This is a genomic window from Pseudomonas nabeulensis (assembly GCF_004682045.1).
GTDB lineage: Bacteria > Pseudomonadota > Gammaproteobacteria > Pseudomonadales > Pseudomonadaceae > Aquipseudomonas > Aquipseudomonas nabeulensis.
The window spans coordinates 1-84,935 of the sequence record NZ_QUZT01000023.1; the positions used below are offsets into that span (position 1 = coordinate 1).

General features: G+C 61.2%; 83 protein-coding genes. 41 read left to right on the forward strand and 42 right to left on the reverse strand.

Features of this window, described 5'->3' with window-relative positions:
• Nucleotides 1-95: 95 nt before the first annotated feature.
• Complete coding sequence (locus DYL61_RS13905; RefSeq protein ID WP_135308789.1) at nt 96-737, reverse strand: HD domain-containing protein; 642 nt, start codon at nt 735-737, stop codon at nt 96-98.
• Between the two features lie 151 nt (nt 738-888).
• Between DYL61_RS13905 and DYL61_RS13910 the strand changes: the two genes are divergently transcribed.
• Nucleotides 889-1,854: a GlxA family transcriptional regulator gene (locus DYL61_RS13910; RefSeq protein ID WP_135308790.1), complete on the forward strand. Its 966-nt coding sequence runs from the start codon at nt 889-891 to the stop codon at nt 1,852-1,854.
• A 130-nt stretch (nt 1,855-1,984) separates the two neighbouring features.
• Here DYL61_RS13910 and DYL61_RS13915 read toward each other — a convergent pair whose 3' ends face one another.
• Both DYL61_RS13915 and DYL61_RS13920 read right to left on the reverse strand, forming a co-directional pair.
• Entirely contained in the window at nt 1,985-4,339 is a 2,355-nt protein-coding gene (locus DYL61_RS13915; RefSeq protein ID WP_135308791.1) for a penicillin acylase family protein, read from the reverse strand.
• A gap of 30 nt (nt 4,340-4,369) precedes the next feature.
• Entirely contained in the window at nt 4,370-4,945 is a 576-nt protein-coding gene (locus tag DYL61_RS13920) for a DUF6436 domain-containing protein (protein ID WP_105697202.1), read from the reverse strand.
• A 98-nt stretch (nt 4,946-5,043) separates the two neighbouring features.
• Between DYL61_RS13920 and bipL the strand changes: the two genes are divergently transcribed.
• The gene (gene bipL, locus DYL61_RS13925; RefSeq protein WP_135308792.1) at nt 5,044-5,967 is read left to right on the forward strand and encodes a phospholipase BipL; all 924 of its coding nucleotides are present in this window, start codon (nt 5,044-5,046) and stop codon (nt 5,965-5,967) included.
• A gap of 119 nt (nt 5,968-6,086) precedes the next feature.
• On the opposite strand, the gene DYL61_RS13930 is transcribed toward bipL, so the two are convergent.
• Nucleotides 6,087-6,839, reverse strand: coding sequence for a DUF2059 domain-containing protein (locus DYL61_RS13930; protein ID WP_135308793.1), 753 nt, complete (start codon nt 6,837-6,839; stop codon nt 6,087-6,089).
• Nucleotides 6,840-6,971: 132 nt separating this feature from the next.
• On the opposite strand from DYL61_RS13930, the gene DYL61_RS13935 reads away from it, so the two are divergent.
• Nucleotides 6,972-7,604, forward strand: a complete 633-nt coding sequence (locus DYL61_RS13935; RefSeq protein ID WP_135308852.1) for a 2OG-Fe(II) oxygenase — start codon at nt 6,972-6,974, stop codon at nt 7,602-7,604.
• 2 nt (nt 7,605-7,606) lie between these two features.
• Nucleotides 7,607-8,101: a 2-thiouracil desulfurase family protein gene (locus tag DYL61_RS13940; RefSeq protein WP_135308794.1), complete on the forward strand. Its 495-nt coding sequence runs from the start codon at nt 7,607-7,609 to the stop codon at nt 8,099-8,101.
• A gap of 42 nt (nt 8,102-8,143) precedes the next feature.
• On the opposite strand, the gene DYL61_RS13945 is transcribed toward DYL61_RS13940, so the two are convergent.
• Entirely contained in the window at nt 8,144-8,638 is a 495-nt protein-coding gene (locus DYL61_RS13945; RefSeq protein WP_135308795.1) for a transporter substrate-binding domain-containing protein, read from the reverse strand.
• 134 nt (nt 8,639-8,772) lie between these two features.
• Here DYL61_RS13945 and DYL61_RS13950 point away from each other — a divergent pair, with 134 nt between their 5' ends.
• Nucleotides 8,773-9,213 carry a DUF4399 domain-containing protein gene (locus tag DYL61_RS13950; protein ID WP_135308796.1) on the forward strand — a complete coding sequence of 147 codons (441 nt, stop codon included), beginning with the start codon at nt 8,773-8,775 and terminating at the stop codon, nt 9,211-9,213.
• A 64-nt stretch (nt 9,214-9,277) separates the two neighbouring features.
• Here the strand turns inward: DYL61_RS13950 and serA are convergent, their stop codons facing one another.
• Complete coding sequence (gene serA, locus DYL61_RS13955; protein WP_003195214.1) at nt 9,278-10,507, reverse strand: phosphoglycerate dehydrogenase; 1,230 nt, start codon at nt 10,505-10,507, stop codon at nt 9,278-9,280.
• A gap of 205 nt (nt 10,508-10,712) precedes the next feature.
• On the opposite strand from serA, the gene DYL61_RS13965 reads away from it, so the two are divergent.
• The 4 genes from DYL61_RS13965 (at nt 10,713) to DYL61_RS13980 (ending at nt 15,005) form a co-directional block, all read left to right on the forward strand.
• Nucleotides 10,713-12,107: an FAD-binding oxidoreductase gene (locus DYL61_RS13965; RefSeq protein ID WP_135308797.1), complete on the forward strand. Its 1,395-nt coding sequence runs from the start codon at nt 10,713-10,715 to the stop codon at nt 12,105-12,107.
• A gap of 21 nt (nt 12,108-12,128) precedes the next feature.
• Entirely contained in the window at nt 12,129-12,794 is a 666-nt protein-coding gene (locus DYL61_RS13970; protein WP_135308798.1) for a fumarylacetoacetate hydrolase family protein, read from the forward strand.
• A gap of 249 nt (nt 12,795-13,043) precedes the next feature.
• Nucleotides 13,044-13,970 (forward strand): SdiA-regulated domain-containing protein, encoded by a 927-nt coding sequence (locus DYL61_RS13975; RefSeq protein WP_135308799.1) that lies wholly within the window; start codon nt 13,044-13,046, stop codon nt 13,968-13,970.
• A gap of 120 nt (nt 13,971-14,090) precedes the next feature.
• Nucleotides 14,091-15,005 (forward strand): SdiA-regulated domain-containing protein, encoded by a 915-nt coding sequence (locus tag DYL61_RS13980; protein WP_135308800.1) that lies wholly within the window; start codon nt 14,091-14,093, stop codon nt 15,003-15,005.
• A 134-nt stretch (nt 15,006-15,139) separates the two neighbouring features.
• On the opposite strand, the gene rpiA is transcribed toward DYL61_RS13980, so the two are convergent.
• On the reverse strand, nt 15,140-15,811 hold the full coding sequence (gene rpiA, locus DYL61_RS13985) for a ribose-5-phosphate isomerase RpiA (protein WP_065902245.1): 672 nt from the start codon (nt 15,809-15,811) through the stop codon (nt 15,140-15,142).
• Nucleotides 15,812-15,919: 108 nt separating this feature from the next.
• On the opposite strand from rpiA, the gene ilvA reads away from it, so the two are divergent.
• The gene (gene ilvA / locus DYL61_RS13990; protein WP_274594948.1) at nt 15,920-17,464 is read left to right on the forward strand and encodes a threonine ammonia-lyase, biosynthetic; all 1,545 of its coding nucleotides are present in this window, start codon (nt 15,920-15,922) and stop codon (nt 17,462-17,464) included.
• Between the two features lie 40 nt (nt 17,465-17,504).
• Nucleotides 17,505-17,918, forward strand: a complete 414-nt coding sequence (locus DYL61_RS13995; RefSeq protein ID WP_135308802.1) for a DUF2269 family protein — start codon at nt 17,505-17,507, stop codon at nt 17,916-17,918.
• Nucleotides 17,919-18,020: 102 nt separating this feature from the next.
• On the opposite strand, the gene DYL61_RS14000 is transcribed toward DYL61_RS13995, so the two are convergent.
• Nucleotides 18,021-18,677: a histidinol-phosphatase gene (locus tag DYL61_RS14000; RefSeq protein WP_135308803.1), complete on the reverse strand. Its 657-nt coding sequence runs from the start codon at nt 18,675-18,677 to the stop codon at nt 18,021-18,023.
• Between the two features lie 143 nt (nt 18,678-18,820).
• On the opposite strand from DYL61_RS14000, the gene DYL61_RS14005 reads away from it, so the two are divergent.
• Both DYL61_RS14005 and ptsP read left to right on the forward strand, forming a co-directional pair.
• Complete coding sequence (locus tag DYL61_RS14005; RefSeq protein ID WP_003176750.1) at nt 18,821-19,300, forward strand: RNA pyrophosphohydrolase; 480 nt, start codon at nt 18,821-18,823, stop codon at nt 19,298-19,300.
• A 22-nt stretch (nt 19,301-19,322) separates the two neighbouring features.
• A complete protein-coding gene (gene ptsP / locus DYL61_RS14010) occupies nt 19,323-21,602 on the forward strand; it encodes a phosphoenolpyruvate--protein phosphotransferase (protein ID WP_135308804.1) in 2,280 nt (759 codons plus the stop codon).
• 124 nt (nt 21,603-21,726) lie between these two features.
• Here ptsP and DYL61_RS14015 read toward each other — a convergent pair whose 3' ends face one another.
• On the reverse strand, nt 21,727-22,473 hold the full coding sequence (locus DYL61_RS14015; protein ID WP_135308805.1) for an NRDE family protein: 747 nt from the start codon (nt 22,471-22,473) through the stop codon (nt 21,727-21,729).
• Between the two features lie 229 nt (nt 22,474-22,702).
• Here DYL61_RS14015 and lgt point away from each other — a divergent pair, with 229 nt between their 5' ends.
• Nucleotides 22,703-23,515 (forward strand): prolipoprotein diacylglyceryl transferase, encoded by an 813-nt coding sequence (gene lgt / locus DYL61_RS14020; protein WP_135308806.1) that lies wholly within the window; start codon nt 22,703-22,705, stop codon nt 23,513-23,515.
• Nucleotides 23,516-23,566: 51 nt separating this feature from the next.
• Entirely contained in the window at nt 23,567-24,400 is an 834-nt protein-coding gene (locus tag DYL61_RS14025) for a thymidylate synthase (protein WP_135308807.1), read from the forward strand.
• 128 nt (nt 24,401-24,528) lie between these two features.
• On the opposite strand, the gene cadR is transcribed toward DYL61_RS14025, so the two are convergent.
• Nucleotides 24,529-24,969 carry a Cd(II)/Pb(II)-responsive transcriptional regulator gene (gene cadR / locus DYL61_RS14030; protein ID WP_135308808.1) on the reverse strand — a complete coding sequence of 147 codons (441 nt, stop codon included), beginning with the start codon at nt 24,967-24,969 and terminating at the stop codon, nt 24,529-24,531.
• An 84-nt stretch (nt 24,970-25,053) separates the two neighbouring features.
• Between cadR and DYL61_RS14035 the strand changes: the two genes are divergently transcribed.
• The 7 genes from DYL61_RS14035 (at nt 25,054) to DYL61_RS14065 (ending at nt 34,021) form a co-directional block, all read left to right on the forward strand.
• The gene (locus tag DYL61_RS14035; RefSeq protein ID WP_135308809.1) at nt 25,054-27,264 is read left to right on the forward strand and encodes a heavy metal translocating P-type ATPase; all 2,211 of its coding nucleotides are present in this window, start codon (nt 25,054-25,056) and stop codon (nt 27,262-27,264) included.
• 16 nt (nt 27,265-27,280) lie between these two features.
• Nucleotides 27,281-28,144, forward strand: a complete 864-nt coding sequence (locus DYL61_RS14040) for a LysR family transcriptional regulator (RefSeq protein ID WP_135308810.1) — start codon at nt 27,281-27,283, stop codon at nt 28,142-28,144.
• A gap of 221 nt (nt 28,145-28,365) precedes the next feature.
• Nucleotides 28,366-29,430 (forward strand): putative 2-aminoethylphosphonate ABC transporter ATP-binding protein, encoded by a 1,065-nt coding sequence (locus DYL61_RS14045; RefSeq protein ID WP_135308811.1) that lies wholly within the window; start codon nt 28,366-28,368, stop codon nt 29,428-29,430.
• 1 nt (nt 29,431) lies between these two features.
• Nucleotides 29,432-31,144, forward strand: a complete 1,713-nt coding sequence (locus tag DYL61_RS14050; RefSeq protein ID WP_135308812.1) for a putative 2-aminoethylphosphonate ABC transporter permease subunit — start codon at nt 29,432-29,434, stop codon at nt 31,142-31,144.
• A 24-nt stretch (nt 31,145-31,168) separates the two neighbouring features.
• Entirely contained in the window at nt 31,169-32,191 is a 1,023-nt protein-coding gene (locus DYL61_RS14055) for a putative 2-aminoethylphosphonate ABC transporter substrate-binding protein (protein WP_135308813.1), read from the forward strand.
• A 142-nt stretch (nt 32,192-32,333) separates the two neighbouring features.
• On the forward strand, nt 32,334-33,467 hold the full coding sequence (locus DYL61_RS14060; RefSeq protein ID WP_135308814.1) for a TIGR03364 family FAD-dependent oxidoreductase: 1,134 nt from the start codon (nt 32,334-32,336) through the stop codon (nt 33,465-33,467).
• Nucleotides 33,467-34,021 (forward strand): phosphonate degradation HD-domain oxygenase, encoded by a 555-nt coding sequence (locus tag DYL61_RS14065; RefSeq protein ID WP_135308815.1) that lies wholly within the window; start codon nt 33,467-33,469, stop codon nt 34,019-34,021. Before DYL61_RS14060 ends, DYL61_RS14065 begins: the two co-directional genes overlap by 1 nt.
• Here the strand turns inward: DYL61_RS14065 and DYL61_RS14070 are convergent.
• Together DYL61_RS14070 and DYL61_RS14075 are read right to left on the reverse strand one after the other, a co-directional pair.
• Nucleotides 34,018-35,385, reverse strand: a complete 1,368-nt coding sequence (locus tag DYL61_RS14070; RefSeq protein ID WP_135308816.1) for a DUF3482 domain-containing protein — start codon at nt 35,383-35,385, stop codon at nt 34,018-34,020. The genes DYL61_RS14065 and DYL61_RS14070 overlap by 4 nt on opposite strands.
• On the reverse strand, nt 35,378-36,748 hold the full coding sequence (locus DYL61_RS14075; RefSeq protein WP_135308817.1) for a DUF2868 domain-containing protein: 1,371 nt from the start codon (nt 36,746-36,748) through the stop codon (nt 35,378-35,380). The genes DYL61_RS14070 and DYL61_RS14075 overlap by 8 nt, the downstream gene beginning before the upstream one ends.
• Nucleotides 36,749-36,817: 69 nt before the next feature.
• Here DYL61_RS14075 and DYL61_RS14080 point away from each other — a divergent pair, with 69 nt between their 5' ends.
• On the forward strand, nt 36,818-37,330 hold the full coding sequence (locus DYL61_RS14080; RefSeq protein WP_135308818.1) for a dihydrofolate reductase: 513 nt from the start codon (nt 36,818-36,820) through the stop codon (nt 37,328-37,330).
• A gap of 117 nt (nt 37,331-37,447) precedes the next feature.
• On the opposite strand, the gene DYL61_RS14085 is transcribed toward DYL61_RS14080, so the two are convergent.
• Complete coding sequence (locus DYL61_RS14085; protein ID WP_135308819.1) at nt 37,448-38,839, reverse strand: L-cystine transporter; 1,392 nt, start codon at nt 38,837-38,839, stop codon at nt 37,448-37,450.
• Between the two features lie 196 nt (nt 38,840-39,035).
• Here DYL61_RS14085 and DYL61_RS14090 point away from each other — a divergent pair, with 196 nt between their 5' ends.
• The 4 genes from DYL61_RS14090 (at nt 39,036) to DYL61_RS14105 (ending at nt 44,350) form a co-directional block, all read left to right on the forward strand.
• On the forward strand, nt 39,036-40,094 hold the full coding sequence (locus DYL61_RS14090; RefSeq protein ID WP_135308820.1) for a haloacid dehalogenase-like hydrolase: 1,059 nt from the start codon (nt 39,036-39,038) through the stop codon (nt 40,092-40,094).
• Nucleotides 40,095-40,299: 205 nt separating this feature from the next.
• Complete coding sequence (locus DYL61_RS14095; RefSeq protein WP_135308821.1) at nt 40,300-40,833, forward strand: RNA polymerase sigma factor; 534 nt, start codon at nt 40,300-40,302, stop codon at nt 40,831-40,833.
• Nucleotides 40,830-41,777 carry a FecR family protein gene (locus tag DYL61_RS14100; RefSeq protein ID WP_135308822.1) on the forward strand — a complete coding sequence of 316 codons (948 nt, stop codon included), beginning with the start codon at nt 40,830-40,832 and terminating at the stop codon, nt 41,775-41,777. Before DYL61_RS14095 ends, DYL61_RS14100 begins: the two co-directional genes overlap by 4 nt.
• A 131-nt stretch (nt 41,778-41,908) precedes the next feature.
• Nucleotides 41,909-44,350 carry a TonB-dependent siderophore receptor gene (locus DYL61_RS14105; protein ID WP_135308823.1) on the forward strand — a complete coding sequence of 814 codons (2,442 nt, stop codon included), beginning with the start codon at nt 41,909-41,911 and terminating at the stop codon, nt 44,348-44,350.
• A gap of 311 nt (nt 44,351-44,661) precedes the next feature.
• Here the strand turns inward: DYL61_RS14105 and ilvD are convergent, their stop codons facing one another.
• From ilvD to DYL61_RS14125, 4 genes are all read right to left on the reverse strand, one after another.
• The gene (ilvD, locus tag DYL61_RS14110) at nt 44,662-46,503 is read right to left on the reverse strand and encodes a dihydroxy-acid dehydratase (protein WP_135308824.1); all 1,842 of its coding nucleotides are present in this window, start codon (nt 46,501-46,503) and stop codon (nt 44,662-44,664) included.
• Between the two features lie 242 nt (nt 46,504-46,745).
• Complete coding sequence (locus DYL61_RS14115; RefSeq protein WP_135308825.1) at nt 46,746-47,966, reverse strand: MFS transporter; 1,221 nt, start codon at nt 47,964-47,966, stop codon at nt 46,746-46,748.
• 122 nt (nt 47,967-48,088) lie between these two features.
• Nucleotides 48,089-49,171, reverse strand: coding sequence for a SagB/ThcOx family dehydrogenase (locus tag DYL61_RS14120; RefSeq protein ID WP_135308826.1), 1,083 nt, complete (start codon nt 49,169-49,171; stop codon nt 48,089-48,091).
• Between the two features lie 382 nt (nt 49,172-49,553).
• Nucleotides 49,554-50,750 carry a class I SAM-dependent rRNA methyltransferase gene (locus DYL61_RS14125; RefSeq protein ID WP_135308827.1) on the reverse strand — a complete coding sequence of 399 codons (1,197 nt, stop codon included), beginning with the start codon at nt 50,748-50,750 and terminating at the stop codon, nt 49,554-49,556.
• A gap of 262 nt (nt 50,751-51,012) precedes the next feature.
• Between DYL61_RS14125 and DYL61_RS14130 the strand changes: the two genes are divergently transcribed.
• Together DYL61_RS14130 and mutM are read left to right on the forward strand one after the other, a co-directional pair.
• Nucleotides 51,013-51,879: an HDOD domain-containing protein gene (locus DYL61_RS14130; RefSeq protein ID WP_135308828.1), complete on the forward strand. Its 867-nt coding sequence runs from the start codon at nt 51,013-51,015 to the stop codon at nt 51,877-51,879.
• Between the two features lie 21 nt (nt 51,880-51,900).
• Nucleotides 51,901-52,713, forward strand: coding sequence for a bifunctional DNA-formamidopyrimidine glycosylase/DNA-(apurinic or apyrimidinic site) lyase (gene mutM, locus DYL61_RS14135; protein ID WP_105697164.1), 813 nt, complete (start codon nt 51,901-51,903; stop codon nt 52,711-52,713).
• Between the two features lie 51 nt (nt 52,714-52,764).
• Here mutM and DYL61_RS14140 read toward each other — a convergent pair whose 3' ends face one another.
• From DYL61_RS14140 to DYL61_RS14165, 5 genes are all read right to left on the reverse strand, one after another.
• A complete protein-coding gene (locus DYL61_RS14140) occupies nt 52,765-53,016 on the reverse strand; it encodes a YfhL family 4Fe-4S dicluster ferredoxin (RefSeq protein WP_017734768.1) in 252 nt (83 codons plus the stop codon).
• A 215-nt stretch (nt 53,017-53,231) separates the two neighbouring features.
• On the reverse strand, nt 53,232-53,711 hold the full coding sequence (gene coaD / locus DYL61_RS14150; protein ID WP_003176711.1) for a pantetheine-phosphate adenylyltransferase: 480 nt from the start codon (nt 53,709-53,711) through the stop codon (nt 53,232-53,234).
• A gap of 113 nt (nt 53,712-53,824) precedes the next feature.
• Nucleotides 53,825-55,420 (reverse strand): GMC family oxidoreductase, encoded by a 1,596-nt coding sequence (locus DYL61_RS14155; RefSeq protein WP_135308830.1) that lies wholly within the window; start codon nt 55,418-55,420, stop codon nt 53,825-53,827.
• Between the two features lie 76 nt (nt 55,421-55,496).
• The gene (locus DYL61_RS14160) at nt 55,497-56,042 is read right to left on the reverse strand and encodes a twin-arginine translocation pathway signal protein (protein WP_135308831.1); all 546 of its coding nucleotides are present in this window, start codon (nt 56,040-56,042) and stop codon (nt 55,497-55,499) included.
• A 28-nt stretch (nt 56,043-56,070) separates the two neighbouring features.
• Complete coding sequence (locus DYL61_RS14165; protein WP_135308832.1) at nt 56,071-57,498, reverse strand: coniferyl aldehyde dehydrogenase; 1,428 nt, start codon at nt 57,496-57,498, stop codon at nt 56,071-56,073.
• Between the two features lie 147 nt (nt 57,499-57,645).
• Here DYL61_RS14165 and DYL61_RS14170 point away from each other — a divergent pair, with 147 nt between their 5' ends.
• Together DYL61_RS14170 and DYL61_RS14175 are read left to right on the forward strand one after the other, a co-directional pair.
• A complete protein-coding gene (locus tag DYL61_RS14170; protein ID WP_135308833.1) occupies nt 57,646-58,317 on the forward strand; it encodes a TetR/AcrR family transcriptional regulator in 672 nt (223 codons plus the stop codon).
• 33 nt (nt 58,318-58,350) lie between these two features.
• Complete coding sequence (locus DYL61_RS14175) at nt 58,351-59,205, forward strand: sulfurtransferase (protein WP_135308834.1); 855 nt, start codon at nt 58,351-58,353, stop codon at nt 59,203-59,205.
• Between the two features lie 118 nt (nt 59,206-59,323).
• On the opposite strand, the gene DYL61_RS14180 is transcribed toward DYL61_RS14175, so the two are convergent.
• From DYL61_RS14180 to DYL61_RS14195, 4 genes are all read right to left on the reverse strand, one after another.
• Entirely contained in the window at nt 59,324-60,319 is a 996-nt protein-coding gene (locus DYL61_RS14180) for a hydrolase (protein WP_135308835.1), read from the reverse strand.
• Nucleotides 60,320-60,481: 162 nt separating this feature from the next.
• On the reverse strand, nt 60,482-61,099 hold the full coding sequence (gene rsmD, locus DYL61_RS14185; RefSeq protein ID WP_135308836.1) for a 16S rRNA (guanine(966)-N(2))-methyltransferase RsmD: 618 nt from the start codon (nt 61,097-61,099) through the stop codon (nt 60,482-60,484).
• A complete protein-coding gene (locus DYL61_RS14190) occupies nt 61,099-62,589 on the reverse strand; it encodes a M16 family metallopeptidase (RefSeq protein ID WP_135308837.1) in 1,491 nt (496 codons plus the stop codon). Before DYL61_RS14190 ends, rsmD begins: the two co-directional genes overlap by 1 nt.
• Entirely contained in the window at nt 62,582-63,937 is a 1,356-nt protein-coding gene (locus DYL61_RS14195; RefSeq protein WP_135308838.1) for a M16 family metallopeptidase, read from the reverse strand. Before DYL61_RS14195 ends, DYL61_RS14190 begins: the two co-directional genes overlap by 8 nt.
• Before the next feature lie 232 nt (nt 63,938-64,169).
• Between DYL61_RS14195 and ftsY the strand changes: the two genes are divergently transcribed.
• The 4 genes from ftsY (at nt 64,170) to rpoH (ending at nt 68,188) form a co-directional block, all read left to right on the forward strand.
• The gene (ftsY, locus tag DYL61_RS14200; protein WP_135308839.1) at nt 64,170-65,516 is read left to right on the forward strand and encodes a signal recognition particle-docking protein FtsY; all 1,347 of its coding nucleotides are present in this window, start codon (nt 64,170-64,172) and stop codon (nt 65,514-65,516) included.
• Nucleotides 65,513-66,184, forward strand: a complete 672-nt coding sequence (gene ftsE / locus DYL61_RS14205) for a cell division ATP-binding protein FtsE (RefSeq protein WP_003234627.1) — start codon at nt 65,513-65,515, stop codon at nt 66,182-66,184. The genes ftsY and ftsE overlap by 4 nt, the downstream gene beginning before the upstream one ends.
• Complete coding sequence (gene ftsX / locus DYL61_RS14210; RefSeq protein WP_135308840.1) at nt 66,181-67,206, forward strand: permease-like cell division protein FtsX; 1,026 nt, start codon at nt 66,181-66,183, stop codon at nt 67,204-67,206. Before ftsE ends, ftsX begins: the two co-directional genes overlap by 4 nt.
• Before the next feature lie 127 nt (nt 67,207-67,333).
• Complete coding sequence (rpoH, locus tag DYL61_RS14215) at nt 67,334-68,188, forward strand: RNA polymerase sigma factor RpoH (RefSeq protein WP_016972967.1); 855 nt, start codon at nt 67,334-67,336, stop codon at nt 68,186-68,188.
• A 136-nt stretch (nt 68,189-68,324) separates the two neighbouring features.
• Here the strand turns inward: rpoH and mtgA are convergent, their stop codons facing one another.
• Complete coding sequence (gene mtgA, locus DYL61_RS14220; protein ID WP_135308841.1) at nt 68,325-69,047, reverse strand: monofunctional biosynthetic peptidoglycan transglycosylase; 723 nt, start codon at nt 69,045-69,047, stop codon at nt 68,325-68,327.
• A gap of 74 nt (nt 69,048-69,121) precedes the next feature.
• On the opposite strand from mtgA, the gene DYL61_RS14225 reads away from it, so the two are divergent.
• The 4 genes from DYL61_RS14225 (at nt 69,122) to trmB (ending at nt 71,359) form a co-directional block, all read left to right on the forward strand.
• Nucleotides 69,122-69,499 (forward strand): DUF423 domain-containing protein, encoded by a 378-nt coding sequence (locus DYL61_RS14225; protein ID WP_105697151.1) that lies wholly within the window; start codon nt 69,122-69,124, stop codon nt 69,497-69,499.
• Nucleotides 69,500-69,570: 71 nt separating this feature from the next.
• Nucleotides 69,571-69,771, forward strand: a complete 201-nt coding sequence (gene thiS / locus DYL61_RS14230; protein ID WP_167497962.1) for a sulfur carrier protein ThiS — start codon at nt 69,571-69,573, stop codon at nt 69,769-69,771.
• Between the two features lie 58 nt (nt 69,772-69,829).
• Complete coding sequence (locus DYL61_RS14235; RefSeq protein WP_135308842.1) at nt 69,830-70,624, forward strand: thiazole synthase; 795 nt, start codon at nt 69,830-69,832, stop codon at nt 70,622-70,624.
• A 9-nt stretch (nt 70,625-70,633) separates the two neighbouring features.
• Nucleotides 70,634-71,359, forward strand: a complete 726-nt coding sequence (gene trmB, locus DYL61_RS14240; protein WP_095013881.1) for a tRNA (guanosine(46)-N7)-methyltransferase TrmB — start codon at nt 70,634-70,636, stop codon at nt 71,357-71,359.
• A 140-nt stretch (nt 71,360-71,499) separates the two neighbouring features.
• On the opposite strand, the gene DYL61_RS14245 is transcribed toward trmB, so the two are convergent.
• The 9 genes from DYL61_RS14245 to DYL61_RS14285 form a co-directional block, all read right to left on the reverse strand.
• Nucleotides 71,500-71,823 carry a DUF3392 domain-containing protein gene (locus DYL61_RS14245; RefSeq protein WP_016972961.1) on the reverse strand — a complete coding sequence of 108 codons (324 nt, stop codon included), beginning with the start codon at nt 71,821-71,823 and terminating at the stop codon, nt 71,500-71,502.
• An 18-nt stretch (nt 71,824-71,841) separates the two neighbouring features.
• Nucleotides 71,842-73,044: a radical SAM family heme chaperone HemW gene (gene hemW, locus DYL61_RS14250; RefSeq protein ID WP_135308843.1), complete on the reverse strand. Its 1,203-nt coding sequence runs from the start codon at nt 73,042-73,044 to the stop codon at nt 71,842-71,844.
• Entirely contained in the window at nt 73,041-73,637 is a 597-nt protein-coding gene (rdgB, locus tag DYL61_RS14255; protein ID WP_105697147.1) for an RdgB/HAM1 family non-canonical purine NTP pyrophosphatase, read from the reverse strand. Before rdgB ends, hemW begins: the two co-directional genes overlap by 4 nt.
• On the reverse strand, nt 73,634-74,068 hold the full coding sequence (locus DYL61_RS14260; protein WP_071485016.1) for a DUF4426 domain-containing protein: 435 nt from the start codon (nt 74,066-74,068) through the stop codon (nt 73,634-73,636). Before DYL61_RS14260 ends, rdgB begins: the two co-directional genes overlap by 4 nt.
• Nucleotides 74,069-74,089: 21 nt before the next feature.
• Nucleotides 74,090-74,710 (reverse strand): methionine biosynthesis protein MetW, encoded by a 621-nt coding sequence (metW, locus tag DYL61_RS14265; protein WP_105697146.1) that lies wholly within the window; start codon nt 74,708-74,710, stop codon nt 74,090-74,092.
• Between the two features lie 7 nt (nt 74,711-74,717).
• The gene (metX, locus tag DYL61_RS14270; protein ID WP_135308844.1) at nt 74,718-75,857 is read right to left on the reverse strand and encodes a homoserine O-succinyltransferase MetX; all 1,140 of its coding nucleotides are present in this window, start codon (nt 75,855-75,857) and stop codon (nt 74,718-74,720) included.
• A 202-nt stretch (nt 75,858-76,059) separates the two neighbouring features.
• Nucleotides 76,060-76,647 carry a YggT family protein gene (locus DYL61_RS14275; protein WP_135290282.1) on the reverse strand — a complete coding sequence of 196 codons (588 nt, stop codon included), beginning with the start codon at nt 76,645-76,647 and terminating at the stop codon, nt 76,060-76,062.
• A 24-nt stretch (nt 76,648-76,671) separates the two neighbouring features.
• Complete coding sequence (gene proC, locus DYL61_RS14280) at nt 76,672-77,490, reverse strand: pyrroline-5-carboxylate reductase (protein WP_135308845.1); 819 nt, start codon at nt 77,488-77,490, stop codon at nt 76,672-76,674.
• 33 nt (nt 77,491-77,523) lie between these two features.
• Entirely contained in the window at nt 77,524-78,210 is a 687-nt protein-coding gene (locus DYL61_RS14285; RefSeq protein WP_135308846.1) for a YggS family pyridoxal phosphate-dependent enzyme, read from the reverse strand.
• A 57-nt stretch (nt 78,211-78,267) separates the two neighbouring features.
• Here DYL61_RS14285 and DYL61_RS14290 point away from each other — a divergent pair, with 57 nt between their 5' ends.
• On the forward strand, nt 78,268-79,302 hold the full coding sequence (locus DYL61_RS14290; RefSeq protein ID WP_135308847.1) for a type IV pilus twitching motility protein PilT: 1,035 nt from the start codon (nt 78,268-78,270) through the stop codon (nt 79,300-79,302).
• A 137-nt stretch (nt 79,303-79,439) separates the two neighbouring features.
• On the opposite strand, the gene DYL61_RS14295 is transcribed toward DYL61_RS14290, so the two are convergent.
• Nucleotides 79,440-80,066, reverse strand: a complete 627-nt coding sequence (locus DYL61_RS14295) for a C40 family peptidase (protein WP_105699589.1) — start codon at nt 80,064-80,066, stop codon at nt 79,440-79,442.
• Between the two features lie 250 nt (nt 80,067-80,316).
• On the opposite strand from DYL61_RS14295, the gene DYL61_RS14300 reads away from it, so the two are divergent.
• Complete coding sequence (locus DYL61_RS14300) at nt 80,317-80,745, forward strand: NINE protein (RefSeq protein WP_135308848.1); 429 nt, start codon at nt 80,317-80,319, stop codon at nt 80,743-80,745.
• A 147-nt stretch (nt 80,746-80,892) separates the two neighbouring features.
• Here the strand turns inward: DYL61_RS14300 and DYL61_RS14305 are convergent, their stop codons facing one another.
• From DYL61_RS14305 to DYL61_RS14325, 5 genes are read right to left on the reverse strand one after another with little or no spacing between them, the layout of a single operon-like run.
• A complete protein-coding gene (locus DYL61_RS14305; protein ID WP_135308849.1) occupies nt 80,893-82,164 on the reverse strand; it encodes a dihydroorotase in 1,272 nt (423 codons plus the stop codon).
• Nucleotides 82,161-83,165, reverse strand: a complete 1,005-nt coding sequence (locus DYL61_RS14310) for an aspartate carbamoyltransferase catalytic subunit (protein WP_135308850.1) — start codon at nt 83,163-83,165, stop codon at nt 82,161-82,163. Before DYL61_RS14310 ends, DYL61_RS14305 begins: the two co-directional genes overlap by 4 nt.
• A 24-nt stretch (nt 83,166-83,189) precedes the next feature.
• Entirely contained in the window at nt 83,190-83,696 is a 507-nt protein-coding gene (gene pyrR, locus DYL61_RS14315; protein WP_135308851.1) for a bifunctional pyr operon transcriptional regulator/uracil phosphoribosyltransferase PyrR, read from the reverse strand.
• Between the two features lie 60 nt (nt 83,697-83,756).
• The gene (gene ruvX / locus DYL61_RS14320) at nt 83,757-84,194 is read right to left on the reverse strand and encodes a Holliday junction resolvase RuvX (RefSeq protein WP_003195067.1); all 438 of its coding nucleotides are present in this window, start codon (nt 84,192-84,194) and stop codon (nt 83,757-83,759) included.
• Nucleotides 84,194-84,763, reverse strand: a complete 570-nt coding sequence (locus tag DYL61_RS14325; RefSeq protein ID WP_105699600.1) for a YqgE/AlgH family protein — start codon at nt 84,761-84,763, stop codon at nt 84,194-84,196. Before DYL61_RS14325 ends, ruvX begins: the two co-directional genes overlap by 1 nt.
• Nucleotides 84,764-84,935 lie beyond the last annotated feature (172 nt).

An 84,935-nucleotide genomic window follows, 5' to 3' on the forward strand; every position in this document is an offset into this window, starting at 1 on the left:
CCCGATAGCGGTGTGTCAGTCAGCACATCTGACACTGATACACCGCTATCGGGGGCAAGCCCCCTCCCACATTTGATTGTATTTCAAGCCAGGGGTTATGCAGTCCAGGGTGATGTGCGAATCACCTCGACAAAATTCATCGGCCTGAACCCCGGCTCCTGATCCACCAGCACATCGGTCTTCACGTTGCCAAACGTGGTCTGCGGACGATGGCGCAAGCCGTCGGCAAACGCGCAGATGATGCACTCCTTGAACCCTTCACCCCGTGGATGCGCATGCACCACCGCTTCACGCTGCGCAGTCGGAAACGCCGCGTAGTCCATGCCCAGCACGTCCATCTCCACGCCCGCCGTCACCAACGCAACGGTGGGGCGCAAATGCTGCGGCACCCCCGGCGTGGTGTGCAGGGCGATGGACAGCCACACTTGTTCGATATCGTCATCACTCAGCCCATAAGGCTTGAGAAAGGCTGCCGCGGCATTGGCGCCGTCCACTTCGAAACGTTCGTTGTCACTGCGATGGCCTGCGACCAGGCCCAGGTCATGGAACATCGCGCCGACGTAGAGCAACTCCGGGTTGTAGGCGAGTTGCTTGCGTTCACCGCTCAAGGCGCCGAACAGGAACACCCGGCGCGAGTGGTGGTACAGCAAGTCGGACTCGACGTCGCGGATGTATTCGGTGGTGGCCTTGGCCAAGGCGCTGTCAGGGATCTGGATACCGGCGATGGTGGTGGTCATGGTGGCTCTCCTGTGGAAGGATTCCAGTCTGCTCGCGCGCCCATGACGGGGCCATCGCGGCGAGGGAGCGATTGCGGCCAATGTGCCGTCACTTCGTGCCAGCCGGAAATGTGGGGTTGGTGTTCATTCAGTTCATTCAGGCTAACCATCTATGGGCAAAACCGTCGCCATCCTGATCTTCCCCGGTGTCCAGTCGCTGGATGTCACCGGTCCCATGGATGTGTTCTGCGAGGCCAACCGGTTTCTGGCGCCGCAGGACCATTACCAGTTGGAAGTCATCGGCCTTGCTCACGGCAACATGGCCGCCTCCAACGGCCTGTCATTGCAAGCCCATCGGCATTACAGCGAGGCCGTGCAAGCCTACGATCTTCTACTGGTCGCCGGTGGCCCGCAGTTGCCCTTCGAAGACTTCGGCACGCCTTTCGATGACTGGCTGCGCGGCGCCACCCAACGCGCACAACGCTTCGGCTCGATCTGCAACGGTGCCTTCATGCTGGCCCGCGCTGGGCTGCTGGACGGCAAGACCGTCACCACCCATTGGAACGATGCCGCCGACCTGGCGCGTTTGTGCCCCACGGCCCAGGTCGAGGCGGACCGCCTCTATGTGCAGGACGGCAACCTCTACACCTCGGCCGGGGTGACGGCGGGTATCGACCTGTCGCTGTATTTGCTGGCCCAGGATCACGGCCCGGAAGTCGCGCTGAGCGTGGCCAAGCGCCTGGTGGTGTTCACCCAGCGTTCGGGCGGGCAGTCGCAGTTCAGTCCGTTCCTGACGCCCCACGCCGAAACCACCTCGGCGGTGGCGCTGGTGCAGGTGTACGTGCTGGCGAACCTGACCGGGGATTTGAGCATCGCTGACCTGGCCAAGGCAGCGAATATGAGTGCGCGCAACTTCTCGCGGGTGTTTGCCCGAGAGGCGCGGATCACCCCGGCGGAGTTTGTCGAGCGGGCGCGGGTGGACGCGGCGCGGGTGATGCTCGAAAGCAGCCCGGCGCCGCTCAAGACCGTGGCCTATCAATGCGGCTTTCGTGATGCTCAGCATATGCGCACTGTGTTCAATCGACGGCTGGGGGTAACGCCGCAGCAGTTTCGTTTGAACTTCGCTGCCCCGATCTAAGGTAGGGATGAGGTCAAATGTGGGAGGGGGCTTGCCCCCGATAGCAGTGTGTCAGCCAACACATCTGACACTGATACACCGCCATCGGGGGCAAGCCCCCTCCCACATTTTTTGACTGCATTCCAAGCAGTTATCGGGCTGGCAACAACTTCAGCGTACCGCGCGTATTCGCCGTCACTTCCTCATCGGTGAAATGCGCCTGCTCATACCCACCTTCGATATACGTCTGCGCCTGATCGCCATAGTGCCGATCAAACGGCACTCCGCTTTGCCCCACCGGGTTGATGGTCAGCGCATGTGCCACATCGGCGAAGTCGATCAAGCGCCGCGTCGATGGGCCATAAGTCACCGGCCATGGCGCCGGGCCGATCATCGCCGATTGGTTGTTCGGCACTTCATGGGTGCCCGGCGCCGGGAACGGGCCGACGTTGAATACTTTGTCCAAGGGCTTTTGCATGCCGAGGGGATGGCCGTGGGTCAGGGTGTGCGCCTTGCCCCATTGCCACTGGCTCGGGTCATCGCCAAAGGTGGCCTTGAGGTGCGCCAGGCTGTTGTCCCAGGCGAGCTTGACGGTCTCGGCGCGCTTGCCGTCCCACCAGGGCGAGTCGGGTGAGGCCGCCAGGCGGGGCAGGGCGGCGTCGATCACGCGGGTGGTGAGCAGGGTCTTGAACATGCCGTCGCCGAGTTTGGCGTGGAAGGCGGCGTCGGTGAGGTTGAACAGGAACTGGTTGAACAGCGTGGCGTTGGTGGACTCCAGCGGGTAGTCGCCTTTCCAGGTCGCCAGTTGCTCCACCAGCGTCAATTGCGCCGGGTCTTTCACTACGTCACGCAGTACCGGCAACAACGGGGCCAGCAGACGCGGGCCGTAGGCAGTGGTCGTGGCGAGCTGCAAGGCCTGGCTGTTGTTCACGTCCCACTTCACGCTCTTGTCGCTCAACTGCATATTCAGCTGTTGGCCACGGTCGGCCAGGTTGTAATAACCGGGTATCTCCATGCCGGTGGGCGACACGGGCTGGGCGTTGGCCGACACCACATAACCCCGTGTCGGGTTCTCTTCCTGCGGGTTGGCGCTGAAGGGGTAGAAACCCAATTTGTCGGCCTGGGCGGTGCTGCCATCGAGGATAAACCCGGCGTTGACCCCGGCCGGGCGAATCGGCAACTGCGCCGCCGCCCACCAGCCGATATCGCCCTTGGCATTGGCCCACACGATATTCAGCCCCGGCGCCGACACTTTGGCCGCCGCTGCACGGGCCTTGGCCAGGGTGTCGGCGCGGTTGAGCTGGTAGAAACCTTCAAGGATCGGGTTCGGGGTGTCGAGGAATGCCCACCACATGGCGATGGGCGTCTTGCCAGCATTCTCGCCGAGCACGTCATTGATGATCGGGCCGTGGGGCGATTGGCGCAGGACAAGGGTGACCGGTGCCTGGCCCTTGATCTTGATCTGTTGCTCGGTACTGGTCATCTCGACCCATTCGCCGTGGTACCAGACCTGATTGGCGTTATCCGGGTTGACCTTCTCGGCGATCAGGTCGAGGTCATCGTTCTGGAACATGGTCAGGCTCCAGCCGAAATCCAGGTTGTGCCCCAGGAACGCCACCGGCACCAGTGCATTGTGGTAGCCGTACAGCTCAAAGCCCGGCGCGGAAAGCTGCGCCTCGTACCACACCGACGGCACCGAGAAACGGATATGCGGGTCGCCCGCCAGCAACGGCTTGCCACTTTTGGTGCGACTGCCGCTGATGGCCCAGGCGTTGCTGCCTTCGAACTGTGGCAGGCCGTTTTCGGCCAGGGCCTGCTCGCTCAGGGAGGCGAGGGCGCCGAGGGTTTGCCAGTCGCTGGCGGCCAGGTTGAGCGCGCCTTGGGGCTGCCAATCGAGGTCGAAGACGTTGAGATAGTCACTGCCCAACTGGTCGCGTACGTAAGTCAGCAACGGCTCGGTACGAAACGCAGCAGCGAAGCTGTAGGCCATGTACCCGGCGACGCTGATGGTGTCCTCGGCGGTAAACGGTCGCTTGGCGATGCCCAGTACGTCGAACTCCATGGGGTTGGCGTGGCTGTCCTGATACTGGTTGATGCCGTCCAGGTAGGCTTGCAGGGCCTTCCAATGCGCCGACTCGTGGTCCAGTTGCTCGACATAGGTGGCCGCGCGATCGCGAATGCGCAGGCTGCGGAACAGTTTGTCGGTCTCCAGCAGCTTGGGTCCCAGCACCTCGGCCAGCTCGCCACGGGCCAGGCGCCGCATGATCTCCATCTGGAACAGCCGGTCCTGGGCATGCACGTAGCCCAGGGCGCGATACAGGTCGGTCTCGTTTTCGGCGCGGATATGCGGCACGCCACGGTCGTCATAACGCACCGTGACCGAGCCTTGCAGGTTGGCCAGCGTGACCGTGCCCTGGCGGGTTGGCTGCTTGCTGTAGACGTAGACGCCCGCGCCGAGGGCGACCAATACCACCAGAACCGCGAGTACCTGCAAGACGCGCTTCATGAACCTTCCTTAGCAAAAGTGGGTAACGGACTACAGATCTTTAGGCCACGAACAATAGCAGCCCACCGCCAGAGTGTGGGTGGCATTCACGTCGCGCCCGTCTTCCAGCGCTTTGAGGATCGGCTCGATAAAGCTGTTGCTGGAATTGCACGTCAGCCCTTCGCTGTAGGGCCCGAAATACGCGAGCTTACCGCTGCGGTCCCAGATGCCCACGGCAGGGCTGGCGGGCACCTGATCGGCGCCGGGCAGGGCGGTGAGGGTTTTCATGTTGTGCAGGTTGCTGGGCAGTTGCCCGTGGCTGCCGGGCTTTTGCAGGGCGTAGAACTCCACCCCGAGGGGCGCGTAGTGTTCGATCAACTCGCCCAAGTGTTGCTGGTTGCCGACGTTGCACGGGCACGCCGGATCCCAGAAGTGCACCAGGCGGATCGGCCCGGGGCCCGCCAGCTCAGCGGGCAGTTTTAACGGATCGCCGGAAAACACCGCCGTGTGTTCGCTGAACGCCCGCAGGTAGCGGCCCTGAAACCAGTCATACGCCGTCCACAGCACACTGGCGCAGATGGCCAGGATCAGGCTGGCGAACAGGGCGGTACGGTAGGGCGGTCGCATTCAGATCAATCCTCGAAGGTCGCGTAGCTTGCCATGCTTGTCCTGACAGATGAATATCGCAGCTCGATATTCATCTTCACCGTAGTCTGGAAGCCTTTATGCCCGTCACCTTTGACCCCGATCATCTGCGCGAAAGCTTGCGGCCTTTGGTGGATGCGCAGCCGCTTAGCGCCGAGGCGCGGGTCTACCAGCGTTTCTACGGGCTGGACCAAGCCGTCAGCCGTCTGGGACGTTTCGAGGTGGGTGGTTTTGACGTGGTGGCGCAGGTGTGGTGGCCGACTGCGCCGGTGGCGACGATGTTTATGTTCCATGGCTTCTACGACCACATGGGGTTGTACCGCCATGTGGTGAAGTGGGCCTTGGACCAAGGCTTTGTGGTGATCGCCTGCGATTTGCCGGGGCATGGATTATCCAGCGGCGCACGCGCCAGCATTGATGACTTCGGGGTGTACCAACAGGTGGTGCAGGCGCTGTTCGCCCAGGCGCAATCGCTGCAACTGCCCCAACCCTGGCATCTGTTCGGGCAGAGTACCGGTGGCGCGGTGGTGGTGGACCACTTGCTCAACCATGGCGCGCTAAGCCCGGCGCAAGGCAAAACGTTCCTGCTTTCTCCGTTGGTACGGCCGCGCTCATGGGGCTGGTCGCAAGTCAGCTATTACTTGCTGCGCCCGTTCGTCAAAGGCATTGCGCGGCGGTTCAGCGAGAACACCAACGATCCGGCGTTCAAACCGTTCCTCGAAGCCGACCCGCTGCAACCACGCCAACTGCCCACCGCCTGGGTAGGCGCACTGGCGCGCTGGATCAAGCGCATCGAAGCCGCACCGCGCAGCCCGAGGCGGCCGGTGATTGTGCAGGGTGAGGAAGATATGACGGTGGACTGGCAGCACAACTTGCAGGTGCTGCGGGGGAAGTTCGATCAGCCCGAGGTGTTGATGTTGGCGCGGGGCAGGCATCACTTGGCCAATGAGATTCCGGAGATTCGCGAGCAGTACTTCAGCTTTCTCAAGGATCATCTGAAGTAACCCAATCCGAATGTGGGAGGGGGCTTGCCCCCGATAGCAGAGTGTCAGCCACTGAAAAGTCGACTGATCCACCGCAATCGGGGGCAAGTCGAATCGTCGCACCGCCCCTCCCACATTTTTTATTGCGCCAGGCTTGAGGTGCTTTGGCCGACCGCGAGGCCTGCGCGAATAGCAGCAAGCGCCGCCTGGTAGTACGCCTTGCCCTCGGCGGATTCGGCAAATGTCGCGAACTCCTCCAATTCCGGATCCGACAAATCTCGATAGACATACAACAACGTGTTGTTCAGATCCTTATCAATCTGCTGCATCAACCGTTCGCGCTGCCCATTCAACATGCCCTGCGCTTGACCACCGCCCAGCAAGCCGGGAATCATCTGGCTCAGGCTATCCGCGGCCACGCCGGCAATCGCCAGGCTCACTTCCGCCCCGGCTTCGCGCGCCGGCAGCGCTTGTGCCAGGTGGCCGATGATCAGGCTGCGGGTGGCGTCGGCTTCAATCTTCGGCAGGCCTTGGGCGTTCTTCGCCAGCTGATCGCGGCGCGTGGCGAGCAATTCGGCGGCGACGATCTTGCGGCCCAACGGCGATTGGAAAAACGCCAGCGCCGGTTTCGGGTCGGCCAGGTTTTTGCGCAACTGCGCTTCGGCACGTTGGTCCACAGCCTGGGCGGCGAAGCGTTTATTGCTGTTGTCCACCAGCGCCTGGTACACCGCCGGCGGCAGGCTATTGCGGTAGCGTTGCTGGGCGGCACTGAGGGCGTCATTGAAATGCGCACGTTGTTCGGCCCAACCGGCGACCTTGTACAACTGGTCATGGCTGTCTGCCCAGGCGGGCAACACGCAGAACATCAGCAAGGAAAAAAACAAACGACGCATTAGGGACTCCTGTCAGTCGGCCACTATTGTCCGTGTCGGGCGTAGGATTTGTCGAGAAGTCCTATCAGTCACCTGACTAAAGTGTGTTCAGACGCTCGACGGCGCTGTCGGATTCGCAGGCGTATGGATACTATGCGCGGCATGCAAATACCCTTCGATCACCTGCTGTTGCAACGTATTGTCGACGACCTGGCCGAAAAAGGCTGGTCCCGGCAGGACGGCTTCCTGCCCCAGGCTCTGACCCTGGAACTGGCCGCTGAGTGCCGTAGACGTGAAGCCGAAGGTGAGCTGGCCCCGGCAGCGGTGGGGCGTGGCCCGGCCCAGGAGATCCGCGAGGGCATTCGCGGCGACCATATCCAGTGGCTGGAAGAGGGTGATGCGCCCGTCTGCGGCACCTACATGGCGGTGATGGACACCTTGCGCCTAGCGATGAACCGCGACCTGTTCCTTGGCCTGGAAGACTTCGAAAGCCATTTCGCGATGTATCCGCCGGGAGCGTTCTACCTCAAGCATCTGGACCGTTTTCGCGACGACGACCGGCGCACCGTCTCGGCGGTGATCTACTTGAACGACGCCTGGCTGCCCGAGCATGGCGGCCAGTTGCGCATGTACCTCAAGAACGGCGTCGAATACGATGTGCTGCCCACCGGTGGTTGCCTGGTGGTGTTCCTGTCCGGGGAAGTCCCCCACGAAGTCCTGCCCGCCACCCGTGAACGCCTGTCCCTCACCGGCTGGTTCCGCCGGCGGGGCAACGAGCCGTTTTAACCATGGAAAAGATTTTGATCAGCCGCTGTCTGCTGGGGCACAAGGTGCGCTATGACGGTGGCGCCAGTGGGCCGTTTGACCAACTGGCCGTGTGGCAAGCCGAAGGGCGTGTGGTTGCGATCTGTCCGGAGGTCTCCGGCGGTTTGCCAACGCCGCGTCCGCCTGCGGAGATTCCCGGCGGGCAGGGCGTGGATGTGTGGGAGGGGCGAGCCCGGGTGTTGACGGCCGAGGGGGAGGACTTCAGCGAGGCCTTCCTGGACGGTGCGCGGCAGGCGTTGGCGTTGGCGCAGCGCCACAACATTCGAATTGCCGTGCTCAAGGCCAATAGCCCGTCGTGTGGGAATTTGCTGACCTATGACGGGACGTTCTCTGGCGTGAAAGTGCGCGGCGAAGGGGTGACGGCGGCGTTGCTCAGGCGCCATGGGGTGCAGGTGTTCAGTGAGCTGGAGTTGCCCGAGGCGGCAGTGGCTTTGGCCCAGCTTTCAAACCTGACCTAGATCCAAATGTGGGAGGGGGCAAGCCCCCTCCCACATTTGGATTTACTGTGCCTTGGCGACCGGTGTTTCACCCTCAAACCACTTCTGCGCCAACGCCTTCAATCGCCCATCGGCCTTCACCCGCTGCAACGCCTTGTCCAGACTTGCCTTGAACGCCGGGTTGCCCTTCTGGAACGGAATCACTAACTCCGGCTTCTCGTTATACGTCTCACTGAAATCGAACCGATCCTTGAGCTGCGCAGTCATAGCGATATGGTTGATGGCCACATCGTACTTGCCGGTTTCCACTCCCGGCAGCAGGTCGGCGTCATCGGTGGTGATGAACGAGGGGCGCACGTCCATTTCCTTGGCCAGTTGCTCACCGAGTTCGACTTCAAAGCCGGTGAGTTTGTCGCCTTCCTTGAAGTTGAACGGCGGGGTATTGGCCTCAAGGGCGATGCGCAGTTCGCCACGGTCAAACACATCATCGACCAGTTCGGCATGAGCCAAGGGGCTCATAAGGGGAAACAGCAGTAACAGGCCAGGCGAAAAGCGCATGGTCACTCCTAGAGAATTTTTATGTGCGAGGCGCCGTTCAGCATCGCTTTGCTATGGTGTTGAGTGCCTTGGACAGCAATTTGTCGCGAAGTTGTCATAACCCTACAGATTTCACCGAAAAACTGGAGAAGCGAATGAAAGCCCTTTTGTCCCGTGCAACGATTGCCAGCTTGCTGCTGGGTGCCTCGATGTTGGCGAATGCCGCCGACCTGCCGCGTACCCCTGCGCCTCAAGGCGCCGAAGTGTTTATCGTCTCGCCCAAAGACGGCGCAACCGTCGATAAAACCTTCACCGTCAAATTCGGCGTCAAGGGCCTGGACCTTGAGCCCATCGACAAGCAAGTGCCGAACGCCGGCCACCATCACCTGCTGGTAGACCGCGATGTGCAGTCGCTCAAGGCCGATGAACCGATCCCGGCCGATGCCACGTCGATCCACTTCGGCAAGGCGCAAACCGAAACCGAGCTGACCCTGACCCCAGGCAAGCACACCCTGCAACTGGTGGCGGGTGACAACGTTCACCGTCAATTCGAACCGACTGTAGCTTCGAAAGTGATCACGGTTAACGTTAAGTAAGATTTGTTCAGATGCAAAAAAGGGAGCCCCGAGGGGCTCCCTTTTTCGTGGTGCGCTTGAAACCTTAGAACAACACGCGGCTACGAATCGTGCCGTTGATGTGCTGCAGCTTCTCTTGCGCCAGGTCCGAGTACTCGGCGTCGACGTCGATCACCACGTAGCCGACCTTCTCGTTGGTCTGCAGGAACTGACCGGAGATGTTGATGCCGTTTTCTGCGAAGACCTTGTTGATCTCCATCATCACGCCAGGGATGTTCTGGTGGATGTGCAGCAGACGGTGCTTGCCAGGGTGAGCCGGCAGGGCCACTTCCGGGAAGTTCACCGACGATACGGAAGTACCGTTGTCGCTGTACTTGACCAGCTTTTCCGACACTTCCAGGCCGATGTTGGCTTGGGCTTCAGCGGTGGAGCCGCCGATGTGCGGGGTCAGGATCACGTTGTCCAGGCCACGCAGCGGGCTTTCGAAGATGTCGTCGTTGGAGCGAGGCTCCACCGGGAACACGTCGATTGCGGCGCCGATCAGGTGCTTGTCCTTGATCGCGTCAGCCAGGGCGTCCAGCTCGACCACGGTGCCACGGGCTGCGTTGATCAGGATGCCGCCTTTCTTGATGGCGCGGATTTCCTTCTCGCCGATCATCCACTGGGTCTCAGCGGTTTCCGGAACGTGCAGGGTCACGATGTCGGACATGCCCAACAGCTCGGTCAGGCTGGCCACTTGCGTGGCGTTGCCCAATGGCAGCTTGGTCAGGGTGTCGTAGAAGAACACCTGCATGCCCAGGCCTTCAGCCAGTACCGACAGTTGAGTACCGATCGAGCCATAACCGACGATACCCAGCTTCTTGCCGCGGATTTCGAAGGAGTTGGCTGCGCTCTTGATCCAGCCGCCACGGTGGCAGGAAGCGTTCTTCTCAGGAATGCCGCGCAACAGCAGGATCGCCTCGGCCAGTACCAGCTCCGCAACGGAACGGGTGTTGGAGTACGGCGCGTTGAACACCGCGATGCCGCGCTCGCGCGCTGCGTTGAGGTCGACCTGGTTGGTGCCGATGCAGAAACAGCCGACAGCCACGAGTTTCTTGGCGTGGTCGAAGATCTCTTCGGTCAGCTGAGTGCGGGAGCGAATGCCGATAAAGTGCGCGTCGGCGATCTTTTCCTTGAGTTGGGCTTCCGGCAGAGAACTGGTGATGTACTCAATGCTGGTGTACCCGGCGGCTTTCAGAACGTCGACAGCCGATGGGTGGACGCCTTCCAGAAGAAGGAACTTGATCTTGCTCTTATCGAGAGAAGTCTTGCTCATCTGCGTAAACCTGTATCCCGGAGAAAAATGGCAGGGAATCGGATCGCTTAAGCTGACCCGGACGGCAGGAAAGCCGTCACCGCAGAAACGCCCTTGGGCTCTGTCCTGCGGGGGCGGTATGCTAGCATACGCGCCCCGCTAAACACTCATTCCTGCGACGTGAAGCGTTCTCAGGATGACCATGAATTGTTCGAGAGTTCTGTCGATGACCCATCCTGCCCTGATTGATGAGCTAAAGACCCTGGTTGAGCCCGGCAAAGTGCTGACCGATGCAGACTCCCTGGAGGCTTACGGCAAGGATTGGACCAAGCACTTCGCACCGGCGCCGACCGCCATCGTCTTCCCCAAGACCATTGAGCAGGTCCAGGCCATTGTGCGCTGGGCCAATGCACACAAGGTGGCGCTGGTGCCATCGGGCGGGCGTACCGGCCTGTCGGCGGCTGCCGTGGCGGCCAATGGCGAAGTGGTTGTGTCGTTCGACTATATGAACCAGATCCTCGACGTGAACCTCACCGACCGCACCGCCGTGTGCCAGCCGGGCGTGGTCACCAAGCAATTGCAGAACGTCGCCGAAGAAAAAGGCCTGTACTACCCGGTGGACTTCGCCTCGTCCGGTTCCAGCCAGATTGGCGGCAATATCGGCACCAATGCCGGCGGGATCAAGGTGATTCGCTACGGTATGACCCGCAACTGGGTGGCCGGCATGAAAGTCGTCACCGGCAAGGGTGACGTACTGGAGCTGAACCGCGATCTGATCAAGAACGCCACCGGCTATGACATGCGCCAGCTGTTTATTGGCGCTGAAGGCACCCTGGGCTTTGTGGTCGAAGCCACCATGCGTCTGGACCGTGCGCCGAAAAACCTCACCGCCATGGTACTCGGCACCACCGATTTCGACTCGATCATGCCGGTATTGCACGCGTTCCAGAGCAAACTGGACCTGACTGCCTTCGAATTCTTCTCCGACAAGGCCCTGGCCAAAGTCCTCGGCCGTGGCGATGTGCCGGCGCCGTTCGAAACCGACTGCCCGTTCTATGCGCTGCTGGAATTCGAAGCCACCACCGAAGAAGTCGCCAACCACGCGCTGGAAACCTTCGAACACTGCGTGGAACAGGGCTGGGTGCTGGATGGCGTGATGAGCCAGAGCGAAACCCAGCTGCATAACCTGTGGAAACTGCGCGAGTACATCTCCGAGACCATTTCCCACTGGACGCCGTACAAGAACGATATCTCGGTCACCGTCTCCAAAGTGCCGGCATTCCTCAAGGAAATTGACGCGATCGTCGGCGAACACTACCCAGACTTCGAAATCGTCTGGTTCGGCCATATCGGCGACGGCAACCTGCATTTGAACATCCTCAAGCCGGAAAACCTTAGCAAGGATGAGTTCTTCGCCAAGTGCGCCACCGTGAACAAGTGGGTGTTTGAAACCGTCGAGAAGTACAACGGTTCGATCTCCGCCGAACACGGCGTGGGCATGACCAAGCGCGACTACCTGACCTACAGCCGCTCGCCCGCTGAAATCGAATACATGAAGGCCGTCAAAGCGGTGTTCGACCCGAACGGGATCATGAACCCTGGCAAGATCTTCGCTGTTTAATCGCCCCTGAGGAGTCGTTCCATGAGCTACCAGCACAAGTATGTCGACGGCACCAACATCCACTTTCCTGTGGGAAAAGTGGTGTGTATTGGGCGTAACTACGCCGAACACGCCAAGGAACTGGACAATCCGGTGCCGACCGAGCCGTTGTTGTTCATCAAGCCGGGCAGCTGCGTGGTGCCGTTGGAAGGTGGGTTTGCCATCCCGACCGAGCGCGGCTCGGTGCACTACGAGGCGGAGATCGCGGTATTGATCGGCAAGCCCCTGTCGACCAAACCCAGCCGTGAAGAAGTACTGGACGCCATCTCCGGCTTCGCCCCGGCCCTGGACCTGACCTTGCGCGACAAGCAAGCCGAGCTGAAAGCCAAGGGCCTGCCGTGGGAAATCGCCAAGTGCTTCGACGGCGCGGCGGTAATCGCCCCATTCGTGGTGGGCAGCACCTTCCCGGACCTGACCGACATCGGCATCCGCCTGACCATCAATGGTGAAGTGCGTCAGGACGGCAACAGCTCGCAGATGCTCAACCCGATCATCCCGATGATCCAGCACATGGCGGGCTGCTTCTCGCTGCAGGCCGGTGATGTGATCCTCACCGGCACCCCGGCTGGCGTGGGCCCGCTGAATGTGGGGGATGAGTTGGTGTTGGAGTTGACGGGCGTTAACCGCTTCGAAAGCCAGGTTCGCTGACTTTCTGACCCATGAGGTCAAAAATGTGGGAGGGGGCTTGCCCCCGATGGCGGTGCATCAGTACCAGATGGGTTGGCTGACACACTGTAATCGGGGGCAAGCCCCCTCCCACATTGGTTTGTGTTGACTCATAAGATGCTGCTCTTTGCATTTTTTTCACACCCCATCCGGATAATCCTCTCCCTCCTGCGCGCAGCCCTTTGGATCCTGTGCTATCACCTAACGCTGACTTTCCGGAAAAAGCGCCCCATGGCCGTGACCCTGCCGAGCAGTACCCCCAAGCCGCGTTCCCGTTTTGCCTTGCGCTGGTATTCCTGGCTGTTGCTGGCTGGAGTCATTTCCTATGGCCTCGCCTGGGCCATGCACTGGGATGATCGTGGCATCTTGTGGGTGTTGGAGCGCTTCGAAACGCCGGCCGAGCGTCAGCAGAGCGTGTGGCTGCCGGACTACCATGCAGTCATCGACGCCAAGCTGTTGCCGGGCATGGAGAAGGACGAAGCCTCCGACGTTTCCTATAACCCACAGACCAAAACCCTGTTTTCGGTGATGGGCAAGAACCCGTTCCTCGTCGAGTTGAGCCTGCAAGGCGATGTGCTGCGCAAAATGCCGCTGAACGGCTGGAGCAACCCAGAAGGCGTGACCGTGCTGGAAAACGGTCTGTTGGCCGTAGTCGATGAGCGCGAACACATCCTGACCATCGTCAAGGTCGACGCCACCACCACTCAACTGAACAAAGCCGATTTCCCCAGCTATGACCTGGGACCGTCGAAGAACCAGAACAAAGCCTTTGAGGGCGTCACCTGGGACAAGCGCAACCAGCAGATCATTCTCGGCGAAGAACGCCCGCCAGCCTTGTTCACCTGGAAAAGCGACGGCAGCCAGACCCTCGTAGGCGACAAGCAGAAGCTGGCCAGCACCGAACTGGACATGCGCAACCTCTCGGCCCTGGCGGTTGACCCGCGCACCGGTCACCTGTTGGTGCTGTCTGCCGACTCCCACCTGCTGCTGGAACTGGACGAAAAGGGCGAGCAAGTCAGCTTCATGACCCTGCTCGGTGGCTTCAATGGGCTCAAGGACACCATTCCCCGCGCCGAAGGCGTGACCATGGACGAGAACGGCACCCTGTACATCGTCAGCGAGCCGAATCTGTTCTATCGTTTTGAGAAGCAGAAATAGCACACCGGTTACGTCGGATAGTTCTCTAAGAGCGGCATTCGCCACACATCAAGGTGCGTTTAAGTTTAAATTCAGACGGGCGTGATATTCCTTCGCCACTTTTTCCTTTGAGCCCGTCTGATGCGTCGATTTGCCCGCCCCAAACCCGTTCTATTCACACTTGCATTGATCGCCCTGATCAGTGCCGGGGCCGTTGCGCAGCATTTTCGGCTATTCGAACGCGCCTGGTTCAATTTCCAGGCGTGGCGCCAGCCGACGGATGAGCGCTCCATTGGCCTGGGCGATTACCGAGTGACCCTTGAGGCCAAGGTTATTGAGGGGCTGAACGATGATGTCTCGGCCCTCACCTACGACCCGGTGCGCAAAAGCCTGTTTACCGTCACCAATAAAAACCCCGAATTGATCGAATTGTCCCTTGAGGGCGATATCCTGCGGCGTATTCCCCTGGTGGGGTTTGGCGATGCCGAAGCCGTCGAATTCATCAGCGACAACATCTATGTGATCAGTGACGAGCGCCAGCAGCGGCTGATCAAGGTGCATGTCGACGACAACACCCAATTCCTTGATGCCGCTGATGCGGAGCAGATGACCCTGGGCCTGCATGTCGGTGGCAATAAAGGCTTTGAAGGCCTGGCCTATGACTCGGCGGGCAAGCGCCTCTTCGTTGCCAAGGAGCGCGACCCGATGCTGATCTATGAGGTCCATGGGTTTCCCCATTTCAAACCGGAAAAAACCTACTCGGTGCACGTGATCAACAACCCCAGGCGCGATGCCGGATTGTTTGTGCGGGACCTGTCGAGCCTGCAATACGACGAGCGTAGCGGCCACTTGCTGGCGCTGTCGGATGAGTCGTTTCTGGTGTTGGAGCTGGATATCGATGGTCGGCCGTTGAGCAGTTTGTCATTGCTCAAAGGGCGTCATGGCCTGAAGAAGCGAGTGCCGCAGGCGGAGGGGATTGCGATGGATGACGATGGCACCCTGTACCTGACCAGTGAGCCGAACCTGTTTTATGTCTTCAAGAAGCCCAATCTTTGAAAACACTGTAGTACCCATGTGGGAGGGGGCTTGCCCCCGATAGCGGTGTGCCAGTCACTCATAAGTTAACTGACACTCCCTCATCGGGGGCAAGCCCCCTCCCACACAAGTCTGCTGCAACTTGGGAATTTGCGTCAGGCTTTGAGGGTTTTCACGCCTTCCGGGGTGCCCAGCAGCAACACATCCGCCGGACGCGCCGCGAACAGACCATTGGTCACCACACCCACGATGGCATTGATCTGAGTCTCAAGCTCCACCGGGTTGGTGATCTGCATATTGAACACATCCAGAATGATGTTGCCGTTATCGGTCAACACACCTTCACGGTAAACCGGGTCGCCGCCCAGTTTTACCAGCTCGCGGGCCACGTGGCTGCGGGCCATCGGGATTACTTCCACCGGCAGCGGGAAGGCGCCGAGTACCGGCACCAGCTTGCTGGCGTCGGCGATGCAGATGAAGGTCTTGGCCACGGCCGCGACGATCTTCTCGCGGGTCAGGGCCGCGCCGCCGCCTTTGATCAGGTTCAGGTGCGCGTCGCTTTCATCGGCGCCGTCGACATAGAACTCCAGGTCGCTCACGGTATTGAGCTCGTACACCGGAATGCCATGGCCTTTCAGGCGTGCGGCGGTGGCTTCGGAGCTGGCCACGGCGCCGTCGAACGCGCCTTTGTGTTGAGCCAGCGCATCGATAAAACAGTTGGCAGTGGAGCCGGTGCCGACACCGACGATGCTCTTGTCGTCGAGTTTGGGAAGGATTAAATCGACGGCGGCCTGGGCCACTGCCTGTTTGAGTTGATCCTGGGTCATGCGGGCTCCGGAACGGGCGGGGAGTTGGGAAGGGGCGCGAGTATAACCCAACAAAACCTCTGGATTCGTGTGGTCGCCCGGCCAAAAGCCGGGTTAGACTCCTTGGCCCTGCCAAACCGTGAAAGTAGAAGCCCGCCGATGCTTGAACAGTACGTCAAAAAGATCCTCACCTCGCGCGTCTACGACGTTGCCGTAGAAACCCCGCTGCAGACCGCCCGCCAGCTCTCCGAGCGGCTGGGCAACACCGTCTGGCTCAAGCGTGAAGACTTGCAGCCGGTGTTCTCGTTCAAGATTCGTGGTGCCTACAACAAGCTGACCCAGCTGACCGCCGAAGAACGCGCACGCGGCGTGGTCACCGCCTCGGCGGGCAACCACGCCCAGGGCCTGGCCCTGGCGGCCAAGGTGCTGGGGGTAAAAGCCACCATCGTAATGCCCAAGACCACCCCTGAGATCAAGGTTGAAGGCGTGCGCTCCCGTGGCGGTAAAGTGGTGCTGCATGGCGATTCCTTCCCGGAAGCCCTGGCCTACTCGCTCAAACTGGTCGACGAAAAAGGCTACGTCTACATCCACCCCTACGATGATCCGCACACCATTGCCGGGCAGGGCACCGTGGCCATGGAGATTCTGCGCCAGCACCCGGGGCCTTTGGATGCGATTTTCGTCCCGGTGGGCGGCGGCGGGCTGATCGCCGGTATCGCGGCGTATGTGAAATACCTGCGTCCGGAGATCAAGATCATCGGCGTCGAGCCGGACGACTCCAACTGCCTGCAAGTCGCGTTGGCGGCGGGCGAGCGCGTGGTATTGCCGACCGTGGGCCTCTTCGCCGATGGCGTGGCGGTGGCGCAGATCGGCCAGCACACCTTCGATATCTGCAAAGACTATGTCGATGAAGTGATCACCGTGAGCACCGATGAAATCTGTGCGGCGATCAAGGACATCTACGACGACACCCGCTCCATCACCGAGCCGGCGGGCGCGTTGGGTGTGGCGGGCATCAAGAAGTACGTGGAGACCCGTGGTATCAGCGGGCAAACCCTGGTGGCCATCGACTCCGGTGCCAACGTCAACTTCGACCGCCTGCGCCATGTGGCCGAGCGTGCCGAACTGGGTGAGGGCCGTGAAGCCATCATCGCCGTGACCATCCCCGAGAAACCGGGCAGCTTCAAGGCGTTCTGCGAGGCCGTGGGCAAGCGCCAGATCACCGAATTCAACTACCGTTTCCACTCCGGCAGCGAGGCGCACATCTTTGTCGGCGTGCAGACTCACCCGGAAAACGACCCGCGCAGTGCGCTGATCGCCAGCCTGACCGAGCAGGGTTTCCCGGTGTTGGACCTGACCGAGAATGAACTGGCCAAGTTGCACATCCGCCATATGGTCGGCGGGCATGCGGCCCATGTCAGCAACGAAGTGGTGTTCCGCTTCGAATTCCCGGAGCGTCCGGGTGCCTTGTTCAACTTCCTGCACAAGCTGGGCGGGCGTTGGAATATTTCGATGTTCCACTACCGCAACCATGGCGCGGCGGATGGCCGTGTGGTGGCAGGCCTGCAAGTGCCGGCGAACGAGCGCCATCTGGTGCCGGCCGCGTTGGAAGCCATCGGTTACCCGTACTGGGATGAAAGCGATAACCCGGCCTACAAGCTGTTCCTCGGTTGAGCGACTACGCTGAGAGGGCGGCCTTAAAGGAAGACGACACATGGAAACCCTGACCACCCTGAAAGTCATTCACATCGCGGCCACGGTGTTGTTGCTGCTCAGTGGCTTGAGCCTGGCCGTGCTGGCCTGGCGCAAGCGCAGTGCCGGCCCGGCGGTGACCGTGCAGCGTCCGTGGGCGTTTGTGTGGTTGCTGATGGGCGTGTGCGTGGTGAGCATGCCGTTTACCGGCTGGTGGCTGGTGCACCTGATTGGCTGGCCGCTGGGGCAGACCTGGATTTTGGGTTCCAGCATCTTGTACACCGTGGCGGCGCTGGCGTGGTTCTGGCTGGTGGCGCGGCTCAATCGGTTGCGTAAGGGCGAGGGCGGTAGCTTGAACTTTACCTTGGTGCTGGCGGTGGTCAGTTTGGTGGGGTTTGTGGCGATTGCGGGGCTCATGGGTGCCAAGCCGGTTTAGGGCTTTGGACCGCGCTGCCTTCATCGGGGGCAAGCCCCCTCCCACATTTTGACCGTGTGAACCCGTTCAAGTGTGGGAGGGGGCTTGCCCCCGATAGGGCCATCAGCTGCGCAGCGTAATCACCGGCCACCCACGCTTCTCAGCCTCAGCCCGCAAATTCGGATCCGGATCCACCGCCACCGGGTGCGTCACCTGCTCCAGCAACGGCAAATCATTCATCGAGTCGCTATAGAAGTAGCTGTCTTCCAGGCTATGCCCTGTTTCTTCCAACCACCGGTTCAAGCGCGTCACCTTGCCTTCACGGAAGCACGGTACATCGGTGCTGCGCCCGGTGTAGCGGCCGTTTTCCATCTCGCATTCAGTGGCGATCAGGGTGTCCACGCCCAGCAGTGTGGCAATCGGCCCGGTGACGAAACGGTTGGTGGCGGTGATGATCACCAGTTTGTCGCCGGCGGCGCGGTGCTTGGCCAGCAGTTCGGTGGCCAGGGGCAGCATCAGCGGGTCGATGCAGTCGCGCATAAAGTCGCGGTGCCATTCGTCCAGTTGGGCCATTTCGGTGCGGCCGAGAATCTCCAGGCAGAAGTTCAGGTAGGCGGCGTTGTCCAGCTTGCCCGCCAGGTAATCCTGGTAGAACTCGTCGTTGCGAGCCTTGTAGGCGATGGGGTCGAGAATCCCGCGTTCACACAGGTAATCGCCCCAGGCGTGATCGCTGTCACCGCCGAGGAGGGTATTGTCCAAGTCGAATAAAGCCAGGCGCATTGCAGTTACTCGCTGAAAAGTCTGTAAAAAGGCGTCCAGAATACGGTCTTTTCACAAGAGTGCACATAAGGTAAGCAGCCTCGTTGCCGCTTCATCCAGCTTTGTGGAACAATGCGGCGACATGCGTTTGCGAGGTTGTTGCCGTGATCGACCCCGATGGTTTCCGTCCTAATGTCGGGATTATTCTTACGAATGATGCCGGACAGGTGCTATGGGCTCGCCGAATCAACCAAGATGCCTGGCAGTTTCCTCAAGGCGGGATCAACCCCGACGAAACCCCTGAAGACGCCTTGTACCGTGAGTTGAACGAAGAAGTCGGCCTTGAGCGCGAAGATGTGCAAATTCTGGCCTGTACCCGTGGCTGGTTGCGCTATCGTTTGCCGCAACGCCTGGTGCGTACCCACAGCCAACCGCTGTGCATCGGCCAGAAGCAGAAATGGTTTCTCCTGCGCCTGATCTCCAACGAGCAGCGGGTGCGGATGGATTTGACCGGTAAACCGGAGTTCGATGGCTGGCGCTGGGTCAGCTATTGGTACCCGTTGGGCCAGGTGGTGACATTCAAGCGCGAGGTTTACCGTCGCGCGCTCAAAGAGCTTGCCCCGCGCCTTTTAGCGCGCGACTGACGACGGAGTTCGACCCCGAGCCATGCTCAATACGCTGCGCAAGATCGTCCAGGAAGTTAACTCCGCCAAGGATCTCAAGGCGGCGTTGGGGATTATTGTGTTGCGCGTCAAGGAAGCCATGGGCAGCCAGGTCTGCTCGGTTTACCTGCTCGACCCCGAGACCAACCGTTTTGTGCTGATGGCCACCGAGGGCTTGAACAAGCGCTCCATCGGCAAGGTCAGCATGGCGCCCAATGAAGGTCTGGTGGGCCTGGTGGGGACGCGTGAAGAACCCCTGAACCTTGAACATGCGGCGGATCACCCGCGTTATCGCTACTTTGCCGAAACCGGCGAAGAGCGTTACGCCTCGTTCCTCGGTGCGCCGATCATTCACCACCGCCGCGTTGTCGGCGTGTTGGTCATCCAGCAGAAAGAACGCCGCCAGTTCGACGAAGGTGAAGAAGCCTTCCTCGTGACCATGAGCGCGCAGCTTGCCGGCGTTATCGCCCATGCCGAGGCCACCGGCTCGATTCGCGGCCTGAACCGCCAGGGCAAGGGCATCCAGGAAGCCAAGTTCGTCGGCGTGCCGGGTTCGCCGGGTGCGGCGGTCGGTACGGCGGTGGTCATGCTGCCACCGGCCGACCTCGATGTGGTGCCGGACAAGACCGTCGATGACATCGACGCTGAAATCAAACTGTTCAAGACCGCCCTGGAAGGCGTGCGCGCCGACATGCGCAACCTGTCGAACAAGCTGGCCACCCAGCTGCGTCCCGAAGAGCGCGCGCTGTTCGACGTGTATCAGATGATGCTCGACGACGCGTCCCTGGGCAGCGAAGTCAAAAACGTGATCAAGACCGGCCAGTGGGCCCAGGGCGCGTTGCGCCAGGTGGTCACCGATCACGTCAACCGTTTCGAAATGATGGACGACGACTACCTGCGCGAGCGGGCCTCGGATGTGCGCGACTTGGGTCGCCGTCTGCTGGCCTACCTGCAGGAGGACCGCTCCACCAACATGGTTTTCCCCGACAACACTATCCTGGTCAGTGAAGAACTGACCGCCACCCAGCTCGGCGAAGTGCCGGAAGGCAAGCTGGTGGGCCTGGTGTCGGTACTCGGTTCGGGTAACTCCCACGTCGCGATCCTGGCGCGGGCCATGGGCATTCCAACGGTGATGGGTCTGGTGGACCTGCCGTATGCCAAGGTCGATGGCATTGAAATGATCGTCGATGGCCATCGCGGCGAAGTGTTTACCAACCCCAGCGAAGTACTGCGCAAGCAATACGCCGAGGTGGTTGAAGAAGAGAAACAACTGGCACTGGGCCTGGACTCATTGCGCGAACTGCCGTGCGTGACCACCGATGGCCACCGCGTGCCGCTGCTGGTCAACACCGGCCTGCTGGCCGACGTGGCCCGTGCGCAACAGCGTGGCGCCGAGGGCGTGGGGCTGTACCGCACCGAAGTGCCGTTCATGATCAACCAGCGCTTCCCGAGCGAGAAGGAGCAACTGGCGATTTATCGCGAGCAACTGCAAGCCTTCCACCCGTTGCCGGTGACCATGCGCAGCCTGGACATCGGTGGCGACAAGTCGTTGTCGTACTTTCCGATCAAGGAAGACAACCCGTTCCTCGGCTGGCGTGGCATTCGCGTGACCCTCGACCATCCGGAAATCTTCCTGGTGCAGACCCGCGCCATGCTCAAGGCCAGCGAAGGCCTGAACAACCTGCGCATCCTGCTGCCGATGATCTCCGGCACCCATGAGCTGGAAGAGGCGCTGCACCTTATCCACCGCGCCTGGGGCGAAGTGCGCGACGAGGGCGCCGACGTACCGATGCCGCCGATTGGCGTGATGATCGAAATCCCGGCGGCGGTGTACCAGGCCAAAGAGCTGGCAAGGCAGGTGGACTTCCTGTCGGTGGGCTCCAACGACCTGACCCAATACCTGCTGGCCGTGGACCGCAACAACCCACGGGTGGCCGACCTCTACGACTACCTGCACCCGGCGGTGCTGCAAGCCCTGCAACACGTGGTGCGCGACGCCCATGCCGAAGGCAAGCCGGTGAGTATCTGCGGTGAAATGGCCGGTGACCCGGCGGCGGCGGTGTTGTTGATGGCGATGGGCTTTGACAGCCTGTCGATGAACGCCACCAACTTGCCGAAGGTGAAGTGGCTGCTGCGTCAGGTGAACCTGGGCATGGCCAAGGATCTGCTGGCGCAGTTGATGACCATCGACAACCCGCAAGTTATCCACAGCTCGTTGCAGTTGGCGCTGAAGAATCTGGGGCTTACGCGGATGATCAACCCGGCGTCTGCCAAAACTCTCTAAAACCTATCGGTGATTAAAATGTGGGAGGGGGCTTGCCCCCGATGAGGGAGTGTCAGCCAGCAAATGTGTAGCTGACACACCGCTATCGGGGGCAAGCCCCCTCCCACATTGGTTTGTGGTGTGGCTAGATATTGAGTTCTACCTCACCCAAGCGCCCACCATGGGGCCCAAAACTACGCTCCACCATCCGCCGCGTCCCATCCGCATTCACGATCAACGCCGTACTCGCCCTGGTCCCATAACTGGGGCTGGCAATAAACACGCTGGATAAAAGGCTCTCGGTCGCCAACCCCACCCCGGTATCCGGCAGCTCGGCAAACGGCGCTGTCTGCGGATCACTCAAAATTCCCAACAAGGCCTCCGGCTGCGGATCATCCAACAGCGCACTCAACGCCGCCTTGGCCTTGAGCAACTTGGGCCACGGCGTGTCCAGCCCCGCGTTCGACAGCCCATACACCCCGGCCTTCAAGCGTGTCGGCTCCGTGTGGTTGGCGTTGTAGTGCCACAACTCGTCCCGCGTCCCCACGAGCAGGTTAAACCCGGCATATTCAATCGAACGGCCGTTAACGTCGGCTAAATAGTCGTCAATCGGCATTGACCCATTAAGAAACCGCGCCACCAGTTCCCCGCGGGACTTGCGTGCCGGGGGCTGGTGCGGGTCGCGGATATTGGTGAGGGCCGCAAAACGCCCATCGGCATTCACCCCCAGCCAGGTGCCGCCGGCTTCCTGGTCGCGGCCGGCGTAGACCTCGGGGGCGTCCAGCCATTGGGCCAATGGCAGGCTGGGGCGGGCGTAGAACTCATCACGGTTGGCCGCGACGATCAGCGGTTGGGCATGGCCCGGCCGCCAGGCGAAAACAATCAGGCACATCAGGCGATCCCTTTTGTGTTTCTGCCCACTCTACGCATTCAGGCAAGGGCGTTCCATCGTATCCAGTTGGGTCGCGCACCTTCCATCCGTTAACATGCCGGACTTGGTTGGGGGGCACCCATGGAATTTCTGCTGTTCTGTGTCGGCATAAACTTTTTGTTGTAATGCAGGCTTAATCGCGGCGCGGCATGGTCCGGCGCCATAACGAATGATTTAACGAGGAGTCGCAATGCTGCCTTACCCGCAGATCGACCCGGTGGCCCTGGCCATCGGTCCGCTGAAAATCCACTGGTACGGGTTGATGTACCTGATCGGCATCGGCGGCGCCTGGCTGCTGGCCTCCCGGCGCCTGAACAGCTTCGACCCGACCTGGACCAAGGAGAAGCTCTCCGACATGGTGTTCTGGATGTCGATGGGGGTGATCGTCGGCGGGCGACTCGGTTATGTGTTGTTCTACGATCTCTCGGCGTACATCGCCAACCCGACGCTGATCTTCGAAGTCTGGAAGGGCGGCATGGCGTTCCACGGCGGGTTTATCGGCGTGATGATCGCCGCCTGGTGGTTTGGCCGTCGCAACGGCAAGTCGTTCTTCCAGTTGATGGACTTCGTCGCCCCCTTCGTGCCGATTGGCCTGGGTGCCGGGCGCATCGGAAACTTTATCAACGCCGAACTCTGGGGCAAACCGACCGACGTGCCGTGGGCCATGGTGTTCCCGCCGTTCAGCGACCCGGCGCAACTGCCGCGCCATCCGTCGCAGCTGTACCAGTTCGCATTGGAAGGCGTGGCACTGTTCCTTATCCTCTACATCTTCTCGCGCAAGCCACGCCCCACCATGGCGGTGTCGGGCATGTTCGCGCTGTTCTACGGGATCTTCCGTTTTATCGTCGAGTTCGTGCGTGTGCCGGATGCACAGCTGGGCTACCTGGCGTTCGGTTGGTTGACCATGGGTCAGATCCTCAGCCTGCCGATGATCCTCGGCGGCCTGGGCCTGTTGTGGTGGGCGTACAATCGCCCGCAACCTTTGAAGAACACCGCGCTTTAAATTCGAATGCCGAGGCCCTCAAGCCTCGGCTTCAACGATACGGGTAAACCAATGAAGCAATATCTCGAACTACTGAACGACGTCGTGACCAATGGATTGACCAAGGGCGATCGCACCGGCACCGGCACCAAGGCCGTGTTTGCCCGTCAGTATCGGCATAACTTGGCCGACGGCTTCCCGCTGCTGACCACCAAGAAGCTTCACTTCAAAAGCATCGCCAATGAACTGATCTGGATGTTGAGCGGCAACACCAACATCAAGTGGCTGAATGAAAACGGCGTGCGCATCTGGGACGAATGGGCCACCGAAGACGGCGACCTGGGCCCGGTGTACGGCGAGCAGTGGACCGCCTGGCCAACCAAGGATGGCGGCACGATCAACCAGATCGACTACATGGTGCACACGCTCAAGACCAACCCCAACAGCCGCCGCATCCTGTTCCACGGCTGGAACGTCGAGTACCTGCCCGACGAAACCAAGAGCCCCCAGGAAAACGCGCGCAACGGCAAACAAGCCCTGCCGCCGTGCCACCTGCTGTACCAGGCGTTCGTGCATGACGGCCACCTGTCGATGCAGTTGTACATCCGTAGCTCCGACGTATTCCTCGGCCTGCCGTACAACACCGCCGCCCTGGCGTTGCTCACCCATATGCTGGCGCAGCAGTGCGACCTGATCCCCCACGAGATTATCGTCACCACCGGCGACACCCATGCGTACAGCAACCATATGGAACAAATCCAGACCCAGCTGGCGCGCACGCCGAAGAAGCTGCCGGAGCTGGTGATCAAGCGTAAGCCTGCGTCGATCTATGACTACACGTTCGAAGACTTTGAAATTGTGGGCTACGACGCCGACCCGAGTATCAAGGCCGAAGTCGCGATCTAAAATGGGTCGCGGTCAAAATGTGGGAGGGGGCTTGCCCCCGATAGCGGTGGGTCAGCTAAATAGTTAGTGGCTGGCACACTGCAATCGGGGGCAAGCCCCCTCCCACATTTGTCCTGTGTTCACTTGGTTCAGTGTCCATGGCTCCTGCCCACATGCGAAGGCTCTGCCTCGCTGGCCTGCACACTCCCACTCACTTCCAACCGCTGCAAAATCCCGCACTCCGGCCCGCCGCCACACCGCTGGCGCAAGTCCAGTAACTGTTCCTGCAACACCAGCAAGCCGTCGATCCGCGCTTTGACATGCTGGATATGCTCGTCGATCAACGCATTCACGCTCTCGCACTGGTCCTGGGGACTGTCCCGTAACCCCAGCAGGCTGCGGATTTCCTCCAGCGTCATGTCCAGGCTGCGGCAGTTACGGATAAAGACCAGCCGCTCGGTGTGCGCCTGGGTGTACACGCGGTAGTTGGCGTCCGTGCGCGCCGGGGGCGGCAGCAGGCCTTCCTTCTCGTAATAGCGGATGGTCTCTACCGGACAGTCAGTCAATTTCGACAGTTCGCCGATCTTCATCGCAGCAGTCTCCAAATGGGTGCTTGACCCTATAGTGGCTACAGGGTCTTTACTTGGCAACAGGCACCTTACGGACGCGACCTGATGAGCGATTCTCCGCAAAAACTGACCCCTGTACATCACCATGGCCACGGCGGCGCGTGCTGTTCCGGTACGCCCGCCCCGGCGCTGGTGCAACTGAACGACGCCCCCACTGCGGGCTCACGCCTGAGCACTTTCCGCATCGAAGCCATGGACTGCCCCACCGAGCAGACGCTGATCCAGAACAAACTGGGCAAGCTCGCCGGTGTGCAGCAGCTGGAATTCAACCTGATCAACCGCATCCTCGGCGTCACCCACGACCTGCCGAGCACCGCGCCGATCATCGACGCGATCAAATCCATCGGCATGCAGGCCGACCCCATTGAAGAGGGTGCCCCTGCCGCCGCGCCACCGGCGAAGAAACACTGGTGGCCGCTGGCGTTGTCCGGTGTGGGGGCGCTGGCCGCTGAAGTGCTGCACTTCACCAGCGCCGCGCCGACGTGGGTGATCGCCGTGGTCGCACTGGTATCGATCCTCAGCGGCGGCCTCACCACCTATAAAAAGGGCTGGATTGCCCTCAAGAACCTCAACCTGAACATCAACGCGTTGATGAGCATCGCCGTGACCGGTGCGGTGCTCATCGGCCAATGGCCGGAAGCGGCGATGGTGATGTTCCTGTTCACCGTGGCCGAGCTGATCGAAGCCAAGTCCCTGGACCGTGCACGCAACGCCATCAGCGGCTTGATGCAGATGACCCCGGAGCAGGCCACGGTGCGCCAGGCCGATGGTTCGTGGGCTGAAATGGAAGTGAAAAGCATTGATTTGGGCGCCATCGTGCGGGTAAAGCCCGGTGAACGCATCGGCCTGGACGGTGAAGTCACCGCAGGCCAGTCCACCATCGATCAAGCGCCGATCACCGGCGAAAGCCTGCCGATTGAGAAGACCGTGGGCGATAAAGTCTTCGCCGGCACGATCAACCAGGCTGGCGCCCTGGAATACACAGTCACCGCTGCCGCCAACAACTCCACCCTGGCGCGGATCATCCACGCCGTGGAGCAGGCCCAGGGTGCACGGGCACCGACCCAACGTTTTGTCGACAGCTTTTCGAAGATCTACACCCCAGTGGTATTCCTGTTTGCCCTCGGCGTGGCGCTGATCCCGCCGCTGTTCATGGCCGGTGCGTGGTTCGACTGGATCTACCGCGCCCTGGTGTTGCTGGTGGTCGCCTGCCCGTGTGCGCTGGTGATCTCCACCCCGGTCACCATCGTCAGCGGCCTGGCGGCGGCGGCGCGCAAAGGCATCCTGATCAAAGGCGGCGTGTACCTGGAGGGCGGTTACAAACTCGACTACCTGGCCCTCGACAAGACCGGCACCATCACCCACGGCAAACCGGTGCAAACCGACTACCTGGCGCTGTTTCCGACGGTTGAGGACAGCGCGCCAGCCCTGGCGGCCAGTTTGGCCGGGCGTTCCGATCACCCGGTGTCGCTGGCCATCGCCAACGCGGCTGTGGATAAAAACCTGCCGACTCACGTTGTGGATAACTTCGAGGCGCTGGCCGGTCGCGGTGTGCGGGGCGATATCAACGGCGAAACCTACCACCTGGGCAACCATCGCCTGGTGGAAGACCTCGGTCTGTGCTCACCGGCGCTGGAAGAAAAACTCTTCGCCCTGGAGAAACAAGGTAAATCCGTGGTGCTGTTGCTCGACAAATCCGGCCCGCTGGCCCTGTTCGCCGTGGCCGACACGGTCAAGGACAGCAGCCGCGAAGCCATCCAGCAACTGCACGAGTTGGGCATCAAGACCCTGATGCTCACCGGCGACAACACCCACACCGCCCAGGCCATCGCCGCTCAGGTTGGCATCGACCAGGCCCAGGGCGACCTGTTGCCCACCGACAAACTGCAAGCCATCGAAACCCTTTACGGCCAAGGCCATCGCGTCGGCATGGTCGGCGACGGCATCAACGACGCCCCGGCCCTGGCCCGCGCCGAGATTGGTTTTGCCATGGCCGCAGCGGGCACCGACACGGCCATCGAGACCGCCGACGTGGCGCTGATGGATGACGACTTGCGCAAGATTCCGGCATTCATTCGGTTGTCGCGACAAACGTCGAGTATCCTCAAGCAGAACATCGCCCTGGCGTTGGTGATCAAGGCGATCTTTCTGGTGGTCACCTTCCTGGGCCTGGCCACCATGTGGATGGCGGTGTTTGCCGACATGGGCGTGGCCCTGCTGGTGGTGTTCAATGGCCTGCGCCTGCTGCGCAAATAGACGATGAGAGGATGGTGTGCTGAGTGCCGAGCTAAAGGCTTTTTTCATGGTCGCCCGCCTGGGCAGCATTACCCAGGCGGCGAAAAAACTCGGCCTGAGCCAGCCCACCGTCACCACCCAGATTCGCAACCTGGAAAGCCAATACGGCGTTGAACTGTTCTACCGCGGCGGCCGTCGCCTCACGGTCAGCGACGACGGTGCGCGGCTGCTGCCGATGGTCAAGGCGCTGTTGCAGCAGGAAGCGGATATCGAGTTTTTCCTGCGTAACAGCGGTCAGGTCCAGGGCGCGTTGAGGATTGCGGCGACGGCGCCGTATTACATCCTGGATCTGGTCAAAACCTTTCGTGAACGCCTGCCCCACGTGGAAGTGTCGGTGGAAATCGGCAACTCCCAGCAGGTGCTGGAAGCGCTGGATGATTACCGCGTCGATGTGGCCGCGTCTTCGCAATTGCTGGAAGACCCACGGTTGATCCGTCGCGTATTGGGCACCGATCCGCTGGTGCTGGCGGTGCATCGCAATCATCCACTGGCCAAGCTCGACCATGTACCGCTGAGTGCCTTGGCCGGGCACACCTTGTTGATGCGCGAGGCGGGTTCGACCACGCGGCGGTTGACGGAAGATCTGTTACAGGGCGCTAACGTGAGCTACGGGCCCCTGTTGGAAATCGGCAGCCGTGAGTCGATTCGCGAGGCGGTGTTGCGCAATATCGGCATCAGCATTATTGCGCGGCAGGAAGTGCCCCATGACCCGCAGTTGCGGGTGCTGACCATCGAAAATGCGCCGCAGATTCCGGAGTACTTGTACTGCCTCAAGGAAAGAAAGTCGGCCCGGTTGCCGGCGGCGTTTCTGGGGTTGGCGCAGGAAATGTCGCCGATCTAGGTTTTGGGTTGGCGGTTAGGGCCTCATCGGGGGCAAGCCCCCTCCCACAGGGGAACGCATTCCAATGTGGGAGGGGGCTTGCCCCCGATAGCGGTAGTGCAGGCACCACACCTCTGTAACCCAAATCCACCAATACCACTATCACCCGCTTTTGCCTTCCTGCCACATGAGCGACGCATTCCCTCCCTAGCATGGCCTTCATCCGTTTGATGAGGTGTCCCATGAACACAGCCCTGACCCAACCCAGCGCGCCGATGAAGGTGCGCAATGTCCAGAAGCGCTTCGGTGCGTTTACTGCACTGGACAACGTCTCCCTGGACGTCGCTGCCGGCGAGCTGGTGTGCCTGCTGGGCCCGTCGGGCTGCGGCAAGACCACCCTGTTGCGCTGCATCGCCGGCCTGGAGCGCCAGGACAGCGGTGAGCTTTACCTCGGCGAGCGTGACGTTTCCCTACTGCCGCCCCAGGCGCGGGACTACGGCATCCTGTTCCAGTCCTACGCGCTGTTTCCCAACCTCACTGTTGAAGCGAACATCGGCTACGGCCTCACCGGCACTGGCCGCGATGAAGTGCGCAAGCGCGTCGGGCAGATGCTGGAACTGGTGGGCCTGGCGGGCAGCGAAAAGAAATACCCCGGCCAACTCTCCGGCGGCCAGCAACAACGTGTGGCCCTGGCCCGTGCGTTGGCGCCGGCACCTTCATTGCTGTTGTTGGACGAACCGATGTCGGCCCTCGATGCTCGCGTGCGTGAGCATCTGTGCACCGAGCTGCGCCAACTGCAACGCCGCCTGGGCATCACCACGCTGATGGTCACCCACAACCAGGACGAGGCCATGTTGATGGCCGACCGAATCGCCGTGATGAACAACGGCAAGGTCGAGCAATACGCCACCCCTCAAGAGATCTACGACCGCCCGGCCACCCCGTTCGTGGCGGAGTTTGTCGGCCAGGGTAACTGGCTGCCGTTCAGCCGCAACAGTGCCAGCCACGCCCAGGTCGGCGGGATGAACCTGCGCCTGGCGGACGATGCCGGCGTGGCCAAGTCCGGGCGCCTGTTCTGCCGCCCGGAAGCCATCAGCGTCAACCCGCCGGTGCATGAAGAAAACCTGTTCCCGGCCAAGGTCCACGAGATCACCTTCCTCGGCAACCGCTGCCGCATGAGCTTCGAACTGGAGCACCTGCCCGGCCATCCGCTGTTGGCCGAGCTGGCGCCGGAAGCCATGCCGCGCCTGGGCGCCCAAGACATCTGGGTCGCCTTGCCGCCGCGCAGCCTGCAGGTGTTTGCCTGAGATGGCCGCTGTCATGACCTTGCCTGCAACGCGCCAGGTGTCCCGTGCAGAACTCGGCGACCGTCTCTTCGTGGTGGGCGGCAAACTGCTTTGGCTGTGCCTGTTGAGCGTGGCCGTGTTGCTGCCGTTGCTGGCGATCTTCTGGCGCGGTTTCAGCAGCGAAGCCGGGCAGGGCGGCGGCCTGGTTGCCGCACGCGAGCTGGTGACCAGCGCCAACTTCCACTGGCTGGTGGGCAATAGCCTGAAAGTCTCCCTCAGCGTCGCGGCCATCGTCGTACCGCTGGCCTACCTGTTTGCCTACGCCCTGCAACGCACGCTGATCCCCGGCAAGGCGATCTGGCGCGGGATGTCGCTGCTGCCGCTGATGGCACCGTCGATGCTGCCGGGTATTGCGTTGGTGTACCTGTTCGGCAATCAGGGCCTGTTGCGCGGGTTGCTCTCGGAAAATATCTACGGCTTCTGGGGCATTGTGCTGGGGGAGGTGATCTACACCTTCCCACACGCCTTGATGATTTTGCTGTCGGCGCTGTCCTTGGCGGATGCGCGGCTGTTCGATGCGGCGTCGAGCATGGGCGCCAGCCCGGCCAAAGCGTTTCGCAGCATTACCTGGCCGGCCACGCGCCAGGCGGTATTCGCCGCGTTCTGTCTGGTGTTCACTTTGACCATCACCGACTTCGGCGTGCCTGTTGTCGTCGGCGGCGATTACCAGGTGCTGGCGCTGGAGGCCTACAAGGCCGTGGTCGGCCAGCAACAGTTCGGTCGCGGTGCGCTGATCGGCATGGTGTTGCTGTTGCCGGCGCTGTTCAGCTTTGGCGTCGACGCGTGGCTGCGTCGGCGTCATGGCGATGCGATGAGTGGCCGTGCGCAAGTGTTCCAGCCGGTGCCGTCACGGGTCAGAGATGGCTGCTATCTGGCCATCGTGTTGTTGATCTGCGCGGTGTTGCTGTCGGTGTTCGGCATGGCGGTGTATTCGTCGCTGGTGAAGTTCTGGCCGTACAACCTGTCGCTGTCCCTCGCTCACTACCAGTTCGAAGACACCGCCGGCGGCGGCTGGCTGGCCTATCGCAACAGCCTGACCATGGCCCTGTGCACGGCGTTGATCGGCAGCGTGCTGATCTTCACCGGCGCCTATCTGATGGAAAAGACCAAGACCCAGAAAGGCCTGAACCTGGCCCTGCGCATGCTCAGCTTCGTGCCGATGGCCGTGCCGGGGTTGGTGCTGGGCCTGGGCTACGTGTTCTTTTTCAACCTCAACGGCAACCCGCTGCATGTGTTCTACGGCACCATGACCCTGCTGGTGGTGTGCACCATTGCGCACTATTCGACCACCGCACAAATGACCGCCACCACGGCCCTGCGCCAGTTGGACGCCGAGTTCGAAGCCGCCGCGCTGTCCCTCAAGGCGCCGCTGTACCGGCATTACTTGAAAGTCACGGTGCCGATCTGCCTGCCGGCGCTGCTGGACATCGTGCGCTACCTGTTCGTGTCGGCGATGACCACCGTGTCCGCCGCGATCTTCCTCTACAGCCCCGACACCATCCTCGCCGCCGTCGCCGTGTTGAACATGGACGACGCCGGCAACGTGGGCGGTGCGGCGGCGATGTCGACCCTGATCCTGTTCACCTCAGCCGGCGTTTCGCTGCTGCTGGCGTGGGCCTCACGTGGCGCGTTGCGCCGCTCCCAAGCCTGGCGCCAGAGCGCGCCGGGCCAATAAATCCATCCTTGAAGGAGGTGTTAAATGTTCAAGCCCCTGGCGCTGGTCGCTGCCGTACTGTCTGCATTCAGCCTGAATGCCTTCGCCAAGACCGACCTCACCGTGTACACGGCCCTCGAAGCCGAGCAGTTGAAGACCTACAAAAAGGCCTTCGAGCAGGCCAACCCGGATATCGAGATCAAATGGGTGCGTGACTCCACCGGCATCATCACCGCCAAGCTGCTGGCCGAGAAAGATCGCCCGCAAGCCGATGCCGTGTGGGGCCTGGCCGCCTCCAGCCTGGCGATCCTCGACCAGCAAGGCATGCTGGACAACTACGCGCCGAAGGACCTGGACAAGATCGGCAAGAACTACCGTGACCCCGCGAACCCACCGGCCTGGGTCGGCATGGACGTGTGGGCCGCCACTATCTGCTTCAACAGCGTCGAAGCCGAAAAACAGGGCCTGACCAAGCCGGTGAGCTGGCAAGACCTGACCAAGCCTGAGTACAAGGGCAAGATCGTGATGCCCAACCCGGCCTCGTCCGGCACCGGTTTCCTGGACGTAAGCGCCTGGTTGCAGACCTACGGCGAGAAGCAGGGCTGGCAGTACATGGACGACCTGCACCAGAACATCGGCCAGTACGTGCACTCCGGCTCCAAGCCGTGCAAGTTGGCCGCGTCCGGTGAGTTCCCGATTGGTATTTCCTTCGAATACCCGGCGGTGCAGTTGAAACGCCAAGGTGCGCCGCTGGACATCATCCTGCCAAAAGAAGGCCTGGGCTGGGACATCGAAGCCACCGCCGTGATGAAGGGCACCGCCCACGCCGAGGCGGCGAAAAAGCTCGCTGACTTCTCCGCCAGCGCAGCGGCCATGGACCTGTACAAGGACAACTTTGCCGTGCTCGCCCAGCCGGGGATTGCCAAGCCACAGACCGAATTGCCAGCGGACTACGAGCAGCGCTTGATCAAGAATGACTTTGCCTGGGCCTCGAAGAATCGCGACAGCATTTTGACTGAATGGCGTAAGCGGTATGACGGGAAGTCGGAGAAGGTGGCGGGTCAGTAAGGTTTTCGTTAGGGCTGATGGCCTCATCGGGGGCAAGCCCCCTCCCACACTGACTGTATTCACAGAATCAGATATGTGAATGCATTCAAATGTGGGAGGGGGCTTGCCCCCGATAGTGGCCTCAAATTCAGGACATCACTACATGACACACCACAGCGACCTACTCATCATCGGCGCCGGCATCCTCGGCCTGTCCCACGCCTACGCCGCCGCCAAACGCGGGCTCAAGGTCAAGGTCTTCGAGCGCAGCGCCACGCCGCTGGGGGCTTCCGTGCGCAACTTCGGCCAGGCCCTGGTCACCGGCCAACCGCCCGGACCGATGCTCGACCTGGCGCGGGAAAGCCGTGAAATCTGGGGCCACTGGGCCCAGGTCGCGGGCCTGCAACTCAAGCGCAACGGCGCCTATTTATTCGCCCGCACCGAAGCCGAAGAGCATCTGCTGGAAGCCTTCTGCGCCGGTCGCGCCCAGGAATACGGCTACAACGTCGAACTGCTGCAAGGCGCGGCGATGAAGGATTTATACGGCGGCCAGTTCCGCCATCACCGCGCCGCCTTGCACGGCAAGGACGATCAGCAACTGTATTCGCGCGAAGCGATCCCCGCGTTGATCAACTACCTGCGCGATGAGTTGAAGGTGGAGTTTCACTTTTCCACGCTGGTGCGCGATGTGGAGCCAGGCTGGGTACACAGCACGGCTGGCAGCTTTCGCGGCGAGCACATCATCGTCTGCTCCGGCCACGACTACCAAACCCTGCTGGCGGACGCGATGGCTGAACTCAACCCGAGTATCTGCCGCCTGCAAATGCTGCGTGCACGTCCCGTGGTGAACCTCAATCTGCAGCATGCCTTGCTCACCGGCCTGAGCTGCGTGCACTACGGCGCCTTTGCCGACTTGCCCGAAGCGGCGTCGGTGCAGGCGCAGATCCTGCGTGAAACGCCGCACCTGCATGAACACGGCATTCACCTGCTAATTAGCCCGACGCCCCATGGCGAGCTGATCATCGGCGACTCCCATGACTACGGCAGCGATGCCTCGCCGTTCAATGCCGAGCAGGTCGACGACTGGATGATCGAACTGGCCGAGCAGACCCTGGGATGCAAGATCCAGGTGGTGGAGCGTTGGCAGGGTGTCTACGGCTCACGCGGACCGGGGCCATTCTCGTTCGTGCGCGCCGCGCCGGGGGTGAGTGCGGCGTTGATGCATACCGGCGTGGGCATGAGCGTCGGGCCGGCAATGGCCGAGCGCAATATCAGCGCGTTGTGGGGAGCGGTGTGATGAGCCCGGAACAGGCGATTGCCGATGTGTTCGGCCTGTACGAGCAGTACGGCAGGGCGGACTACATCGGCGAGCCGGTGTCGCAGATCGAGCATATGTCCCAGGCCGCGCAACGGGCGATGGCCGAGGGCTTTGATGATGAAGTGGTGCTGGCGGCGTTTTTCCACGATATCGGGCACCTTTGCGGCCACGGCGAGGAAAACATGGGCGGTTATGGCGTGGTCAGCCATGAGCGGCTCGGAGCGGATTATCTGCGCCGTGCTGGATTCAGCGAGCGCATGGCCAAACTGGTGGAGTATCACGTGCAGGCCAAGCGTTACCTGACGTTCAGCCAGCCGGACTACTACGCTCGCTTGAGCGAAGCCAGCCGCCGCACCCTGGGTTACCAGGGCGGCGTGATGAGTGCCGCAGAGGCTTATGCATTCGAACAGGACCCGCTGTGCGCCGTGAGCTTGCGCATGCGTTACTGGGATGAGCATGCCAAGGAAATGCAGGTGCCGCTACTCGACCTTGAAGGGCTCAAGGCCAAGGCGCGGCGGTTGCTGGCGGCCTAGGTTTCGTCGAGGCGTTGGGCCAGGGCTTCAACCTGCTCCTGACGCTCGGCCTGGCTCAGCTTGGCGTGGGGGTTGAGGGACGACCATTGCGGATGGGCGCGGGCTTTGTGCAGCGCGTCCGGCAACTTGCCCTCACGCCAGGTTTTGTCCTGGGGTGTGTCGACCTTGATGCTGTGCATCGCCGCGTGGCCACGCAGGTTCAGGGCCTTGAGCAATTGGCGTTGGCGCAGGGCAAGCAGGCGCAGCACGCTGTCGTCCACGGTCAGCTCGCGTTGGCCCTTGATCTTGCCCAGCAGGCGGCTGCCGTAGCTGCGTGCGGTTTGCAGCGCGCCGCCGGCAATCGCACCGGCCAGGGCGGCGGCGCCCAGCGTTAAACCGCCGACCAATAGATCCACCCCGGCACCGGCGGCCGCGCCGGCGGCGATTCCGCCACCGACGCGTACGCCCAGTTGTTTTAGGGTTTCGGGGTTGAACAGGTCATCGCCCCAGCGGCCATCCAGCAATGGCAGGTCGCTGGCGTCGGCGTCTTGGGGGCGGAATCCGAACAGCTTGAGCAGCGCCTCCACGCATTTTTGTTCGCGCTGGCGCACTGCCTTGCGCAGTTCGCCAATGGCGTGTTGTTCGTCCTCGATGACCACGCTGCGACGACACGCGGCGCAGTCGATCAGCAGTTCAGCGATCAAGCGTGCGGCGCTTTGCTGACGGGCCTGGCGCTGGGCTTCCTGATCAAGAATCAAGCGTTCCAACTGGGGCCGAGCGTTTTCCAGCAACAGGGCCAGGCTTTCATACAGGCGTCGCTCGCCGTCTTCCGGCGGCGCCACGCTGTCGAAGCGCACCAGAGCGTGCAGGCCGAGTCGGGCCAGGGCTTCGCGCCAGTCCGGCTCGCGGTGGTCGCTGCTGCTGACGAAGTTGAGCACCGGCAGCAATGGCTTGCCACAGCTGGCGAGCACTTGCAGCTCGTCGCGGTACTTGGCCAGCACCGGTTCGCGCGCGTCGATCACATACAGGCCGGCGTCCGAGGCCAGCAATTGGCGCAGTACCTTGGCTTCCTGTTCGAAACGCTGGCGTGCCTCGCTGCCGTCGAGGAAGCGTGCCAGACGGGCGGGGCCGTCGAGACGTTCGCCAGGACGGTCCAGGCGTTCCAGGTAATCGAGCAAGGCGATGGCGTCTTCCAGGCCGGGGGTGTCGTACAACTCCAGCAAGGCTTCGCCGTCCACCGACAGGCGTGCGCCTTCCACATGCCGCGTGGTGCTGGGGCGATGGGAGACTTCGCCGAAGCCCACGTCACGGGTCAGCGTGCGCAGCAGAGACGTCTTGCCGACATTGGTGTGGCCGACCACGGCGAGTTTCAGCGGTTTAGTCATGACCGGTCTCCAGCCAGTTCAGCGGCGCGCTGTCGGCGAAGGGCAGCTCCAGTTGTTGCAGCGCGGCGTGCCAGTCCCCCAGGCGCTCGGCGTCCAGCGCCTGGCCGGGTGGCGCTTGCAGCAACCACACGCGGGTTTCGCTGGCGCTGCGGGCCAGTTCGGCGATCAGCGCCAGACTGCCGCGATCCGGCGAGCGGCGCGGGTCGCAGGCGATGGCCAGGCGTGCGGGTGGAAAGCGCGTGAGTTGCTCCAGCAGTGTGTGGCGCGATTCGCGGCTGTCGAGGATGCCGGCGTTCTTCACCGTGGCAGGCAGTTTGGGCGGCCACGGGTGTTGGTCATCCAGTTCGATGGCTACCAGCAGGGCGCCGTCGCTGTGCAGTTCGCTGACGCCGCCGGTGACGTGGTGCAACTGGTCCGGTGCCGCGTCGCTGACGCCGAGGCGTTCGCTGCTCGGCATCAGGCGTTCGCGCAGGTGGCTGTAGCCGGGCAGGTTGAGGTCCAGGCGCAGGGCATCGCGCCCGCGTTTCCAGCGCCACAGGCAGAGCAGGGCTAGGATCAGGCGCGGCAGCAGGCCGTAGACCAGCAATACGCCCACCAGCCAGGCGGCCCAGGCTTGGCGGGCGCTTTCGATATTCAGGGCGGAATCGCCGCTGGCGCGGATCATGTCGACCGTAGGCACGTTGAAGCCGAGCAGGGCGGGCAGGGTGCCCAAGGCTTGGGTCGCGGCGACGAAGGTGTCGGCACTAAGGATGGTGGTTTCCCACACGAAGCCGTAGCGGCGGGTGGCGAGTAGCGTCAGAAGAATCACCAGCGCGCTGAGCAATGCCAGCAGCCACAGGCTGTTGACCAAGATGCCCACGGCCCAGCGATTGAGTTTTTGTCGTTGCAGCAGCAATAGCAGTGCGGGAGCCAATTGGGCGGCCTTGGCATCACGGGCGAGTTTTTCGCTGAGCCACAGCCACAGGCGCCCGAGGCTGTCACCGTGTTCACCCGCAAACAGTAGGCCCAAGGCCCAACTGATTAACAGAATCAGATTCAAGCCGAGCAAGCTGCCCAAGGCCCAGAACACGTTCACCGGGGTCAGGCCGTTGCCCAGCGCGGCGAAGGCCAGGCCGGCGCCGCTGATCACTGCGACGACCGCCAGCAGCACCAGCGCCAGGCGTGCACCTTGCAGCCAGCGGGTGAGGGCGACTGTCAGGCCGTCGCGCTCGGCCAGGTGCAAGGCGCGCTGTTGAATGCGCGTTGGCAAGTCGCCACCGGCCGCGCGGGCCAGGCGGTTGGCTTCCTGGTCTTCCAGGTTGCCTGCGTGTTCTTCGCGCAGGCGCACGGTTTCTGTCAGCCAGAGTGTGTGCAGAGGAGTCACGCGCTGTCCTGTTGTGTGATTGAGTCTGGAGCATAACCCCAGGCTCGTTGCTCTGGTATTCTCGTCGCCATGAAAAAAACTCTCCCTTTAAGCCTGATCGCAGCCCTCGGTGAAAACCGCGTGATCGGCGTCGACAACAGCATGCCCTGGCATTTGCCGGGGGATTTCAAATATTTCAAGGCCACCACCCTTGGCAAGCCGATCATCATGGGGCGCAAGACCTGGGATTCCCTGGGTCGACCGTTGCCGGGACGCTTGAATCTGGTGGTCAGCCGTCAGACCGATCTGGCGCTTGAAGGTGCGGAAGTTTTTCCGTCACTGGAGGCTGCGGTTGAACGCGCCGAAGCATGGGCGCTGGCGCAGGGTGTGGATGAGCTGATGCTGATCGGCGGGGCGCAGTTGTATGCGCAGGGGCTGGAACAGGCGGATCGCCTGTATTTGACGCGGGTGGCGTTGAGCCCGGAAGGGGATGCGTGGTTTCCGGAGTTTGATTTGAACCGGTGGAAGTTGGTGTCGAATCTGGAGAATCCGGCTGAAGGCGATAAGCCGGCTTATAACTTCGAAGTCTGGGAAAAAGCCTAAAAGCATCGGGGGCAAGCCCCCTCCCACATTTGACAGTATTCACAGATTTTGATTTGTGAACACAGTCAGTGTGGGAGGGGGCTTGTCGAATCGTCGCACCGCCCCGATAGCTATCTATCAGGCCTGCGCTAATTCAGCATGCTCATCAGCATCCAGCAGCGCCTTATCCGTCTGCCCCATGATCTGGCTGGTAATCGCCCCCGCCGTCATCGAACCATTCACGTTCAACGCCGTACGGCCCATGTCGATCAGCGGCTCCACGGAAATCAGCAGCGCCACCAGTGACACCGGCAAGCCCATCGCCGGCAGTACGATCAGCGCGGCAAACGTCGCACCGCCGCCGACGCCGGCAACCCCGGCCGAACTCAAGGTCACAATCGCCACCAGGGTCGCGATCCACAGCGGGTCCAGCGGGTTGATACCCACGGTCGGCGCGACCATCACCGCCAACATCGCAGGGTAAAGCCCGGCGCAACCGTTCTGGCCGATGGTCGCGCCAAACGAGGCGGCGAAACCGGCGATGGACTGCGGGATGCCCAGGCGACGGGTCTGCGCTTCAATACTCAGTGGGATGGCTGCGGCGCTGGAGCGGCTGGTGAAGGCAAATGTCAGCACCGGCCATACCTTGCGGAAGAAGCGCAGCGGGTTGATCCCGGCCAGGGACAACAGCAGGCCGTGCACCACAAACATCAGGCCCAGGGCCAGGTACGACACCACCACAAAACTGCCGAGCTTGATGATGTCTTGCAGGTTGGAACCGGCGACCACCTTGGTCATCAGCGCCAGCACGCCGTACGGCGTGAGCTTCATCACCAGACGCACCAGGCGCATCACCCAGGCTTGCAGGGTGTCGATGGCGTTGAGGACTTTCTGGCCTTTTTCCACGTCATCCTTGAGCAGTTGCAGCGCGGCAACCCCCAGGAACGCAGCGAAAATCACCACGCTGATGATTGACGTCGGCTTGGCCCGTGCCAGGTCGGCGAACGGGTTGGACGGCACGAACGACAACAGCAACTGCGGGATATTCAGGTCGGCGACCTTGCCCGCGTAATCACTCTGGATCACTTGCAGGCGCGCCATTTCCTGGGTGCCGGCCACCAGGCCTTCGGCGGTGAGGCCGAACAGGTTGGTCAGGCCGATACCAATCAACGCCGCAATGGCGGTGGTGAACAGCAGGGTGCCGATGGTCAGGAAGCTGATCTTGCCCAGCGAGGACGCGTTGTGCAGCCGCGCTACCGCGCTGAGGATCGACGCGAACACCAGCGGGATCACGATCATTTGCAGCAATTGCACATAGCCGTTGCCGACCAGATCGAACCAGCCGATAGAGGCCTTGAGCACCGGGTTGCCGGCACCGTAGATCGAATGCAGTGCCACACCGAATGCCACGCCCAGCACCAGGGCGAACAACACCTTCTTGGCGAGGCTCCAGTTTGTGCGGCGGGTTTGTGCCAGGCCCAGTAACAGGGCCACGAACACCAGTAAGTTGAGAATCAGGGGCAGATTCATTGAAGCTCCGTAAGAGGCTGCCAATCGCGTGAGCCAGCGATTGCGAACCGGAAAGCCTAACAGCTTGAAATATAATGATTTAATAACAATATGGAATGGCGACTGTCGTTTTTGGAATAAGCGCTGGACGCTCTGGCGCATGCCACTGACACCGGGATTTGTTAGCGTCGATCTTTTCACTCAGGGAGAAACGCTTATGAAGCTCGCTTCGCAACTGTTCGCCGCCGCGCTGTGCCTGGGCCTCGCCAGCCAAACCATGGCCGCCACCGAGTTGAAACACTGGCCGGCTCCCGCCGCCAAGCAACTGAACGCGATGATCGCCGCCAACGCCAACAAGGGTAACTATGCGGTGTTCGACATGGACGACACCAGCTACCGCTACGACCTCGAAGAATCCCTGCTGCCCTATATGGAGAACAAGGGCCTGATCACCCGCGACAGCCTCGATCCGTCGCTCAAGCTTATGCCGTTCAAAGACACCGCCGACCATAAGGAAAGTCTGTTCAGTTACTACTATCGCCTCTGCGAAGTGGACGACATGGTCTGCTACCCGTGGGTCGCCCAAGTGTTTGCAGGCTTCACCCTCAAGGAACTCAAGGTCCAGGTGGATGAGTTGATGGCGTCCGGCAAACCGGTGCCAGTCAGCTATTTCGAAGGCGATGTGGTGAAAACATCCGAAGTCCAGCCGCCGAAAGCCTTCACCGGCCAACAGGAGCTGTACAACAAGCTGATGGAAAACGGCATCGAGGTGTATGTGATGACCGCCGCTTCGGAAGAGCTGGTGCGCATGGTCGCTGCCGATCCGAAGTACGGCTACAACGTCAAACCCGAGAACGTCATCGGCGTGAGCACCCTGCTCAAGGACCGCACCACCGGCGAGCTGACCACTGCGCGCAAACAGATCGCCGCCGGCAAATACGACGAAAAGGCCAACCTCGGCCTGGAACTCACCCCATACCTGTGGACCCCGGCGACCTGGATGGCCGGCAAGCACGCGGCGATCCTCACTTACATTGACGAGTGGAAAAAACCGGTGATCGTGGGCGGTGATACGCCGACCAGCGATGGCTACATGCTGTTTCACGATGTGGATGTCGCCAAGGGCGGCGTGCACTTGTGGATCAACCGCAAGGACAAGTACATGACCCAGCTCAACGGCATGATGGCCAAGCATGCGGCGGCGCAGGCCAAGGAAGGGTTGCCGGTGACGGCGGATAAGAACTGGGTGATTGTGAAGCCGGAGGAGATCCAGTAAGACCGAGGCGCCCTTATCGCAGGCAAGCCAGCTCCCACACTTGATCGGGTTCACACAGTCAAAATGTGGGAGGGGGCTTGCCCCCGATGGCTGCCTCTAGGGCAATGCAAAAGCTACAGCAAAAATAGATATCAATTGCGAACCAATCTCATCCTCTGCTAGCGTGCGCACCTCCTGAACCCCTCGTTCTTCTCAAGGTAGTGCTGTGTCCTCCTGGAATTCGCAGATCGCGCGCCTGTTCGCGGAGCAGAAGAAAGCCCTCGAAGCCTTTGTCACTCGCCGCACCGGCAGTGCCCAGGTGGCCGCCGACCTGACCCAGGAATCGTTCCTGCGCCTGGCGCGCCTGGACTCCGGGGAGAAGATCGACAACCTCCCAGCCTTCCTGTTCACCATCGCCAGCAACCTGGTGCGTGATCACCAGCGCCAAGCCATCCGCCGCGAGCGCCTGGACGCGGGTGAACCCAGTGAAGAACTGCCGTGCAGCAACCCCGGCGCCGACGAGCAATTGGCCGCTTACCAGCAGGAGCAACTGATGCAGGACGCGATTCTGGCGTTGCCCGAAGCGACTCGGCAGATCTTCCTGCTCTATCATGTCGACGAACTTTCCTACCGCGAGATTGGTGAACGCCTGTCGATCACCCCGCGCAGTGTGGAATACCAATTGCGTCGCGCCTTGATCGAATGCCGCGCCTACATCAAGACGCGGCTTGCCTGCGACACACAAGGACGTCGGTCATGACTGCCCCCCTTACTGGCGACGAGTTATTTGAAGAAGCGTCCGGCTGGTATTTCCGCCTGCAAGCCGAGGACGTCACCCCGGCCGAGATGGACGCCTTCGCCACCTGGCTCGGCCAAGGCCAGGCCCAGGATGACGCGTGGCAGGAAGTGCAGGTGTTGCTTGGCGGTCTGCGTGAACCGGCGCGGGTTGTCCGTCGTGCCGAACAGGCTGCATGGCGCAAACCGGCGCGCCGCTGGGCCTGTGCTGCCGCCGTGTTGCTGGCGCTGGGGCTGACCGTGCAACACACGCCCTGGCTCGACCGCCTGCGCGCGGACTACGCCACGGGTACCGGCGAATCGCGCACTGTCGAATTGGCCGATGGCTCCCGGTTGCAACTCAATACCGACAGCGCGATTCAAGTACGTATGAGCGACGGCGAACGTCAGATTCGCCTGCTGCGCGGTGAAGGATTTTTCAGCGTGACCAAAGACCCGGCACGGCCCTTTGTGGTGCAGTCCGGCGAAGGCTGGGTCAAGGTGGTGGGCACTCAGTTCAGTGTGGCCCGGCGTGATGCGCAGACGCGGGTGCAGGTGGCCCAAGGCAAAGTCCAGGTCAGCGCCGGCAGCGGCACGCCGGTTTACCTGGAGCCGGGACTGGCGGTGGAGTATCAGGACCAGCACCTGGCCGACGTCCACGGTTTCGACCCGGCCAGCGGCTTCGCCTGGCGCCAGCGGCAACTGGTGTTTCGCCAGCAGCCGCTGTCGGAAGTGGTCAGCGAGTTGAACCGCTATTGGCCAGGCAAGACGTTGGTGCTGGGGGATGCGCTGCGTAATCGCGTGGTTTCTGGCGTATTTGAAATCGACAAACCCGACGCGGTGATCAAGGCCTTGGAATACACCCTCAACCTGCGCGCCGAGCACTACACCCCCTATTTACTGGTATTGCGCGAGGGCAAAGCGTCGTAAACGCAACTTTCTCAAAATATTTTCAGGGTTTCCCCGCAGGCCGTCGTCCTTGATCACTGAGGCGCAAATAGTAAGCACTCTCAAGTAGTGCGGCGCCGATCACAGACTTTTTGCACCGGGGAGCACCATCCATGGCACACCGATACGCCGCACGGCCCTTGCTGGCACTGGCCATTTCCATGGCCTGCGGCACCACGCCGCTGTATTTGCAGGCTGCTGAGACCACTCAGGCCCAGACCTATCGTTTCGATATTCCAGGGCAAAGCCTGGACGGAGCGCTGGCGGCATTTTCGGCAGTGACGCGGATTCAGGTGCTGGTGTCGGGTGAGCTGACCCAAGGCGTGGTGTCGCCGGGTGTGCGTGGCAACCTGGGCCAGCGTGAAGCCTTGGGGCAATTGCTGGGCGGCACGGGTCTGAACGCTGCGTTTATCAACGCAGACACGGTCACCCTGGAAAAACCCGTAGCCAGCGGCGGCGCCCTCGAAGTCGGCGCCACCACCATCAGTGCTGAACGCCTTGGCGCTACCACTGAAGGCACAGGCTCCTACACCACCGGCGCGGTGACCATCGGTAAAGGCGAGCAGAAACTCAAGGACATCCCGCAATCGGTCAGCGTCATGACCCGCAAGCAGATGGACGATCAGAACACCACCAAACTGTCCGAAGTGGTCAAGCGCACACCGGGCCTGACCGCGACCAAATCCCCCGGCCCCGGCATGTTCATCTTCTCCCGTGGCTTCGAGGTCGGCACCCTGCAATACGATGGCGTGGGTATCCCGCGCAACACTTACACACTGGGCAGCTACCTCACCGAAAACATGGCGATCTATGACCGCGTCGAGACCTTGCGCGGCCCGGCCGCCTTGCTACAAGGCGCCAACAGCCCCGGCGGCACCATGAACCTGGTGCGCAAGCGTGGCCAACAGGCGCCCACCGTGACCATCACCGCCAAGGCCGGTTCCTGGGACCACTACGGTACTCAGGTGGATGTCGGTGGCCCGATGAACGCCGAAGGCACGTTGCGTGGTCGCTTTGTGGCGGATTACGACACCACAAATTCCTTTGTCGACTACGTCGGTGGCTGGAATCAGACGGTCTACGCAGCGGTGGACTACGACTTTACGCCCGACACCACCGTGGGCGTCGGCATTAGCAACCAGAAGGGGCACTCGCGCCCCAACTTCATGTCGTTGCCCCGTTATGCAGACGGCAGCGACATCGGCCTGCCGCGCTCGACCTTTGTCGGCGCCAGTTGGAACCGCTCGGTCAACAACCAGACCCAGGTGTTTGCCGACCTGGAGCATCGCTTCAACGATGACTGGAAGGTAAAGGCGGCGTTGGTCGCGATGGATGAACACAACGACGCGACCTACCAGGCGACGTGGGATGAGATTCCCAATGGTGGTGGCACCGTGCGGTATATCGACTGGGTCACCGACTTCAATACCAAGAGCCGTGGCGCGGATGTGTATGTCAACGGCAAGTTTGACGGCTTGGGCTTCCAGCAGGAAATGGTGCTGGGCGCCAACTACTCCAAGCTCACCACCGACGATTTGTGGGCACGGGCGGCAACGCCGGGTGCGGATATCTTCAATATCGACCACAACCGTCCGCAGCGGGATAAATATCAATTGTTCCAGGAGGGGTGGGGGTCCAAGAGCTGGTATGACATCCGTCAGAAAGGCATCTATGGCACCTGGCGCGTGAAAGTGCTGGACCCGCTGACCTTGATCGTCGGCGCGCGCTCCAGTTGGTATGACTATTCCTATATCGGCCAGAGCGGCACGAACGGTGTGTACCGCGCCCCCGAAGGCAGCAGCACCCAATCCAACGGCAAGGTTACGCCGTATGCAGGCCTGGTCTACGCCCTCAATGAACAATGGTCGGCCTACGCCAGCTACACCGACGCGTTCGAGCCTCAGACTAACCTGACCGCCTCCCAGTCGATCCTCAAACCCATCGAGGGCAAGAACTACGAGGTAGGCCTCAAGGGCGAATTGGCCGATGGTCGTCTCAACGCTTCGTTCGCGGTCTTCCGCTACGATCAGGAAAACCGCGCCGCCCAAGACCTGAACGGGCCACTGAACTGTAACGGTTGGTACTGCTCGGTAGCCTCGGGCAAAGTCCGCAGCCAAGGGTTCGAAGCCACCTTGAGCGGCGAGGTGCTGCCGGGCTTGCAACTGAACTCCAGCTACACCTACAACACCACCAAATTCCTCAAGGACGACGACTACGAAGGCAAGGTCTTCAGCACCTGGACGCCCAAGCACCTGCTCAAGGTCTGGGGTGACTACCAGTTGCCGGGGGATTGGCAGAAATTCAGCGTCGGCGCCGGTGTGACTGCGCAAAGTAGCACCATTGCCTACGACCGCACGTTCAGCGTGCCGGGCAATGCGCTGTGGGATTCGCGGGTGGCGTACAAGATCAACCAGGAATTCACCGTCGCGGCGAACCTGAACAATATGTTCGACAAGAAGTACTACATCCCGGCGTATAACGCGAATTGGGGCAGTAACTACTATGGTGATCCGCGCAATGTGATGTTTACCATGACCTACACGCCACAGTTCTAGAGCCCTACATCGAGCCAATGTGGGAGACGACCAGCTTTTTGTAGTGAGCGGGCTTGCCCCGCGCTGGGTGGCGAAGCCGCCCCAAATCCTGCCGGCGCGGTCTTACTGATACACCGAGGTGCCTGGGTTTAGGGCGGCTTCGCCACCCAGCGCGGGGCAAGCCCGCTCACTACAGTGGCAGTGTTGCGCCAGTCATCTCTTAACTGACTGGCATAGGGCTTGCCCCTCCCACAGTTGACCTCAGTGTTCCAGGGCTTTTGGCCAGGCAAAAAAATGCCCCGCATTTGGCGGGGCATTTTTATGGGCGCAGCTTACAGACCGTCAAGCATCGCCTTGTTACGCACCGCACCCTTGTCGGCACTGGTGGCCAGCAGGGCGTAGGCCTTCAGCGCGGTGGTGACTTTGCGCGGACGCTTCTCCACCGGCTTCCAACCTTTCTTGTCCTGCTCGACACGGCGTGCCGCCAGTTCCTCATCGCTGATCAACAGGTTGATCGAGCGGTTTGGAATGTCGATCAGCACCTTATCGCCATCCTGTACCAGGCCAATCGCGCCACCTGCCGCAGCTTCCGGCGAAGCGTGGCCGATAGACAGGCCCGACGTACCGCCAGAGAAACGACCGTCGGTCAGCAGTGCACAGGCTTTGCCCAGGCCCTTGGATTTCAGGTACGACGTCGGGTACAGCATCTCCTGCATACCCGGGCCGCCTTTCGGGCCTTCGTAGCGGATGATCACGATGTCGCCTTCCTTCACTTCGTCAGCGAGGATGCCGCGTACCGAGCTGTCCTGGCTTTCGTAGATCTTGGCGCGACCTTCGAAGACGTGGATGGACTCATCCACACCGGCGGTTTTCACCACACAGCCGTCCAGCGCGATGTTGCCGTACAGCACGGCCAGGCCGCCTTCTTGGGAGTAGGCGTGCTCGACACTGCGGATGCAGCCGTTTTCACGGTCGTCGTCCAGGGTGTCCCAACGGGTCGACTGGCTGAACGCGGTTTGCGTCGGGATGCCCGCCGGGCCGGCCTTGAAGAAGGTGTGCACGGCTTCGTCGTCAGTCTGGGTGATGTCCCACTTGGCGATGCCTTCGGCAATGGACTTGCTGTGCACGGTCGGCAGGTCGGTGTGCAACAAGCCGCCACGGGCCAGGGAACCGAGGATCGAGAAGATCCCGCCAGCGCGGTGCACGTCTTCCATGTGGTACTTCTGGATGTTCGGCGCGACTTTGCACAGTTGCGGCACGTGGCGGGACAGACGGTCGATGTCGCGCAGGTCGAAATCGATCTCGGCTTCCTGGGCGGCGGCCAGCAAGTGCAGGATGGTGTTGGTGGAACCGCCCATGGCGATGTCCAGGGTCATGGCGTTTTCGAACGCCTTGAAGTTGGCGATGTTGCGCGGCAACACCGACTCGTCGTTCTCGCCGTAGTAACGCTTGCACAGCTCGACGATGGTGCGGCCCGCCTTGAGGAACAGTTGCTCGCGGTCGCTGTGGGTGGCCAGGGTGGAACCGTTGCCCGGCAAGGCGAGACCTAAGGCTTCCACCAGGCAGTTCATCGAGTTGGCGGTGAACATGCCGGAGCACGAACCGCAGGTCGGGCAAGCGCTGCGCTCGTATTCCGCGACCTTCTCGTCAGAAGCGCTGGAATCGGCGGCGATGACCATGGCGTCCACCAGGTCGAGGCCGTGGGAGGCGAGCTTGGTCTTGCCGGCTTCCATTGGACCGCCGGAGACGAAGATCACCGGGATGTTCAGGCGCAGGGAGGCCATCAGCATGCCGGGGGTGATCTTGTCGCAGTTGGAGATGCACACGATGGCGTCGGCGCAGTGGGCGTTGACCATGTACTCCACGGAGTCGGCGATGATCTCGCGGCTCGGCAGGGAATACAGCATGCCGTCATGGCCCATGGCGATGCCGTCATCCACGGCGATGGTGTTGAATTCTTTCGCTACACCGCCGGCACGTTCGATCTCGCGGGCGACCAATTGGCCCAGGTCCTTGAGGTGGACGTGGCCCGGTACGAACTGGGTGAACGAGTTGGCAATCGCGATGATCGGCTTCTTGAAGTCGTCATCCTTCATCCCCGTGGCGCGCCAAAGTGCGCGGGCGCCGGCCATGTTGCGGCCATGGGTGGATGTTTTCGAGCGGTAATCTGGCATGGAGCACTCCGGGCGGCTAATCAGGTACTACTAATCAGGTACTTAAGGGGAGTGAGCTTCTATTGACGTCTGGAACACCCGAAAAATGGCACTGGTGTCCGGAAGTTGCCGCAAACGTTACGGGATCGCCGTGCGCATTGGCCTTGAGCTCATAAACCCGCCGGGGGATGACTGGCGATGAATAGGGCCGATTCTACACCGCTGGAGGCTGGATGGAATGGCTGGAACCGTGAAGAGGGTGGCTATGGGACGTGTGGGACTGATTTGCGGCTGACCCGCGCATTCGTTAGCCAACCCCAAAGTCCGAAAACGATGAAGCTCACACCAATGGACATCAACAAGTGGGAGCCGGTTTGCGCAAGGGCAGCACTGCTGACGGCAGCGGTGAGAAACATGATGCTGTTCCCCGCCGATGCCGCCGTCCCTGCGCGGCTGGAAAACAGCAACATTGCCGCAGAAATGGCTGCGGGTCGCACCAGGGTGACCGCGAGGGCACTGATCAGCATCGGGATCAGCAGGGTGACGGTGGTAATGGCTTCATAGATGACGATCCCTGTTAACAGCACACCCGCGACGCAGAGTAGCCCGAGGCCGATGTTGATCTGCCGCGACAGCGTGATGCGTTTCTGCAAATACGACGCCACAACGCCGCCGAGCAGGTAGGCCACGCCGTACACCATCAGCACCAGCGCGTATTGATATTCGGAGAGACTCAGCGCGTCCATGAAGATCAGCGGCGTTACGCTGATCAGCGCGAAGTAGCAAGCGAAGACCAGCGCGGCGATCCACCAGTAGCGCAGAAAGTCCCGGTTGCGTGCGACGGCCTTGAGGGTGGCGATGATCGACACCGGCTCGCGGTGCGGGCTGGCGGACCTCGATGGCAGGATGCATAGCGCATGGATCAGCATGCCCAGCGCCATCAGCGCGAAACCATAGAAGCTGCCTTGCCAGTCGAACGTGGTTTGCAGCCAGGAGCCGATCAGCGGTGACAACGCGACAAACGAGCCACTGAGCGTCATGTAATAGAGACGCACGCGGGCGCGATCTTGTTCGTCGAACAGGTCTTCTACCAATGCGTGGCCGAGTACAAAGAACCCACACCCCATTGCCTGAACGCTGCGAAACAGCAGGAAACTGAGATAGTCCTGCGCCAGTGCGCAACCAATGGCGCCGACGACCGACAGGGTGATGCAGCCAATCAACACTTCCTTGCGCCCCCATTTATCCGACAGCGGGCCGGCGACCAGTTGGGAGATCGAAAAAACCAGTGTGAACAGGCTGATGGACAGCGCGACGTCGGCGGTTGGCGTATCGAAGTAAGCGGACAGGGCGGGGAATGAAGGCAGCAGGATATTGATCGGGAAAAAACTGATCAGGGAAATGCAGGTGATGAGGATGAAACGGGAGAGTTGTTGACGTTTTATCTCGCCACGAAGTGAGGGCGGGCAGGAGGACACAGACATTGTTTTTGTTTTCCAGAGTGGGGCCGCAAGCCGATATTAGCCTTGGTTGGCGAGAACTCAATTAGTAAAGACGGAGTAACTCTCCTCCCAAGGCTGCTGTAAACGGCTGCGTTGCCAGGGTCTCAATTCGTTATCAAAAGCTTTTCGAACTCGTCGCTGAAAACCTGCCCATCGCTGTAGCCTGCACCTACGAAAAGAACTAACTGTTCTCTAAGGTCCCGTATGCCGAGGGATTTTTCGACTTTCGTGTCGTTGATGGCGGAGGACAACCACGTGTTAAGCCCCATGGCGGTTGAGATAAGCTGAGTCGTTTGTGCGATGTGCCCGGCTTCTATCAGGGCAACTCGATAGGCCCTGGAGTGTGGGTACTTCCACCACAGCTTGTCGAATCGCGATGTAATGAAAATACCAAAGGGAAGATTGTCGATGAAATGTTGGCCGTTAAGGAAGTTTCCCAGAGGCTCTTGTGTTCGACGAATCAGTCTAAGTGCGTGTAGCGCTGGGTGATAGTAGTAAAGTCCGGGGTTTAGGCCTCTTATGTTGTGCGCATACAAATAACCTTCGCTGGAGCTTAGTCCGCCACCTGACGGGCTGCTTCGCCTAGCGCGGAAAGAAGGGGGCGTTAAGTGCGAGGTGTCTTGAGTGCGTTCTTTTAAGTGCCCTAGCGACAGGTAGAGCAGCGTACTCAGGTCTTCTAATGAAATGCTTTTGTTCAAATAGGTGCGGCAGGTTTTCCGTTTTATTAGCGTGTGTTGCAGTAACGGGTATGCTCTGAGAGATTCATCCGGTGAGGGTTGCGGTAGGCTGATAAAGTCTTCTGCTTGGAGATGGGCGAACCGGTTTGAATCAGGAGGGCTTCTGCGCATCACGCTCTGACAGTGCGCCAGGTAATGAGCTGCCCAACTGACACTGTCCGTAGGCTGATCCGCGTCTGATAAATCCTTTGTGCCGATGTGGAATATTCTCGATAAATCATCCCAACCCCATTGGGTGTCTGATGTTGGCGTGTCGTGTTGGATAATCGAGTTGTTAATGAACGTTGAGTCGGTCTCAAGTTTAGGGTCGTAAAGAGATAGATCGTAAATAAGCTCCATCAGACGCTGCGAGTGCGCACGATCCAGCTCAAACTGCTCATGGGTTTTATAATTCCAGATGATAAGGTGTTGCGATTTGATTAGGAAAAATAAGTTTGGATTTATTTGCATTGTTTACTCCCCGTTCTTGGGGCTGGGTTGGCGTACAACCCAGCTCGTAATCAACGACTTATTTAGGCATTCCAATCAGTGCGAATGCTGCCAGTGCTTTTGACTCAAGGATGATTGCGTTCATATAAACTCTCCATTCCATTAAGTTAGTTGGCTGTCACGCACAATGATCGTGACAGAAACTAGGCTAGGCGTTGGTTTTGGATTTATCTAGTCAGGGGGGCGTAGGATAATTCTGGTGACGTTGTAGTCTGTATTTGCTGTAACGATGAAGCTGTATATGGTTTTTGAGTTTGTACAAAAAACGAAGAGGTTTGCTTTCGTTCAAGGGGGGAACTGATGCTGCCCGGAACCCGTCGGGCAGCATCATGCGAGAACAGACTTAGCTATTCGGCAACAACCGGCACGTAATGCTCTTGATATACCGCGTCTCGGCAATCGCCGGGTGCACCGGGTGATCCGGGCCCTGGCCGCCACGCTCCAGCAGCTGGATATTGCGGTCCAAGTGACGTGCGCTGGTCAGCAAGATGTTCTGCAGATCATCTTCCGGCAAGTGCATGGAGCACGAGGCGCTGACCAGGATGCCGTCCTTGCTGAGCAGGCGCATGGCTTGCTCGTTCAGGCGGCGGTAGGCGCCTTCGCCGTTCTTCATGTCTTTTTTGCGTTTGATGAAGGCCGGTGGGTCGGCGACGATCACGTCGAAGCGTTCTTCGCTGGCTTTCAGTTCTTTCAAGGCTTCAAACACGTCGCCTTCGATGCAGGTCATCTTCTCGGCAAAGCCGTTCAGCGCGGCGTTGCGCTCTACGCCGTCGAGGGCGAAGGCGGAGGCGTCGACGCAGAACACTTCACTGGCGCCGAAAGCGGCGGCTTGCACACCCCAGCCGCCGATGTAGCTGTACAGGTCGAGTACGCGTTTGCCTTTGGCATACGGGGCCAGGCGGGCGCGGTTCATGCGGTGGTCGTAGAACCAGCCGGTTTTCTGGCCCTGGATCACCGGGGCTTCGAATTTCACGCCGTTTTCTTCCAGCGCCACCCACTCCGGCACCAGGCCAAACACCGTTTCGACGTAGCGGTTGAGGCCTTCGGCGTCGCGGGCGGCGGAGTCGTTCTTGAACAGGATGCCGCTGGGCTTGAGCACTTGGGTCAGTGCGGCGATCACGTCGTCCTTATGGGCTTCCATGGTCGCCGAGGCGATCTGCACCACCAGGATGTCGCCGAAACGGTCGACCACCAGGCCTGGCAACAGGTCGGAATCGCCGTAGATCAGGCGGTAGAACGGCTTGTCGAACAGGCGGTCACGCAGGGACAGGGCCACGTTCAGGCGGTGTACCAGCAGCGACTTGTCCAGCGGCAACTTGATGTCACGCGACAGCAGGCGGGCGCAGATCAGGTTGTTCGGGCTCATGGCCACGATGCCCAGGGTCTTGCCGCCGGCCGCTTCCAGGATAGCCTGGTCACCTGCCTGGAAGCCGTGGAGTGGGGTGGCCGCCACGTCGATTTCGTTGCTGTAGACCCACAGGTGGCCGTTGCGCAAACGACGATCGGCGTTGGCTTTGAGACGCAGGCTTGGCAGGGACATGACGTCGCTCCGGAAAAAAGAGCGGGAGTATACCGTGTTGTGTAGGAATTGGCGGCGCCGCCGGACATGTGGGAGCGGGCTTGTTGTGGCGAGGGAGCTTGCTCCCGCTCGACTGCGTAGCAGTCGCAAGCTTTTGGGGGCGCTTCGCGCCCCAGCGGGAGCAAGCTCCCTCGCCACAGTATGAGTTTGCATTCAGGTTTTTGAGGTGTCGGTCAGATTGCCATCGGGGTTAGAATCCCCGCCTAGTCCAGAGTAAGTACTTATGTCCCAAGAGCTATCCGCCGAACAGATCCAACAGGCCCTGCAAGGCATCAGCGTACCGCCCCAACCGCAGATCATGGTGGATCTGCAGATGGAGCAATACATGCCCGACCCGGACCTGGAAGTGATCGCGCGGTTGATCTCCCAGGACCCAGGCCTGTCCGGCGCTTTGCTCAAGATCGTCAACTCGCCGTATTACGGGCTGAGCAACAAGATCGCCTCGATCCAGCGCGCGGTGAACCTGTTGGGCAGCCGTTCGATCATCAACCTGATCAACGCGCAGTCGATCAAGGGCGAGATGAGCGATGACACCATCGTCACCCTCAACCGTTTCTGGGACACCGCCCAGGACGTGGCCATGACCTGCCTCACCCTGGCCAAGCGCACCGGCTCCCAAGCGGTGGACGAAGCCTACGCATTGGGCCTGTTCCACGATTGTGGCGTGCCATTGATGCTCAAGCGCTTCCCCAATTACATGTCCGTGCTGGAAGAGGCTTACGCCAATGCCGGCACGGACTGCCGCGTGGTCGACACCGAGAACAATGCGTTCAACACCAACCATGCGGTGGTCGGCTACTACACGGCCAAGTCGTGGCGCCTGCCGGAGCATGTGACCGACGCCATTGCCAACCACCACAACGCCCTGGCGATTTTCAGCGATGAGTCGTCACGCAACCCGCAGCTTAAAAACCTGCTGGCGATCCTGAAAATGGCCGAGCACATTTGCTCGTCCTACCGCGTGCTGGGCAACCAGGCGGTGGACCATGAGTGGAATGCCATTGGTGCCATGGTGCTGGACTACGTGGGCCTGTCGGAATACGACTTCGAAAGCATGAAGCTGTCGATCCGCGAGCTGGGCGCCCACTGACCCTTCTTTATAGAGGTACGCATGCCCGAGTTACCCGAAGTCGAAACCACCCGCCGCGGAATCGCGCCACACCTGGAAGGCCAGCGCGTCAGCCGTGTGGTGGTGCGCGAGCGGCGCTTGCGCTGGCCGATCCCGGAAGATTTGGATGTGCGCCTGTCCGGGCAGCGCATCGTGCTGGTGGAGCGGCGCGCCAAGTACCTGCTGATCAATGCCGAAGTGGGCACCTTGATCAGCCACTTGGGCATGTCGGGCAATCTGCGGCTGGTTGAGGTCGGCATGCCGGCAGCCAAGCATGAGCATGTGGATATCGAGTTGGAATCGGGTTTGGCCTTGCGCTACACCGACCCGCGTCGTTTCGGCGCGATGCTCTGGAGCCAGGACCCGCACAATCATGAACTGCTGATTCGCCTGGGGCCGGAGCCGTTGACCGACCTGTTTGATGGCGAGCGTCTGTTCCAACTGTCCCGTGGCCGTTCGATGGCGGTGAAGCCGTTCATCATGGACAACGCGGTGGTGGTGGGGGTGGGCAATATCTATGCGACGGAAGCGCTGTTTGCGGCGGGGATCGATCCGCGTCGTGAGGCCGGTGGTATTTCCCGGGCGCGGTATTTGAAGCTGGCGATTGAGATCAAGCGTGTGCTCGCCGCCGCTATTGAGCGCGGCGGCACGACGTTGCGGGACTTTATCGGTGGAGATGGGCAGCCGGGGTATTTCCAGCAGGAACTGTTTGTCTATGGCCGGGGCGGCGAGGCGTGCAAGGTGTGCGGGACTGAGCTGCGCAATGTGGTGCTGGGGCAGCGAGCGAGTGTGTTTTGTCCCAAGTGCCAGAGCTGATTGCTGTGTGATGGCTGACATAGCCATCGGGGGCTTGCCCCCGATGAGGCCTTAAGCCTTGCCAGTAATCTTGCGGTACTTATCCATCAACTGCTCTTCCGTCTCCGGATGAGCCTCATCCAATGGAATGCAATCCACCGGGCATACCTGCTGGCACTGGGGTTCGTCATAGTGGCCGACACACTGCGTGCACAGGTTAGGGTCGATCACGTAGATCTCTTCACCTTGGGAAATGGCAGCGTTCGGGCACTCGGGTTCGCAGACGTCGCAGTTGATGCAATCGTCGGTGATGATCAGGGACATGGAAACTCCTGCCAGGGCTGTCAGCCAGGGCATCTGAAAACTAATGCGCGCAATTGTGCCGCATTGGCGCCCGCAGTGCGAGCCTGTGGCAAACCCCAGCGACGAGCGCAGCCTCTGTGGCGAGGGAGCTTGCTCCCGCTGGGCTGCGTAGCGGCCCCAAATCTTGGGAGCGCTGCGCACTCCAGCGGGAGCAAGCTCCCTCGCCACAGTGAGGCTTACTTCTTGAAACGCAGCGTCAGCGCATCAGCCACGGCAGGGTGCACGAACTTGGTGATATCTCCGCCCAAAGCAGCGATTTCACGGACCAACGTCGAGGAAATGAACGAGTAGCGCTCCGACGGGGTGAGGAACAGGCTTTCCACGTCTGGTGCCAGTTGGCGGTTCATATTGGCCAACTGGAATTCGTATTCGAAGTCCGACACCGCACGCAGGCCGCGCAGGAACACATTGGCGTTCTGCTCTTTGGCGAAGTGTGCCAGCAACGTGGAAAAGCCCACCACTTCCACATTGGGCAGGTGCTTGGTGACCTCACGCGCCAGCTCCACGCGCTGTTCCAGGGGAAACAGCGGGTTTTTCTTGGGGCTGGCCGCGACCGCGATGATCACGTGGTCGAACAGGCGAGAGGCGCGTTCGACCAGATCGCCATGGCCTTTGGTAATCGGGTCGAAGGTACCTGGGTACAACACTCGGTTCATCGCGTCGTCCTGGCGGAGTCCGTTGGGGAACCGGATGGTATCGCAGCCAATCCGGTCGGCCAAGTCAACTTATGCAGAAGAAAGCACTATAGACATCGCGAATACCGCGTTTTTCACGCTGTTCTCAGACGTTCGGCCAAAGCTGTCGCCAGTTGGGCGGTCAATCCATACACCGACAATTGAGGGTTAGCCCCAATGCTGGTGGGGAATAACGACCCATCGTGGATCGACAGGTTGCGCAATTGGTGGTGGCGGCCGAGGCTGTCGGCCACAGCGTTTTTCGGGTCTTCACCCATCGCACAACCGCCCATCACATGGGCGCTGCCCAGGCACGTACGGTGCAACTCCAGGTTGAGGCCTTCGATCATCGTGCGGGCTTCGCCGAGGGTTTTCACATAACGCGCATCGTGGTGCAGCGGCTTGACCGACTTGGCGCCCGCCGCGAACTGGATCTCGGCCATGCTGTGGAATGCACGGCGCAGGCCGTCCCAGGCGTAGTCCGACACCTGGTAGTCGAGCACTGGCGTGCCGTCGCCGCGCAAATCCACCGTGCCGCCGGGGCTGTCAGGGTGGAAGCCGTCTCGCAGCAGGGCGAGCATGGCGTGGGTGTTGGGCAGTTGGCTCATGTCCAGGGCGTTCTGCTCGCCGTAGCCACCCAGCAGGGTGCTGGCCAGCGCCGGGTGTAGGGGCGGGGCTTCGAGCTTGTACGACATTTTACCGGTGGTGCCGTCCTGCCATTGGAAGTGATCGGAGTAGATCGACTGCGGCGCGCCGTAGAACGGATTGATCACCTCGTCGAACAACCCCGCCGAGAAGTTCACCAGGTGCAAGAAGGTGCGCTTGCCCACCCGCGAGTGCGGGTCCGGAGCGTCTGAGCGCATCAGCAACGCCGGGCTGTTGATGCCGCCGCCGGAGAGTACGTAGTGTTTGGCTTTCACCGTGATCTTGCGGCCAGTCGGCGCCACGCAGAGCGCGTCCATGGCCACGCATTCCAGGCTGCTGATGGTGTCGCCGCTGTATTTCAAGCGCTCGGCGCGGGCCAGGTACAGCAACTCGCCGCCCTTTTCCAGGGTGGACGGAATAGTCGTCACCAACATCGACTGCTTGGCATTGACCGGGCAACCCATGCCGCAATAACCGAGGTTGAAGCAACCGCGCACGTTGCGTGGAATCACGTGCCAGCTGTAGCCGAGTTTTTCGCAGCCCTTGCGGATCACGTCGTTATTGGGGTTGGGCGGCATGGCCCAGGGCGCGATGCCCAGGCGCTGTTCCATCTTTTCGAACCAAGGCGCCATTTCTGCGCTGCTGTGGCCCTTCACCGCATATTCGCTGGCCCAGTGGGAAAGGGTGGCGTCGGGTGTGCGAAAGCTGGAAGTCCAGTTGATCAAGGTCGTGCCGCCCACAGCCCGACCTTGCAGGATGGTGATCGCGCCGTCCTTGCTCATGCGCCCAATGCCTTCCTGATACAGGCTGGTGTAGGCCTCGTCTTCCAGCAGTTTGAAATCGCTGCTGGTCTTGAGCGGGCCTTCTTCGATCAGCAGCACTTTGTAGCCGGCGGCGCTGAGGATCTCGGCCGTGGTGCCGCCACCGGCACCGCTGCCAATGATCGCGACGTCGGCTTCGAGGGTCAGGTCGCTGTCGAGGGCGGCGCCATTGTGGGTCTTCCAGCCACGGGCCAGGCCGTCGCGGAATAGGTCGGGTACGGGCATAGGTGTGCACTCTTGTTTTTATACGAAGTTGAGTTCAGAAAAACACTGCAAATCCCCTGTGGGAGGGTTATCAATCTCAGATCTTTGGCGGGCCCGGATAGCCGCAATGCGCCCACGATGCCGGCTGGAAGTACCACGCCATGATCACCAACTTGAGCAATGAGCCCTGGCCCATGCGCAGCAGGTTCAGGTAGCTGTTTTCCCAGCGGTGCAGGAAGTTGCGGATCTGTTCGGTACTGGCGTTTTCCCAACTCCCCCAAATCCCCGTCAGCGGACCACGGGTGATGCCCATCCCCAGCACGTCGAATAACTGCTGGGTGAGCTTGAACATCTCCGGCGACAAGCGCTGCAGGCTGAAATCGAGTTTTTTAAGCGTGTCTTCGATCCCGCTGGCCACTTCCTGGGCGCTGGCCACGCCCTCCAGCAACACCGGGATGACTGCGCGCAGGAACGGCAAATCACTGCTGCGCAACATCGCAAAGCCACTGGCCGGCGTACTGCTGGAACAACCGCTGAGGCTGGCGCCGAGCCCGGCGGTGGCCAGGAAGGCGCTGGCGCACAGGCCGATTTTCAAGACGCCGCGCCGTGACAGCGCGGGTGTATCAGTGAGGCTAGGGTTCATTGTTATTGTTATCCCGTGGGTGGCGGTATCAGCGAACGAACAGCTTTTGGATCAACTTCTGGATGGATTTCCCGTAGGGCGGGTAGATCAACTTCGCCGCGTTCAGGCGCTGCTTCACCAGCACACCCTTGGCTTTGCTGAACGTGAGGAAACCTTCATGCCCGTGGTAGTGGCCCATGCCGGAGGGACCAATGCCGCCAAATGGCATGTCGTCCTGGGCCACATGCAACAGGGTGTCGTTCAGGCACACGCCGCCGGAGTGGGTTTCGTGGAGCACGCGGTTCTGTTCGCTCTTGTTGTAGCCGAAGTAGTACAGGGCCAGCGGACGAGGGCGCTGGTTGATGTAGGCGAAGGCCTGGTCGAGGCCGCGATAGGGCACGATGGGCAACACCGGGCCGAAGATTTCGTCCTGCATCACGGTCATTTCGTCGCTGACGTTCAGCAACAGGCTGTGGGCCATACGCCGGGCCTGACCCTGGTCGTACAGCGGGATCAGGGTGGCGCCTTTGTCGGTGGCGTCCTTTACGTAGGCGTTGAGTCGGGCCAACTGTCGTTCGTTGATGATGGCGGTGTAGTCCGGGTTGTCGGCCAGAGTCGGATAAAACCCGCGCACGGCCTTGGTGTAGGCCTCGACGAAACCCTCAACACGATCCTCCGGCACCAGTACGTAATCCGGCGCGACGCAGGTTTGCCCGGCATTCAGCGCTTTGCCGAAGGCGATGCGTTCGGCGGCGTCCTTGAGCGGCACATCGGCGGAGACGATGGCTGGCGACTTGCCGCCCAACTCCAGGGTCACTGGCGTGAGGTGTTCCGCCGCCGCCCGCATCACATGCTTGCCGATGCTGGTGGCGCCCGTGAACAGCAGGTGATCGAAGCGCAATTTGGAAAACGCCATGCCCACTTCGGCCTCGCCGAGCACCACGCATACCAGGTCTTCGGGGAAAATTTTCGCCAGCAGCTTTTTCAGCAGTTCGCCGGTGGCCGGGGTGGATTCGCTGAGCTTGAGCATGACCCGATTACCGGCAGCCAGTGCGCCGACCAGCGGGCCGATGGCCAAGTACAGCGGGTAGTTCCACGGCACGATGACGCCCACCACGCCCAACGGCTGGTAGATGACCTTGGCTGACGCAGGTTGGAAGGCAAGGCCTACAGCGCGGCGGGAAGGTTTCATCCAGCCTTTGAGGTGTTTGCTGGCGTAGTGAATGCCATGCAGGCTGGGCATCAATTCGGCGAACAGGGTTTCGTCTGCGCTGCGGTGGCTGAAATCCTGGCTGATGGCGTTGATCAACGCCTGGCGTTCGTCGCTCAGCAGATCGCGCAAGGCCTTGAGCCATTGCTGGCGCTGGGCGGCCGGGGGCATCGGGTTGGCCGCATAGGCGCGTTGTTGGGCGTCGAACAGGTGTTGGAGTTGATCCAGCGCCTGGGAATCTTGCAGGTAGGCAACGTTGGCAGACATGGCGCAGTTCCCGATTGTTATAGGTCTGCGTCGATTTTTAGAGTCATTGCTCTAAATTGTCAAATAACATTGCGGCAACATGCAGATTTATCCTGGCAAGGATAGGCCGTAAGATGCCCCATCACGTGTATAGAAGCTGATTCCCTTATGGCACCACGAGTAAAGACCAGCGAGCGCATTGTGCAAACCAGCCTGGAGCTTTTTAACCAGCAGGGCGAGCGCAGTGTGAGCACCAACCACATTGCCGCCCACATGGAAATTTCGCCGGGCAACCTGTACTACCACTTCCCCAACAAGCAGGCGATCATCGCCGTGCTGTTCCGCGAGTATGAAGCGCTGGTGGACAGCTTCCTGCGGCCGCCCCAGGGGCGCGCCGCTACCGTCCAAGACAAACGCTTCTACCTGCAAGCCTTGCTGGCCGGCATGTGGCGCTACCGTTTTCTGCACCGCGATCTTGAACACCTGCTGGAGAGCGACCCGGAACTGGCCACTGGTTACCGGCGGTTTTCCCAGCGTTGCCTGACCCAAGGCAATGCTATCTACCAAGGGTTTGTCGATGCCGGCATTCTCAACATGGACCCGATCCAAACCGAAGCCCTGACCCTCAACGCGTGGATCATCCTCACGTCCTGGGTACGGTTTTTGTGCACCACCAATGAAAATTCCGAGCGCTTGAGCGCCGAAGCGATCAAACGCGGCGTTTACCAAGTGCTGGTGCTGGAGGCGGGGTTTGTCACGCCCCAGGCCAAGGAAGCGGTGGACGCGTTGTTCAAAGAGTTTTACGTGCCCTTGAATCAGGCACTGGAAGAAGTGAAGTAGGACCTTTCCCGAATCTGTCTGCAGGAGTCCGTCATGCCGCTTGCCCAACTGATCAGCCCCCAGCAACTGGCCGAGCGCCAGAAGTCGCCGGGGCTGGTGATCCTGGATTGCCGTTTTGCCTTGGAAGACCCGGACTACGGGCGTTGCAGCTATGCCGAAGGGCATATTGAAGGCGCGCAGTATGCTGACCTTGAGCGCCACCTCAGTGGACCGGTGACCAAGGGTGTGACCGGTCGCCATCCTTTGCCGGCAGCAGACACCTTGGTTCGACAGCTGCGCGCTTGGGGTATCAACGCCGACACCGACGTGGTGCTGTATGACGACGGTCCCGGCGCATTTGCTGCGCGGGCGTGGTGGTTGCTGGCTTGGCTGGGCAAGCGCGATGGGGTGTTTATCCTCGATGGCGGCCTCAAGGCCTGGCACAGCGCCGGTTTCCCGTTGAGCCTGGATTCGCCTCTGATCGAGGCGGGTACGTTTGATGGCGTACCGGATAATCACTTGCTGCTTGATGCCGAACACCTGCAAAAACGCCTGGGCCAACCCGGCCTGACCCTGATCGATGCCCGCGCGCAGCCGCGTTTTCGGGGCGAAGTGGAGCCTATCGACCCGGTTGCCGGGCATATTCCTGGGGCGCAGTGTGCAGCGTTCAATGAAAACCTGGGCAGTGACGGGCGTTTCCTCCCGGCTGAACAACTCAAGCAACGCTTTGCTGCCCAACTGCAAGGTCGCTCACCGGATGAGTTGGTGGCGTATTGTGGGTCGGGGGTGACGGCGTGTCATAACCTGTTTGCCCTGAGCTTGGCGGGTTACCCGTTGGGCAAGTTGTATGCGGGGTCTTGGAGTGAGTGGATTACGGATCCGCAGCGGGAAGTTGCCACGGGTGACTGACGTCTCAAAGTGCGAACCCAATCAAATGTGGGAGGGGGCTTGCCCCCGATTGCAGTGTGTCAGCTACAGATAAGCTGGCTGATCCACCGCTATCGGGGGCAAGCCCCCTCCCACAGTTTTAACCCAGTTGTGCCAGTAGCCATTGGGGGATGCGGCGTTCCAGGTAGTAACTTGGGCGTTTAAGTGAACCGTCTACAAACCCCACATGCCCACCTTTCGCCAGCAACTCAAACTCCGTGCAGTCCGATAGCTCAGTGGCCTCAGGCAGACTATGGGCAAACACAAACGGATCATCCGCCGCCTGGATGATCAGCGTCGGCGTTCGAATTTCACCCAGGTAATACCGGCTCGACGCGCGACGGTAATAGTCCTCGGCGCTGAGAAAACCATGCAACGGCGCGGTCACCCGCCCATCAAAGTCCCAGAAGGTGCGCATTTTTTTCAACGGGCCCAGTGCTTCCAGGGTTTTTAGCCCTTCTGCCTGGCCGTCCTTCAAGAAACGGCTCTGTTTGACACGGATATACGCCAGCATCTCGCGCATAAAGTGCTTCTGATACACCCGTGAAAATCCCAGCCCGATGCGGTCTGCACATTGGTCCAGGCGAAAGGGCACCGACACCGCCGCTGCACCCTGTAACCCAGACGCTTCGCCGGTTTCACCCAGATGCTTGAGCAGCACATTGCCCCCCAGCGAATACCCCACCGCGTACAGTGGCGCCAACGGCCGCTTGGCACGCAAGTGGGCAATCGCTGCCGCCAGGTCTTCGCTGGCGCCTGAGTGGTAACTGCGGGCCAACAGATTCGGTTCGCCCGAGCAACCGCGCCAGTTCAGCGCCGCGCTGGCCCAGCCTTGGCTGGCGAGGGCTTTTTGCAAGCCCGCTACATACGGCGAATTGGAGGAACCGGTCAGCCCGTGCAACACCAGCACCAGCGGCGCTTGCGCGTCGTGGGGGCCATGCCAATCGAGGTCGAGGAAGTCGCCGTCGTCCAGCCACAGGCGTTCGCGTTGGCGTTCGATATGGGTAGTGGGGCGCAACAGCGGTCCCCATAGCGTTTGCAGGTGGGGGTTGCCGAGGCCGAAGGCGGGGGTGAACAGATTTGAAGAGGGGATCATGAAATTCTCGGTAGCAAGCCAACTCAATGTGGCGAGGGAGCTTGCTCCCGCTGGGCTGCGCAGCAGCCCCATCAAGAACACCGCATGTATTCAGTCAGAACACTGTTGCCGGTTTTGGGGCTGCTTCGCACCCCAGCGGGAGCAAGCTCCCTCGCCACAGGGTCAGGCGGCGCTTTCGACCGAGCGTTGCCACAACGCGTAATACACCCGCCCGGACTTCTGTTCCCGGTGCAGGCGCCAGCCAGCCGGCAAGCCCAGTGTGGACGGTGCGGCCTCGCTTTCAGTGTAGATCCACGAGTCCGGCGCCAGCCATTGGCGTTCTTCCAGCAGGGCGCACACGCTTGGCAGCAGGTTCTGGTTGAACGGCGGGTCGAGGAACACCACGTCGAACTCGCTGGCCGGCTGGGTTTCCAGGTAGCGCAGGGCATCGGCGGTTTGCACTTGGCCGTTGGTGCAGCGCAAGGTCCCCAGGTGTTCTTTCAGGCTGGAGACGGCCACGTTGCTCGCGTCCAGCGCCTGGGCCTGGGCGGCCCCACGGGACAGCGCTTCCAGGAACAGCGCGCCACTGCCCGCGAACGGGTCCAGTACCTTGGCGCCCGCGATGTACGGCGCGAGCCAGTTGAACAGGGTTTCACGCACACGGTCCGGCGTCGGGCGCAGGCCCACCACGTCGGGGAAGCTCAGCTTGCGGCTGCGCCATTCGCCGCCAATGATGCGCAGCTGGCCCACACCGTTATGCACGTTGTGGACAGGTTTTTTTGGGCGAGATGAACTGGCCATTAATGCTCCGGAACCCCGAGCGGCTGCTCGGCAGGTTTATCAGTGGGGGGCGGTAGTGGCTTTTGCGCAGTCGTCGGGCCGGCGGTCACGATGACCATCTTGTCGGCGCTCAAGTGTTTGTTCATTGCAGCCTTGACCTGCTCTACGGTCAGGGCCTGGGATTGTTTCATGAAATCTTCCAGATAGGTCAGCGGCAGGTTATAGAAACCCATCGCACCCAGCTGGCCAACGATATCGGCGTTGCTCGCGGTCGACAGCGGGAAGCTGCCGGCCAGTTCGCGCTTGGCGTCATCCAGTTCTTTCTGGGTGGGGCCGGTCTCGAGGTAGTCGGCCACCACGTCCTCAACCAGACGCAGGGTGCCGCCGCTCATTTCGGCGCGTGTCTGCAGGTTGATCATGAACGGGCCACGCACCTGCATCGGCGAAAAGCCGGAGTACACGCCGTAGGTCAGGCCGCGTTTTTCGCGCACTTCGCTCATTAAACGGGTGCCGAAGCCACCGCCGCCGAGGATCTGGTTGCCCAGGGACAAGGCCGCATAGTCCGGGTCAGCCCGGTCAATACCCAGTTGCGCGAACAACAGGTGCGTCTGCTTGGACGGAAACTCGATATGGCTCAGGCCGGCCTTGGGTTCGGTCGGTTGGGCAATCTTCGCCAGGGCCGGACCCTTGGGTAGCGAGCTGGAAACCTTGGCGGTCATGGCTTCGGCTTCGGCGCGGGTGAGGTCGCCCACCACTGCAATCACCGCGTTACCCGCTGCGTACGCCTTGGCGTGGAACGCCTGCAACTGCGCCAGGGAGATTTTCGGAACGCTTTGCGGCGTGCCCTCGCTCGGGTGCGCGTAAGGGTGATCGCCATACAAGCGCTTGAACAGTTCAAGGCTGGCCAGCTTGGCCGGGTTCTGCTTCTGGTATTCAAAGCCAGCGAGGATCTGGTTCTTGATCCGTGCCAGGGAGTCGGCGGGGAAGGTCGGTTTACCGATCACCTGATCAAACAGCGTCAACGCCGCATCGCGTTTATCGCTGGCGCTCAAACTGCGCAAGGACACCAAAGCCATGTCGCGATAGGCGCCATTGCCAAAATCCGCGCCCAGGCCTTCGAAGTCGCGGGCGATCTGGCTCACGTCCTTGCCCGGCACGCCTTCGTTGAGCATGGCGTTGGTCATCAGCGCCAGGCCCGGCACGTCGCCGTCCTGGCTGCTGCCGGCGGCGAACAGGATGCGCATGTCGAACATCGGCAACTCGTGGGCTTCGACGAACAGCACCTTGGCGCCTTCGGCGGTGGTCCAGGTCTGCACGTCGAGCTTGCGGTTGGTCGGCGCCTTGCCGTCCAGTTCGTTCAGGGATTGCAGTTTGTTGGCCGATTGGGCTTTTTCCAGCGCCGGGCTGGCGACGGAGTCGCTCGGGCGCAGGAAATACACGGCACTGGCGGCGATCAAGGTGACGACCACCAGGCCAGGAAAGATCAGGCGGCTGCTTTTGCGATCACTCATGAGCGGTCTCCTGAGGCAGAACATGGGCGACGCTGAGACGTTCGCGGGTGAAATAGGTGCGTGCAGCTTTCTGGATATCTTCCGGGGTCACGCTTTGCAGGTCGGCCAGCTCCGTGTCCATGAGTTTCCAGGACAGGCCGACCGTTTCCAGGGAGCCAATGGCCGTGGCCTGGCTGGTGATGGAATCACGCTGGTAGACCACGCCGGCAATGACCTGGGCGCGGATGCGTTCCAGTTCTTCGGCGGTGGGCGGCTTGGCTTTCAGTTCATCCAGCAGGCGCCACAGGCCGGCTTCGGCTTGGGCAATGGTCTTTTTCTTTTGCTGGTTCGGCGTGGCGGTCAACATGAACAGGCTGTCGCCACGGGTGTAGGCGTCATAGTTGGTGGAGGCTGCGGAAACCAGCTCTTCACCGCGCTCCAACTGTTCGGAGATACGTGCACTGTAGCCGCCATCCAGCAGGGCCGAGATCAGGCGCAGGGCCTGGACCGAGCGTTTGTCTTCGGCGGTAGCCAGCCCGGGTACGTTGAAACCGAGAATGACGCTTGGCAGTTGGGTCTGCACGTTCATGGTCAGCAGGCGCTCACCGGGTTCGGCCAGTTCCATCGGGATTTTGGCCGGTGGGACGTCACGCTTGGGGATCGGGCCAAAGTAACGTTGCGCGAGGGTTTTCACTTCGTCCGGGGTCACGTCGCCGACCACCACCAGGGTGGCGTTGTTCGGCACGTACCAGGATTGGTACCAGTGGCGCAGCTCTTCGACCTTCATGCGGTCCAGGTCAGCCATCCAGCCGATGGTCGGCGTGTGATAGCCGCTGGCCGGGTAAGCCATGGCCTTGAAGCGCTCGTAGGCCTTGGACATCGGGTTGTCGTCGGTGCGCAGGCGGCGCTCTTCCTTGATCACCTCGATTTCACGGCTGAACTCGTCGGCCGGCAGGCGCAGGCTGGCCATGCGGTCGGCTTCCAGTTCGAAAGCCACGCCCAGGCGGTCACGGGCCAGCACTTGGTAATACGCGGTGTAATCGTCGCTGGTGAAGGCGTTTTCCTCGGCGCCCAGGTCGCGCAGGATCAGCGAGGCTTCGCCGGGACCGACCTTGGCACTGCCCTTGAACATCATGTGCTCAAGGGCGTGGGACAAACCGGTCTGGCCCGGGGTTTCGTAGCTCGAACCAACCTTGTACCAAACCTGGGAAACCACCACCGGCGCACGATGGTCTTCGCGCACGACCACCTTGAGGCCGTTGTCCAGGGTGAATTCATGGGTGGGTTGTGGGTCGGCAGCCAAGGCTGACAGAGGCAGACAAACTGTGCTGAACAGCAGGCCTGCGGCGCGGCGGGCTAGAGCATTCATTCGTTTTTTAACCTGTTGGGCTGCCCGCTTGGTCTTAGCGTCGGCGGGCGAGGAGGTGCTAGGATACTGATCCGACTTAGGGACGGCCACTGCGGCTGCCCTGTTAAGGCCCGATTTTGGCCTTACAAAATGTTGCGCATGAACGAGCTGGCTAAAAAACAGTCTGTTACGCATCGAATTTTATTTACCGACGCGCCTACTGGCGCGTCGCTACCTTGAGATAGCCGTCTCCATGTTTGGTTCCAACGACGACAAGAAGACCCCAGCTGCGGCTGGCGAGAAAAAAGGCCTGTTTGGATGGCTGCGCAAAAAGCCGCAGGAAACCGTCGACGAACAGCCGCAGGTTCAGCCTGAGCCGATCCCAGAGCCCGTAATAGAAGCCGAACCGGTCGTTGAAACGCCGGTGCCGGTGGTGTTGCCGATGGCCGAGCCGGTGTTGCAACCGGTGGTCGAGGCCGCGCCAGAGCCTGAACCAGAGCCGGAACCCGAACATAAGCCATGGCTTGAATTGCCAGTGGCCGAAGAACCTGTGGCATTGGTTGAAGACGTGCAGGCTGAGCACATCACGCCGCCGATTCCGGCGGTGGTCGAGGTTGCTGCGCCAGCGGTCATCGAACCAGAACCCGTCGCCGCCGTTGCCGAGCCCAGCAAAACCGGCTTCTTCGCCCGCCTCAAGCAAGGCCTGAGCAAGACCAGCGCCAGCATCGGCGAAGGCATGGCCAGCCTGTTCCTCGGCAAGAAGGTCATTGATGACGAACTGCTGGAAGACATCGAAACGCGCCTGCTCACTGCCGACGTGGGTGTCGAAGCCACTGCCGTGATCATCCAGAGCCTGACCCAGAAGGTCGCGCGCAAACAGCTGACCGACGCCGACGCACTCTACAAGTCCCTGCAATCCGAACTGGCTGCGATGCTCAAGCCCGTGGAAGCCCCGCTGGTGATCACCCCGAACAAGCCGTTCGTGATCCTGGTGGTGGGCGTCAACGGCGCCGGCAAGACCACCACCATCGGCAAGCTGGCCAAGAAGCTGCAATCGGAAGGCAAGAAAGTCATGCTGGCCGCCGGTGATACCTTCCGCGCTGCGGCAGTTGAGCAACTGCAAGTGTGGGGCGAGCGCAACAAGATCCCGGTGATCGCCCAGCACACTGGCGCCGACTCCGCATCGGTGATCTTCGACGCCGTGCAAGCCGCCAAGGCGCGCAACATTGACGTGTTGATCGCCGATACCGCCGGTCGCCTGCACACCAAAGACAATCTGATGGAAGAACTGAAGAAAGTCCGCCGTGTGATCGGCAAGCTCGACGCAGACGCCCCGCACGAAGTGCTGCTGGTGCTCGACGCCGGCACCGGGCAGAACGCCATCAGCCAGGCCAAGCAATTCAACCAGACGGTCCAGCTGACCGGCCTGGCATTGACTAAGCTCGACGGCACGGCCAAGGGCGGTGTGATCTTCGCCCTGGCTAAACAGTTTGGGTTGCCGATTCGTTATATCGGTGTGGGTGAAGGCATCGACGACTTGCGCACCTTCGAGGCCCAGCCCTTTGTAGAAGCACTTTTCGCCGAGCGGGAGCGTTCATGATTCGATTCGAACAGGTCGGTAAACGCTATGCCAACGGGCATGTGGGCTTGCATGAGCTGAGCTTTCGAGTGCGTCGCGGCGAGTTCTTGTTTGTCACCGGCCATTCCGGTGCCGGTAAAAGTACCTTGTTGCGCCTGCTGCTGGCCATGGAACGCCCGACCACCGGCAAGCTGCTGCTGGCAGGCCAGGATTTGGCCACCATCAGCAATGCGCAGATTCCGTTCCTGCGCCGCCAGATCGGCGTGGTGTTCCAGAACCACCAGTTATTGTTCGATCGCACTGTGTTCAACAACGTTGCCTTGCCGCTGCAAATCCTCGGGCTGTCCAAGGCCGAGATCGTCAAACGCGTGGATTCGGCCCTGGAGCGCGTGGCGCTGTCGGATAAAACCGATCTTTACCCCGGCGACCTGTCCACCGGCCAGCAACAGCGCGTCGGTATCGCCCGCGCTATCGTCCATCGCCCGGCCTTGCTGCTGGCGGACGAGCCTACCGGTAACCTCGACCCGCGTCTGGCGGCCGAAATCATGGGCGTGTTCGAAGACATCAACCGCCTGGGCACCAGCGTCTTGATCGCCAGCCACGACCTCGCGTTGATCGCGCGTATGCGCCATCGCATGCTGACCCTGCAGCGCGGCCGCTTGATCGGTGACGGGGAGGCTGGCGTATGAGTGCAACACGCAGCCCTAAAGTCTCCGAACGCGTGGCGCCGAAAGCCGCCGACCCGCAGCCGCAGAAGAAAAAACACGACCACGATGACGATGGCCCGGACTTCCGTACGCTGTTGCGCGCCTGGATTGAAAGCCACCGCGCCAGCCTGCTGGACAGCCTGCGTCGCTTGGGTAAACAGCCGATTGGCAGCTTTTTCACCTGCCTGGTCATGGCCGTGGCCCTGAGCCTGCCGATGGGCTTGTCGCTGTTGCTGAATAATGTGGAGCGCCTCGGCGGTTCCTGGCAGCGCGCCGCGCAGATTTCCCTGTACCTGAACATCGATGCCAGCGCCAAGGACGGGGAGTCCCTGCGCGACGACATCAAGAACCTGCCGGGCGTGGCCGATGCCGAGTACATCAGCCGCGACCAGGCCCTTGAAGAGTTCCAGCAACAATCCGGCCTGGGCGAGGCACTTAAAGAGCTGCCGCAGAACCCGCTGCCGGGCGTGGTGCTGGTGACGCCGAACGAAGTGGACAAGCCCGCCCTGGAAGCCCTGCGACAAAAACTCGCAGAGATGCCCAAGGTGCAACAGGCTCAGCTTGATCTAGTCTGGGTAGAACGCCTGGCGGCGATTCTCAAGCTGGGTGACCGCTTTGTGTTCGGCCTGACGGTGCTGTTGGTGTCTGCATTACTTTTGGTGATAGGTAATACCATTCGTCTTCATATTGAAAACCGCCGCACCGAGATCGAAGTGATTAAACTGGTCGGCGGCACGGACAGCTATGTGCGTCGTCCTTTTCTGTACATGGGCGCGCTTTATGGCTTTGGTGCCGGGATTTTGTCCTGGGGCGTGTTGGCGTTTGGCCTGGACTGGCTGAACGACGCGGTTATCGGGCTGGCTGGGTTGTACGGCAGCGATTTCGCCCTGGCGGGCGTGCCGGTAGCCGATGGTCTGAGTCTCTTGCTTGGTGCCGTGTTGTTGGGGTATATCGGTGCGTGGATTGCGGTCGCTCGTCACTTACGTGAGCTGGCACCGAAGTAGTTAATGTCAAATTAATGTGGTTTCGTTTGTATTGACCGTATCAGTGGTTTAGGGAACTTGTCCTACGGTTTCCGGTCAATTTTCGCAGTGCTGAACTGCACGAGTTATGTAAGTCGGAGGTTTCGTAATGACCACTTCTTTGCAACCTGCTTATGCTCTGGTCCCAGGTGCGAACCTGGAGGCGTATGTGCACACGGTCAACAGCATTCCATTGCTGACGCCCGAGCAGGAGCGTGAACTGGCCGAGAGTCTCTACTATGAGCAGGATTTGGGGGCGGCTCGGCAGATGGTGCTCGCCCACCTGCGTTTTGTCGTACATATCGCCCGTAGCTATAGCGGCTACGGCCTGGCCCAGGCTGACCTGATCCAGGAAGGCAACGTTGGCCTGATGAAGGCGGTGAAACGCTTCAACCCTGAAATGGGTGTGCGTTTGGTGTCGTTTGCCGTGCACTGGATCAAGGCGGAAATCCACGAGTTCATCCTGCGCAACTGGCGCATCGTGAAAGTGGCGACCACCAAGGCCCAGCGCAAACTGTTCTTCAACCTGCGCAGCCAGAAAAAACGCCTGGCGTGGCTGAACAACGAGGAAGTCCACCGCGTGGCCGAAAGCCTCGGCGTGGAACCCCGTGAAGTGCGCGAGATGGAAAGCCGCCTGACCGGTCATGACATGGCCTTCGACCCGGCCGCCGAAGCGGACGACGACAGCGCCTTCCAATCGCCGGCCAACTACCTGGAAGACCACCGGTACGACCCGGCGCGTCAACTGGAGGATGCGGACTGGAGCGACAACTCCAACCACAACCTGCACGAAGCGCTGGAAGTGCTGGACGACCGCAGCCGTGACATCCTCTACCAGCGCTGGCTGGCAGAAGACAAAGCCACGCTGCACGACCTGGCGCAGAAGTACAACGTGTCGGCCGAGCGGATTCGCCAGCTTGAGAAAAGCGCGATGAACAAGCTGAAACTGTCGATCGCTGCCTGATCCAGCTCCAGCTGGCAACGCTGGGTCAAAAATGTGGGAGGGGGCTTGCCCCCGATAGCGGTGGGTCAGTCAGTTTATGTGTGGCTGACCCATTGCAATCGGGGGCAAGCCCCCTCCCACATTGTTTTGTGTTGTGTCAGTCGGACCAGGGGGCTTTTCGGGAGTTGTTCAGTTCGACCAGGTAGCTGTCGCCGCCCAGTTGACTCATCTGCTGCCGAATCCACGCCGCCCGCCGTGCCACATAGGCCGTCGGATGGCTGGCACTCCACACTCGCGGGTTCGGCAACACTGCCGCCAGATAACTGGCCTGCTGGCGAGAAAGCCCCTTGGCACTCACCCCAAAGTGATGCCGCGCCGCCGCTTCCGCGCCAAACACCCCTTCATCCCATTCAACGCTATTGAGGTACACCTCAAGAATCCGTTGCTTGGGCCACAGTATCTCGATCAACCCGGTAAACCACGCCTCCAGCCCTTTGCGCAGATAACTGCGGCCTGCCCACAGGAACAGGTTTTTCGACACCTGCTGGCTCAAGGTACTGGCGCCGCGAATCGAACCGCCGCGCTCGTTATGCAGGATCGCCGCCTGGATCGCACCGAAATCAAAGCCCCAGTGCTGCGGGAAGCGTTGGTCTTCACCGGCCATCACCGCCACTTTCAGGTCATCGGAGATCTGGTCCCACGGCACCCAGGTGCGTTGCAGGTCAATCGGTTCGCCGTCGACCCAGGATTCAACCTTGCGCTCCACCATCAACGCGGTGCCCGGCGGCGGGACGACACGGAACAGCAACACCAGCAGCACGCTGGCGATGGCAAACCATTTCACGACGTTGAGCAAACGACTAAAGAGGAAACGCAGCATAGAGATGGCTTGGCCGAACCCGTTGAGCGGGCCATTATACAGACCCGGCCCTTTGCGTCTGACTGGAGTTCCTCATGTTGCGTGGCTTTCTGATGTTGGCTGCCTTTTTCGGCTTCACCGGTGTTGCCCTCGGCGCCTTTGCTGCCCACGGCCTGAAAAACCGCCTGAGCGCCGAGTACCTGGCAATCTTCCACACCGGTGTGACTTACCAGCTGGTGCACACTCTGGCGCTGTTCGGCGTAGCGCTGCTGGCGGCGCATATTCCTGGTCGGTTGGTCAGCTGGGCGGGGATTTCGTTTACCGTCGGCATCCTGCTGTTCTCCGGTAGCCTGTATGTGTTGACGCTGACAGGTTTCAGCAAGCTTGGGATCATCACACCGTTTGGTGGATTGGCGTTCCTGTTGGGCTGGTTCTTCCTCGGCCTGGCGGCGTGGCGCCTGCAGGCTGCCTGACCAAGGGGCTTGGGCCGGCCACGTCAATCGGGCTAGAATGCGGGCCCCTAAAAACGATGGCGGCCCGTGGCATGCGCATTCAGTTGAACGGCGAATCCTTTGAACTGCCCGACGGTGAAACCGTTGCGGCCCTGCTGACCCGTCTGGACTTAACCTCGCGTCGCGTCGCAGTGGAACTCAACCTGGATATCGTCCCGCGTAGCCTGCACGCCGAGACCGCACTCACCGAAGGTGACCAGGTCGAAGTGGTCCACGCCATCGGCGGCGGTTAGTCCCGCTTTTTCAAGAGCCCCGGATTCTGCAGAACCTCACCCATTTCGAGGATTTCCCATGAGCATCGTTCGTAGCGACAAGCCCTTCGTCCTGGCCGGTCGTACCTACCAGTCCCGTCTGCTGGTCGGCACCGGCAAGTACCGTGACATGGAAGAAACCCGCCTGGCCATCGAAGCCTCGGGCGCCGAGATCGTCACCTTCGCCGTACGCCGCACCAACCTCGGCCAGATCGAAGGCGAGCCGAACCTGCTCGAAGTGTTGTCGCCGGATCGCTACACCTTCCTGCCCAACACCGCCGGTTGCTACGACGCCATCGAAGCCGTGCGCACCTGCCGCCTGGCCCGTGAGCTGCTCGACGGCCATAACCTGGTGAAGCTGGAAGTGCTGGCCGACCAGAAAACCCTGTTTCCCAACGTGATCGAAACCCTCAAGGCCGCCGAAACCCTGGTCAAGGAAGGCTTCGACGTGATGGTCTACACCAGCGATGACCCGATCATCGCCCGCCAACTCGCCGAAATCGGCTGCATCGCCGTGATGCCGCTGGCTGGTTTGATCGGTTCCGGCCTGGGTATCTGCAATCCGTACAACCTGCAGATCATCCTCGAAGAAGCCAAGATTCCGGTGCTGGTGGATGCGGGCGTGGGCACCGCCTCCGACGCGACCATCGCCATGGAGCTGGGCTGCGACGCGGTGCTGATGAACTCGGCCCTCGCCCATGCCCAGCAACCGATCATGATGGCCGAAGCCATGAAACACGCCATCGTTGCAGGCCGCCTGGCCTACCTCGCCGGCCGCATGCCGAAAAAACTCTACGCCAGCGCCTCCTCGCCGCTGGATGGTCTGATCAAGTAAGAGCCATTGATGACTGAATCAAACGAAACGCCGAACACGGTAGAAGAAGGCGACGAGTCCAAGCACCGCCGCATCAAAAGTTTTGTGATGCGCGCCGGTCGCATGACCGAAGGCCAGCAAAAGGGCCTGGAGCAAGGTACGCCGCTGTTCGTATTGCCCTTGGCCGATGCGCCGGTGGACTACGACCAGGTGTTTGGCCGCTCGGCACCACGTTCCCTTGAAATCGGTTTCGGCATGGGCCACTCCCTTCTGGAAATGGCGGCCGCCGCGCCGGATCAGGACTTTATCGGCGTGGAAGTGCATCGCCCGGGTGTCGGCGCGCTGCTTAACGGCGTGCTGACCCAAGGCCTGACCAACCTGCGGGTGTATGACTGCGACGCGATTGAAGTGCTTAATCGCTGCATCGCCGACAACAGCCTCGACCGCCTGATGCTGTTCTTCCCCGATCCATGGCACAAAGCCCGTCACCACAAGCGCCGCATCGTCCAGGCGTCCTTCGCGGAGCTGGTGCGCAGCAAGCTGAAAGTGGGCGGCATCCTGCACATGGCTACCGACTGGGAGCCGTATGCCGAATACATGCTGGAAGTGATGAACGTCGCGCCTGGCTACCGCAACATTGCCGAGGACGGCAAATGCGTGCCACGCCCGGCCGAGCGGCCGATCACCAAGTTCGAACGTCGCGGTGAGCGGTTGGGGCATGGTGTGTGGGATCTGAAATTCGAGAAGCTGGCGTAACCCGCCACTGACTTGAAATGCAATCAAAGGTGGGAGGGGGCTTGCCCCCGATGGCAGGGTGTCAGCAAACATATGTTTAACTGACCCACCGCTATCGGGGGCAAGCCCCCTCCCACATTTGATCCACGTTGTTTCTGGGGTCAGCGGCGGTCTGCTACTACGCCAATCAATACCAGCACCACCACCAACACCGGCGCCAGGCTGTAGTTATTGAACTGGCTCAACCCCCGCACAATCCACGGCGTGGCGTAGATCAACGCGGCACCGCTGCCGATCATGCACACCAGCGCCATCAACGGTACGCGCAGCGCTCCGGCGATACTGCCCAGGCGTGCTTCGACCCAGCCCTTGATGTCGGCGCCAAACAGCACCAGCAGGCAACCTACCAAGGCCAAGGAGATTTCCGACAGGTTGCTACGGCTCCAGCGGGATACGGTGGCGAGCAGGTCGAGTACCAAATCCATTCGATTTCCTTAGAGCGATCAGCTCAAAAACTTCTGCAACAGGTCATTGAGAAAGAGTTGCCCGCGGTCGGTCGCCGCCAGGCGTGACGGTTCGACCTGCATTAAGCCACTTTGTTCGGCCTCGCGGCGGCCTTCGTCCAGGCTCGCCAGGTCCAGCCCGGTACGCTCGGCGTAGAGCCTGGCGTCAACCCCGTCGGTAAGGCGCAAGGCGTTCATCAGGAACTCGAACGGCAGCTCTTCGTTGGTCAGTTCTTTCGCACCGGCTTGAAAGCTTTTGGCCGGGTTGAGGTAGTCCTTGGGTGCTCGGGTTTTCCAGGTGCGCACAATGCGCCCGTCCGGGTGGCTGAGCTTGCCGTGGGCGCCGGCGCCGATACCGATGAAGTCGCCAAAGCTCCAGTAATTCAGGTTGTGCCGCGCCGGGCGACCGGGTTGGGCATAGGCCGACACTTCGTATTGCGCGTAACCGTGTTCGGCCAGCAGTGCCTGGCCGGCTTCCTGAATGTCCCACAACGTGTCGTCTTCGGGCAGCGCGGGTGGCTGGTTCCAGAACACGGTGTTGGGTTCCAGGGTCAGCTGATACCAGGACAAGTGCGTCGGCTTGAGCGCAATGGCTTGGCGCAGGTCGCTCAGGGCGTCGTCCAGAGACTGATTGGGCAAACCATGCATCAGGTCCAGGTTGAAGTTATCGAACCCGGCCTGGCGGGCCATGCCGGCGGCGCGTACGGCTTCATCGCCGTTGTGGATGCGCCCCAGGGCTTCAAGTTTCTCCTGCTGAAAACTCTGGATGCCGATGGACAGCCGATTGATCCCCAGCTTGCGATACGCCACGAACTTCTCTTGCTCGAACGTGCCGGGGTTGGCTTCCAGGGTGATCTCGATGTCGCCGGCAAACGGGATGCGTGCCTCCACGCCTCTGAGCAAGAGACCCAGCGCGGCGGCGCTGAACAGGCTTGGCGTGCCGCCGCCAAAGAAGATCGAACTCAATTCACGGCCATACACCGCGTGCAGGTCCTGATCGAGGTCGGCCAGCAAGGCGTCCACATATTCTTCTTCCGGTAGCACGTTGCTGGCGGTATGGGAGTTGAAGTCGCAATAAGGGCATTTGCGCACGCACCACGGGATGTGGATGTACAGCGCCAAGGGTGGCAACACGGGCAGGGCTGCCCGTGGCGTTTGCGCGCCGCCGTGGATCAGCGGTTGCGCAGAGGTGTTTTGGGTCATTTCAGGCTCAGGCGTTGGCGCAGCAAATCCATTGCGCGGGCGCGGTGGCTGATCTGGTTCTTGTCGGCCGGGCTCAGTTCGGCGCTGGAGACATTGCGCTCCGGCACCCAGAACAGTGGGTCGTAGCCAAAGCCATGCTCACCGCTGGCCGCGTGCAGGATGCGCCCGTGCCACAGGCCTTCGCACAGGATAGGCAGCGGGTCATCGGCATGGCGCACCAGCGCCAGCACGCACACGAATTGCGCGCCGCGCTCGGCGTCCGGCACGTCCTTGAGGGCGTCGAGCAGCTTGGCGTTGTTGGCCGCATCGCCCTTGCCATCGGCATAACGCGCCGAATAGATGCCAGGGGCGCCGCCGAGGAAGTCCACCGCCAGGCCCGAATCATCCGCCAGCGCGGGCAGGCCGGAGATGCGTGCAGCGTTGCGTGCCTTGAGGATGGCGTTTTCGACGAACGACAGGCCGGTCTCCTCCGGCTCCACCTGGCTGAACTCGCCGATGGAGCGCAGTTGCACGGATTCACCGAGCATGGCCTGCAGTTCTTTGAGTTTGCCGGCGTTATGGCTGGCCAGTACGAGTTGGGTAAGGTTCATCATTCGGCCGGGAAAAGTTCTTGGACAAAGCTGAAACCGTGGGCCTTGCCGCCGGTTTCAACATTGATGGTGAAAGTCTTGAATTCCTGCTGCGGCACCGAGTAGGGCGCGAGGTAGTTGGTCACGCCTTTTTCGGTGATCTGCTTGAACGTCAGCACTTCACTTTTGCCCAGCGAGTCCTTGATGGTGCCGGTCACTTGCGCCACCACCGGCGTCACGCCCTTGAACACGGAGACGTTGATCAAGCCTTTGTTCTTGCTGCGCACCACGCCCACGGCCTGGGCGGTTTCCGGTTGCAGGAAGCTGGAAGTGAAGGTGTTGTAGCGCACGGTGATATCGCCAAATTCTTTCGTGCGGTTAGGGTCGATAACGTCGGCGGCCATGGCGTTGGCGCCAAGCAGTGCAGTCAATAGAAAAATAGCCAAACGACTCATGAGCGTCCCTCTTGAAAATGATTAGACGGCAATTTTGTGGTCGGTCAGGCCAGGACTGCTGACCCGGTAAATACCGATTTCGCCCAACAGATTGGGCCATAGTTTACTCGCCCAGCCGTGACGGTGCTGCTGATCGACGGCCAGACGGTTGATAACCTTGGCGTGACGCTCGCCACACAGCGCTTCGAAGTCTTCAAAGGTGCAGAAGTGAATGTTCGGCGTGTTGTACCAGGTGTACGGCAGGAAGTCCGACACCGGCATGCGGCCCTTGGTGGCGAGGTACCAGCGGCAGCGCCAGTGACCGAAGTTTGGGAAGGTGATGATGCACTGACGGCCCACGCGCAACATCTCGTCGAGAATGCGATCGGGGTAGTGCACCGCCTGCAGGGCCTGGGTCATCACCACGATATCGAAGCTGTTGCTGGCAAAGTTGCCCAGGCCCTTGTCCAGGTCCTGCTCGATCACGTTGATGCCCTTGGCCACGCACTGGGCGATGTTGTCCGGGTCGTTTTCCAGGCCGTAGCCGGTGACTTGCTTGTTGTCCCGCAGCCAGCTCAGCAGTTCGCCATCACCGCAGCCCAGGTCGAGCACGCGGCTGCCGGCGGGGATCCATTCTTGGATGATGTCCAGGTCGGCTCTCATGGCGTTCTCACAAAGTAATGCGGTTCATGTAATTGCTGAAAGCCTGCAAATAGCGCGGGATCGGGATCAGGAAGGCATCGTGGCCTTGCGGAGCGTCGATCTCCAGGTAGCAGACGTCTTTGCGTGCGGCCATCAGTGCGTCCACCAGTTCGCGGGAGCGCGCTGGCGAGAAGCGCCAGTCGGTGGTGAATGACATCACGCAGAACTTGGCCGTGGCGCCTTCGAAGGTCTTGGCCAGGTCGTCGTTGTGGTTGGCCGCCGGGTCGAAGTAGTCCAGGGCCTTGGTCATCAGCAGGTAGGTGTTGGCGTCAAAACGCCCGGAGAATTCCTCGCCCTGATAACGCAGGTAGCTTTCGACCTGGAACTCGACGCTGTGGAAGTCGTAGTTGAGCTTTTCGCTCTTGAGGCCACGGCCAAATTTTTCGCCCATGGAATCATCGGACAGGTAGGTGATATGCCCGACCATCCGCGCCAGCATCAGCCCGCGCTTGGGGATCACACCGGCTTCCTGGAACGAACCGCCGTGGAACTCGGGGTCGGTGAGGATGGCCTGGCGCGCCACTTCGTTGAAGGCGATGTTCTGCGCCGACAGCTTGGGGGCCGAGGCGATGGCCAGGCAATGGCGCACGCGGTCCGGATAGGTGATGGTCCATTGCAGCGCCTGCATGCCGCCCAGGCTGCCGCCGATCACGGCGGCCCATTGGCTCACGCCCAACAGGTCGGCGAGGCGCGCCTGGCTGTGCACCCAGTCTTCCACGGTGAGTACCGGGAAGTCGGCGCCGAAGGGCTTGCCGGTTTCCGGGTTGAGGCTGCTCGGGCCGGTGGAACCGTTGCAACCGCCGAGGTTGTTCAGGCTGACCACAAAGAACTTATTGGTGTCGATGGGCTTGCCGGGGCCGATGCAACTGTCCCACCAGCCGGGCTTGCGGTCGTCGACGGTGTGATAACCGGCAGCGTGATGATGGCCGGACAAGGCGTGGCAAATCAGCACGGCGTTGCTCGCCGAGGCGTTCAGTTGGCCGTAGGTTTCGTAGATCAGGTCATAGGCCGGCAGCGAACGGCCGCAGGCCAGGGCCAGCGGTTCGCTGAAGTGCGCCACTTGGGGCACGACCAGTCCAACAGAATCGGGGGGAAAGGCAGCTGGCATCGACCCTGCTCTCGTTTAAATGAGGCGTAAGTCTAAAGAGCGGGGCCTCCAGCGGCAAGCAAACCCTTCCCGGCTGATCGTTCCCACGCTCTGCGTGGGAACGCCTTTTGTGACGCTCTGCGTCACGCTTCGGGACGCGGAGCGTCCAGGGCTGCATTCCCACGCGGAGCGTGGGAATGATCGTCGATCAGCCAGCCATGAATCAGATCAGGCCAAACAACTCTTTGGGCATGAACGCATAAAACGCCAACCGCGGAATCACCCAGCTCTGCACCAACTGAATCGCGATAAACGCGAAGATCGGCGAGATATCCAGGCCACCCAGGTTCGGGATCAGCCGGCGGAACGGCGCCAGTACCGGCTCGGTGATTTGGTACACCAGTTCAGCGCCAGGGCTGCGGCTGCCCGGTGCGACCCACGAGAGGATCACGCTGATGATCATCGACCAGAAAATGATCTTCAAAAACAGCGAGAAGATGCCGATCAGCGCCCATGGCAACAGCAGTACGGTGAAGGCCTGGTAGCCGTTGAGCGTCAGTACCACCACGAACAGCAGGATTTGCAGCAGCAGCGCCAGCACCAGCGACGACATGTCCAGCCCGAACAGGCTGGGGATCACCCGGCGCAGTGGCTTGAGCAATGGCTGGGTCGCCTTGACCACGAACTGGCACAGCGGGTTGTAGAAGTTCGCCCGCACCAGTTGCAGGATAAAGCGCATCAGCACGATCAGCAGGTACAGGCTGCCCAGGGTCTGGATGATGAAAATGAGCGCGTCATTGATTCCGAGCATGTTTGATTCCTGAGTAAGGGACGGTTATTTGCCCAGCTGTTCGGCCATTTCGGCTGAACGATGCGCTGCGGCACCCAGTGCTTTTTCCACCAGGGCTTCAAAGCCCCCGGCCTGGAACGATTCGATGGCGGCTTGGGTGGTGCCGCCCGGCGATGTCACGCGACGGCGCAACTCAGCCGCGTCCACCTCGCTGGAAACCGCCATGTGCGCGGCGCCCAAAGCGGTTTGCTCGGCCAGTTGCTCGGCGACGTCCTTTGACAGGCCGAGTTTTACGCCGGCGGCGGTCATGGCTTCGATCAGCAGGAAGAAGTACGCCGGGCCGCTGCCGGACACGGCGGTGACCGCATCCAGTTGTTGTTCCTGTTCCAGCCACAGGGCGATGCCCACGGCCGACAGCAGCTCTTGCGCCTGGTCACGCTGGGCGGCACTCACTTGAGCCGTGGCAAATAGACCGCTGACGCCCTTGCGCAGCAGCGACGGGGTGTTGGGCATGCAGCGCACAATCGGCTGGGCACCGAGCCAGTTGTTCATGCTGGCGCAGGTGATACCGGCGGCGATGGACACCACCAGTTGGTGGGGTTGCAGGCTGGGGCGCAGGCTCTCGCACACGGCCTTCATGGCCTGGGGCTTCACCGCCAGCACAATCACGTCGACGCCCTGGATGGCCTCGGCATTATCGGCAAAGGTTTCAACGCCGTGCTCGGCGCTGACGCGGGCACGGGTGTCGGCGCCGGGGTCGCTGGCGCGGATCTGCGTGGCGTCCAGGCCTTTGGCCCGCAGGCCGCCGATCAGGCTGGCCGCCATGTTACCGGCGCCGATAAAGGCAATACGCGTGTTGCTCATGACAGGTCCTTATTCAGTGAAAAGTCAGCCATTTCAGGGCTGGCCGTAGTCGCGGGCGCCAAACAGGGCAGTACCGATACGTACCCAGGTGGCGCCTTGGGCAATGGCCGACTCAAGGTCGTGGCTCATGCCCATGGAAAGTGTGTCCAGCGGCGGGTTCAGGCTGTTTTGCAAGTCGCGTACAGCGGCGAACGCTGCATCTTGCGCGGCGCGATCTTCCGTCGGCTCGGGAATTGCCATCAGGCCACGCAGTTTCAAGCGCGGTAGCGCGCTGATGGCGTTGGCCAGGGCCGGCAGGTCGGCGGGCGTACAGCCGGACTTGCTGGCTTCGCCACTGACATTGACCTGGATGCAGATATTCAGCGGTGGCAGGTCGGCCGGGCGTTGTTCGGACAGGCGTTGTGCAATTTTGAGGCGGTCCACGGAATGCACCCAAGCGAAGTTCTCGGCGATAGCGCGCGTCTTGTTCGATTGAATGGGGCCGATGAAGTGCCAACTCAAGGGCAGGTCGGTTAATTCGGCCTGTTTGCCCAGGGCTTCTTGCAGGTAGTTTTCGCCGAAGTCGCGCAGGCCGGCGGCATAGGCGTCGCGTACGGCTTGGGCGGGTTTGGTCTTGCTCACGGCCAGCAGGTGGATGCTGTTCGGGTCGCGTTGCACGGCGTCGGCTGCGGCGCGGATGCGCTGGCTAACCAGCTCGATGTTGTCTGCTATCGTCGACATTCAAGATGCGCCCGTGGATATGGAGTCCGCGGCATTCTACTGGAAATGGAAAGCCCTATGGATATCACTGAACTGCTGACGGCCAGCGTGCGCCGTGGCGCCTCCGACCTGCATCTGTCTGCCGGACTGGCACCGATGCTGCGAGTGGATGGCGAGGTCTGGCCGCTGGATTGGCCCGTGCTGTCAGCGCCCCAAGTGGCGGATTTACTCAGCCCGTTGCTCAACCAACACCAACAAAAGGATTTCGAAACATCTCTTGAAACAGACTTCGCCTTCGAGCTGCCCGGCGTGGCGCGGTTCCGGGCCAACGTGTTCCAGCAGGATCGCGGCATGGGTGCGGTGTTTCGCAGCATTCCCAGTGAGGTACAAAGCCTGGAAGACCTTGGGCTGGGTGAGGTGTTCCAGCGTATTGCCCAGTTGCCGCGTGGTCTGGTGCTGGTGACCGGTCCCACCGGGTCGGGCAAATCCACCACCCTGGCGGCGATGATTGATTACCTCAATCAGCATCGCCGCCAACATATCTTGACCCTTGAAGACCCCATCGAATTTATCCACAGGCCCAAGCTGGCGCTGATCAACCAGCGCCAGGTGCACCGCGATACCCACAGCTTTTCGGCCGCCTTGCGCTCAGCACTGCGAGAAGACCCGGACGTGATCCTGGTGGGCGAACTGCGTGACCTGGAAACCATCCGCCTGGCCCTGACGGCGGCGGAGACCGGGCACTTGGTATTCGGCACGCTGCACACATCATCGGCCGCAAAGACCGTGGACAGGCTGGTGGACGTGTTCCCGGCCGGGGAGAAAGCCATGGTGCGCTCGATGTTGTCGGAATCGTTGCAGGCAGTGGTGTCCCAGGTGCTGGTCAAGAAGCTCGGCGGCGGGCGCGTGGCAGCCCATGAAATCATGCTGGGCACGCCGGCGATTCGGAATTTGATTCGCGAGGACAAGGTGGCGCAGATGGTCTCCGCGATCCAGACGGGCGGGGCGCTGGGGATGAAAACGTTAGATATGAGTTTGAAGGGGTTGGTGGGTGAAGGGCTGATCAGTCGGGAGGACGCGCGGGAGAAGGCGAGGGTGCCCGCTGATATATAGCGCTTGAGAACAATGAAAACCAAATGTGGGAGGGGGCTTGCCCCCGATTGCAGTGGGTCAGCTACATATAAGCTGGCTGACCCACCGCTATCGGGGGCAAGCCCCCTCCCACATGTGTACTGTATTTCAGCTTGGGATTAGCGCTGCACGACCCGCAGGTTGTTCTGCTCTTTCGGCAAAACCCGCTTGGCAATCACATAATTCTTGTCCCAAAACGGCTTCTTCAGCGTGTCGATACTCACCGATTTGCCGCGCCGTGGCGCATGGATAAAGCGGTCATTGCCTAGGTAGATGGCAACGTGATTGACCTGACGACTCTTCAATTTGAAGAACAACAGGTCGCCCGGCTTCAAGTCCTTGCGATCAACCTTCAAGCCGTGGCCAGCGGCCATGGCGTTGGACGTGCGGGGCAAATCCACCGCTTTTACGTCATTAAATGCATATTTCACCAAGCCGCTGCAGTCGAACCCTTTACTTGGGCTGCTGCCGCCCCAACGATAAGGAGTACCGAGCACGTTGACGGCGCGGCTGAGGACGTTGCTGCTTTGCTTGGTGTTAACCCCAGCCAGGTTGACGTTATGGGCCTTGCTCAGTTGAGTCGGGCGGTTGACGGTCAGCTTGGTGGCCTTGGCGGTGCTGGGTGTGCTGTGGACTTTAGGGGTGAAACCGTTGACGTTGGGAAGTCGTTGCTCACGATTGGTGGCGTGGGCGGCCAGTGGCATTAATAGGCAGATGGTTAGCCATGTCTTGAAAAATGGTCGCATTCGGCGTGGCTCTTATGGGTTTGCGCGCAACTTTATAACAGCTTTTTGTGTCGTTCTCAGGCCGTTTGTCGACTGAACCTTGGCGTCAAAATCAGGAAAAACGCGACGAATCACCGCAATTGTCCTACACAAGTCAGGTGGCATAAGGCTTTGAGGGCAGGGAAGATACCATTTGCCGTACGTCGGGCGCCCGTAAAAAAGTCACAAAGAAAATGAAAAATTTTATCTATCGAGGCAAAAGAGGTACGCGATGAACACCTATCGACAGGATTATTCCCAACACGACACCCACAGCAAGGTGATCGGCTACCTGCTCTGGATTTTCGGTTTTACCGGGGCGCATCGCTTCTATTACGGCAAACCCGTCACCGGCACGATCTGGTTTTTCACCTTTGGGCTGTTGGGTATTGGCTGGTTGATCGACCTGTTCCTGATCCCGGCCATGGACCGTGAAGCCGACCTGCGTTTCACCGCCGGGCCTATCGAGTACAACGTGGCCTGGATTCTGTTGGCGTTCCTGGGGATATTCGGTGTGCACCGCATGTACCAGGGCAAATGGATCACCGGCCTGATCTACCTGCTGACCGGCGGCTTGTTCCTGGTGGGGGTGCTGTATGACTTCTGGACGCTGAATACGCAGATTTCGATTCGCAATGCCGAGCGCAACGGCGGCCGCTGAATCTCTAAAGACTTATGCAAAACCAAATGTGGGAGGGGGCTTGCCCCCGATAGCGGTGGGTCAGCCAGCTTATTTTTAGCTGACCCACTGCCATCGGGGGCAAGCCCCCTCCCACATTTACTGTGCCCACATTAGATAGGCGGAGTGTCAGGCCTGGTAGGTGATCCGCCCGTCGACTACGGTGTAACGCACCGCCGCCGGCAGGCTATGGCCGATAAACGGGCAGTTTTCGCCCTTGGACAGCCAATGTTCACCGGCCACCGTCGAGCTACCCAGATCAAACACCACCAGATCCGCCGCCGAACCCACCGCCAATTTGCCCGCCGGCAGGCGCAAGGCGTCAGCCGGGCCGGCGCTCAGGCGTGCCAGCAAGGTCGGCAGGTCGAGCAAACCATCTTCCACCAACGTCATCGCCAACGGCAGCAGCAACTCAACACTGCTGATACCCGGCTCGGTTGCGCCAAATGGCGCCAGCTTGGCATCCCGCTCGTGGGGTTGGTGGTGGCTGGAGATCGCCGACACCACACCGGACTTGACCGCCTCACGCAAACCGTCACGGTCGGCGCGGGTGCGCAGCGGCGGTTGCACGTGATACAGGCTGGAGAAGTCGATCAGCGCTTCATCCGTCAGGATCAGCTGATACAGCGCCACATCCGCCGTCACCGGCAGACCACGGGCCTGGGCCTGGGCGATCAGCGCGACACCGCGGGCGCTGGTCAGTTGGCTGAAATGCGCCCGCACGCCGCTTTGCTCCACCAGCAGCAGGTCGCGGGCCAGGGCCACCGTCTCGGCGGTTTCCGGGATGCCCGGCAGGCCGAGGAAGCTGGCCACGGCGCCTTCATGGGCCAGGCCGCCTTCGGCCAGGTCGCGGTCCTGGGAATGGAAGATCACCGTCAGGTCGAAGGTGGCCGCGTATTCCAGGGCACGCAACAAGGTGCGGGTGCTGCGAAAGCTTTCCAGGCCGTTGCCGAAGGCCACGCAACCGGCGTCGCGCAGGGCGATCAGCTCGGCGAGTTGTTCGCCTTCCAGGCCTTTGCTCAGGGCGCCAATGGGGAACACTTTGCAATTGCCGGCTTCACGGGCGCGGTCGAGGATCAACTCGGTCACCGCCGAGGTGTCGAGGATCGGCTTGGTGTGCGGCGGGCAGCACAGGCTGGTCACGCCACCGGCTGCGGCGGCGCGGGTTTCGCTGGTGATGGTGCCTTTGCGGCTGTAGCCCGGCTCGCGCAGGGCGACGTTCAGGTCCACCAGGCCAGGCGCGGCCACCAGGCCTTTGGCGTCGATGCTTTCAGCCGCGCTGAAACCGGCAGGGGCGGCGCCGATACCGACGATCTTGCCGGCGTCCAGGTGCAAATCGGTGATTTGATCCAGGCCGCTGGCCGGATCGATGACGCGGGCGCCGAGGATGCTGAGCTTCACTGGGCGTTCTCCTGCTCGAATTGACGTTGTGCGGTTTGCCCGCTCATGGCCATGGACATCACGGCCATGCGGACGGCGATGCCGTAGGTCACCTGGTTCAAGATCACCGACTGCGTACCGTCGGCCACTGCCGACTCAATCTCCACGCCACGGTTGATCGGGCCTGGGTGCATTACGATGGCGTCCGGCTTGGCGCCGGCCAGGCGGGCGGTGGTCAGGCCGAACAGGCGGTAGAACTCGCCTTCGCTCGGCAGCAGGCCACCGGCCATGCGCTCGCGTTGCAGGCGCAGCATGATCACCACGTCCACATCCTTGAGGCCTGCGGCCATGTCGGTGTAGACCTTCACGCCGTATTGCTCGATGCCGATGGGCAGCAGGGTTTTGGGGGCGATCACGCGGATATCCGGGCAACCCAGGGCTTTCAGGGCCAGCATGTTCGAGCGCGCGACCCGCGAGTGCAGGATGTCGCCGACGATGGCCACCGAGAGGTTTTCAAAGCTGCCCTTGTGCCGACGGATGGTGAGCATGTCGAGCATGCCCTGGGTCGGGTGAGCATGACGGCCGTCGCCGCCGTTGATGATCGCCACCTGCGGGCACACATGCTCGGCGATGAAGTGCGCGGCGCCGGAGTCACCGTGACGCACCACGAACATGTCGGCGGCCATGGCTTCTAGGTTGCGCAGGGTGTCGAGCAGGGTTTCACCCTTGCTCGCCGACGAGGTAGACACGTTCAGCGTGATCACGTCGGCCGACAAGCGCTGGGCGGCCAGTTCAAAGGTGGTGCGGGTGCGGGTGGAGTTTTCGAAGAACACATTGCAGATGGTCTTGCCGCGCAGCAGCGGGACCTTCTTCACCGCGCGGCCACCGACTTCAAGGAACGAGTCGGCGGTGTCGAGGATTTCGGTGAGCAGTTCGCGGGGCAAACCGTCGAGGGACAAGAAATGTTGCAACTGACCCTGAGCATTGAGCTGCAGCGGGCGCTTGGCATCTAGAGGCGTCATCGCGGGGACTCTTTACAAGGCGGTTTAAAGGGCGAGGTCTTGCAGTTCGAGTGCGAGCGGCGTGGGACCGAGCAATTTTACCCGTTGATGGGCTTGCAGCGACAGGGTGGCGCCGACCACATCCGGGCTGATCGGCAGCTCACCCGCGTCCAGGTCCAGCAGGCAGACCAGGGTCACGCTGGCCGGGCGGCCGTAGTCGAACAGTTCGTTGAGGGCTGCACGGATGGTGCGACCGCTCATCAGCACGTCGTCGATCAGCACCAGGTGCTGGCCTTCGATCTCGAACGGCAGGGCCGAGGGGCGCACTTGGGGGTGCAGGCCGTTCTGGCTGAAGTCGTCACGGTAGAACGACACGTCCAACGTGCCCAATGGCGAGTCGCTGCCCAGTTCCTCCAGCAGCGCCTGGGCCACCCACACACCGCCGGTACGAATGCCGATAAAGCGCGGCTCGCTGATGGCGCGGTGTTGCAAGTGGGCCGTAAGGCTTTTGGCCATCTGGCTGATCAGTTCGGCAGGGTTCGGCAAGCTCATGGGGGTTCCTTCAAGGCCTTGGCGCATGCAAACGCAAAAAGACGCGGCAAGCCGCGTCAGTCAGGATTCAAATAAAGCGGTGTTTTCGTCGAGCCAGCCCTGCAACAGCAGCGCGGCGGCGATGGCGTCCACGGGATTGTCGCGGTAGCTGCCTTTTTGCCCGCCACGGTCACGGCGCTCGCCTTTGGCTTCAAAGGTGGTGAGGCGTTCATCGTGGGTATAGAAGGGCAGGTTGTAGCGGCCATTGAGGCGGCGGGCGAATTTTTCGGCGCGCAGGCACATGTCGCTGGGGGTGCCGTCCATGTTCAGGGGCAGGCCGACCACCACCGCGTCGGGCTTCCACTCTTTGATGAGGGCTTCGACCTGGTTCCAGTCCGGCACGCCGTTCTGGGCCTTCAAGGTGCACAGCTCGCGGGCCTGGCCGGTAATCACCTGGCCGACCGCTACGCCGATCTGTTTGGTGCCGTAGTCAAAACCCAGGATCAAACGCAAAGCCATCAGGCGTGCCCCGCCTGGCTGGTGAGCAGGCTGAGGTTCACCCGCAGCTTGGCCGCGGCCGCTTCCAGGCGCAGTTCGCTGGGGGTGTTAAAGAGGATTTCGGCATCGAAGGGGCACGTCAGCCAGGCATTGCTGGCCAGTTCCGCTTCCAGTTGGCCCGCCTCCCAACCGGCATAGCCGAGGGTGATCACGCTTTGCTCAGGGCCCACGCCGTCCGCGATGGCGAACAACACGTCCTGGGACGTGGACAGCGACACGCCGTCCAGGTCCACCGTGGCCTGGAACTGCGGCCCGGTAGGGTGCAACACAAACCCGCGATCCGTTTGCACCGGCCCGCCGATGTAGATGGGCACGCCCTGGCAACGGGCTGGTGGGTCGACCTCGGGGCGCAGTTGCTCAAGGATATCCGCCAGGTTCAGCGCTTGCGGGCGGTTGATCACCAACCCCATGGCACCCTTGGCGGTGTGCTCGACGATGTAGGTCAAGGTCTGCGCAAAGTTCGGGTCGGCCATGTGAGGCATGGCGATCAGGAATTGGTGCTTGAGGTAGGTCGGGCTGACGTTTTTCATGTTCGGTAGTGTGGCGGTGGAGGGGCGAACTGACAAGTGTAGTGAGCGGGCTTGCCCCGCGCTGGGTGGCGAAGCCGCCCTAAACTCAGACACCTCGGTGTTTCAGTAAGACCGAGGCGCATGGATTTGGGGCGGCTTCGCCACCCAGCGCGGGGCAAGCCCGCTCACTACA

Excerpts from the sequence above, each read along its gene's own strand:
- DYL61_RS13905 (WP_135308789.1), bottom strand. The coding sequence starts at position 737 with ATGACCACCACCATCGCCGGTATCCAGATCCCTGACAGCGCCTTGGCC.
- DYL61_RS13910 (WP_135308790.1), top strand. The coding sequence starts at position 889 with ATGGGCAAAACCGTCGCCATCCTGATCTTCCCCGGTGTCCAGTCGCTG.
- DYL61_RS13915 (WP_135308791.1), bottom strand. The coding sequence starts at position 4,339 with ATGAAGCGCGTCTTGCAGGTACTCGCGGTTCTGGTGGTATTGGTCGCC.
- DYL61_RS13920 (WP_105697202.1), bottom strand. The coding sequence starts at position 4,945 with ATGCGACCGCCCTACCGTACCGCCCTGTTCGCCAGCCTGATCCTGGCC.
- bipL (WP_135308792.1), top strand. The coding sequence starts at position 5,044 with ATGCCCGTCACCTTTGACCCCGATCATCTGCGCGAAAGCTTGCGGCCT.
- DYL61_RS13930 (WP_135308793.1), bottom strand. The coding sequence starts at position 6,839 with ATGCGTCGTTTGTTTTTTTCCTTGCTGATGTTCTGCGTGTTGCCCGCC.
- DYL61_RS13935 (WP_135308852.1), top strand. The coding sequence starts at position 6,972 with ATGCGCGGCATGCAAATACCCTTCGATCACCTGCTGTTGCAACGTATT.
- DYL61_RS13940 (WP_135308794.1), top strand. The coding sequence starts at position 7,607 with ATGGAAAAGATTTTGATCAGCCGCTGTCTGCTGGGGCACAAGGTGCGC.
- DYL61_RS13945 (WP_135308795.1), bottom strand. The coding sequence starts at position 8,638 with ATGCGCTTTTCGCCTGGCCTGTTACTGCTGTTTCCCCTTATGAGCCCC.
- DYL61_RS13950 (WP_135308796.1), top strand. The coding sequence starts at position 8,773 with ATGAAAGCCCTTTTGTCCCGTGCAACGATTGCCAGCTTGCTGCTGGGT.
- serA (WP_003195214.1), bottom strand. The coding sequence starts at position 10,507 with ATGAGCAAGACTTCTCTCGATAAGAGCAAGATCAAGTTCCTTCTTCTG.
- DYL61_RS13965 (WP_135308797.1), top strand. The coding sequence starts at position 10,713 with ATGACCCATCCTGCCCTGATTGATGAGCTAAAGACCCTGGTTGAGCCC.
- DYL61_RS13970 (WP_135308798.1), top strand. The coding sequence starts at position 12,129 with ATGAGCTACCAGCACAAGTATGTCGACGGCACCAACATCCACTTTCCT.
- DYL61_RS13975 (WP_135308799.1), top strand. The coding sequence starts at position 13,044 with ATGGCCGTGACCCTGCCGAGCAGTACCCCCAAGCCGCGTTCCCGTTTT.
- DYL61_RS13980 (WP_135308800.1), top strand. The coding sequence starts at position 14,091 with ATGCGTCGATTTGCCCGCCCCAAACCCGTTCTATTCACACTTGCATTG.
- rpiA (WP_065902245.1), bottom strand. The coding sequence starts at position 15,811 with ATGACCCAGGATCAACTCAAACAGGCAGTGGCCCAGGCCGCCGTCGAT.
- DYL61_RS13995 (WP_135308802.1), top strand. The coding sequence starts at position 17,505 with ATGGAAACCCTGACCACCCTGAAAGTCATTCACATCGCGGCCACGGTG.
- DYL61_RS14000 (WP_135308803.1), bottom strand. The coding sequence starts at position 18,677 with ATGCGCCTGGCTTTATTCGACTTGGACAATACCCTCCTCGGCGGTGAC.
- ptsP (WP_135308804.1), top strand. The coding sequence starts at position 19,323 with ATGCTCAATACGCTGCGCAAGATCGTCCAGGAAGTTAACTCCGCCAAG.
- DYL61_RS14015 (WP_135308805.1), bottom strand. The coding sequence starts at position 22,473 with ATGTGCCTGATTGTTTTCGCCTGGCGGCCGGGCCATGCCCAACCGCTG.
- lgt (WP_135308806.1), top strand. The coding sequence starts at position 22,703 with ATGCTGCCTTACCCGCAGATCGACCCGGTGGCCCTGGCCATCGGTCCG.
- DYL61_RS14025 (WP_135308807.1), top strand. The coding sequence starts at position 23,567 with ATGAAGCAATATCTCGAACTACTGAACGACGTCGTGACCAATGGATTG.
- cadR (WP_135308808.1), bottom strand. The coding sequence starts at position 24,969 with ATGAAGATCGGCGAACTGTCGAAATTGACTGACTGTCCGGTAGAGACC.
- DYL61_RS14035 (WP_135308809.1), top strand. The coding sequence starts at position 25,054 with ATGAGCGATTCTCCGCAAAAACTGACCCCTGTACATCACCATGGCCAC.
- DYL61_RS14045 (WP_135308811.1), top strand. The coding sequence starts at position 28,366 with ATGAACACAGCCCTGACCCAACCCAGCGCGCCGATGAAGGTGCGCAAT.
- DYL61_RS14050 (WP_135308812.1), top strand. The coding sequence starts at position 29,432 with ATGGCCGCTGTCATGACCTTGCCTGCAACGCGCCAGGTGTCCCGTGCA.
- DYL61_RS14055 (WP_135308813.1), top strand. The coding sequence starts at position 31,169 with ATGTTCAAGCCCCTGGCGCTGGTCGCTGCCGTACTGTCTGCATTCAGC.
- DYL61_RS14060 (WP_135308814.1), top strand. The coding sequence starts at position 32,334 with ATGACACACCACAGCGACCTACTCATCATCGGCGCCGGCATCCTCGGC.
- DYL61_RS14065 (WP_135308815.1), top strand. The coding sequence starts at position 33,467 with ATGAGCCCGGAACAGGCGATTGCCGATGTGTTCGGCCTGTACGAGCAG.
- DYL61_RS14070 (WP_135308816.1), bottom strand. The coding sequence starts at position 35,385 with ATGACTAAACCGCTGAAACTCGCCGTGGTCGGCCACACCAATGTCGGC.
- DYL61_RS14080 (WP_135308818.1), top strand. The coding sequence starts at position 36,818 with ATGAAAAAAACTCTCCCTTTAAGCCTGATCGCAGCCCTCGGTGAAAAC.
- DYL61_RS14085 (WP_135308819.1), bottom strand. The coding sequence starts at position 38,839 with ATGAATCTGCCCCTGATTCTCAACTTACTGGTGTTCGTGGCCCTGTTA.
- DYL61_RS14090 (WP_135308820.1), top strand. The coding sequence starts at position 39,036 with ATGAAGCTCGCTTCGCAACTGTTCGCCGCCGCGCTGTGCCTGGGCCTC.
- DYL61_RS14100 (WP_135308822.1), top strand. The coding sequence starts at position 40,830 with ATGACTGCCCCCCTTACTGGCGACGAGTTATTTGAAGAAGCGTCCGGC.
- DYL61_RS14105 (WP_135308823.1), top strand. The coding sequence starts at position 41,909 with ATGGCACACCGATACGCCGCACGGCCCTTGCTGGCACTGGCCATTTCC.
- ilvD (WP_135308824.1), bottom strand. The coding sequence starts at position 46,503 with ATGCCAGATTACCGCTCGAAAACATCCACCCATGGCCGCAACATGGCC.
- DYL61_RS14115 (WP_135308825.1), bottom strand. The coding sequence starts at position 47,966 with ATGTCTGTGTCCTCCTGCCCGCCCTCACTTCGTGGCGAGATAAAACGT.
- DYL61_RS14120 (WP_135308826.1), bottom strand. The coding sequence starts at position 49,171 with ATGCAAATAAATCCAAACTTATTTTTCCTAATCAAATCGCAACACCTT.
- DYL61_RS14125 (WP_135308827.1), bottom strand. The coding sequence starts at position 50,750 with ATGTCCCTGCCAAGCCTGCGTCTCAAAGCCAACGCCGATCGTCGTTTG.
- DYL61_RS14130 (WP_135308828.1), top strand. The coding sequence starts at position 51,013 with ATGTCCCAAGAGCTATCCGCCGAACAGATCCAACAGGCCCTGCAAGGC.
- mutM (WP_105697164.1), top strand. The coding sequence starts at position 51,901 with ATGCCCGAGTTACCCGAAGTCGAAACCACCCGCCGCGGAATCGCGCCA.
- DYL61_RS14140 (WP_017734768.1), bottom strand. The coding sequence starts at position 53,016 with ATGTCCCTGATCATCACCGACGATTGCATCAACTGCGACGTCTGCGAA.
- coaD (WP_003176711.1), bottom strand. The coding sequence starts at position 53,711 with ATGAACCGAGTGTTGTACCCAGGTACCTTCGACCCGATTACCAAAGGC.
- DYL61_RS14155 (WP_135308830.1), bottom strand. The coding sequence starts at position 55,420 with ATGCCCGTACCCGACCTATTCCGCGACGGCCTGGCCCGTGGCTGGAAG.
- DYL61_RS14160 (WP_135308831.1), bottom strand. The coding sequence starts at position 56,042 with ATGAACCCTAGCCTCACTGATACACCCGCGCTGTCACGGCGCGGCGTC.
- DYL61_RS14165 (WP_135308832.1), bottom strand. The coding sequence starts at position 57,498 with ATGTCTGCCAACGTTGCCTACCTGCAAGATTCCCAGGCGCTGGATCAA.
- DYL61_RS14170 (WP_135308833.1), top strand. The coding sequence starts at position 57,646 with ATGGCACCACGAGTAAAGACCAGCGAGCGCATTGTGCAAACCAGCCTG.
- DYL61_RS14175 (WP_135308834.1), top strand. The coding sequence starts at position 58,351 with ATGCCGCTTGCCCAACTGATCAGCCCCCAGCAACTGGCCGAGCGCCAG.
- DYL61_RS14180 (WP_135308835.1), bottom strand. The coding sequence starts at position 60,319 with ATGATCCCCTCTTCAAATCTGTTCACCCCCGCCTTCGGCCTCGGCAAC.
- rsmD (WP_135308836.1), bottom strand. The coding sequence starts at position 61,099 with ATGGCCAGTTCATCTCGCCCAAAAAAACCTGTCCACAACGTGCATAAC.
- DYL61_RS14190 (WP_135308837.1), bottom strand. The coding sequence starts at position 62,589 with ATGAGTGATCGCAAAAGCAGCCGCCTGATCTTTCCTGGCCTGGTGGTC.
- DYL61_RS14195 (WP_135308838.1), bottom strand. The coding sequence starts at position 63,937 with ATGAATGCTCTAGCCCGCCGCGCCGCAGGCCTGCTGTTCAGCACAGTT.
- ftsY (WP_135308839.1), top strand. The coding sequence starts at position 64,170 with ATGTTTGGTTCCAACGACGACAAGAAGACCCCAGCTGCGGCTGGCGAG.
- ftsE (WP_003234627.1), top strand. The coding sequence starts at position 65,513 with ATGATTCGATTCGAACAGGTCGGTAAACGCTATGCCAACGGGCATGTG.
- ftsX (WP_135308840.1), top strand. The coding sequence starts at position 66,181 with ATGAGTGCAACACGCAGCCCTAAAGTCTCCGAACGCGTGGCGCCGAAA.
- rpoH (WP_016972967.1), top strand. The coding sequence starts at position 67,334 with ATGACCACTTCTTTGCAACCTGCTTATGCTCTGGTCCCAGGTGCGAAC.
- mtgA (WP_135308841.1), bottom strand. The coding sequence starts at position 69,047 with ATGCTGCGTTTCCTCTTTAGTCGTTTGCTCAACGTCGTGAAATGGTTT.
- DYL61_RS14225 (WP_105697151.1), top strand. The coding sequence starts at position 69,122 with ATGTTGCGTGGCTTTCTGATGTTGGCTGCCTTTTTCGGCTTCACCGGT.
- thiS (WP_167497962.1), top strand. The coding sequence starts at position 69,571 with ATGCGCATTCAGTTGAACGGCGAATCCTTTGAACTGCCCGACGGTGAA.
- DYL61_RS14235 (WP_135308842.1), top strand. The coding sequence starts at position 69,830 with ATGAGCATCGTTCGTAGCGACAAGCCCTTCGTCCTGGCCGGTCGTACC.
- trmB (WP_095013881.1), top strand. The coding sequence starts at position 70,634 with ATGACTGAATCAAACGAAACGCCGAACACGGTAGAAGAAGGCGACGAG.
- DYL61_RS14245 (WP_016972961.1), bottom strand. The coding sequence starts at position 71,823 with ATGGATTTGGTACTCGACCTGCTCGCCACCGTATCCCGCTGGAGCCGT.
- hemW (WP_135308843.1), bottom strand. The coding sequence starts at position 73,044 with ATGACCCAAAACACCTCTGCGCAACCGCTGATCCACGGCGGCGCGCAA.
- rdgB (WP_105697147.1), bottom strand. The coding sequence starts at position 73,637 with ATGATGAACCTTACCCAACTCGTACTGGCCAGCCATAACGCCGGCAAA.
- DYL61_RS14260 (WP_071485016.1), bottom strand. The coding sequence starts at position 74,068 with ATGAGTCGTTTGGCTATTTTTCTATTGACTGCACTGCTTGGCGCCAAC.
- metW (WP_105697146.1), bottom strand. The coding sequence starts at position 74,710 with ATGAGAGCCGACCTGGACATCATCCAAGAATGGATCCCCGCCGGCAGC.
- metX (WP_135308844.1), bottom strand. The coding sequence starts at position 75,857 with ATGCCAGCTGCCTTTCCCCCCGATTCTGTTGGACTGGTCGTGCCCCAA.
- DYL61_RS14275 (WP_135290282.1), bottom strand. The coding sequence starts at position 76,647 with ATGCTCGGAATCAATGACGCGCTCATTTTCATCATCCAGACCCTGGGC.
- proC (WP_135308845.1), bottom strand. The coding sequence starts at position 77,490 with ATGAGCAACACGCGTATTGCCTTTATCGGCGCCGGTAACATGGCGGCC.
- DYL61_RS14285 (WP_135308846.1), bottom strand. The coding sequence starts at position 78,210 with ATGTCGACGATAGCAGACAACATCGAGCTGGTTAGCCAGCGCATCCGC.
- DYL61_RS14290 (WP_135308847.1), top strand. The coding sequence starts at position 78,268 with ATGGATATCACTGAACTGCTGACGGCCAGCGTGCGCCGTGGCGCCTCC.
- DYL61_RS14295 (WP_105699589.1), bottom strand. The coding sequence starts at position 80,066 with ATGCGACCATTTTTCAAGACATGGCTAACCATCTGCCTATTAATGCCA.
- DYL61_RS14300 (WP_135308848.1), top strand. The coding sequence starts at position 80,317 with ATGAACACCTATCGACAGGATTATTCCCAACACGACACCCACAGCAAG.
- DYL61_RS14310 (WP_135308850.1), bottom strand. The coding sequence starts at position 83,165 with ATGACGCCTCTAGATGCCAAGCGCCCGCTGCAGCTCAATGCTCAGGGT.
- pyrR (WP_135308851.1), bottom strand. The coding sequence starts at position 83,696 with ATGAGCTTGCCGAACCCTGCCGAACTGATCAGCCAGATGGCCAAAAGC.
- ruvX (WP_003195067.1), bottom strand. The coding sequence starts at position 84,194 with ATGGCTTTGCGTTTGATCCTGGGTTTTGACTACGGCACCAAACAGATC.
- DYL61_RS14325 (WP_105699600.1), bottom strand. The coding sequence starts at position 84,763 with ATGAAAAACGTCAGCCCGACCTACCTCAAGCACCAATTCCTGATCGCC.